Source organism: Chloroflexota bacterium, from assembly GCA_013152435.1.
Lineage (GTDB): Bacteria > Chloroflexota > Anaerolineae > DUEN01 > DUEN01 > DUEN01.
On the sequence record JAADGJ010000076.1, the window covers coordinates 1 to 115,343 of the forward strand.

Here is a 115,343-nt window from a genome sequence, read left to right on the forward strand (position 1 = left end):
ACCCCAATGCGGAAAACAACGCAGCCACAGAAGATACCATCGTGGTCAGCCAGGCCGATCTCTCCATCACGAAGACGGACGAACCAGATCCGGTGATAGCCGGTGAATCCCTCACCTACACGCTGACCATCACCAACGCAGGCCCATCGGATGCCGCGGGTGTGGTGGTAACGGACACACTGCCGACAGGGGGGATCTTTGACTCAGCTACGCCCAGTCAGGGCACGTGTAGTGAAGTCGAGGGAGTCGTCGTCTGCGACTTGGGCACTATCGTCCATGGGGACAACGCCACCATCGCCATCGTCATGACTGTTGATCCAGCCTCTTCGGGGCTAATCATCAACACGGCCCAGGTAACGGGCGATGGGACGGATCCCAGATTGGAGGATAACGGGGTCGAGGAAGGGACCGTGGTGACCCGGCGCGCGAATCTGTCCGTCACGAAGGTGGACGATCCGGATCCAGTGGTGGCTGGTGGAGCCCTCACTTACACGTTGACCATTGCCAACGCGGGCCCGTCGGATGCCAGTGGTGTGATCGTGACGGACACATTACCGGCCGAGGTGGCCACCAGCTCGATCATCCCTAGCCAGGGATCATGTGGTGAGGCCGAAAGCATGATCGCTTGTGAGCTGGGCGATGTGCCCAGTGGGGACATCGCCACGGTGATCATCGTCACCGTGGTAGACCCGTCTGCCTCGGGCGTCATTACGGATACGGCCCAGGTGGTGGGGAACGAGACGGATCCTGATACGCAGGACAACCAGATCATCGAAGAGACCACCCTTGTCAGGCGAGCCGATCTCTCCATCACGAAGGCGGATGAGCCGGATCCGGTCGTGATCAGCGGGACGCTCACGTACATTCTGACAGTCGTCAACCTCGGTCCATCGGACGCTACAGGCGTGATCGTGACGGACACGTTGCCTGCGGAGGTAACGTTCAATTCGGTCACGCCCAGCCAGGGATCATGCGGTGGGGTAGCAGGCGTAGTCACCTGTGAGTTGGGTACGGTGGTTTCGGGTGGTACGGCGACCGTCACCCTGGCCATGACGCCCACGGTGACAGGGCTGATCACCAATACGGCTCAGACATCAGGCCGTGAGCCGGATCCCGACACCGAAAACAACATGGCCCAACAGGAGACAACGGTGGCAGTCTACGGACAGGTGGCTGGTTGGGTGTTCGTGGACCTGGATGGGGATGGCCACCGGAATCCCTATGCAGGCGAGACGGTCGGTGTGCCTGGGGTCTATGTGACGTTGCGTGACGAAGGAAGGGTGCTGATTACGGTGCGAAGCACGAACCCCACAGGATGGTATCAGTTTGACGAGATACCACCTGGACGGTACTGGGTAGAGGAGGAGCAACCGGACGGGTATGCCAGCACCAGTCCGGATGTGGTGGAGGTGGAGGTAGTGGCCGGGAGACAGCACATCGTTGATTTTGGTGAGCAGCTGTTCACGCCTACGCCGACGCCTACCGAGGTGCCTCCTACGCCGACGGATACGCCCACACCCACGCCGACGCCTACAGAGGCGCCCCCTACGCCGACGCCCACCTTTACACCCACGCCGACGCCTACCCAAGTGCCAGCGATCGAGTCTTATCTGCCGTTGATCCTCACTGAGCAATCCTAAACGCCAGCCATTCACAAGCAGAGCCCGGAGCCGCTATCCTAAAGCAGCTCCGGGCTATCCATGGTGAAAATCGTTCACTATGGAGAAGAAGATGTCCGTGCAGGCGATGAGGATTCTTATGTGACATAAGTTAATGTTTGCCAGGTTGATATTAGCATAGTAAGGAGCAGCGCATGAACACCCTCACGAAATGGTGAGAGGAGAGGACGCCGGCGATCCACCCGGTACAGGCAGCAGCACGTAGATGCCCAATACTTCCGCCGGCAACTGCGGCTCAACGGTGAGTCGACCCTCGCGGGTGATCTTGCGCACGCGGTGGTGGGCTTCCAGGAGGCGCTTGGCACGCTGCTCGGCCAGGCCGTTTATATCGGGTGTCAGATCTTCCAGCCATGAGAGGGCTTCGGTCAGCCACTCCACACGTTCAGCGGAGCTGACGTTGGCCCGAGGCTGTGCCTCGCTGAGTAGGCACAGCGCCTCGGATTCAGACAGCCACTCCAGCTTGCCTGGCCGACCGCTGAAACCACATACCAGGCACTCCTCCGCCAGATTCGGGGTAGTCTGCCGGGTCTTCAAGAGGTAGCGCAGGCGCAACAACAGCAGCGTGGTACGCCGCGTCACGGCGTCGGTGCGGATGACGGCGCTGCGGGCTGCGGGCGGTGTCTCATTCCCCGGGTCGAGGGCCTGGCCCAGGAGGTATTCCGCCAGGGCGGCCGTCAAGGGATGGTTGCGGCCGACGTATGTGACGCCCTCCGGCGGTGGTGACTGGAAGGTAATGCGCCATTCGCCGCCATCTCCCAAGTGGTCTCGCAGATCGTTGGGCAACTGCTGTGTGTCCAGACGCCATACGCCATCGCGCACCGGCCGCAATGGCACGCCTAACCGCTGGCAGGCGGTGCGCACAAAGCGCTCAATCGCGTCTGGGTTGCCCAACACGGCATCGGTCTCCTCCATCTCTCGTGCCACCTCGTCCGGCTTGATGGCGTGCTGGGCGAAGCGGGTGCGGCTGACCCGCTCACGGTCCATTGCTTCATCCCACTGCTTGTGAACAGCTTCAATATCCAGGCCTTCCAACTCGAACAGGCTCAACTGGCGCGCGACGGTGCTCTCGCTTCGCAAGAAGAGGGAGCGTAGTATGGCCTCGACCACGCTCTCGCTCTCTACCGGAACTGGCACGGACACGCCCAGATCGCGGCGAATCTCGATGGCCTTGCGGATGAGCACGTCCAGCACAGCGCCGTCCACCGGGTTGTCCTGTCCGTAGATCAGCACGGCCTTGACATTGGGTGATGCCTGGCCATAGCGATCCACACGCCCCTCTCGCTGTTCCAGGCGGTTGGGGTTCCAGGGCAGGTCGTAGTGCACCACGGCGTTGAAGGCTTCCTGGAGGTTAATCCCCTCGCTCAGGCAATCGGTGGCTACGAGCACGCGGCGCGGGGATTGGGAAAGCTCGGCCACGCGCATCTGGCGCTCGTCCTCAGTCAATGCTCCGGTGGCGGAGATGACGTGCAGGTCGGGCCACCGGCCGCTCAGGCGGCGCCGCAGCTCGATGGCGACGTAGTCAGAGGTGGCGATGTAACGGCACCAGATGATGGGGTGATAGCCTTCTTCCAGCAGGTCACGCACCACCTCAACGGCTTTGGCCACCTTGGCGTCGCTGGTACCTCGCAATTTGGCCGCCCGTCTGGCGAACTGACGCAGTCGACGGCGTTCGCTCTCCTTCAGGGTACGCTCGCCCTCCTCGACGACATAGGTGGGAGACACATCTACTGTAGCCTCCTGGTCTGGGACGTCGTATACGTAGGGAGAGAAGAGGCTATCCTCAGCCTCCTCTGGCTCTTGCAGCAGTGCCTCTTCCAGGCGAGCCACCCGAGCTTCCAAGGCTGCCTGAGCAGCGGCGGGGCTGGACATCACACAGCGTAGCAGAGCCAGAGCTGTCCAGTAGCGCACGCGACGGCGAAAGCCGCTGAGGGTCTCGCCGGAACGCACGATCTCACGGGCGAAGGCGTAGACGTCCTGAAAAAGCTGGCGGTACTCGGGAGTGAGGGTGTAGGACGCCTCCTCTGAGATACGCTCCGGGAAGGGGGTCTCCTCCCCTAACCAGCGGGCCACATCGGCGCGGCGGCGTTGGACGAAGTGGCGTGCCAGCTCGCGGCGCTGGCGTTCCGACAGGTCACGCATCCCCCAGCGCTCGAACCGGGGGTGCAACAATCCGAGCAGCGAGCGGAAGGATTCCTCCACGCCGCTGTGGGGAGTTGCGGTCAGCAGGACCAGGTGACGGTCCGGCTTGCTGGCCAGGCGGGTCAGTAACTCGTAGCGTTGCTGCTGGACTTTAGAGCGCCCGGCGGGGCGAGCGCAGCCGTGGACCTCGTCCACGATGACAAACTCGGGACAGTGGAGCTCAAAGGCATGGCGCCGGCGCTCCGATTTGGCGAAGTCCACGCTGACGATGAGGTGAGGGTAGTACTCGAAGATGCTCAAGCCCTGGCGAGGCAGGGCGCGCTCCAGCCGGGCCACGGTACCCGAGCGCACCACCACGGCCTCGATATGGAACTTCTCAGCCAGCTCGCGCTGCCATTGGTCGCAGAGGTAGGGCGGGCAGAGGACGGCCACGCGGCGGATCTCGCCTCGGTCTAGCATTTCACGGGCGATGAGGCCGGCCTCGATGGTCTTGCCGACGCCAACATCATCGGCGATGAGCAGGCGCACGGGGTCCAGGCGCAACGACATGAGCAGCGGCACCAGTTGATAGGGACGCGGGCGGACGGAAACGCGCCCCATGGAGCGGAAGGGACCGGCGCCGCTGCGCAGGGAGAGGCGCGCCGCGTCCCACAGGAGCCTAGCGGAGGCGAAGTCACCAGCGCGTTTGGGATCCGGCAGGGGAAAGGTGGCCGACTGAATCTGCTCCAAGCGCAGGGGCAAGTAGATGCCAGCGATCTCCCGTTCACTGCCGCTGAGAGGACGGAGCAGTAGCAGGTTCGGGTCATCGGATGGCAGGACGACCCACTCGCGGCCGCGAACGGTGACGAGAGTACCTGGCGAATGGCGAGTGGTTGGGCTCATGAAGATAGCCTCCCCTCTTGTGCATGAGCGAACGCCGTCCATTTTTGCTCAACCATACCTACTTTCCCTTTCCAAACACATCCACATACGCCTGCACCTGCCCCTCCAAATCCCGGTCGTAGCGAATGGTGATTACCCGGTAGCCCAGGTCGCGAAGGTCGTCGCGGATGCGCTTGTCCTTAGCCCTAACATCGGGCTGGTCGTGGGCGCTGCCATCGCAGAAAACGCAGGTGCGGGCGTCCTCATAGTAAAAGTCAGGGCGAGCCGGGTAGTCGGGAAGCTGTGGCTGGGCCTGGTCTGGTAGGCGGCGGCCGGTCTGATATAGATGGTCCAAGAAACGGCGCTCCAGGTCCGAGGCTGGGTCGGTGCGCTCCAGAAGCCAGCGATAATGGGCCTCGTAATCCCGAGGGCCATGCTGCAACTGCACTTTGCCGGCTGCCAGACGCAACAAGATGTCCCGTACCTGGTGGCGGTCCAGCAGCGCGTGGTCCCACTGGTTGGTGTAGGAGAGCAGACAGTCGTAGCAGGCGCGGGCGCAGCCCTCTGGATCCTCAGGTGGACGCAGGTCGTGGCCGTCGGGGGTGAAGTGGCAGATCTCCAGGGCGGTGCGGGCAACCTCGGCCAGGGCGTCCGGGTCTTCGACCAGACGGGCCAGCACGCCCAGGCCACCCTCCGCCGCTTCCCAGATGAGGATCGAACGTCGCTCGCCCTCGCCGATGCGCTCGGCGGCCAGCTCCTGCTCGGCGATCTGGAAAGTGGCCTCGATGCCGCGCTGCAGGGCGGCCTGAAGGGTGGCCAGGAAAACCTCTCCCCACTCCCCCGCCGCCTCCGGCGGCATCCCCTCTCTCCTCTCCGCCGCGGAGAGGAGAGAGGGGAAAGGTTGTACGAGCAGAATGTTGCGCGTGTCACGCACCAGCAGACGCACGCCGCTCACGATTTCGGTTGCTTCGCCCAGCGGGTCATCATTGCGGTGTGCGTCGGGTCGGCGGGCCCAATACCCCTTGCGGACGTCGAGGTGAAAGCCGCGCTCATGAGAGCGACGCCAGCCGTGGTTCAACCGCCATAAGGTGGCTGCCGGCCCGAGGACCAGATGCAGCAGCGTTCTTCCCTCTGCATCTCGGGCTTCGGCCTCGTAACGACGGACGCCACCCGGCGCCGGAGCGAAGCGGAAGTGGCTGGTGATGCGGAAGCCCTCGCGCACCCGCTCCTCTTCGTCACACGTGATGCGCTCCGCAGGCTGGGTGATGACGTCGGTCATCTCAAAGAATTGCGCGCTATAATCGCTGGTGTCCGCATCCAATATCGCCCCGCAATGCTCGCAGATGTCTTGATCAGCGGCTGCGCCCTCGTGGAAGTAACCGCAGACCTTGCACAGCTTAGCGCGTACGAAGCGCTGGCTGATATCGCCGCCGGGGATCTGAGTACGCACCACGCGATACTTGCGCCCTTCATGATAGAGCAGATTGCGTGGGCCAAACTCACTGATGGCCAGAAAGCGCGGCCGGGCGATGAATTCGCCCCCCTGACTCCCTGTGGAGATGTAGGCGCGAATGGGCAGGCGGGGGAAGTTGTAACCGGGCAGGAAGCCCTCGCTGGCCAGGTAGCGATAGGGGTAGAAATCCGACTCGCCGGCCCCCTCGAGGTTGCAAAGTAGGTCCTTCTGTCGGCGCGCCTCGCGCTCCAGGCGTTCTGCCTCCTGCCGCTCCTTGTACGGGACACGGGTCTGGTGGGTGCGGTCGATGAGAGCGCGCGCTTCCTGCAACTGACGGTCGGCAGCGGCGTACATCTCTCGCCAGCGGTCGAGGGCCTCGTCGAAGGAACGAGGCGCGTCGCGCAAGACCTGCCACAGCCACTCCTCCGAATACCACCCACCGCGGGTGATGTCGGGCTCGCAGGCTTGCAGCACCCGACGGCATTCCTCAAAGCAGGCCTGTAGATGGGCTTCTGAAAGCCGGGTGTAGTGGACGATATTCTCGTGCAGTGGGTAACCGGGGCTGCTGGTATCCAACACCTCGGTGATGGACTGGCCCAGGGAAATCCCGGTCTTGGCCAGCCAGATAGCGTGTACATGGGCCTGCACCAGCTCCTCGTTGCTCAGGTCCAGGCGTGGTGGCACTACCACGCCGGAGACCATGCGCTCGGGACGGCGGAAGAAGTATTGGTCGTGACCGCTGCCCACGGCGCAATAGGTAACGATGAAAGCCGGCTGGCCGCTACGACCGGCGCGACCACTGCGCTGAGCATAGTTGGCGGGCGAAGGGGGTACGTTGCGCATGTGTACCACGTTCAGATCGGCGATGTCGATGCCCAGTTCCATAGTTGGAGAGCAGAAGAGGCAGGCCAGCTCGCCTTTACGGAAGGCTTCCTCACGATGGATGCGGTCCTCGCGAGAGACTTGGCCAGTGTGCTCTCGGCCCTCCATAGGGCCGAGTCGCGCGGCCACTTCGCTGTAGAAGTTGCGGAAGAAAACGTTGGCCTCGCGCTCCAGCCTTAGATCTTTGGCAAAACGCATGCGGCGCGTGCGCACGGGGTCTGGCTCCGGCGGCATGCCATCTCCCCGCTGCCAAAGCAGGGCATCGGCCCGCAATTGAATAGCTTTCTTGTCATGGTCGTCGCGGAAGGTGATGTAGCCGGCGCGGCGCAGGATCTCGACCCAGATGGGCAGAAACTGGCGGTAGTCGTCCGGGGACATGGGGGCGGCGAGATCGGGCCAGGCTCGGCGGGAGCGCAGGAATCGTCCCAGGGCACTGCGCTCCGACAGGCTCATCTCGCCGTTACCGGCTCGGCCCTCGATGACGAACCAGGTGGCTTCATGCAGACGCTCGTTCTCATCGAAAGTCCAGGGTTCCTTCAGGGCCTGATTGACCTGACGACGCAGCGCATCCTGGCGGTCGGGCTGAAGGCAAGCGGCGTCGATAGCCAAAGCACGGCGTAGGTGATCCAGGAAGGTGCGGATAACCCGTTTCCGCACCTCGGGGGACGCCGTCGCCAAGAGCGGATGAGCCTGCCAGGGTGCGGGATCAGAAGCGAAGAGATCCAGGTCTACGTAGTCCACGCGCAGGAGGCCACATTGCTCCAGGTTAGGCTGGACGACACGCCAACCCCGGCGCAAATCTTCGTAGATGCGGTACTCAATGAGGGCCTGAAGCGCTGCTCGATTGCGGCGCGAAAGGGTGCCGTATTCGCCGGCCTCCTTGGCGTAGACCTCCTGGGGAAGGGCCAACGCGTCGGTTACACGGGCGGCGATGACGGCATGATCCAGGGAATCGTCCTCGAGCAGGGCTCGGTAGATGGCAGCGCGCAGGAGCGCCACCTGAACGAAGTCGTTGAAATGGCCAGCCTGAAGCGAGGCATCCTGGCGGTTGTCGGTGAAACTGAGGAGTTTCTCCGCCTCCTTTTCCACGTCTGGCTGGCGGCGCAATTCGGCCACCGTGGAAAGGGCGAGCAGAGTCGTGGCCGTGCTGCGTCCCTCATTGGAGAGACGAGCTAGTTTACGGAACTCCCCCTCCCGCTTGGTGTAGGCTACGCCGCAGTTGAGGCAGGTGAGAAAAGGGCGTTTGATGAACCAGACCGGGACCGGGCGGGGATCGGTCGAGTTTTCGTCGGGCAGCGCGTCGGCTACGCGGCCATCGGGGAAAACCCATAGGCGTTGGGGGATATGCTCGCGAAACTCCCTTTTCACACTGCGGCCCCGCTTGGTCTGGCGGAACCAGGTTTCGGGCAGATCTTCTTCGCGACTCTCGTCCCAGATGGGATCCTCTGGATCGTCCAACAAGAGGTAGCCCTCACGCACACTCCCATCGTCCTCCTGTTCGGCCAGCACTTCGGGCACCAGGGGATGCACGCGACGGTTTTCGGTGTCCCAATAGGCCAGATAGTACTCCCGCCCGCACTCTCGGCAGAAAACCAGTGGGAAGAGGAGTCGTGTCTCTTGACGCCCGGGCGCGTAGTGTTGTCCTTCCAGAGTAAGATGACGACGGCCATGGGGTTCCAGGGTGGCGTACACCGAACCGCCCTGGGAGATGAATTGGTGCAGTTTGAAGGCAAAGACGGGATCGCCCTCGGGTGTGCGCACACGGCTGCCCAGGCGAAACATGTCTTCCAGGTAGGAGCGGCAGGTCGCCACCTCCAGGCCGGTGACCTGAGCCAGTTGCTGAGCCCCTTCCTCCAGCGTGATGGGCGTACGACGTTTGAGGTGGCCATTTTCCGCCTCCACGCCAAAGGTGCGCTCGATCCAGGCCGTGATGGGATGAGCGACAAAGGTGTGATAGTCGGCTTCGGGCAGACCTGCCTGGATGGCGGCCCGAAGCTTGTCCGGTGCATCATGATCGGAAAGCGACGCATGGTGGGTGATGGGGCGCAGGGTTTCGTCGATCACGTGCTCTGGGGAGATGGGGACGCCGAAGATCTTGGTGGCGACATCGGCCACAGCTCGACGACGTTCCTCGCGGCTGCCCCCCGCGGCCATGGTGGCGCTGGTGCCGACACAGAGGAGGTCCGGGTTGCCGCAGCGCTCGCGCAGGCGACGTATCAGCATAGCCACATCGGCACCCTGCCGGCCGTTGTAGGTGTGGAGCTCATCCAGGACCAGGAACTGCAGATCGGCCACAGCGCGGTCCACGAAGACGCGCTCCTGGGGGCGGGTGAGCATGAGTTCCAGCATGACGTAGTTGGTGAGGAGGACATGAGGTGGGTCGTCGATGATGGCCTGCTTTTTCTCCAGGCTCTCCTGGCCGGTATAGCGCTGGAAGTGGACGGGGAAATCGGGTACGTTGGCGGCCAGGCGGCGGACGGCCTCGAGCTGGGAGTTGATGAGGGCGTTCATGGGATAAACGATGATCGCCCGCACGCTGTGTCGCCCCGGATTGTTCTTGAGGACGTGATCCACGATGGGAATCAGGTAGGTCAGGCTCTTGCCAGAGCCGGTGCCGGTGGTGAGGACGTAGGGCTCACGGCGCTGGGCAATGCGCACGGCCTGTTCCTGGTGGTGGTAGAGGCGGAAGGATTGGCCTTTGTTGTCCACGAAGAAGCGGGCGCACAGGGGATGCAAAAGCCCTTCATCCACAAGCTCTTTGACCGTCCTGGTTTTGGGATAGGCCGGGTTGAGTTGTAGCAGCGGCTCGGGCCACAGCCGGCCCCGGCGCAGTTGTTCCTCGACGAAGGTGCGAATCCGCTCATCGGCGATGTTGAGGAAGCTGCGTACGTAGGCATTGTAGTCGGCCAAGACGTTCTGGTGGAGGGCAAAGGCGTCCATAATTCACGTTCCTCTTGGCGAATGGTGAATAGCGAGTGGTGAGTGGCAAGTTGAGATTAGACGGTGATTGGCCACTCGATCTCGCTGATTGTCTTGCGAATAGCGGGTAGATCGTTGGCGAGAAATTTGCTCCACCCGCTCTTCACCTTATCTGTAAGCACCTCAAAGTCGGACTCCTCGTAGTCCTTCTGACGGAGGAATTGTATTTTATAGATCGTGGTCCACTTAGGATAAAGGCGTTTAGACACTCCTCGGAATATTCGAGAATGACGTAACGCTGTCTGATGTAAAATCTGGCGTATGGAATCCGAACCAGGACCAATGACCAGGTTTAACGTCAGATGGTTTGCAGAATTCCTGAACTCAAAAAGCAGGGTACGTCCAGTAGACGTCCACCCTTGTCCACTTCGCAGCACAGGAACGTCATCCCATTCGACCAGCGCAAAGCGAACGTAACTTTTAGTAGAATGATCAAGAACGAGGCCTGCGTCTCTGTGCTCCCCAACCAACCCTTTGAGGTACTCGGCGATCTCCCATTGCAGGTCGGGGCGGTATTCGAAGATCAGGTCTAGGGCTCGCTTGTGACGACGGTAGATGCGGCGACAGAGTTCGGCGATCTCCGAGTTGCTCACGATGTGCCTCCTCAACATGGCGGTGTAATGCTTCATCAACGTGGATACGTCCGCGCCCAGGGTGGACTCATGTGTTTCACGCACAGTGTTCGCCAGGTCGGCAATATCCCCATAACTTAGGGGGATGTATGCTTCGTCAGAGGGCTCATCCCCCTCCGGAGTGAGATAAATAAAGAGGGCGCGGCGGTCGGGAAACTCGTGAGTGATGACCTCGCGATAACGAGACAACTGGCCCGATTGTTCTTTGGCGTCTACTTTGTTCTCGATGGTGCACACGAGACGATTCTCCGCATCGTGTACGAGGATGTCGATGTTGCGCCACTCACGCAGCACGATGGCGTCCTGCATATCCGCCACGTCGATCTCAATGACGCTGACAGGTGGATGGTCGGCGCGGATCAGCACGCGCTTGAGGAACCGCTTGAGGAAGGCGTCTCCCAACCCGTGGTTCTGGGAGGGATCCAGCAGAAAGGCAAGAAAGTCAGAATGACGCAGCTCCTGTCGCACCGCGCCCAGCGCCTCAAAGATGTTGAATTCGGCCAGGAGCGTCTCCAGGCGCTCCAGATCCTCATTGTCTACAACGAAGGCTTCCAATAGGGCTCGTTCTTTTGCGTTCACGCGTCTTCCTCGTTGGCCGGTACGTCGGTAGAGGGGATCACGAATTTCGAGCTTTGGGACGTGGTGGTTCTAAATCGAATAAGGCGAACAGCTCCTCATCCGTGATGAGTCGCTGGACTCCCTTCTCTGACAAGTCATCAATCACGAAGTTGAACAGACTCTCTTTCTTCCGTAATAGGCGGTAAATACGCTCCTCTATCGTATCCCTTGTGTAAATGTCGTAGACAAATACCACTCGCTTTTGCCCAATACGATGGGCCCGGCCTTCAGCCTGCCTGGCGATAGAAGGGTTCCACCAATGATCGAAGTGAAAGACGTGATTGGCGCGGGTGAGGGTCAGGCCAACCCCTCCGGTTTGAACCGACATCAGCAGCACTTTGGGGCTATCCGTCTCTTGGAATGCTTGTATCAGTCGGATGCGCTCTCGATCATTCAGCGAGCCGTCAAACACGGCTGGATCAAACTTTTGCAATCTATGTTGTATACGCCGCAGAGTGACATTCGGAAAGTGAGAAAAAACGAGCGCTTTCTGACCCGCCTCTGTGATACTCTCGAGCTGGTCGAACAAATACTCCACCTTGCAGGATTCGCCCGTCTCGGGATCCAAGTTGCAGATCTGCTTCAATTTGTTGATCCAATCAAACACATGTACTCGTGTGATTCCGCCCCGAGATAGCTGAGATCGCGCCCTTTGATATTCACGATCATATAGTTCCCGTTGTCGTGGCGATAGTTCGAGCCATACCTCGTTGACCGTCTTCTTTGGAAGATCCTTCAAAACATCCACGGCTCGACGTCTCAAAATATACGGCCTAATCTTCTCTCTAACGTGAAATGGGGATACGATGGCAGATTCCCTGAACAGGGACGGCTGGAGATATCTGAAGATGGCGAGGACATCCTCCAAACTGTTTTCCAGGGGTGTTCCGGATAGCCCCCACCTGTATGTGGCTTGGATTTGTCGAACTGCTCGGGCTTTCTTTGTACCAGGGTTTTTGATCTCTTGCACTTCATCAAGGATCACCACATCAAATCGCTGTTTCAGGTACGCCATGCGTGGGATGTCCTCACGCAATGTTTCATACGTCGTCAGGTAAATCGGTGCGGGTAGTTCCCATAACCACTCTCGCTCTTCGCGCGTCCCGCGCACCTTGATCACGAATAACTCCGGAGCCCATTTGCTCAGCTCGGTCTCCCATACGCTTAGGAGTGAACGTCTACATAGAATGAGAGCGCGTCGGATCTCACCACGCCGAAAGAGGACTTGCAGGGCCACGATGGCCTGTATCGTCTTGCCCAGTCCCATCTCATCGCCGAGCAGAGCTGATTTGTTTTGAGCGAGAAAGCGGATGCCCTTAACCTGATACTGATATGGACGGCGCTTCTTAGGGAAAAGGGCCGGGTTAGAGAGAAGCGTCTCGATGGGCGGTTGGAGATACGGCAGCAATAGATCGAAGACATCAAGGGTGCGAGGCTTTGTTGAAGCACCGTAGCCGTAAGAACGCGATCGGCCGGACCTGGTTCGCCTGCCAGCGAAAGGCGTCTGGATAGGCGTGCAGACGGCGCACATATATCTTGGCAGGCCATGCCGACAGCGCTCTTGAGCCGCAGGCGACGGTGGCGGCGGCGCCTCTTGATAAGCGGGCTCCTTGGCCGCCACGTCCTCACGAGCGTAGGCCTTTCCCGCACGACCGGGGAAGGTCAGCCCGGAGAACATGTCCAGGATGTCGGGAAATGGCAGGGAGAGACAGGCGCTCATGTCAAGGAGATCGATAGCCTTCGGCAGGATGAATCGATCCCGACCGACAGCGGCGGCCATGACCTCCCGAGGCAACGCCAGGTCATCTAAGTGCATCCTTGCTTGCATAAGTGCCCCGTCGTCCGAGATGGGAGGTATTTCCGGCAAGGGTATGTTTACACCGCCGGCCTCCAGCTTTTCCTTTAGATCTTCGGCCACCCAGGCGATGTTTATGGCAACGATCTTCGGCTTTGGAAAGGCAAATCTTGCTTTTAGCCGGGCTTGCAGCTTCCCTAACATTTTCCCTCTACTGGAAACGCTGATCTTCTTTCGCCAGTACTTTCACAGCGCGCTCGATCCGCTCAAAAGGCTCGACGAGATCCATGTTGGCGAAAAGCTTCTCGAGGGCCTGCAGTGCCTGCATCCTCTTATTCCGAATCATAGTGACTGGGCCAAGCAATGGCAAGCGGCTGAAACCGGGAGGTGGGATGGGTTAAAAGCGTCTCTTCCGAGTCCTCCTGTACGAGTTCCGTCAGTTGTTCCGGCCGCCTCACTCGCGCCACGAACCCGGTCACTGCCTCACTAAGTGGGAGAAACTGATCGTCTTCAACCAGCAGCAGCGAGGGCTTGGTCTCCAACATCTCGTATAGCGGTCTGCCGCACAGCTCAATGCCGATATGGGGAATCAAGGAAGCCCCGTATATGGTCTGTTGTACCAGCGAGGGCTTCACCGGATACGTCACGCGAAACTCTACCGGCTTGCCGATGTGGTCGGTCACGAGAAGGGCACCCAGAAATCCATCTTGACCAGGCGTCATGGCCAGCTTGAAGAAGCCCACCCGCTCGTTCGCAGCGATCAGATCGGTATCGAATTCGGCGTCGAATCCCATGGCCCTCAACCTCCTCGACGGTCATGAGTTAGAGATGATGATGTCCAATGAACCGGATGGCGCGCCGGTGGGACGCACGTGTGAACGGGATGGCACATTCCTATCCCGGACGGTGGCGATCCACCACCGCCATGGGATGGGAACGATACGCCTCCAACGCGGGGTTGGGGCGATGGATTTCCAACATAGGGTGGGGGCGAGGCATCCTCAGCACTACCGTTGGTGATGAAGGAGGACACATCTGGTGTAAGCGTTCCGCGTAATGGCGCCATTGCCATAGGATGCCTCGCCCCTACGCGATCGTTGGTGTTATCATCCACGGTCCATGATATTCCATGCATGTAGTTTGGCTTTATTTCTAGCGCTGGTTGCCGCGTTTTGCAATAACGCTCTGAGCACAACGACCAGCCTCTATCCATTCGAACCCTGGCTCATGCCTACCCTCTTCTGTGCGCGAGGTTTGGGATTACTTCATCAGGCAGCCGAAAGTCCGGATGAATGCTCTCCCACGCGTTGAGATACTCACGGAAGCACGGGTGAGGCTGGCCCTGGCTATTAAGGGTGACCGTAAATCGCCAACGGGGGCGCTGGTTGACGCGTACCACCTTCAGGTCCTCTCTGGACACGATGAAGAAGAAGCTGTCAGGGAGCAGCAGGCAAGCCACCAAGAAGTCGCAGGCCTGATATTCCCGTTCGGTCAGGAAGAACTGCACACGCTGGGTATGGCGGCCAGTAGTGTAGAGTTTTTGTCGCGTTTTCACCTCCAGGCGGACGCGCGAGTCCGTCTCCGTATTGAGCAAGAGGATATCGTAGCCGAATTCACCCAGGTTATGGAACACTTCCCAGCTCGTGTGCAGAGTGCGCAGCAACAGATGCAACATGACATACTTCTCGCCGATTTCGCCGATTAGCGCCTGCACATTCTGGGGAAGTTTGGCTGTTTGCGTGTTCATGAGCGACTTCTCTATCTTTTCATCCCTCGGTCACCGACTGCTCCCGCGCCTCCAACACCAGCCGCCTCGTCCGATACTCGTCGTCCTGCGGAAGTCCTTTTCCTTGAGCACCCGGAAGGTCTCGACGGGGAGATACGATGCTTTCACCCGAGTGGTGTGCTCGTCTCCTCAAGTTTTACTAAGAGCCCTTCCATGCGGACTATGCGATCGTGCAACGTGCGCAACTCATCTTCAACATTTCGCAGCACAGGACGAGCGGGGTGCATGACCCGGTTTCGCAGATCGTTCAGCCCGCTGGTTGCCCTTTTGAAGTCCTTGCGGGATGAAAAACCAAGTGTCTGGAGCGCTGACTCGTTTTTCGCAATTACGTTGAAGATATCGCTCAGGTAAAGCATTTCGAAAACTGAAATGTCCACATTCTTGTCGCGTAGTTCTGCTTGGTTTCTCTTGACTTCCTCGCGCCGATCCTCACTCACCTTGGCCAATACTTCCTCTTCTGACATCCCTAGCGAGCGAATGAAGGCCGCCAGCCGCATTTCCAGTTCAGCCAGGCGTAGATAGAGCGCAGTGCGGGCAGCCGTTTTGTTCAGGTCGGCGGGAGTGACTAAGCCGGCAAAGTCGTCTTCACGGAGCAGAAAGCAGGCCGGCTTCCCCCGCTCAATGAAGAAAGCTATCAGCCGATCGATGGACACATCGTGCGTTAAACACCATTCCAGCGTGAGCGGTTGAACGGTAAACGATGTATTGGTGAGCAAGCCGACGACTTTACCGGCAGCGGTGACTGGGATGACATCGAAGCGCAATTTTCCGTTCTCATCCAACACAAGATCGCGCGGGCTGTCAGTTTCCCAGCAAACCCATTCAGCGCGGGGTGTCATGATCTGGGCGGCTGTAAACACAGGGAACATGCGCTGCATTCAGGCTACCTCCAAGGTTATAGCATACTCCCAATGCTAGCATCTTGATTGCTGTTCGAATCCAGCCTCTCCCACGCCTCCAACACCAACCGCTGCGTCCAGTATTCCCCGTACTAGCGTGGCTCCTCCTCCTTCAGTACGCGGAGATTTGAGTAATGAAGGTATCTTCTGAACATCTCCATACATCACCAGATGCCGTCTTCGATCAATCCCAGGGCGTCAATGGATTCCATAACCCTCTGTAGATGCTCGGCTGTGCCCAGCACCTCGGTGACGGGCCAGAAACGAAGGGCCTGGCGGAATTCCTCAGGCAGACCTTCACATTCACGTCGGATCCGCTCCAACTGGTCCTCATCGGAGACGGCGATGACCTTTTGGACCGAGGGCGCGCTGCGGGCCTTTTGAAGATTAAGGATCAAGCTGTCAATGGAACCGGAACGATGTACCTCAAACACGTAGGTGACCAGTCCCAGGTTAGCGATCCTCGCCCGCCAGACGGCATCCACGACAGCCCCATGAGCGACCTTCACCTCAGTGTCCGTGTCGAATCCCAGGCCGGCTCCAATTTGAACGATGAGATCTCGCACCTCGTCGTGATCAAAAGTCTCGGTGGGCTGGGCACCCTCCAGCGGCTCCGGCAATCCTGTCTCGGCCCTGACCTTCTTGGCCTGAGCCACCTCGTACAGGAAGAAGTCCACCAGGAGCAGGTCCACATCGGGCACGCCAGCCCGCGCAAGCTCCTGGGCGATAAGTTGCAATAACCAGTTAAACGTCCGATACTCCTGGGCTGACAGCATGTACTTGTCTGGATTCACCCTGTCGGTGATCCCCAGGATCTTCAGCGCCTCACGGGCCTGGCGATTCCAGATGCCGCAGCGCTCCGGGCGCAAATACGTGAGGATTTCGGTGACGGAGGCCGGCCCCATTCCTTTGATCGCCCGCAGGAACCGGCTGTACGCTTGCTCTGGGTCATCCGACTCCACCAGCCGCTTCAACTCGCTTCGTAGCCTGTCAATGCCGTTGTCATTGACGATCTTCTGAGCCAGGTAGGTCTTGTTGCCCCACATGGCAGAGGCCCACAACCGATTGATGATAGCCTCGAAATCCGCTTCTGAAAGCTCATCAAGGCGGCGCGGCAGTTCTTGCTGAAAGAACTCCACTCGCGCCTGGCGCTCTGCTTGATCACGTTGAAACGCCTCGGTCGCCATGTAGCGGCGGAAGGCATCGAGATACTGTTTGATCGCGGCCTGTTGAGCCTCGGTCAGAGCAGGTATTTGACTCACGGATCTGTCCTCCTCGGTTCAATGGACACCTCAGAAAGGTAGTTCATAGTCCTCCTTCCAGGAGTCCAGGAATTCTTGTTCTTGGTCATCTTGTTGCTGGATCTGGTTCAGCATCGCAGCAGTCCGTCCTGTTACCAGAGACCGAATCTTTTTCTTCAATTCTTCAACTTTATCCCAGCCCTCTTCCGATCCAGACAACTCCTCAGCAACATGGCGAGCGACTATTGGCTTTGAATTTCCAAATTTCTCTCTGGCCTCGTCCTCCAACTCTTCGTACTGGTTGCCGAAAATAGATCGCATGCACCGTTCAAAATCGCCGCCAAAGACACAGTACCTATCTCTGATGAACCACTCGCTTGTCCCGGTTGCCTCTTCAATCTCTCTGATGCCCACACCTATAGTTTTGAGGGCGTCGCTTCTGTGGACCCCGTTCGGATCATCACTGGTGTCATTGTCGAACGTAATGTAAACCGTAATTCCATAGGCTGTGAATAGCCGCCACCACTTCGCCAGATTGCCTTTTCCCATCACCGGGATGATTGCAATGCCTTCCCGAGTTACATCCAGCCCAACTCGACGCAAATAGACCGGAAGCGCAAGTGCTTCTGTTTGGCCTTCAACAAGGACAACTGCCTTGGCGAAGAAACCCGACAAGATCTCCTCGGTAGCATGAGTGGCGTAAAACGGGAGGATGGTATCTGCCGATGTCTTGCTGGAATTAGCCCCGTGCTCTATACAATAATGCGTTAGCTTCTCACGCGTGAGTTGATGGACATGTGTAGCGCCATTTTCATCTTTTCGCACGAGCACAAGCCCCTCCAAGTTGAGAATGTCAATGAAGGCGGGGCTGTGGGTAGTCAATATTACCTGCAGGCCGTCAGCACACATGCGTTTGATTTGCTGAGCAAGCCAGCGCTGGGCAAGCGGATGCAGGTGGGCTTCAGGTTCTTCGATCACCAAGATGATCCCACCGTAGAACGCTCGTGCATAAGCGTGGGCAAAGGCAAGGGCGAGAATCTGCTCTTGCCCGGTGCCCAATTCGTCAAAAGTTCTTCTTTCGTCGCCTTCTTTAGGAACAACCCGAAGCGAATGGAAGAAGCGGCTCGGGTCATATGCAGAAAAGTCCACATGAAGGCCGTAAGACATACCTGCGAACATTTCGCCAAACTGCTGTGCGAGGCCTTCTTCAAATCTCGCGAATTCCTCCACCTCGTGAAAGATGGCTTCTAGGTCTCTGAACGCTGCTTTCAGTCGGTTCACTCGATCTGAGTCACTGGTTAGTACAGCGTGAAACTTACGCATGAGTTTTGAGAGAAAAGTGTACTTCGACGTGTAACTCAGTTGATAGCTGAGTCGTCGGTCAGCTCCTATGGTGATGAGCATCAACTGATTGCGGAGTTCGTTGCTCACATACCTCATGTCACCGTTGTCCAAATGGACGCGAAATAAAGGTTTTTCCTCACTGTTTGGCTCACACTTCCAAACAAGCGAGGAAACCGGTTCGTCAGTACGTGGGTGATGAACCCCAGTAAGTCCCACCTCAATCTGTATGCACCCCGTTTGACTATCCCTCTTCCAATAATCATGATCTTCCGGCTCCTTGGAGCCTGGCCATGTTTCGCCCAGAATAACATCCAGTGCCGATACAATGTTCGACTTGCCTGCATTATTCTCGCCGATCAACACCAAGGGGCCGTTCTCGGGAAACTCAATGCGGATCTGATCACGGATGGACTTGTAGCCTTCGATGGTGCACCAGGTCAGTCGAGCCATTGGGAGGTCTATCATTGCCCCGTCTCCCTTTGTGCAATTTCGGTGTTGAGTTCCAGCAACCGTCGCCGGATTTCCCGCTGTACTTCCGGTGCGATAGTGAAACGCGTTTTTCCGCGTTCGTTTGGGTAAAAGCCGTGTTTGGGGTTAAGGTCGTCCCATCCATAGCAGGCCAGGATAGCGCGATCCATCTCAGCGTGCAGTTCCCGCAGACGAATGATATCTCCGTCAACGCAGTCTGAGTTATGAAAAAAGTTGTAAATCTTCGTGAGACCCAAGTTGCGGGAAAGCATAATTTGCCGCCGATGTTCGTGGTATTCCGCACCTACCAAGGCTGCCTGGGCAAAGGGTTGGCGCCGTAGCAAAGTGTTCAAGTCACCGACAGCGTTTTCGGCAGGCGGGAAGGGAAAAGTACCAAAGCAGTCTGTAGGAGTGTAACGAATGTCAGTGCGTAGGCTAGAGGCCTGCTTGCGCAGCCACACTTCATGCACGCCGGATTGCAGCAGGGCGAAGTGATAGTCATCGTCAAAGGCAAAAACTATGATCATATGAGAGTAAACCCTCTCTTTCGGCACGAAAGCTACCATGTGATGTTCACTAACTTCACTCCGCACCAGCACGCGGCGCAGTGGAGCGATCGCAGGGCGCATATCGTTGCGATAACGAGCGAAGCGCCACCAATGTTCACGATCTCTGCGGTCATCACGATTACGCAACCGTTCACGCTCTGGTTTGACCCTCTCTTCCACAATGCGGAGCAGAGCAGGATACTGCTTTGCTTTTTCCAAGTCCCAGTCGTGGAAGCAGATCACCCAGCGGCTGGGCTTCTGTTCGGGGTGGCTGTTCAAATCCTGCCCGTTGAGGTAAGGGAAGAGGCAGTCGGCGTTGCTGAGATCTTTAGCCAGTAATGCTTCGGCTTCTTCCGGCTGCAAAACAAAGCCGATGCCGCGCACGTAGTCGCCGATGAACGCCTTGCCTTTGTTTTGCTTGAGGCGCTTAGGTTCAGCTTCAGGGTCAGTATCTAGGCGAGAAGAGATATAGTCAACGAACTGGCCGTCCAGCAAGCAATCGGCATGCCACGCGCCTTTATGGAGAGCGATAAGATTGACTTCTACATTAGCGGCGCCAGGCCATTTGATGAAGCGTCGGGCGAAGGTAATCGCGCCTCCTTGTCCCACGATCACCTTCAATCCGCTTTCGCGTGTGTCGCCCTGCCCAATGGTATTGGTTGCGACCATACCCATGCACCCGCCGGGGCGTAGAAGGGCGTAAGCTCGCCGGTAAAATGCTGCACAGAGATCGGCCGTGCCTTTAAAAGGATCGTAGACCACCTCTAGCCAATGTCGGTAGCGGCTACCAAAAACCCCGCTGATTTTAAGCCCACCCATGAATGGCGGATTACCCAGCACCACATCAAACCCACCCTGTGCGAACACGTCGGGGAATTCCAGCGGCCAGTGGAAGAAGCGATGCTCCTTGGCCAGGCCGTTGGCAAAGCCGACCACCCGGCCGTCCGCAGCGCGGGGGTTGGCCAAGTAGGAACGCACGGTGTCGGTGGTGATGGAGGGCGAGTGATGGGTAGCGAGTGGTGAATAGCGATCACCTTCTACTCGCCCTCCCCCCATTCGCTGGAAGAAGGCCGCCGTCCACAGGTTGCAGGCCGTCCACAGCGTCCACCAGTCGGTGTCGGGGCCGTGGATCTGATGATATAGCTCGGCCTTGGCCCGCACGTCCTCCGCTGAGCGCTCCTCCAACCCGGCGAAGACGGCATATTCCTCCGCCAGGTCTTCCAACGGGGGCGCCTCCTGTTGAAACAGGCTCAATTGTCCCTCGCGCTCCTGTTTGTTGCGCTTCTTCAACGCCTGGACCAGCTTCTTATCGTCGCCGCTCACCGGCTTGTAGGCTTTGTCGGGGATACCTTCGGTCAGCATGTCCAGGTCTAGCACGCCCACCAGGCTGTCACCGCATTTGATGCGGTGGTCCAGGAAGGTCAACGGCTGGCCTTGGTTGTGCCCCTCCAGCCACAGGGCCACCTTGCACAGATCCACCGCCAGCGGGTTCTTGTCCACGCCGTAGATGCAGTGGCGGATCACGTCCCTCACGGCGCGGCGGAAAGCCTCGGGGCCGGGATGCTCCTCACCGGTGCGCACACGGGCCAGCTCGCGGCCCAGCCGGCGGGCGGCAGCCAGCAGGAAGTGGCCGGAGCCGGAGGCGGGATCGCACACTTTGATGGAGAGAAGGGCATGTTCGGCGAGTAGCGAGTAGCGAGTGGCGGGCGGGGTTGCATTCCACAGACGGGCTATTTCCTCTTCTTCTGGCGAAGACTGCGTTGAAGGGCCAGAAGTTGGCGACTCAGGATGTTTATCGTCTCCAGAAGTGATTGAATCTGATCCTCCGTAGTCAACCCCACACGCTGACTTAGAAGTAAATGCGTCTCCAGTTCCCGCAGACTCCCCATGGCTACTCGGAGAAACTGGAGGAATTCTCCCGTGCTGTTCCTGGCCCATCCCTCCGCGATGTTGGCCGGTACCGAACTGGCTGCTCGACGAATCTGAGAGGTCATCCCGAACTGCTCCTCCCTCGGAAAGTGCCTGGTCAGAGCGTAAGCTTCTTCGGCCAACGTCATCGCCCGTTGCCACACGTCTAAGTCCTGATAGGAGTCGATGGACATGCGCGCCCTCCACCCATTGATCGTGGCTCGTTCCTCCTACTCGCCATTCGCCACTCGCCATTCGCCATTCCCTATTCGCCACTCGTCTAGCCCACTCCAGTCGCTCGGCGATCACCGGCTCCAGCGCGCTCTTGATCAGCTCCTGCACCAGTTCCGGCCGCGTGTAGTACGAGCCGGTGCTCTTGCGCTCGCTGCCCAGCAGGAAGGCGAAATGCAGTCGGCCGTTTCGCTCCTTGATGACCGGATGATACTCCAGCAAGCTCTCGTAAACGCTGCCCAGCTCCTCCACGTCCAGGGCGGCGTAGTTCACCCGCCGCACGGCGCGATCCTCGCGATACAGGGAGAGGTGGCGCAGGGCGCGCAGTAAGTCGGCGTTGCTCAGGCCGGCCGCTTCTAGATCTGGCATGGCGTGGGAGCTGAAAAGATCGCCGTCCAGGGCGTGCATGTCCATGCGCTGGGCCAGGTCCTCGTCCTCGTAAAGCCGGAAGGTGATGCATAATCCCTGCCACAGGTCATCGTAGCGGTCCCGACCGGCCAGGTGGGCCTCGGCCAGGTCGCGCAGGCGGGAGATGCTGTAGTGCCGGCGGTAGATCTCGGCCAGGCGCCCGTCGTTGGGGCCGACCAGGTTGCGCTCCTCGGAGACCATGAGGAAAAGGAGTCGGTAAACCAGGTGGAGCAGCTGACGGTAGTAGTCGGTGGCGGGAAGGCGGCCCTCCCGCACCTTCTGGCGCAGGGCCTGGCTGTCGGGGTGGCGCAGGAAGCCGGTACCTAAGATGCGCAGTGCCTCTTCCACGCCGTCGCGCAGGCGATCGCGCACCCGGCCGCCCTGTTCCAGGGCTTGCTGGTAGTACTGCTCCAGCCAGCACTCGGGGGCGTCCTCCACGGTACGGGGCAGGCGCGTGCGATGCACCAGGCGGTAGAAGAGGACGAAGTCGGCGAAGTGTTCCCCCTCCATGATCTGCTGCAGGTCGAACTCCACGTAGGCGGGACGGGTCATGAGGGCGTTGTCGCGCAGCAGACGCAAGCGGTAGCCGTTGGTGACGATGCCCCACAGGTGCTCGGTACGGTTCAGGTATTCCTGCACCAGAGCGTGGGGGCTGAGGCGCGGGCGGCCAGTGGGGGCGCGGCAGTCGAGGCCGGTGCGACAGCCTTCGATGTGGACGGGGAGGCCCTCACCCTTTCCCCCTGGGGGCTCGGCGCGGTGGGAGATGGCGAAGGTGCTGCCGTCCACGTAAGCGGCGCGGGGCTGGTAGGTTAGCTCATAGCCCAGGGAGCCCAGCAGGGGAATGATCCACTGCTCACGGGTGACCGAGGTGGCGGGGTCGTCCTCGGGTAAACGCTGAAGGCGGCGTTGAAAGGCGTTCCAGTAGGCGCGGGCGTCGCTCCAGGCGTTGGCGATCTCGTCAGCCAGCCGCACCGTGCGTGGCAGGTCGAAGTCCTGCGGTCGTTGGCCCGGCGCCTCGCCGCTGGCGATCTGTTCCAGGATGTCGGCGGGGATCAGCCCGCCTTCGCTACGAATCGTTGTCGTATTCATCTCGTAAAGACGGTCAGCAGGGATGTGCTATGCTCATTAGGGTGGCTTCCCACAGCCGCCGGACCGTGGGAACGACGGTAGACATGGGAAAGCTCGTCGCTCATTTGAGGTTCAGCGGAAACTTGCTTCCGTGCCTTAGTTGCCGCGTTCTTGTTCTCCTTTCCCGTTATTGTCGCACATACACCTCATTTTGTACATCACCTTGTGGTGTCAAAGTGTGTAGAACAAGCACGGTGATCATCTGGATGGAGGGGGGAAGAAAGCTGTGTCGCTTTCTAATCAGGAAGGGCCCGAAAATCTACAGCTCGATAGGACCTTCGGTCGTATTTTCGGTCCCAGTTTGGCATTAACGCAAATTCCAGCCTCGCTCCCTTGTATCTGATTGCATCCGGCAGGTCATTCTGCAGGAAGAAGATCCGCTCGCCGTCGTCCGTTCGAATCCAACCATGAGGTTTCCCCTGGGGCAGGGCTTCAACAATCCCCGCCTTCCGGGGTAGGCCTATGTAAACGCAGGCAGCCCAGTCGGCTTGGCAGAGGTGTGCGAGATCGCCTATGTCGTCTGTATCTACAGGCCAGTTCAGGCCGGCCTCTTCTAATGCGTGGCGAATCTCCGCCTCCAACCGTGCCAATCTGGGCCGGATAGGCCATCTCTCACGTTGACGAACGGCTTTGCTCAGGGCTACCTGCCGGGCCGCGAGTTCCAGTTTGCCCAGTGACAGCCCAACTTGCCCTAACCGCTCGTATAGAGTTACCTTCTGTTTGTCTTCTCCGGGAGCTAAGGCTGCCTGGCAGCCGGCCCTCAAAGCCGCCTCTGCTTGTCCAATTCGCAGGTATAGCCCACACAGGTCATTCCACACATACCAGTCGACTCGTCTCTTTAGTGTGAGCTCCTCCATCTCTGCAATCGCCTGCTCAATGTATCCCTGGCCCGCCAGAGCCAGGGCGGCCCAACGTGGAAAGTTCACCTCACGAGGATAGTGACGTGTTGCCTCTTGAGCCCAGCTTCGCGCTTCATCCCATCGTTGTAGCTGGATCAGGCTCTTTACCCGGGCAAAATACCATCGTTCCCGCATCGATTTGCCCCGGCGGCCTTGGATGAGTGGTGCTTCATCACTGAGTTCTGAGGGGGCGATTCGATCGCACCAATCTGCAACGATCTCCCACTCCTGTTTCTTTTGGGCCACCGTCCACACGGCCTTAATCGTCGAACGCAATGGCGCATCCTCCGCACCCAGCGCGAGAATGGTCTCGCCAGCCTTAAGCAGAGTCCTGAGATCTCCTCTTTGTTGAGCGGGTTTGACGTATGCGTCGTAATGGGCCCAAATCAATTCGCGGCGAATCCATATGTTTCCCGGAAACTGATCTAGCGCTTTCTTGCCAACTCGGCAGGCTGCCTGAGGATGGCCAGCCTTGCGCAGACAGTGGATGTACCTACTTGCCGCGAATGCGCTGCCGGTCTCGTCCCAAAGCTCGTGGAAGAGCTTCCCTGCCTCGGGGTACTTTCCAGCTTTTAGTAGATCCATAGCGGCTGTAAAGCGATCATTCATGACGTCTATCGATGGTTGCTGTTAGTATGAGCGATAAAATGAGCCAGTGCGACCCCTTGCTGCTCCTCTGGCAGGCAGGGCGATCGAAATCGCACTCGTCCGGCGGTACGCTGTTCCGTCAGCCGCCGTGCCCACTCTTCATTGCCGCTGGGTTTCATAATCAGTTCCAGGGGCCAGGTAACAGGCAAACTGAGCTGTCCGGCGTTTTGAGCAACGGCTTCGCACAGCCACCGATACAGGAAGTCCAATTGGTTTCCCAGCTTCTGAGCCTCCTGACGCCATTCATCCCCTGTCCATCTGGCGACCTGCAAAATGGCATGCTTTCGGACACGACTCAAGACGTGCTCGCTTTCATATGGGGAGATGCCCCGGACATTGCTCCAGTCCCAGGCGGTTGCCAGGAACTGGGCTTGCGGCGTCAGAGCCAAAATAGCGATGCACAGATTGCCGTCGCCGTCCTGGGTATAGGAGGCACACCAGCGGTCGGGATGGCGACGGGCGTTTATCAAGGCCGCCCAGATCTTGCCCTCAAGATCTTCCTCGGGGGCTATTCGCCAGGCTTCGGGCGTCAGAACGCCGATCGGCTTCGTCTGTGTTTCATCTCGTACGAGCAGATAACGCCCGATCTGTTCTCCGCTCCAACCGGGCAACCGGTGACTGATCAGCAGAGCCCATAGGTAACCGCACGTCTCCCGATCCCATTGAGGAGAGCCGATTGAGGGTTGCTCTATTACAGTCAGTTGTGCATCGAGCCAGGCTTCCTCGGCCTGCAAGAGCTTTCTCCAGGCTTCCACATCGCTGTCGGTCCAGCGCCCCTGACGTTGGACTTTCCCGCTTACGTAGGCTTCAATGATCGCGCGACCGCGCCTCAGCCGGAAGCGAGCATCCGGGTGTGTGATGGGCTCGGGCATGAAGCCAGCCTGTGTGAGCAGACGCTCTGCTTCCAGCAGGAACCGGCGAGGAAACCACCAAGCGTGAGGCGTATCGGTTTTTGCTGGCTCGTCTGTTGAGGGCGTAAGTACCGAGAGCAAGGCTTCAGGCGATAACCCCCATTGTGTTACCGTGGCGATCTCATCGTGTATAGATTTGCATTTTCGAAATCGCGCGCCGGACACGCCGTGGACGCGCGTTTGACATTGCTCCCAGGTGGTGTGACGTGCCACCTGCCCGTTGACCAAGCTCAGATAGGTGACGCCTTGCGGTCGCTTGATGCGTTGGGCAATGGCCTGATCTGGGAAAGAGGGCTGGTCTCCGTCTCTGGCTTGCGATCCCTGTCCTTGTGGGGGGCTTTCCAGCGTGGCGAGCGAATCAGGTGTAAGCCCCCAGCGGGTGACAGCGGCGATTTCCTCTTCGAGAGATCGACACTTCTTGTAGCGTGCCCCGGGCACGCCGTGGGTTCGACGTCGACACTCTTCCCACGTCGTATGACGGGCCAGGATGCCGTTTACCAGGCTCAAATAGGTGACTCCCGAAGGTCGTTGAACTCGATGTTCGCCGAGCGCTGCGCGATACTGGCCCTTCGGCTCATAGAGGATATGAGGGACGGGTGAAGCAGTAAGCCCTTTGCCTGAAGCATAGGCTTGTGCTAGGGCGTTGACCCGTTCGTTTTCCGGATGGCCCGAGTGTCCTCGCACATGTTCCCAGGTCACACGATCGCCTGCGAGCCGGTCCAGCTCCTCCCAGAGATCTCGGTTCTCTACGGGCTTACCGCTTGCTGTTCGCCACCCTCGTCTTTTCCACCGGGCTAGCCACTCCGTCATACCCTTGAGCAGGTACTGACTATCTGTGACGATCTTTACCGGCTCATCGGGTGGAACGCGGCGCAAGCCTTCAATAGCGGCCTGCATCTCCATGCGGTTGTTGGTTGTCTCGGGCTCGTGGCCGCCGATCTCCTCTATCTCATCTCCCCGAACGATCAAGGCTGCCCATCCCCCGGGGCCGGGGTTGCCGCTGCATGCCCCATCGGTGATGATGCGAATCATCGGTGGCCTCCGTGAGAGACGACCTCTTCCCAAGCAGGCCAATCGCGACTTTCCAGGCATTTCTGCCCCAGTGCTGTTAGTCGCCAGATGCCTCGATGGCACCAGACCAGCCCGTGTCGCTGTAATCCCTGCAGGTACGACTGCAAGCGGTCCTTGTGGGCCAGATGACTTCCCTGTATGCGCATCAGCGCGTAGTTGAGAAAGTCTTTTTCTGGCTGATCGTTGTCCTCTAGTAACGAGAACAGCACTGCCTCTACTGGCTGCAGAGCCGAGCGGAAGCGTAGGCGAGACCCCTGATCCAACCAGGGGTGGCCGAGCCCCCGTGCCACCTGGCAGACATCGCAACAGGGATCAGCGGGCGGTGGAGTCTCGTCCGGGCTCAGGGCAGACACAAGCCGTGAGCGACGGCAGCCTGTATCGTCTTCTAGGAAAGCGACCATCTGATCCAGCTCGGCGATCGCTCGTACTCGTTCCTTTGCTAGGACTTCTGTTATGTCTTTGTGGAACTCGGGGCCCGGGGCCAGCCAGACATATCGGGAACTGCCCCTGAGCCTCCACCAATTGTGCTGGACTCCTGTGCTTATCAGAGCCTCGGCGGACAGGCATGTTTCCAAATCCGCTCCACTGGCAGCCCGATAGTAAAGCTCACCGGGATCTTGCAGGGACGGAAGCCATGCTTCGATCAATTCTCGTTGGTCGTCGGGCAGTTCGTCCGGCGGTTCTGATGGACAACTCCACCCGCGTGCAAGTACGGCCTGAGCGATGACTTCGTGGAAGTAGATCATCCCGGCGTTAGCCAGTAATTCGAGCGCCCGACGTAGCTTACGTTGAGCTTCCCATCGCTCTCCACCGATCCGTTCAATTAACACTTCTTCCGGCCAGAGGCTGCCCTGCTCAGACACAAGGCTCAAGACGCGGCGGAGAAGGTCCTCCTGAAGCGAAGACTTCTCCTGGAGAAGTTCGTGTTGTCGGCGGTCTCGGGCATCATAAAGCGTCAAAGCCAGCGCTCGTTGGGTTGGATCACGACCGGCTCGGCCTGCCTGTTGGTAGTACTCTGTGAGGCTCTCCGGATGGTTATAGTGAATGACCATGGCGACTCGACGGTTATTGATCCCCATACCGAATGCCTTGGTCGCGACGATGATCTGGAGATCCTCTGGGCCATTTTCAAAGCGTCCGAGGATCGCCTCTCGCTGTGGATTGTCCATTTTGCCATGGTAGGCGGCCGCCCGAAAGCCAGACCGAATCAAGCCATCTGCCACTTGTTCACATGTGCGCGTGAACGTCGTGTAAACGATCGCTTGGTTATGGTGGGGAAGGGTGGAAAGGACTTCCTGGAGCCTGCGATCTCGATCCTCCCAACTTTCTGGCATGATGTCTACGCCCCAGTAGATATTGGGACGATCAATGCGACCGTGGATTTCAATGGGATCACGCAGGCCCAGGTATTGGCACAATGCCTGTCTGTGTTTCTCGGTCAGTGTGGCTGAGCAAGCCATGATGGCTACGTCGGCCCCTGCGCGTTCCCGCCAGTCGCGAATCCTCTGGGCCAGACGCAGGTAAGCCGGACGAAAGGTTGTCCCCCAGGTGAGCAAGCAGTGGGCTTCGTCCAGCACGATGCGGCGTACTCGTAGTCGATGGAAGAGGGCAAAGTCAAAGCTTGCCATCTCAGGTGTCAAATAGAGCAACCGCAAGTGACCATCTTCAGCGAGCTGACGCACGCGGGCGCGCTGCCGACGATGCTGAGCATCTCGTCCCAGAAGGTAACCGGCCTGGTCTGGTACGGGCACCCCGGCCTCTTTGAGATCATCGATCTGGTTTTGGATCAGCGCGCGTAATGGAGAGAAAACGATGGTTAACCCTTCGGGCGCTGTCAGGGCTGGTACCTGGTAACAAAGGCTTTTGCCTCCACCAGTAGGCATCGTCAGCAACACGTCGCGTCCTTGGGCAAAGGCTGCCATCGCCTTCAGCTGTGCCTCGTTTCGGCGGTAACCTTCTCCGACCAACTTCTGAGCCGCTTCTTCGAGAACTTTCTCTTGTTCATGGATAGATAGCCGATCATCCAATATCGGAAGTGGCGCCTCTTGTGGAAGCCATGGCCGCTCAACGATGTCCAACACCTCGGCGTGTTCTCCCTTCGCGGCGAACTCGGCCCATGCGCGCACCAACTCCTCCGGTGTGTTACAGAGGATACACGCCGGCGCCCCGGTGGGACCGGAGGGCAGAGCCTGTCGGAAGGCGTGCGCGTAGTTCGAGCTTGCCGCGCGGCGATCCAGACAGATGACCACGCCCCGGCTCGTGTGATCCCGGATCAATCGGCCCACTCCCTGTCGCCAGCGCAGCAAAGCCAACGGCAGCAGATAGTGCCGAAAGGCACCACCCTGCTCGCCGGGATGTTGACGTTCGACCCATAAGCTACGCGCCTCAATGATCGGCTCGCCGGCCGCAGGAAAGGGGAGCCGGACAACGATGACAGTGCGTAGGCTGTGTTCTCCGGATAGGTCCACTCCCTCCCAAAAGCTGCTTGTGCCAAGTAGTATAGCCGCTTTACCTTGCTCCAACAGGGCCCTGTACCTCTCGAGCAATCGGGCTACAGGGCTGCCTGGATATTGGCGCAGTAGGTGGATAAAGGGATTCGCCTTCAGATCATCCTGATGGAGCGATTGCCCGAGAGCGTCGGTCAGAGCAGACAGATGACGGTGGGACGTGAAGAGAACCAATCCCCTGCTTGGCGCATTGCGGAGCACGGTCAGAAGCTCGGCGTGAAGCTCATGAAGGTATTGCCCTTCTTCCGGATCGGATGGGCTGCGGGTCGGCTGGCGGAATAGAACTCGCATCTGGTGGGGATAATCGAACGGTGAAGGACGTGACCAGACGGTGACACGATCTGGATCGGTAAGTCCTAGCCTCTCGGCCAGGAAGGTAAACCCCTCAGCCCCGGGCGCATCGATCGGGCAGGGACCGACGGTTTCACCACCGCGGAGGGAAAGAGTGGCGGACATCAAGACGCTCGCTCGCCCTTCGGCCATCAGGCGTTCGCGTAGAAAATCGTCGACCTGTATTGGCGCCCGCTTCAAGGCGAAGTGTTGAACTTGTGAGGGCGGGGCTCCCAGGTCTCGGTCATCCTCTTCCAGCCAGTAGCAGAAATCATCATGTGAGGAAAATTCTGCAGACTGGACGGCGCGTAAGAAGTCTAGCCCTTCCCCGATCTGCTTTTTGAGCTCGGAAACCCATTGTTGAAGCAAGGTTTGTCCGGCAGGGATTCGGAGGCTGACTTCGATAGCCTTGTCCAACAACGTCGATAAGGCCTCTTCGAGGGCTACGCCTGCCGGGGCATCCAGCCAGGCTCCTCCCTCCCGAGCCTGAGCGACGATATCCGTATTAGGGCGGTTTAACCATGCCTTGCGGACGTAGAGGGTCTCCTCGGCTTGGTCATTGGTTTCTTCTCGTTGGGCCCACTCGGGAGGCCTCAGGTGGTCAAGGCACTGTCGGAAGAGGCGAGCAAAGCCGGGGATGGACTTCTCTACTTTCTCTGCCGCGGAGAGGAGAGCCTTGTTCCGCCCCATAGCCATGGCCAGTGCACGGCTCTGTTGCGCCCACGTGCGGCACACATCCGCTGTGAATTCGCCGGTCAGGGCACTCGTCGCCGCATCTTCCAGATGGTGGGCTTCATCGAAGATAACTCGGCTGGATAGATCTTGGAGGATACCTAGGCTCATCCAGAGTGCGTGATTTGCAATAATCAGCTCCGCCTCCCCAGCAAAGCCTGCCACGCGTTGGGCGAATTGGAGTGACTTGCCATCACGCCCCGACGCGTCCTCGTCCAGTAAGGGCGGTGTTTCCTGCAGGGATTGCAAAAGAGTGGTGAAGGAACTTCCATAAGCATGTCGCCACCAGTCGCTGAGCTCCTCCAATTCACCGAAGAAGAGATGACGCCAATCCCCGGGATTTTGGCGCTCTTCCTCCAATCCTGCACAAAGCCAGCTCAGCAAATACGCCAGGAATACCCCGCGGCTGCGAGTCTCCTGTCCATCGTTCCCCTCCCGTAACAGACGCAGATGCTCTGATCGCAGCGTGTCGAATGCATCCACGTTCAGGTAATTCCCCTGTCCCTTGAGGACGATCGCTCGCACCCGTGTTTCGAGAGCCTTTTCCAAGAGGGGCAAATCTTTGGAAACGATTTGATGCTGCAATACATGGGTATAGGTGGAGATCACCACGGGCTCGCCCGGATTGGCCCGTGCATATACCAGCGCCGAGACGAGCGCTGCCAGGCTTTTACCTGTGCCAGTGCCCGCCTCGGCTATCAATACGCCCCCTTGCTCCAGACGCCGTCCGATCTGATGCGCCATCTCACACTGGATCTCTCGTACCTGCAAACCTAGCTTACGGACGAAAGGCCCCTTGGGCCCCAGAAGCTGCGCAGCCTGGGAAGGAGGCACCGGTGACGGCGAACGTGAGGGCGAAGAATCAGGCTGAGGGATTGGGCCGAGGATGGCACTCAGGGGAACGCGTATCGGACGCAGCGGCGGATCACCCAGTCGCGTCATCAAGAAGCGTCGCAGGTAAGAGGAAGAGGCCAGGAGTTGTAGCACACCTTCCAGCCGAGGCGCGGGCCATGCCCTCATAGCATGGAGCGCTTCTTGGGCCAGCCTCCAGCACAGCGCTGCATCATAGCGGGCCTGATGGGGCTCACCAAAAACCCTGAGTTCCTTGTTGGGATCCAGTTCGAGGATCTCTTTCAACTCATGCAATGCATGAGAGATCCTCCCACGATTACGTCCGGCAAGAGGAAAAGCCAACAAGGCCAGCTCAAGCGTATCCAGCAGCCCTACGTTGTTGAGAGGAACGTCATAGGACTCAAAGACCGCTCGTAAAGTATCGAAATCGTGGCCAATATTATGACCTACCAACACCCGGTCACGCAGAAGCTGACTCCAGAACTCGGCTTCATCCCTTGCCCAGACTCGTGTGCTTGGGTTGCCAGCAGGATGACTGCCCTCCGATTGTAAATCGTTAGAACCCTGATACCGACGATAGGCCAGCGTCTTTAAGGCGCCGTCGTCTCCTGGTTGCAGAGCGGCTATCTCTACAATCTGCCAATCGTCGTAATGGGATAATCGACGTTCTATATCCAGCACAATCAAATGGGGGGGCTCGATGGGTAGCGTCCCATATCGCGCAGCAATGGCAGCTGTGCTCAGCTCACCTCGTTGGTAGCGCGGGATGCGTGGTTGTGGCTCGGGGATAGACTGTACCTGGATTGTGCGTATCTCGCCAAAGAGACGCTTCTCAGATGGGCCAAAGAGCCGCAGTGTTCTGTCTGGATACTCGTGCCGAAGTTGTTCGATGACTTGTCCCACGGGTAGTCCGTGGGACAGCCGATGGTACAGACTCAAAGTGAGCGGGTAGTCTGGGGTGGGGTCCTCTAGGGCGATCAGCCACAAGCCCCCTGCCCGTGTCAGTGCCCGCCAGGCCTTGTGCAGATCCCCACTGTTGGCATCCGTCGTTACGACCATTCGGGGCGGACGTGGCCATCCCTCAAGCACGTCGGGCAGCGGGGGATTGGCATGAAGGACCCAGGGGGTAGCCTCAATCGGAGGGATATCTTGAACAGACCACAGGGTTGGATCAAGCTGACTGGCGAGGAATGGCCGGATCCTATCATCGGCAACAATCAACGGCAACGAACGCCAGGCCACAGAGGAGGTAAGATGATCTTGCTTCATAGCCCTGTGTTGTGCGATGTTTGTGGTGTGTCGACACCCTATTTCATCAGGACAGCAGACTTATCGTATCGACACGTTGGATAAGATTGCCCTCTGGCTTCCTAATCTTCGTTTATGGTAATGTCGGAACAACATTACCTGGCCAGCTTGTTTGGTACGGGTGGACGAGGTGGCCCACCAAGGTTGGAGATATTGATGTGACGTTGGCAACCTGTCCGATGTATCACCGAGATCCGTTGAGGCAAAGGGACAGCAAAATGAGCTGCTTGCAAAATATTGTAACACAAAGGGGACGGGTGGCAAGTCTTAGTTCCTGATGTGAGGATAGTCCCAGTTTTGATGAAAGAGACTAGAGACTAATGAGGGGACGGGCTGGGAGAGCGGGGCAAGGGAGATAGCATAGAAGCCTCGACTGGTTATCCGGCGATTGGCTTTACCCAGGTATCGTCTTCGCTCACCTCTGTCACTTCGGCTACTGGCAGGGTGCTAAGCCGTATGTGCACTCCCATCGGATCGTGAAGACAGCATGATCTTATTATTCGGCGGGGGGCGGGTTCATTGTGAACGCCGCCCCCCGCTCCCTTGCTCACGCTGGCTTGCGCGCTTTGACCTTGATGCTGGCGACTTTATAGTCGAGATCGCGAGCCGAAGGGCCGGCCTCGGCCAGCAACGCTTCCACATCCTCCCTCTCGGCGGCCTCACCGATCTCGATGTAGTCACGGGACACGACTTCCACGTCCTCAAAGCCCGCCGCGCGAATCTTGCCCAGATAGCTGGACTCGTCGAGCGCGCCGGCTATGCAGACGGCCCAGGCGTTTAGGCTGTCGCGAATGGGCTGGGGGAGATCACCTTCCACGACGATGTCAGAGACGCTCAACCGTCCACCGGGACGCAGCACACGGTAAGCTTCGGCAAAGACGGCGTCTTTGTCCGGGGAGAGATTGATGACGCAGTTGGAGATGATGACATCCACCGATTCGTCGGGCAGCGGGATATCCTCCATCTCGCCGTAGCGAAATTCGACGTTTGTCACGCCGATCTTCCGGGCATTGCGCCGAGCCAACTTGACCATATCGGGCGTCATGTCCAGCCCAATCACCCGTCCTTCCGGGCCGACTCGCTTGGCTGCCAGGAAGCAGTCGATGCCACCACCCGAGCCCAGGTCGAGCACTACCTCGCCCGGCTGAAGCTCGGCGATGGCGGTGGGATTACCACAGCCTGCCGAGGCGCCGGTCACGCTCTCCGGCAGATCGGTGAGTTCCTCAGGCGAGTACAGCCTGGCTGCGGTGTCCGCCGTCTCGACGGCCATCTCCGATGGGCCGCAGCAACCTGCCTGACCCGTCCCCTCGACGAATCGACGCGCGAGGTTCCCATAGGTTTGACGCACGGCTTCCTTAATCTGCTCCTCTTTCTGATGGTCATTCATCGTTCGCTCCCCCTTTCAATTCCTGTACGAGACGGACGTGCTCCTGTTAAGAGCGTGTCTGAAAATTTACCGGCAAGGCGTCTGAGGGTCTCCCTCAACGAACAGGGGGAGGTGTGGAGGGGACCTCCCCTCCACGGAAACTCCCACTTTTCCGGCCTGCACCTGCCTTTCTCGGCCCTTTCCGAAGGACTTGGGCCGAGGCCGGGCAGGTCGAGGCGGAAGGAGAACTTTTTCCGGAGGGGCGGAGCCCCTCCGGGCCTCCCCACAGCAGCAGCAACGGCATTTCTCAGACACACTCTAAGATCGAGTGCAAAAGGACTTGGCGGGCGTACCGGCCCTCCATGATCCTCCCTCGCGTGGCCCGCGGGTCGGGGTCTGGACAAGGCTCAAGGACTTCCCCGCCCTCTTTTATGAATGTATTTACATGCGTCTATGTTTTGCGGCAAAAAAAACGCCTACGAGTCGTACACCTCCTGCGCGCTGAACTTGGCGATGAGCTGGCCGCAGCACTCCACCACCTTGTCCTGGTTGATAGCATAGAATACCTGCTTGCCCTCTTTGCGGCTGGTCACCAGGCCAAGCTGCTTGAGGATGTTCAAATGGTGAGAGATCGTCGGCTGGGATACGTGGAAGGCATCCACGATGTCACTGACGCACTTTTCCCCTTCCAGCAGCACCTCCAGGATCCTCTGGCGAGTGTCGTCGGCCAGAGCCTTGCAGAAATCGACGCAGTCGATGGTCACCTCACGCTCCCGAATACATAGATGTTTCTCAATGCATCTGTAGGATGCCGTAATCTCGGGGATTTGTCAAGGCCCTTGAGACCAGGACTGGAGTTTATCCAGCACTGGTGAAAGGTGGCAACGGGCGAGCGTCGCCACGAGGCATCATCGCCTGTCCACATCCTCTGTCCCCTCGACTCGGCGTGGGCCCGTCACCGTCAGCTTTGCTGCACGTTCTGGCTACCCCCGTAGTTTTCCCAGAAGGAGCTCCGCCCACTCTCTTGCCCGTTCGATCTCCCCATCGTACAACGGGCCCTCGCTCTCCATCACGTGGAACGTCTCCGGCGGGGCGATTCGCCTTCCCCCCAGCTTGCGGAGTTCCCTGGCCAAGCGCTTGGCCGCCGTGAAGTGGCTCAGCCACCATGACATCTTGTAGGAGGTGTCGAAGACGGCCACGGGCGTGCCGCGCAGAACGCGCCTGGGAAATTCTTTGAGCATGAGCCGCACCGCCTCCGGCAGATTCATGCGGTGGGTCGGGCTGCCCATGACGACCAGGTCGACCCCCTCCATGTCGGAGGCTGTGAGTCGCTCCAGGCTGAGCAGGCGAACGGAGCCTGCCGATTCCAGCGTCTCAGCGATTGCCTCGGCGACCTTCTGTGTGTTGCCGAACTTGGAGAAATAGACGACCAGGGCTTTCATGTTCTCTTGTCCTTTCCGGTGGCGCGAATCCGATACGCGTCTACCGTTTGCCATATCCAGAGGGCACTATGCCGTAGGTTGCGGACAGATCGTGGAGGAGCTTTGGCAGCATGTAGGCCCAGAGGGTTCCGGGGCTGGGCTGGCGGTCGCGAAGAGGCTGAGTCGGATGGCGTTCAGGTTTCTTATAAGGCGATGGAGGGGAAGGGCGTGTGATCGTCACTCGCCTTCGGGATCGGATGATCCTTGGGCGGCGGCAGCGAGCATCTCCCGGAGCAGGGCCAGCAAAGAGGAGGCGTTCGTGAAAAGGCGGGTGGTATCCTCTTCGATCGCCTGGATGGAGCCGCGCAGCGTCTGTGGATCGTCGGTGTCCACCATCAGGCGCAGGATGAAGGTATGGATGGTGCGCATGATCTCCCTATCCGGGGCACCAGCGGCTCAGACCCAACTCTGGGATTGCCCCATGTTTGAGGACGTGCGACCTGCCCGGCCTCGGCCCAGGTCCTTGCGGAAAGGGCCGGGGAGGCTGGCGCTGGTTGGGAAGGTGGGGTTTCCGTGGGGGGATCCCCCCCACGGAAACCCCAGTGGAACATGCCGCTGAGGGCTGCTCTCAGGCGCTTGGCCGGTGAATATTTAGATACGCTCCAGGGGAATCTAATGTGGCAGATCCCACATCTGCAACAGCTCCGTCGGCCGGCCGGTGCGCTGCAGCTCCTCCTTCACCGCCTCGCCGTAGTAGCCGGTGAAGTAGGCCAGCATCTGCGTCTCCGCCGCCGCCTGCCATTGGTAGTACAGCGCCAGGAGCTGCGTGTCCGGCGGGCCTTGCCGCCAGATGCGGGCGATCTCGGCGTAGTGCATGGGCAGGACCGGGTCCTCCTGGCTGACCAGGCGGATCAGCTCGGCGGTCCGTTCCTCGGAGAGATCCAGCATCTCCACCAGGGCGCGCTCGCCGGAGAGCCCGACCACGTTGCCCTCTTGATCCGTCTCGGCTCCCAGGCTGTAGTATTTGGCGATCAGCATGGCCGTCTCCGCCCACGAGGTCAGGCTGGATCCCAGCATCATCATGGATCGGGCCGGCTCCTCCCACACCTCATCCTGCAGGATGTCCACGCCGGCGCGGGCCAGCACCGCGCTGCTGTAGTCCTCGTCCCACTCCATGAAGCGGGATTTCGCCGTCTCCATGGAGACCTGGGCCTGCTTCGCCTGCGGCCCCAGAACGACGCTATCGAAGAGCGCCATGTTGGCGTCGGCCGCCCGGCGCAACAGCTCCGCCATGATGGTGATCCGGGCGTCCTCCGGGGCTGGGGCATCGCCGAATCCCATGCCGAGGTCCAGCGCATCCCGCGTGATGTCCAGGTAAAGGGAAGCGACGGTATAGTCGTAGGCGGCTTCATACAGCAGATTGAGCAGATCTTCTTCCTTTACCTGCTGTTTCTTATCCTTATCCTGCTGCTGGATGAGCCGCACGGCGTAATCCACGAGGTTATCGCCCCAGGTGTTGTAACCGAAGGCAACCGCCAGGTTCGACCAAGCGTCCATGAGGGCGATGGTCTCGCTGGCGCTGCGAGGCCGCTCGGCCTTGAGCCGCTCGACGACGGCCTTCATGTCCTGTTGGCTGGTGGCGGTGGCCTTGATCTGATCCACCAGGCCGTTGAAGCCCTTTTGGGCGTAGACTTCGTCCAGGGTCGCCGCCTGCAGGTTGGTCTCGGCGTCGAAGGCGGCCTCCCACGCGCGCTGTTGGGCGACGGCGGCCATTCCCTGTGCCAGCGCGTGTTCCGCCAGCTTGGCCTGCTGATCGCCGTAGGTGGGCTCGCGATCTCGTTTGGCTTCGTCGCTCAGGCTGTTGAAGCGGCTGCGAGCCTCGTTGTAGCGCGCCAGCCAGGCGATGGCGGAGGCGCGCAGCTTGTCGAAGGCGCGAGGAGGGATCTCGGTGATGCCGGGCCGTTGTGGCCGGGGCAATGGCTTGCCCGTCAGGATCTCGTAGGCCTCGAAGACGCTGGCCACCTGTCGGACTTCCACGCCCTTCTTCTTGCCCACCTCGACCAGATCCACCTGTCGCTTCAGGTTGGTGTCGTAATCATAGCGTTGCCCGGCGGGGATGAGCACCAGCTTCTTGCCCGCCTTGGCCGCGCCGTCGATCTTGTGTGGGATGCCTCCCACCGGGCCGATGGTGCCATCCGGGTTGATGGTGCCGGTCATGGCCGCGTCCTCGCGCACCGGGTCGCCCAGCAGCGCCGCCAGGACGGCCACCGTGGTCAGGCCGCCGGCGCTGGGGCCATCGATGCGGCCGCCTCCGGCGTCGAAGGAGAACTCAAACCGCTCCGGGTTGACGCCCAGTAGCAGGGAGGCCAGAGTCACCGCGGTCCAGGCGGAGGCCCGCCACATGGCGCCGGTGCCCTCCACCTCCGAGTTGAAGATACCGACGCGCAGGCCGGGATCGTCCTTCTGACGTACCCGGACCGTCAGGGTATGAGCCGTCCCCTCTGCCCCGGTTTCCGTCCTGCGATAGGCCAGCGCGGTGACGTGGACCGTTCGATCCACGCTCATGGCTGTGGGGGGAGCTGCAGGGGTGGACGTCGCCGGGGTGGTGGGCGTCGCGGGAACGGCGGTCGCCGTCGGCGCGGCCTGCTCCTCACCTGGAGATGCAGGTGTGGGAGAGGCCTCCGGGATGGGCGTCGCGGTAACGACGACCACGATCGGCGTGGCCGGCGGCGGTGTCATCGCCGGCCCGCAACCGGTCAGCAGGAGAGAGCCGATCAAGAGGAGAGCCAGCAGGATCGAAGGCGTTTTCCGGATCATCTTGACCTCCTTTGTGATGATGAGGCGGATCGTTGGTTACCTGAGCGATTGGGACTTGGGGATGTACCCGCGTTCGGGGTAGGCTGGGTCACCTGGCCTCTACTTACGCACCATATCGCAACGAACTGCCAGGGGACTGACACCGCTGCAGCCTTTGCCCGAACTGACTTCCGCTCATATTGACACACACGACACATGTAACGAGGCATGCCCTGTTAGAATGGACGGACGGCGGGACGCACGGCCGTGCGCTCTCACAGCTGAGGGTCCGATCGGGGCTACGACGTGTCGCCCCGCAGTGCGTGGTAGAACGCCTGTAGATCCTCGTCAGGGGCTACGCCCAGGTCCTCTTGCAGGCGGCGTTCTAGTGTGACGTACAGGCGCAGCGCCCCGGCCCGATCGTTCAGCGCCATGCACGCTCGCATGCCCAGAAGGACCGCCTGCTCCTGCCAGGGCTCCCTCTCCAGGATCGTCCGGCAGGCGTCTAACGCCTGTTGTGCGCGCCCGGTCTCCAGGGCGTCCCGGGCCGCGTGCAGCAGTGATCGCAGGTAGAGCTGGGCGAGGCGCTCGCGTGGGACCGCGGCCCAGTCGGCGTATCGGTCGTCTGGGAACAGGTCGCCTTGATAGAGGGCCGCTGCCGCCGCGTATTCCCCCCGCCTGACGTGTCGTTCGAACGCCTCCAGGTCGACCCAGGAGCCAGGCGGGAGGCGCAGGGTGACCCGTCCCTCTTCCACCGTCAGATAGCGCGAGGGGAATTTCTCCGGGAGGTCCGGCTCCAACGCTCGCCGCAGAGAGGAGGTGGCATGGTGGAACAGCGCCGAGGTGCTCGTGGCCGTCCTCCCCGGCCACAACGCCTCGACGATCTCGTCGCGGGAAAGCGTATGGTTGGGGCTGACCAGCAGCAGTCGGAAGAGCTCGCCCGCCCGTCTGCGCCCCCACGCTCGCCTCCCAATCCTCCGTCTTCCCTGGCGGACCTCAAACCGGCCGAGGGTGCGAATGTGGAGTGGGGGCGGGGGGACGCTCTGCAGGCGGTTGCACAGCACGTTCGAGAGGGTGGCGATCTCCGGATCCGGATGGCCCAGATGGGCGGCGACCAGGGGGAAGGCCAGCGACCGTTCCTGTTCCAGCAGGAAGGTGTAGCCGCCATCGATGATGCGGCGGGCGGCCTCAGCCCATGTGGTGAGGGCTTCCTCGGCTCGCCCCTGGTTGTGAAGCAGGGAGGCCAGGAACAGCGTCGCCCGCGCCAGGTCGAACGCCAGATTGAGGGGGGCGAGCAGATCGATGGCCTGGCGCAGGTCGGATTCGGCTTCGGCCTCATCCCCGTTCTCCTGAGAGGCCCGCCCTCGCTCGATCAGCGCCATCCCCTGCAGGTGCCTGTATCCCACTCGTTGGGCAAGGGTGTACGCGTCGTGTGCCCAGTCGTGTGCTGCGCTGGCCCTGCCCTTGCGGCGCTCATAGCGGCTGAGCCCCAATCGCAGCAGCACGTTCAGCCCTGGGTCCCCGATGGCCTCCGCTATGGAGCGCGCCTGTGCGTAGAGCGATGGTGCCTCGGAGGGGTTCGCTTCGTCCTGCGCCAGGTCCGCCAGGAGGCAATAGTAGAATCCCTCCGCCAGCGAGCCGGGCGGGGCGACGCGGCGCAGCTGGACGGCCATCTCGTGGGCTCGTTCTCGTTGGCCGGTGACCCAGTACACCCAGCCTCGGCTGGCCAGGGTGATCCAGATCAACTCCTGCATCTCCTGGGTCACCGCCAGGCGATGAGCCTCCTCGTCCGCGGCCAGCGCCAGCTCGAATTGGCCGCGAGGGATATACACGCCGGCGGCGAGGTTGTGGAGCGCCCGCAGCAGCGCCTGATCGTAGCCCAGTTGACGGCTCAGGTCGATAGCCTGGCGGTAGAACTCCTCGGCGGCGTCCGGATCGTCGGTCTCGGCGGCGCAGATGCCCAGGACGAGCAGCGTGTCGACATAGGCGTGGGAGTGAGGGGCGGCGATCGTCAGCGCTTCATGAGCTGCTGCCTGCGCATCAGCGTAGTGTCCCAGCCGGATATGCACCCTCGCCAGCGAGGTCAGGGCGGCGACCAGCTGGTGCGGATCGCCGGAGGCTCGCGCCAGTTGCATCGCCTCTCGGGCGCGCTGAAACGCAGCTCCGATCCGGCCGGAGCGTTTCAGCGTCAGAACCTCCGTGATGATCGCCGTGAACGCCTCTGGATTTTGCGTCATGGGGAGTCACGAAATGGTCGATGCAAAGGCTCGTCCCGAGTGTGTTGGCCGTCTGGCTGGTTTCGTGTCGGTCGGTGAGAGGAGGTCTTTTCTCTTCTCGGGGACCGGCTCGCGTGAAAGGCGGCTTGCTTCATTATACCTCAGGCTCAGCGTGAGCGGTAGGGGGGTGTGTCTTTTTCAGTGGGAATGCGGCGGGGAGCTTTGGGGGCGCAGCCCCTCAAGTGCGGAGCTGTCGATCCATCGAGAGGGACACATCCCCCCAGGATGCGAGCGATTGTTCCCTGACGAGATTTGCGGTACAATGCGAGCATGCGTTCCTTGCCCGCCACACGCGCCAGCCTGGTCGAAGATCTCCACTCATTGGGCCTGGACCGGGGGATGGTGGTCATCGTGCACTCGTCCTTCCGTGCCGTGGGACCGGTGGAGGGTGGCCCTCTGGCGCTGATTCAGGCGTTGCTCGACGTCGTGGGGCGGGATGGGACGGTGGTCATGCCGGCCCACACGGGGCACCTGACCGATCCGGCCAACTGGCGACGCCCGCCCGTGCCGGAACACATGTGGCGTGGCTTGCGCCTCGCCATGCGTCCGTTCGATCCACGGCATACCCCAAGCTCCAATATGGGGATCGTCGCGGAGACGTTTCGGCAGCTGCCCGGGACGCTGCGCAGCCACCATCCCGTCGAATCAATCTGCGCGCGGGGGCCCGCCGCGGAGGTGATCACCGCCCGTCAGCCGTGGAACGCGGCCTCGGGGCCGGACGGCCCGCTAGGACGCCTGTACGAATTGGATGCCCACGTGTTGCTCATCGGCGTGAACCATAATCGAAACACATCGTTGCATCTGGCCGAGGCGCTGGCTCAAGTCCCCTATCGTCAACGCGATCGGGTGCCCGTGTATCTGCATGGCCGCATCGTCTGGGAGGATGTGTGGACCCATGCCATATGTGGCGAGCGATTCACGCTTGTGGACCCTATCCTGGATGAGCGGAGCCTCCAGGTCCACGGGACCGTCGGGCGCGCTCACGCGCGTTTCATGCGCCAGCGGGATGTGGTCGATGTCGGGGTGGAGCTGTTGCGCGAGGATCGATTGGTCTTCCTTTGCCCGCCCGGCTCATGTGCGGACTGCGACGCGGCGCGCGCCTCCCTGTCTCAGAATCGCGGCCATGTGGAGGCCCTTTCATAGGAGCCGGTTCGAATCGCGGAAAGGGAACCTGCCAGGGGACGCTATTGCGGAGGGAGTAGCGTCAGAGGGTCGACCAGGATGCCGTAATCACGGATGGCGAAATGGAGGTGTGGGCCGGTTGAATTGCCCGTCGAGCCGATCAGCCCGATGGGCTGTCCTTTCTTGACCACCTCCCCTTCCCGGACGAGCAGCGCGCTGAGGTGCGCGTACACCGTGATGTAATCGATGTGATGATCGATGACGATCCGATAGCCGAGGCCCAGGTCGTTCCAGCCCGCCTTGGTCACGGTGCCCGTGTCCGCGGCGACGACCACCGTGCCGAAGTCGGCGGCGATGTCGATCGCCCGGTGCTGGGCCGAGAAGCGCTGCGTGATCGGCCCCTTCACCGGCCAGATGAACTGGCCATCCCCATAGGGCCATTCCTCCAGAGGCAGCCCGTTGTCCGCCAGGCGGGTGGGCTCAACCTGACGAGGCGCCGTGTCGGCTGGGTGCATGAATCGAGGATCCAGGGCCCCCGTGATCCGTAGCCGCTGCCCGGGGTGAAGCACGTAGGGAGGGGCCTCCAGCTCGTTCCAGGCGTTGTCCACGATGACCTCGACGGGGACCCCGTACAGGGAGGCCAGGCTTTCCAGCGTGTCGCCCTTGCGCACCACGTGGCACACGGTGCCCAGCGCCGGAATCGACAGTACATATCCGGGCCCGATGGCGCTGGGGTCCTCGCTGGCGGATCGGGTGGCACACGCCATATCCGCCAGGTCCCTGCCGAACTCGATGGCGACGCTGGCCAGGGTGTCCCCGGGTTTCATGACATAATCGATGGAGCTCTGGATCTCCCATCCGTGTGCGGGGGCGTCGGCCACTTGCGGCTCACTCGTGTCCCCTGATGTCGATAGTCCCTTTGCGATCAATGGGAAGAACGCGCGGGGAACCAGCGTGCCGGGGGTAGCCTGCTCAGCCAGGACATATTGCGTGGGGAACAGCAGAAACACGCAGATGGCGATCAAAACGATTCGGCGGTTCAGGGACACGAACGAGCTCCTCCGCGTTGAAGGGGCGAGATGGATTCCGGGATTTTCGTCCCGATTATACGGGATTTGCACGGATTGGTCAATGGCTCACCCTTACTACCATCGCCACGTCTCTGCGACGTATGCGGGGAGATGCGACGACCGTCGCTTCGGCCTATTTCCGAACCGGCTCCTTGCCCTTAAAGTGTGTCTGAGAAGTGCCGTTGCTTCTGCTGTGGGGAGGCCCTCCGGAAAAGGTTCTCCTTCCGCCCTCGGCCTGTCCGGCCTCGGCCCGGATCCTTCGGGAAAAGCCGAGAAAGGCAGGTGCAGGCCGGAAAAGGGAGATTTCCGTGTGGAGGGGAGCTCCCCTCCACACCTTCCCCTGTGGAGCTGGTCGTTGAGGGAGACCCCGTAGACACCTTGCCGGTAAATTTTCAGACGCGCTCTTACACTGGGAGGTACTGAGTGAGGGAGGGTGTATCCACGATGAAGGTCGGACGCCGGCTGTGGGAGGCGTTGTGGCGGATCTACGATCGCCCGCAGCCCGCCGTTCCATGGCGGGATGGGGGCAACCTGCCGTGGGATGACCCGGATTTCTCTGAGCGGATGTTGCGGGAGCATCTGGATCAGAGCCACGGGGCCGCCAGCCGGCAGCAGGCGGAGATCGATCGTCAGATGGACGTGATCTGGAGATGGTTGCAACTGCGCCCTGGAGCCCGCGTGTTGGACGTCACCTGTGGCCCCGGCCTGTACGCCGTTCGCCTGGCACGCCGTGGCTGCGTCGTCCACGGCATTGACTTCAGCCCCGCCTCCATCCGCTACGCCCGGGAGCTGGCGGCGGAGCAAGGGGTGGCCGACCGGTGCCGATTCACCCTGGCGGATGTGCGCAGCGCGTTGCCCCTGGAGCGCGATGCCGGATATGATGCCGCCCTGTTCCTGTACGGTCAGCTGGCCGTCTTCCCTCGCGATGAGGCCAAGGCGCTCCTGAGTGATTGCGCTCGGGCCCTGCGTCCGGGCGGTCGGTTGCTGATCGAGCTGCTCGACTTCGAGAGGCTGGACCGCCGGTCGCATAGCTCCTGGTGGTATACCGATCAGGGCGGTTTATGGGGGGACTTTCCCTATCTGCACCTGGGCGAACGGGATTGGGATGCGGAACAGCGAGCCGCCGTCGAGCGGTATTATATCCTCAACCTGGAGACCGGGGAGCTCCACACGTATGGGCTGGTCGATCAGGGATATCCCGTCGAGGAGATGGTGTCGATGTGTCGGGCGGCCGGGTTCTCGCAAGTGGAGACCCATCCGGCCTGGGATGGCCTGGACCTCTACGATGCCGACGAATGGATCGTCTATGTAGCCGAGCGAGGCGTATGAGCCGACAGCCGATCGCCGTCCGGATCCGGCCGTTGCGGCCGGAGGATATCCCCGCCTGGGTGGCCCTGATCAACGCCGCCGACGCGGTGGACGAGCTCGGCCGGGCTACCACCGTTGAGGAGGCGCGAGCGAAGCTGCGCTCCCCGGGCTACGGCTATGATCGCGTGCTCCTGGCCTGGCACCGTCGGCGGCTCCTGGGCTATGCGGACCTCTGGCGGCAGGCGGACGATCGCGCCATCGGCGGGGTGACCGTCCATCCCTTCTTCCGTGGGCGTGGGGTGGGGCGAAAGCTCCTGCGCCGCCTGATCGGCCTGGCCCGTCGGGAGGGCGTGCGCGTTCTCGATGTGCCGGTGGTGCCCCGGATCCAGGCCGCGGTCGCGCTGCTGATTGGCGCCGGCTTCCGACGTGTACGTTACTGGTGGGAGATGGTGTGGGTGGGGCGGGTGCCGCCGCCTGCCCCCGATCCGCCGCCGGGCGTGCGGCTGCGTACCTACCATCCGGGACAGGACGCGCAGGCCTGGCTGGCGCTGGATGCTGCGGCCTTCTCCCGTCATTGGGGGGCGACCCCGTTGACGCCGGAGGACGTCGCTGCCCTGGCAGACCGCCCGGATTTCGATCCGGATGGGCTGTGGTTCGCAGAGGTGGATGGGAAACTGGTCGGACAGGCATTGGCTCGCTATAATAAGCAAGGTCCGACGTTGCTGGGCATGCCGGTGGGGCGCATCGACGAGGTGGCCGTGTTGCCCGCGTATCGCGGCCGGGGAATCGGACGGGCGCTGGTGCTGGCCGCCATGAACTATCTGTGGTCTCGTGGCTGCCGGGTGATCGAGCTCACCGTGGACGGGGAAAACGCCCGCGCTCGCCGTTTGTATGATACACTGGGCTTCGTGGAGGCGGGACAGCTTCATTGGTACCGATATGAGCTTGAGAGCGGCAGATCGTCTGATTGAGAAGCCCTAATGAGGAGTTCCCACCGGAGTGATGCGAAGGGTCTCTCCCTCACAGTTTTGGCCGAAGGAGCTCTCCTATGGATCAAAAGATCAGTAAGAATGGACATAGCCGCTGGGAAGAAGAGGATCACATCATTCGAACGGAGCTGGATCCGGTTCTCCTCACGCAACTGCAGATGCTCCAGGGGAAGACGATTCAGGGGCTGGCTCTGTGGGCGAACTCTATCGCCGATGAGGAGCTGGCCGAATTGGACGAGGACATGACTCCGGAGAATCGCGTCTTCGTGGATTTTGATTTATATTTGGAAGGGCATATCCTGATGGAGGTGTATGCGGCTTCCTTATATCATGGCGTCGATGAGAAGCCCGTGGTAGGATTGGAGACCATCGCCAATACCCTGGCCCGTATGACCGAGCGGGGGGCCACCCTGGGCAACGTGACCACGGATGAGGCCGAGGGGCTGGTGTTGACGTTGACCACCCGTGAGGGTGAGGAGACCCTGATCGTGGCCCCGAGCGGCTGGGCGCTCGGGCACTGGGATGAGCTGCCGGACGACGAGCTATGGCTGGCATGAGCTGCCTGTATTCGCTTCCGTTTGTGGGGTGAGCTGGCGTCTGGATCCTGTACGCTTTCTCCATCTGACGAACCATACTTGAGGGCACACGCGCTGACGCGGAGCCGGGGGCAAGGCTAGCCCCCGGCTTTCCATTGCGTGGGGGTGATGCGGGTGAAGGCAACGAACGAGGTAACCGTAAGAGAGGTGTGGCGTCTGGCCCTTCCGGAGGAGACGGAACTCCTGGCGGGGCACGCATCTCTGGATCGCGTGGTCAGTTGGGCCTGCGCGATGCGCCCGATCCCGCCTGCCTTTCCCCGCCTGGAGGGCCATGAGCTCGCCTTGATCAACGCCGACGACTTGCGATATCTGGATGATCTCCCGCTGGCGCAGGTCATACGCGGGTTGCATCAGGCGAACGTCTCCGCCATTGCGGTGCTCGGCCCCGTGGACGAGGCGGCGATCGCCGTCGCCCAGGAGACGGAGATGCCCTTGTTCGCTCTGCCCGCTGAGATCATGATCGCGGCGGTGGAGCGGGAGATCATTCGGCTGATCGTGGATCGTGAGGCCTCGCTGGAGCGCTTCCGCTCTCAGATCGCTCATCAGTTGGCCGAGATCGCCATGGCCGATCGTGGCTGGAGGGCTCTGGCCGACGCATTGGCTCGCGCCAGTCGCAAGACCGTGGTGATTCAAGACGCCATGCTGCGCGTCTGCGGACTCGGCTCCGGGCCAAGCCCACAGTTGCCCCTGCAGGTGGGGGAGGTGGACGGCCTCGTGGAGCCCACGGTGCTCCCCGCCGGCGACGGCGATATCGGCCGGCTGGTGTTCCCCATCTGTGTCGAGGGGGAGGTCGTGGGCTATCTCTCCCTGTTGGGCCCGCCCGGCGGATTTGATGCCAGTGACCGCATCGTGGCCCAGGAGGGCGCGTTGCACTGCGCGCTGCAATTGGCGAAGGAGCGCGCCATCAGCGGCGCGGAGAGACAGCGACGCGCCCGGTTTCTGGCCGATCTGCTGAGCGGGCGGGAGCTGGATCCCATCGTGCTGGCTCGCCAGGCAAGTGCCTTTCAGTATGATCCCAGCCCGCCGCAGATCGTGCTCACGCTGGGCACGGTGAAGGGGGAGGGGCCGGACGCGGAACATCTGGCTCGCAGGGTGCAGGAGGAGTTGACACATCGTCGGGTGGCGGGCTTTGTGGCCGTGCGGCCCGCCTCGACGGCGCCCGTGCTTGCCCTCTTTCCCCTATCCGGCGAGGCCCCGGCCCGCGCTGGGCGGCGTTTGGCTCTTGCCCTCCTGGAGGCCCTGGCACGTCAGTTCCCCCAGATCGCCCTGGTGGGAGGGCTCAGTCGCCCCTTGTACACTCTGCGTGAGGCCAAGGAGGCGGTCGAGGAGGCGGAGCAGGCCTGGTCGCTGGGGTGTCGTCTGGTGAGCGACCAGCCGTTCCAGCTTGTGGATGCGAGCGAGCTGGGGGTATACCGACTGCTGCTGCCCCTGGAGGGGACCCCGGCCCTGCGCACCTTCTATCAGGAGACCCTGAGCCTGTTGGAAGCGTACGACCAACGTCACGGCACGCACCTTGTGCACACCCTGGAGGTGTATTTCTCCCAGTTGGGGAACCTGAGCCGCACGGCCGAGGTGCTGCACCTGCATCGCAACACGTTGATCTATCGCCTGGAACGCATCTCCGCCGTCCTGGGCGTCGACCTGGAGGACGCCGAGGTACGCCTGCGGCTCCAGCTCGCCCTGAAGGTTCGGCAGCTTCTTCGGGAGAGGGCTCGACGGGAGGGTTGATCGGCTGGGGAGTGATGGAGGATCGACCGGCGCCCCTGCCGGCTTGTGAGAGGAACGCTTCGTCGCCTGAGATATGTGAACATTGCCCAAGCGCCGTATCCCTTTTTCGGTCCCTTTGCCCCTGGCGGGGTCGGGCCCCGGTGGCTAGACTGCAAAGCGCATCATGGCGCGGGAATGGGCCCGGCGCTCTGGGGTGAGATGGCCATCGTGTGCGTGGTGACGATTCCTGTCCATGGCCTATGAGAATGCAATAGCAAGGAGGCTAGGTATGCAGCAGGATTCCGCCGATGTGGAACGAGTGCAGGAGATCATCGAGCGGGCGGGCGTGCAGTTCGTCAACCTGCAATTCACGGATATCGTGGGCAGCGTCAAGCAGGTGACCATTCCGATCAGCGAGTGGGACGTCGCCGTCAAGTACGGCATCTGGTTTGACGGCTCCTCCATCGAGGGGTTCGCTCGCATCGCCGAGAGCGACATGTATCTGACCCCGGACCTATCCACCTTCGCGGTGATCCCCTGGGAATCGGAGGGATTGGTCACCGCCCGCTGCATCTGTGACGTGCACACGCCCAAGGGGGATCCCTTCACGGGAGACCCGCGGTATGCCCTGAAGCGGGTCATGGCCGAGGCCGAGGAGATGGGCTTTGTGTATCACACGGGCCCGGAGCTGGAGTTCTTCCTCTTCCGTCTGGGGCCGGACGGCTCGCCGACGACGACGCCTCATGACTTCGCGGGGTACTTCGACGTCTCCACTGACCTGGCTCACAAGGTGCGGCGACAGATGGTGGAGGCGCTGAACGGGTTCGGCATCACCGTGGAGGCGGCGCATCACGAGGTGGCCACGGGCCAGCATGAGATCGACATCCGATACGGCCCGGCGCTGACCACGGCGGACAACGCGGTCACGTTGCGGGTGGCGCTGAAGGCCATCGCGCAGCGCAATGGGCTGTACTGCACCTTCATGCCCAAGCCCGTCGCCGGCATCAACGGCTCCGGCATGCATACCCATCAGAGCCTGACCCACAAGGATACGGGCGAGAACGCCTTCGCAGATCCCAACGATGAGTACGGGCTGTCCATCATCGCCAAGCAGTTCATCGCGGGCCAGCTGGCGCATGCCCGCGGGATGGCCGCCGTGATCGCGCCACTGGTCAACTCCTACAAGCGGCTGGTCCCTGGCTACGAGGCGCCGGTGTATATCTCGTGGGCGCGCATCAACCGCTCCGCTCTGATCCGAATCCCGCGCACCAATCCGGGTCGCCTGGAGGCCACGCGCATCGAGCTGCGCTGTCCGGATCCTTCGACGAACCCCTATCTGGCCTTCGCCGTGATGCTGGCCGCCGGTTTGGATGGCATCCGGAAGGGGATGGAGCCTCCTCCGCCCGCGGAGGAGAACCTGTACGAGATCGACAGCACTCGAAGCCGGCTGCAGATGATGCCCGGCTCCCTGGAGGAGGCCCTGGCCGAGTTGGAGAAGGACGAGGTCATTCAGGCCGCGCTGGGCCATCACATCTTCGAGCGGTTCATGGAGGCCAAGCGGATCGAGTGGGAGGAATATCGGGTCTCCGTCAGCCAGTGGGAGTTGGAGCGCTATTTGCCCATTTACTAAGGGCGTGGGGGAATCCCCTCCACACCTCCCCCTGTGGAGCATGCCGCTGAGGGATGCCCTCAGATGCTTTGCTGTGGACAAGGAAAGGCGGCGGGCTTCCTGAAGGAAGCTCGTCGCCTTTTGCGCCCGGCCTGGTCCCTCCCGGTAAGATCGGATCAGGCCCGGGCATGGAGGCTGCCGCAGGCTGAGCGTCGCTGCTCAGCCCACGGCAGGCCGATCCAGATCCCGTGGATTAGATGTCGAAGTAGAGGTAGAACTCGTACGGGTGCGGCCGGAGCCGAATCGGGTCCACCTCGCGCTCCCGCTTGTACGTCAGCCAGGTCTCGATGACATCCGGCGTGAAGACGTCGCCCTTGAGCAGGAACTCGTAGTCCTGTTCCAGCGCGTCCAGCACCTCGGCCAGGGAGCCGGGGGTGGACTCCACCCGCGCCGCCTCCTCCGGCGGCAGATCGTACAGGTCCTTGTCGATGGGCTCACCAGGATCGATCTGGTTCTGGATGCCGTCCAATCCCGCCATCAGCATGGCCGCGAAGGCCAGGTAGCCGTTGCACGAGGGGTCCGGGAAGCGGAGCTCCACTCGCTTGGCCTTCGGGCTGGGCGAGTACATGGGGATACGCACCGCCGCCGAGCGGTTGCGCTGCGAGTAGACCAGGTTGATCGGGGCTTCGAAGCCGGGCACCAGGCGGTGATAGGAGTTCACCGTCGGCGCGCAGAACGCCAGCAGCGATGGCGCGTGCTTCAGCAGGCCGCCGATGTAGTATCGGGCCATGTCGCTCAACCCGGCGTATCCGCTCTCATCGTAGAAGAGGTTGGTATCGCCCTTCCAGAGGCTCTGGTGCGTGTGCATCCCCGATCCGTTGTCCCCGAACAGCGGCTTGGGCATAAAGGTCGCCGTCTTGCCGTACTTGCGGGCGACGTTCTTGACGATGTACTTGTACTTCATCAAGTTGTCCGCCATCTGCACCAGCTCGGCGAAGCGCATGTCGATCTCGCACTGCCCGCCGGTGGCGACCTCATGATGATGCGCCTCGGTCTCCACGCCCGCTTCGAGCATGGTCAGCACGATCTCGCTGCGGATGTCCTGCAGTGTGTCGCTGGGCGGCACGGGGAAGTAGCCCTCTTTCGTGCGCGGCTTGTACCCCAGGTTGGGGTTCTCCTCCCGGCCGGTGTTCCAGCTCCCCTCCACCGAGTCGATGTAGTAATAGCCGTAGTTGGTGTCCTGAGCGTAGCGGATATCATCAAAGATGAAGAACTCGGCCTCCGGCCCCCAGTAGCTCACGTCCGCGATGCCGGTGCTCTTGAGGTAGGCCTCCGCCTTCTGAGCGATGTATCGCGGGTCGCGAGTGTAGTTCTCGCGCGTGATGGGATCACGCACGTTGCAGATGAGCACCAGCGTGGACGCGGCCCGGAACGGATCGAAGAAGGCGGTCGTCGGGTCCGGGATGAGCAGCATGTCGCTCTCCTGGATCTGCTGGAAGCCGCGAATGGACGACCCATCGAAGCCCAGCCCCTCGCTGAAAGCGTCCTCATCCAGTGCGCCCGCCGGTATCGAGAAGTGTTGCCAGATCCCCGGCATGTCGGTAAACCGGAGGTCCACTATCTGCACGTCGTGTTCCTTGATTACGGCTAAGACATCCTCTGGTGTGCTGCACTGAAGCGGCATGTGTACGACTCCTTTCGCTTCTGGATAGGATTAGGCTTCATAGCAAAGCCTCGCCAGGATAACTATAAGACAACCGGGCCGCGCCGACCACCTTCAAAGTGGCCAAATAGGGCGCCTCCCGTTTGTACAACCTGCATAAACCCCTCACTGCAATAAGAACGCGTTCAGATCACGGACGTATGCGGTGTGGCGGACCAGATCGGCGTGGAGCCGCTCCACGTCTCCCCCATATCCCAGCCGGCGGGCCAGGAACGCGAACTCCTCACTATCCGTGGGGGGGACCGTCAGATCCTTGGCGTTTCCCCGCACCATCCGCAGCGCGTTGATCAGCCGTCTCAGGAAGATGTGGGCCTCCCGAAGCCGCCGGAACTCCTCGGCTGAGAGGATGCCCGCCTCCGCCAGCGCCTCCATGGCCTCTCGCGTGTTGGTTCGACGCAGCGTGGGGTCCTGGTGCCCGTGGGTGATCTGCAGTCCCTGGACCAGGTATTCCAGGTCCACCAGGCCGCCCGGGCTGAACTTCGCGTTGAAGGTTCCTCCCGTGACGAGGTGTCGGATCTGTCTCTCGCGCATGGCGCGCATGGCCTTGACGTCGAACGGCTCGCCGCTGTAGACGAATTGGTCTCGCAGCGCCTCGATGTGTTTGCCCAGCTCCGGGTCCCCGGCGATCGGCCGTAGCTTCACCAGCGCCTGGCGTTCGTATGCCCACGCGGGGCCGCCCGGGCCGAAGTAGCGCCGAAAGGCCTCCAGCGAGACGGCCATGCTGCCCATGCGGCCGTAGGGGCGCAGTTGCAGATCGATCTCGAAGATCCCCTCTCGTCGTGCCCGGATCGTCTGCAGGAACGCGTATACCAGTCGCTCGTAATACTCCGCTGTGGTGATGACGCGAGGCCCCGTGGTCTCGCCGTTACCGGCGAAGATGAACATCAGCTCGATGTCGGAGGCGTAGCCCAGCTCTCGCCCGCCGCACTTGCCCAGCGCGCAGACGCTCAACGGAGCGGGCGTCCCGTCCTCCAGGAGGGGATCCCCGTACTGGGCCCGCAGCTCCTCGTCGCACAGGCGATAGGCCGCCTCCACGATCACCTCGGCCAGCTCCGTCAGCTCACCGGAGAACTGCCCGAACTCGGTGATGTAGCCCAGGATATGCCGCATGTCGATGCGGAACATCTCCCGGTCCTTGAAGGTGTTGAGCACCTCCCGGCGGGCCTCGTAGTCCGGGGCCTCCCGGAGAGCGTCCGCCAGCTCTCGGCGCCACTGCTCCTTGGTCTTGGCCTGTGCCAGCGCATCGACGTCCCGAACGACTGGGAAGAGGTTGTCGTGCTGCATGCGGAGGAAGTCCTCCCACAGGAAGTCGCTGACGCCCAGCAACCTGGCCAGCGCCTCCAACACCTCCGGCCTCTCCAGGGTGGTCAGCTCGTCAGGCCAGTCCGGCCGCATGAAGAGCTGCCCCACGAAGTTCCGGAAGTGGAGCAGGGCGGATTCCGGGTTGGGCGAGCGCGGCAACAGGTGCGTGAAGTGCTTGACCAACACGGCCGCGGCGCGCAGCCGGCGTTGTCTGTCCGGATCGGTGATCTTCTGCCCTCGGGCATCGGTGACGTACAGCGTGTCACGCACGCGATTCCCGACCGAGTCGATGGTGACCCGGGCGATGTAGATGCCGATGAGGGCCAGCGCGTTGGTGAACTCGTACAGGAAGCCGATGGTGTCTGGCGCGTCGATGCGGAGGACGGTATAGCGCTCGGAGGCCTCGTTGTCGATCTCGATATCGACCGGGTACAGCGGCGCCGTGGCGCTGGGGATCTTTCGCAGCGCGTCGGCGACCCGCTTCGCCAGCTCGCCCTGGGCCTCCCGCTGTTCCCCGGCGTCCAGCCGCCGCAGGAGAGCCTCCAGATCCTCCGCGTATCGCGCCCAGGTCTCCGGGGAGACCTCCCCGTGCACGGGGTGCACAGTGAACACGTCCACGATCTTGCGCCGGGTCTCCGCGGATGGCCCTCCCGTGGACAGGCGTGGCCGGGGCCGCGCCCGGCGGGAGGATGGCGTCGAGCTCGGCCGTGAGTCGGCGGAAGGCTCCGAGAGCGGCTCGTATGTGAAGACCTGCCCGTCCAGGATGTTGAACCCGTACACGAACAGCAGCCCACAGATCAAGGAGAGCTCGCCCAGGTAGTCGTATGCCACGATGGTGACGCGCCATTGCCCGTCCTCGCGAGGCTCCGCCTCCACCTCGGCCAGGTTGTCCTGGCCGAGCCGATCCGCCAGCGCGATGTGATGCTCGATCTCGCGATCGCTGAAGGTGGCGATGTACGAGGGGCCCATCCGGGCCAGGTGTCGTGAGCCATGGTCGGAGGCAGGCCGGGGATTTGTATTCATCGCTCGCACGCTTTCCCTTCCCTCTAGATATCGCTGGTAGACGGCCCGGATCGCCGCACTGTGCTGCTGGTATCGGGCGACGAGCTGCGCGCCGGCTTCGGCCCCCTGGAATCCCAGCCGGCGGGCCAGATGGGCCAGCCCCTCCGCGTCGTCCGGGAGCGCATGGGTCTGCTGGTAATGCATCAGTTGCAGATGGTGCTCGATGGTGCGCAGGAAGATGTAGCCCTCCAGCAGAACGTCGTATTCGTCCTCGGGGAGGAACCCGGAAGCGCGTAGCCTGGACAGGGCGTCCAGCGTGTTGTGGCTGCGGAGATCGGGGCGGCGCGCGCCATATCGCAGCTGGAGGTATTGGGTCACGAACTCGACATCACGGATCGAGCCCTGGCCGAGCTTGACCTCGCCCCACTCCCGCCCACGCTGACGCAGTTGGGACTCGATGCGCTCCTTCATGGCCCGCATGTCCGCTCGCGCCGCCTCTCCCGTGATGTCGTAGATCAGCGGCGTCGCTCGATGCAGGAACTCCTCGCCGACGTCCTCATCCCCGGCGATGACGCGCGCTTTGAGCAGCGCCTGCTTCTCCCACAGCCGGGCGTGTTGGTGCAGGTAGGCGATATACCCGTCGATGGAGGAGACCAGTGCCCCGGAGCGGCCCCACGGGCGCAGCCGCATGTCGACGCGATAGAGGAATCCCTCGGACGTGATCCGGGACAGCGCCTCGATCAGCCGCTGCCCCAGCCGCCGATAGGCCATGGGGCCCGAGCGCGCCAGGAACAGCAGATCGATGTCGGAGCTGTAGTTCAGCTCCTGGCCACCCAGCTTGCCCAGCGCCAGGACGGCGAACCCCTCCGTTGGGGTGTCGGTCTGCTCCGCGGCGATGGCCAGGCAGGCCCGAACCAGGCTGTCGGCCAGGCCGGAGAGCTGATCGGTGACCGTGGCCAGGTCCAGCAGGCCGAGGAGGTCGCAGGTGCCGATGCGCAGGAGCTCCCAGCGCTGAAAGCGCCTCAGCGCGTCCAGCCGGGCGTCGACCTCGGCGAAGGGGGCGATGGCCTCCATGGCCTCCGAGTAGAGCCCTTTGACGTCTTTGGGCTGGGCCAGCCGCCTGTAGGCGATGAGCCGCTCGAAGTACTCGGGGGTGCGCAGGAGGATCTCCGTGAGAAACTGGCTTCCGGCGAAGAGGGTGGCGAGTACCTCGATGGCCCGGGGGTTGTCGGCGAGGTAGCGGAGCAACGCCTGGCGATCCGGGGCGCTTTGGACGAAGCGCTCCAGGTTCACCAGCACCCGGTCGGGGCTGGCGACGCCTTGCAGGGCCGTCAGCAGGGTGGGGAGGCATTCCAGGAACGCCTCTCGTCCCTCCGCCCGGCTGGCGAGCCTGCGCAGGCAGCGGGCGGCCGCCTGCCAGTCGACGAAGCCGACAGGCGCCAACATGTCGCGTATCACATCACCATCGAGCGATTCGCGTGAACTCAGATCATGACCGAGCGCGAATCCCGCAAAAAGCATAGCGATTGGGATTATAGGTGAAAACGCCGGACGCGTCCAATGCCGGATGTGTCGCAACTGTTCACCGTTGGGATGAAGGAACCCGGGGGCTTGCCACAGTGACTTTGACCGGTTGTCCTGAACTCCCTCCACCCCCTGGCCCCCGCCTCCTCCGGGAAGGGAGGACTTCGGGGGATGGGGACCGAAGCGAACGCCGGCGGCGCGCCAAGGGACCACTTCAGGGCGAGCCAACACGGTGAACCGTACCGGCTGCCGAGCCCTGATGATCCAAGAAGTCCATCGGAGTCGCCGGTGTTGCAGATTTGTTGCAATCTTGCGAGAACCCGTTGACATGTTTCAGGATGGGCGCGACAATGCTTTCAAGGTAGATGCTCGTTCCAAAACAGGATGGTCAAGCCGTTCTCGTGACCTCTGCCGTCTTGCGATCCTCCCACCTGTTTGACCATCTCCACTGTCCTCGGTACGGTAAGGGGTTTCCTCGTGCGTGTGACGTTGCGTGATATCGCCCGTCAGGCCTGCGTTTCGACCTCCACCGTCTCTCGGGTGTTGAACGGATATCCCTATGTGAGCGAGGCCACGCGTGCGGCGGTGTGGCAGGCTGCCCAGGACCTCGGGTATCCTCTGAATGCCCTGCGCCGTCCCCGCCAGGCGGCTCGCATGGTGCTGATGCTGGCGTACTACACAACGGCCTCATATGACAAGCCGGACATGTATTCCGTCGGCGGTTATCTGGAGCGCATGGTCTCCTCCGGCGCGCAATCGATCTTCGAGTGTCACGGCGTTGCGACCCGGATTCAACGCACGAATATGCGGGCGGAGGAGGCGCGCCAGTACGCGGACGATCCGGCGGTGACCGGGCTCATCCTGATGGGCGGGGTCGTCGATCGTGATTTCGTGCGAAGCCTCCAGGCGTTGGGGGTTCCCTTTGTGATCGCGGGGGCTCACGTCCTGCCGCTGCGCGTCAACTGCGTCATGGCGGATGTCTTCCATGGCATGGAACAGGTTGTGGCCCATCTGATCGAGAAGGGACGCCGGCGCATCGGCCTGGTGAACGGCCCGCCCACGACGACGACCAGCGAGGAGAAGTACAAGGGATTTCGCCTGACCCTCTGCGAGCATCATCTGCCCTTCTCCCCAGAGCAGGTCATCTCAGCCGAGTTCACGCCGGAATCCGGCTACGAGCAGACTCAGCGATTGCTTGATCAGGCCCAGGACCTGGATGCCATCGCCTATGCTCATGATGCCATGGCTTTGGGTGGGCTGCGGGCGATTCGCGAGCGCGGCTATCGGGTGCCCGACGATATCGCCATCACGGGATTCCACAATGAGGAGATCTCTCGTTTCACGGATCCTCCGCTGACGTCCGTCCACTTCGATGCGCGCCTGCTGGGCGTCATCGCGGCTCGCCGGTTGTGCATGATGATCGAGGAACCGGACGGTGAACAGTGGCATGTCTTGTTGCCCACGTCCCTGGTCGTTAGGGGGTCTACGGGGAGTCATCCTTCGCCTGCGGGGTAGGCTCGTACGGCGGTGGTCCCATGCCCCCTTCTTTCCCCATGAGTTGTGATTTCAGGAGGAGACGCCATGGTTAGCAAGAATCGGACGAGGCAGGGGTTGACCCGGCGCGAGTTCATGCGCCTGATCGCCTTGACCGGGGCGGGAGCATGGGTGGCCGCCTGTGCGCCCGCGGCGCCGCAGGCGCCGGCTGAGGGAAAGGCCCCGGCGGCGGAGGAGGGCGGCGAAGCCGAGCGCCAGCCGGTGACGCTCCGCTTCTGGCACCACTGGGGTGGCAATCGCGTCCCCCTGATGGAGGAGCAGATCAATCGCTTCATGGAGAAGTACCCATGGATCACGGTGGAGGTGACGTTGCAGCCATGGGATCAGCGGCTGGAGAAGATCCTGACCGCGGTGGCTGCCAATGATCCCCCCGACGTGACCATGTTGGGGCGACATGACATGCCGTCCTTCGTGGAGCAGAACGCCCTGTTGCCGCTGGATTCGTGGATGGAGCGTGACGGCGTCACCAAGGACCTCTTCTACGAGGCGGAGTTCAAGGGATGCCAGTACAAGGGGAAGACGTGGATCCTGCCCCTTCCCACGGGCGGGGCGCTGGATCTGGTGTGGCGCAACAAGCGCTGGTTCCGGGAGGCCGGGTTGGACCCAGAGAAGCCGCCAGAGACCTGGGATGAGCTGGAGGAGGTGGCCAAGGCGCTCACGGTGGTCGAGGACGGCACGCTCAAGAGAGTTGGCATCAACGTCCTGAGCGTAGGCGACGGCCGCCCCTTCTTCCTCTGGCTCTACAACAACGGCGGCACCTGGATCAGCGAGGACCTCAGGACGATCCAGTTCAACAGCCCGGCCGGGCTGGAGGCCCTGAAGTGGATGGTCAACTTCACGAACGACATCAACGGGGGCGCTGAGGAGGTGGCCGCTTTTTACAGCCAGACCGGCGAGTGGGAGAACGGGCCGTTCTACAACGACTACGAGGCCATGCAGATCAACGGGTCGTGGGAGTTCTTCAAGATCAAGGAGTACGCCCCGGACATGATCCCCGACCTGGGCGTGAGCGTTGTGCCGCATGGTCCCAACGGCGAGTCCCACGGCCTCGCCTATGGCGGATGGGGCTACGTGATCCCGCGCGGCGTGGAGCATGAGGAGGAGGCGTGGCTCCTGGTCAAGTGGCTGACCACGGAGAAGGACGGCGCCTGCTGGTTCCTGCAGCAGCAGAAGCGCCCTTCACCGCTCAAGTACTGCAATGAGGACCCGGCCTCCGGCGAGGGCAACCCGCTCTGGAACGACATTTTGAGCGTCATGAGCCAGGATGTTTGGGTGCCCATCACCCCCGTCCAGCCGCAGATCCAGCAGATCATCGGGCAGATGACCGAGGAGGCCACCTACGGCGTGCGCACGCCCGAGGAGGCCCTGCAGTGGGGCGCGGAGGAAGCGCAGCGCGTCCTGGATGAGTACTGGGCGGAACGTTCGTAGGCGCGTTCGGGCGGACCACGTCCCGTCCATGCGACGCGACATCTGGGCGCACCTGATCCTTTCAGGTGCGCCCGATCACATGTCTCATGCCCGGTCCTCCAGGGCGTGAGGGGGCGTGGCTGGTCGTCGGGTCGGCTTCGCTTCAGGTGGGCGTGGATTCGCCGTCGCGCCGCGTTTTTCCGATGGACTCGATCCATCGTCGGTCTTCCGACCTCGCAAGGAGTGGGCGATGCCAGCCATGTTTACCACGCGAAGGCACGGGGAAGCCTCATGGGGCAGCCTGTCCACCGCACGGCGCAAGGAGGCTCTTCTGGGGTATCTCTTCATCTCCCCCTGGCTTTTGGGCCTCCTGCTGTTCGTGCTCGGCCCCTTCGTCGCCTCACTCTACCTGAGCTTCACCACGTACTCGATTCTGCAGCCGGGTAAGTGGGTCGGGATCAACAATTACGTCAAGGCGTTCTCTCGCGAGCCGCTGTTCTGGAAGTCGCTGGGGAACACGGCCTACTATGTCGTCGGGGCGGTGCCGCTGCGCATCGTCTTGGGCTTTGCCCTGGCCCTGCTCCTGAACGTGAAGGTCCGTGGGCTGACCATCTGGCGCACGCTGTTCTACGTGCCCTCCATCACGCCGCTGGTGGCCACCACCGTGCTGTGGCTCTATCTGCTGAACCCCAAGTTTGGGCTCATCAACTACGCGCTGAGTCTGGCCCACATCGACCCGATCCCCTGGCTGACCAGCCCCAAGTGGTCGAAGCCGGCGCTGATCCTCATGAGCATCTGGTGGGTGGGCGGGAACATGGTGATCTTCCTGGCCGGCCTGCAGGGCATCCCGCAGCACCTCTATGAGGCGGCCGAGCTGGACGGCGCCAACGCGTGGCAGCGCCTGTGGAATGTCACGATCCCGATGATGACCCCCACGATCTATTTCAACCTGATCATCAACATCATCAACACCTTCCAGGTGTTCGTCCAGGCCTTCATCATGACCGATGGGGGGCCGCTGAACTCCACTCGCTTCTATATGCTCTACCTGTATGATAACGCCTTCCGCTTCTTCAAGATGGGGTACGCATCCGCCCTGGCCTGGATCCTGTTCCTGATCATCCTGGTGCTGACCGTCTTGCTGGTGAAATCATCGGATCGCTGGGTCTTCTACGGTGGCTAAGGGGGGAGCGATGAGCGTTGTAACAGGGGTGAGGCCGCGCCGTAGCCTGGGCAAGGTGTGGAGGCGCCGCATCGGGCTGGGGCTGACGTACCTGGCGTTGGCGGGGTTGAGCCTCCTCTTTCTGATCCCATTGTTCTGGTTGTTCACCTCCTCGTTGATGCCGTTGTCCCAGATCGGCAAGTGGCCGCCGGAGTGGATCCCTGAGCCCGTGCAGTGGGAAAACTACACCAAGGCGCTGAAGTTCTGGCACTTTGGCCGCAGCTTCAAGAACACGGCGATCATCACGGTGTTCTCCATGATCGGGGAGCTGCTCTCGTGCACGTTGGTGGCGTACGGGTTCGCCCGGCTGCGATTCCCCGGCCGTGAGCCTCTCTTCGTCATCCTCCTGAGCACCATGATGCTGCCGTTCGCCGTGCGCATGGTGCCCATGTACATCGGCTTCAGCAAGCTGGGCTGGGTGAACACCTTCCTGCCGCTCATCGTTCCGGCCTTTTTCGGGAACCCCTTCTATGTGTTCCTGCTCCGCCAGTTCTTCCTCACCATTCCGGAGGAGCTGGTGGACGCGGCGCGCATCGACGGCGCGTCGGAATTCAACATCTGGGCCCGGATCATGCTGCCGCTATCCGGCCCCGCCATCATCGTGGTCTCCATCTTCTCGTTTCAGGCGGCCTGGAACGACTTCATCGGGCCTTTGCTCTATCTGAACGACGAGCGGTTGCACACCCTGGCGTTGGGGCTGTACACCTTCACCGCCATGCCCGGTCAGGGGTCGCTTTACAACCAGCTCATGGCGGCCTCGGTGCTTATGGTGCTCCCCATGCTTATCGTGTTCGCCATCTTCCAGCGGTATTTCGTCCAGGGGGTGACCCTCTCGGGGTTGAAGGGATAGGCGCCATCGCCGCCGTCCGGTTCATTGGCATTATGCGCTATTGAAGGAGATGGATCCCCATGTCAGCAGATAGCCATCAGGTGAATGACCCGCTATGCATCAGCGGCGTCATCCCCGATCTGGCCGTGCGGGCGGACCTCTTGCCGGTCCGTTCCGAAGGCGGCATCGGCGCGCTCATGCCCTGGGCGAGCCGGCTGTGGTTCGTCACCTATGTCTCCCATAAGGCGAGCACCGGCGCCGGCACCGGCCTATTCGAGATCGACGATCAGTTCCGTATCCGCAAGCACCCGGAGAGCGTGGTCGGCACCTACGCCAACCGCATGATCCATCCCCAATCGAACCAGCTCATCATCGGCCCCCACGTGATCGACGTCCAGGGGCGGGTTCGCACGATTCAGAGGCTTGTCAACGTCCGACTGACCGCCACCATGGAGCACCTGGAGGATCCCGAGAATAAGGTCTACTTCCTGGGCATGGAGGGGGAGTTCATCGAGATGGACCTGCGCACGTTGTTTGCCCAGCAGCTCTTCGACTTGGTGAAGGAGCTGGATATCCCCCGAGGCACGTGGCCTCACTTCAAAGGCGGTCACACGGGACAGGGACGCGTCGTGGTGGCCAACAATCATTTCGATGAGGATGACTGGGCGAGCGGGAAGTCCGCGGGGCGATTGGCGGAGTGGGATGGAAACCGCTGGAGGGTCCTGGAGCGAAAGCCGTTCAATGAGGTCACCGGGCGTCGCAACTGGGGGCAGGTGGTCTTCGCCACCGGATGGGATCGGGCCTCCGCCATCTTGAGGGTCCTCATCGACGGGGAGTGGCAGACCTATCGTCTGCCCAAGGCCAGCCACACCTGGGAGCACGGCTGGCAGACGGAGTGGCCGCGCATCCGGGAGGTGGAGAGCGAGCGTTATCTGATGGACTGCAGCGGGATGTTCTACGAGCTGTCGCCGGTGCCCTTCGATGGCAAGGTCTGGGGCGTCCGGCCCATCGCCACCCATCTGCGCATCATCCCCGACTTCTGTTCCTGGCGCGGGCTTCTGGTCCTGGCGGGTAATCAGGTGACGCCCATCTTCGACGCGAACCTGCTGGCCGGCGAGCCCCAGGCCAACCTCTGGTTCGGCAAGACGGACGACCTGTGGCGGTTCGGCAAGCCCAAGGGATGGGGCGGCCCCTGGTGGGAGGCGAGCGTCACGGCCGGCGTCCCCTCCGATCCGTTCCTCATGACTGGCTTCGAGCATAAGGTGCTGCACCTGACGCATCAGGCGGATCACCCGGTCTCGTTCACGGTCGAGGTGGATTTCCTGGGCAATCAGACCTGGGCAGCTTATGATGTGTTCGAGGTGCCCCCGGGCGGGTACGTGCACCACGAATTCCCGGTCGGATTCAGCGCACATTGGGCCCGCGTGATTGCGGACGCGGACTGCACGGCCACGGCGTATTTCACGTACACCTAGCCGGGCGGTCCCCTTTACGGATATCGTCGGGCGGGGCGGTTCATGAACCGGATACAGGGGCGATTCATGGACCGCCCCCGCCTATAGAAAGGGAAGATCGATCGTGCCCGAGCGGAGGGAGAGCCCCTATGTCCCGTGAGCTGACCTCGCGTGAGCGGCTATTGCTGGCATTGCAGCGCAAGGAGCCCGATCGGGTTCCCATCTGGATGCTCTTTCCCAGGGAGCGGCTGTCCTACTACGCCGACGTGTATCACGAGCCCTCCTACGCGCCAGTGGTTCCCTACGTGCTCCAATATACGGACTTCTTCGATCGGCGCGGGTTCCAACGGCCACCGTTCCTGACCGCCGCCGCGGAGGAGCGGCACGAGGTCATCGAGGACGGGGAGTATACCGTCACCCGCCGGATCATCGATACGCCGCTGGGGCCGCTCGTCTCGCAGGTGCGGCGGCATCGGGATGGCAGCATCGCGCCGGGCGACATCTCCGCCTTCTTCCGGGAGATCGAAGACCTGGAGAAGGCGTTGTCCATCCCCTACGAGCCCTTCTCTCCGCCGCTGGACGAGTTCTGGGATGCGGCGGCGCGGCTGGGTGATGCCGGATTGATGATGGCGGATCTTGGCACGGCCGTCTCTATCCTGTATCATGCCACCGACACGCAGCAATTCGCCATCTGGACGCTCACGGAGATGGATGCGTTGGAGCGCTTCGTGCGTGCCATGCATCAGCGGTTGGAAGTCATGGTGCGTGAGTTGCTGGAACAGGGCGTGGGGCCGGTGTGGTTCCTGGTGGGCTCCGAGTTCGTCATCCCGCCGCTGGTGTCGCCTGCCGTGTTCGACCGGCTGGTGGCGCCGTTCGACGGTCGGCTGATCGAGATGATCCATGGCCACGGAGGGTACGCCATCGTCCATCACCACGGCCCGATCGACGAGCTGCTGGAGGGGATCGCGGACATGGGGACGGACGGCATCCATCCCATCGAGGCGCCGCCCCAGGGGAATTGCACCATGGCCGAGGCTAAACGCCGGGTGGGCGATCGGGTGTGTTTGATCGGGAGCGTGCAGTACGGCGATATCCAGCTCGGGACGCCGGAGGAGATCGAGGCGCAGGTACGGCAGACGATCCTCGACGCGGGACAGGGCGGCGGGCTGATCCTGGCGCCCACGGCCGGCCCGTATGAGCCGCAGATCACGCCACGCACGGCCGCCAATTATATCCGGCTTATCGAGGCGGGATTGCGTTGGGGAAGATATCCTTTAGCCGTTAGCAGGCAGCGGTCAGCAGTTAGCAAATAGCGGAAGGCGGGAAGCGTGGGGCGAGGGACCGTCGTAATCGTCCATCGTCTATTGTTCGACATCTGACCAGGGGGTTCGCGTATGCCTGTGGATCATCACCGATTGAGTTGTGATGTGGTGGTAGCTGGGGGGGGAATGGCAGGAGTATGCGCGGCCATCGCCGCGGCGCGGCACGGCGCGCAGGTCACGCTGATCCAGGATCGCCCGGTGCTGGGTGGGAACGCATCCAGCGAGGTGCGCATGCATATCGTGGGGGCGGATATCAGCGGCAGGCGCCCTCACGCCCGGGAGAGCGGCATCATCGAGGCCATTCGTCTGGACGACGCAGTGCGCAATCCACATCGCAGCGCATCGCTCTTCGACCTGCTGTTGTGGGAATATGTGCGTGACGAGCCCAATATCCGGCTGCTCCTCAACACCCAAGTGGACGGCGTGCGCATGGCCTCGCCCTCGCGCATCGCCGAGGTGCACGCCACGCGGCCTTCCACCGAGGATGCGTTCACCATCGAGGCGGGGCTGTTCGTCGATTGCACGGGGGATGGCCGACTGGGCGTCGAGGCCGGGGCGGAGTTCCGCATGGGCCGGGAGGGGCGAGACGAGTTCGGCGAGTCGTACGCGCCGGAGAGGCCGGATCGGCAGACGTTAGGGTCGTCCATCCTGTTCATCGCCCGGGATTACGGGCGACCGGTGCCGTTCCGGGCGCCGTCTTGGGCCCGCAAGTTCACGGAGGAGGATCTACGCCATCGGCCGCATGGGTCTTTCGAGTATGGCTTCTGGTGGATCGAGTGGGGTGGCGATCTGAACACGATCAAGGACAATGAGCGTATCCGGGACGAGTTGTGGGCCATCGCCCTGGGCGTGTGGGACCATATCAAGAACGGCGGCGATCATGGGGCCGAGAACTGGGCGCTGGAATGGGTGGGCATGATCCCGGGCAAGCGGGAGTCGCGCCGCTTCATCGGCGATTATATCCTGATCCAGCAGGATCTGGAGCAGAGCACGCTCTTCCCGGACCGGGTCGCGTTCGGTGGATGGCCCATCGATTATCACCCGCCGAACGGCATCGACCAGCCCGATCAGCCACCCTGCGTGCAGATCGATGTGCCGCTATATAGCATCCCGTTGCGCTCGCTCTACTCCCGCAACATCGAGAATATGATGATGGCGGGCCGCAACATCAGCGCCAGCCATGTGGCCTTCGCGTCGACGCGGGTGATGGCCACGTGCGCGGTGATGGGGCAGGCGGTGGGCACGGCCGCCGCCCTGTGCGTCCGTGACGGCATCACGCCTCGCGAGCTGGCGGCCGACCGCATTGAGGAGCTACAACAGCTTCTGCTGAAGGACGACGCGTACATCCTGGAACTGCCCGCGGATGACCCCGCCGACCTGGCGGCCGACGCGGCGGTGTCCGCATCCAGCCAGCGGCCGGGCTGCAGCGCCGAGCAGGTGCTGAGCGGGATCACCCGGCAGGTAGGGGACGTCTCGCATCAGTGGGTGTCCGATCCCGAGCAGCCCCTCCCTCAATGGCTCCGGGTGGACCTGCCGCGCCCCGCGCCCGTGGATGAGATCCACCTCACGTTCGATTCGGGGTTCATCCGCCCGTTGACGCTGACCCATGACGATGGGTTCAACGCTCGCATGATCCGAGGGCCGCAGCCGGAGACGGTGCGGGACTACACCATCGAAGCCCGGGTAGAGGGCGAGTGGCGCCGCGTGGTCGAGGTGAAGGGGAACTACCAGCGGAAGATCGTCCATCGCATCGAGCCGGTGACGGCCGACAGCGTGCGGCTGACGGTGCACGCGACCAACGGGGATCCGTCCGCTCGCGTGTTCGAGGTGCGGCTGTACGGGCCTCGATGAGAGGACAGACGGATCACGAACCGTATCGCCGCCGGGCCTCCTCCAGGAACAGGTTCGCGGTGAGCGCGTCGATGTTGCACAGGTTGACCTCCCGAACCGGGCCGTCCGGGTGATCCGCCAGAAATTGCTCTACCGCGTCCAGGATCACCCGCACGGCTCGCTCCTTGGGAAAGCCGAAGATGCCTGAGGAGATGGCGGGCAGGGAGACGGATCGGAGGTCGTGCTCGGCGGCCAGGGTCAGCGCCGATGTCACGGCGGAGGCGAGCAGCTCGTCCTCGTCGCCGCGGCCGCGCCAGATGGGGCCCACGGCGTGGATCACGTAGCGGGCGGGCAGGCGGCCCGCGCCGGTGATGGCCGCGGTGCCGGTGCGCACCGGGCCGTGTTCCTGCACCCAGCGATTGCTCTCCTCCTGGATCTCGTATCCTCCCCTACGAACGATGGCGCCAGCCACACCGCCCCCGTGGGCCAGGCGCTCGTTGGCGGCGTTGACGATGGCGTCCACCGGCTCCTGAGTGAGATCCCCCTGGACGACGCGAATGATCTGCCCGGCGGGCGTTTGATGTTCGTACAGGATCTTGCGCTCCATGGGCTCCTCCTCTTTTTCCCCCTCCGTTTCCGGCATGGTTGCGGAGAGATAACTCCCCTGGAACATGATGTTGACACGGCCTGCGCGAGCCCGTATACTCGGATAGGGGAATGTGCGATGTGTGTTGCATGTTGCGTATTGCATGTTGCGTGGTGCGTATTGCGTATTGCGTGGGGATATTATAGGAGAGAGGGGTAGGCCGGTCAACGATCGGCGCTTGCGAGAGCAGGGCTTCCGGGGGAGCCTGACAGAATGCCCGCTTCCGAAGGGCATCGATCTGAGGAGGCGAAAGATGGCCATGACAATAAAGGAAGCTCTCCAGAAGCTGCGAGAGTTCGTGGAGGCCGGTGAGCGGGTGGATAGCCTGGTGGTTCGTTATGGCAATGTCTTCGTCGATCTCAGGATGGTCCAAAGGGGGCTCAGGTCCTGTCCATACTGCGGAGGGATGATGGGAATGGGCGTGATTGAAGTGCGGCACCAGGATGGGCGGTCCGTGCAATTCTCTCCGGAGCTGTACCACTATGTCGATGCCGGGCATCCGCTGCCCAAAGACGTAGTCAAGCGCTTGGTGGAGATCGTGGCCGATGCGTAGGAGGTTGGGTGATCCGCCGGGGCCGGAGGAGTTGGAAGAGGAGGCGATTTATCTCGGGGTGTTGACGGCGAGGGGCCTGAAGCCGTTAAGCCGGCTGGAGTACGCGGTTGCCCCGGATGTCCTGGCGTTATTGCGGGCGCTTGGGTTGCGGGTGGTCTCCATCCGGCGTGTGGCCGGGGATGGAACGGAGGTGTCCCACTGGATCCTCGGGATGGACGAGGGCCTGATGGAGGAATACAAACGGGAGTTCGATGGGACGCCGATTCGGTCGGGCGACCCCGCGGTGATCCGGGCGGAGGCCGAATACTTCGGATATCCCGCCTGCTGTGCAGAGGCCTACATCCGGGATCCGCACGCGGCCGGTGGGCTGACGCCCGAGGAGCAGAGCCTGTTCTTTCATCGCGCCTGTCCGGGATGTGAGGAGACGAGACGCCTGGTGCCGCTGTATCGTTCGGCGTTGGAGGAGGCCAGGCGGCTGTATCGGGAGTTGCGCGCTCATGAGGTGATCCGGTGATGGAATGCCCCTGAAGATCGTGGTGTTCACGGATGTTCACGCCAATCTCCCCGCGCTGAGGGCGGCGCTGAAGGCGGTTCGGCAGGAGGGATACGACGCCGCCTTCCATCTGGGGGATGCCATCGGCATCGGTCCCTATCCCGCTGAATGCCTGGATCTGCTGTTGCATATGCCCGAGATCCATCTCCTCATGGGGAACCACGATGCCTGGTTCGTGGATGGACTGCCTGATCCCCGTCCTCCCTGGATGAGCGACGGCGAGGCGCGACATCATCGGTGGACGCACGCTCGCATTCCCTCACAGTTGCGGTCGATCCTGGCCCGATGGCCCTACGTGTTGGAACATGACTTTGAGGGGGTGCGGGTCACGTTCGCGCATTACGGCCTGGCGGATTCCGGCCGGGAGTTCCTGCCCGTGATCCGGAGGCCTCGCGCGGCGGATTTGGACGAGATGTTTGCGCAATATCGCTCGGGTCTGATCTTCTTCGGCCACGACCATGTTGCGTCCGATGTCCAGGGCAAGAAGCGATACGTGAATCCAGGCTCGTTGGGTTGCCACACCGAAGCCGTGGCCAGGTACAGCGTCGTCGAGTTTCGGAAGGGGCGATTCTCCCTTGCGCATCGCGGCGTACCCTACGACGACGCGGAGCTCTTTCAGGCATTCGAGCGGCGCGAGGTGCCGGAGCGGGCGTTCCTCTTTCGGGCGTTCTTCGGCGGCCGCCACAGATGAACGGGGAGGCGCAGACGCTTTGCCTGTAACCAGCATGCTCGTGTGCTTTGTGGAAAGGCATATATAATGAAGGAAAAGTCCCTGAAACAGGCGGAACACGGGTACAGCCCTGGACAGCGGTTGGCCGCGCTGTTGGTCGAGGCGGCCTTCTTCCTGGTCGTATTCCCGGCCGCCCTCATCATCCTGGCATCCTCGCTAGATCGGTGGTTGCATTTGCCGCGCCTTCTGCATGGTTCGCTCGGCGCTGTCTTAGGTGGGTTGCTCGTCGTGGCGGGCTTTCTGTTCGCCGTATGGTCCGTCTACGTGCAGTTCACCGTGGGACGGGGGACCCCGGCGCCGGTCATGCCCACGCAAAGGTTGGTCGTACAGGGACCTTATGGCTACTGCCGCAACCCGATGGCGTTGGGGACCATCGTGCTCTACCTGGGCGTCGCCATCCTGAGCGGATCGCTCTCGGCAGTGGGCCTGGTCGCGCTGGGGGCCGCCGTGCTCTTGACGTATATCCGGCTCGTCGAGGAGAGGGAGATGGAGGCGCGGTTCGGGCAGGAGTATTGGGAGTACAGGCGACGAACGCCGTTCCTGATCCCGCGCTTCCGGGAAAGGGGTTAGGGAGGCCTCCTCCACAGCGTGAGTTAGGAGGGATGTGATGGACGGGAAGGCGATTGGGGAGTTGGTCCTGGCGGCCCTGTTGAGCGGCGCCGTGGCTTCCTCCGTGATGGGGGTGATCTTCCGCAGGTATCTGACGGCGGTGGAGCAGGAGGTCAGGTCGCAGCGCTCGTGGAAGGAGGAGGCGGTCGCCAACCTGCTGGGTCCGGTGAGCATGCAGCTCGATCGCACGAGGCGGGCATTTGATCGCTGGACGTCGAAGAACCTGTATCTAGAGGCGAAGGTGATCCGAGAGGGGAACGAGACGATCCGGGATCTCTTGCTGAGGCGGGGGCATCTTATCCCCCCTGAGCTTCTGGAGGATGCCGGGAAGCTGGTCGAGCATTACGACGTGTGGCTGGAGAAATTTGAGAAGCAGCGTCTGGCGGAGGAGCCGGATCTGGAAAGCCCGTTCACGTTCGTAGGGCCGGATGGATATCCGTTCCCCCGGCAATCGGCCGAGAGGTTTCAGGAGAAGTTTCGGGAGTATTGGGTGGAGTTGTACAGTGGCTAGCGCCTCTGTGCGATCGAATTCGCCGTGGAGGCGAAGGCCTTGAGGGGCTCGCGAGATCAATGGAGAGATGGCAGGGTTATCGTATCGGATCATAGAGAAAAGGAGGGATCTCATGGGCAAGGAAGTGAGCGAGAGCATCCGTGTCGCTACGTTCACCGGCGGTCTGGTAGGGCCGAGCATCCCCATGCTGGGGCCGATAGCCGATGGCGGCACTATCATCGCGGAGACTGCCCCCGGCTGTTGGGGGCCGATGATCACCCCGTCCTTCCGTGGCGGTCACGAGGTGACCACCCCGGTGGCTGTGGAGGGAGCCGAACCCGGGGATGCCGTCGTCATCCGCATCCAGAAGATCCGGGTGACCTCCATCGCTACCGCTTCCGGCACCATGTCCTTTGTGGAAGGACGTTACACGGGCGATCCATTTGTGGCCCGTCACTGCCCCGAATGCGGGACGGAGAATCCGCCCACCCGGGTGGAGGGGATCGGGCCGGAGGCCATTCGCTGCGCCGTATGCGGTGCTGAGGTCAGCCCCTTCCGGGTGACCAACGGGTATACCATCCTCCTCGACGACGCCCGCCAGATAGCGGTCACCGTGAAGCCGGAGGTGGCCGAGAAGCTGGCCCGGGACGCGGCGAAGGTGATGGCGTTACCCGAGAAGTCCGCCCAGAATCCCATCGTGGCCCTGTGCCCGGCCGATATCGCTGGCGTGGCCACCCGGATGCGCCCCTTTATCGGGAACATCGGCACCACCCCGGCCGTGGATATGCCCGACTCTCACAACGCCGGTGACTTCGGGCAGTTCCTGATCGGCGCGCCCCACGAGTATGGGATCACCCAGGAGCAGTTGGAGGAGGCTCGCACCGACGGGCATCTGGACATCGACTCCGTGCGGGAGGGAGCCATCCTGATCTGCCCCGTGAAGGTGGCGGGGGGTGGCGTGTACCTGGGGGACGTCCACGCCATGCAGGGAGATGGCGAGATCGCCGGTCATACCACCGACGTCTCTGCGGAGGTGACTTTGCAGGTGGGCTTGCTCAAAGGCCTGGAGATCGGGGGACCGATCCTCCTGCCGCCTCTCGAGGATCTGCCGTACCTGGCCCGGCCTCTCACCTCTGCCGAGAGGGAGGCCGCGAGGCAGCTGGCCGATCGGTTCGGGCAGGACGTATTGGAGGAGTCTGCCCCCATCCAGATGGTGGGCTCCGGCGCGAACCTGAATGAGGCCACCGATAACGGCGTGGCTCGCCTGGCAGAGCTGTTGGGTATGTCCCAGGAGGAGGTGATGAACCGGGTGACCCTCTCAGGGGCGGTGGAGATCGGACGCCTGCCTGGGGTGGTCACGGTGACGATGCGGGCGCCCCTGTCCAGACTGGAGGAACTGGGCCTGGCGGATCTGGTGAGGAGTCAATACGGCCTCTAGCGCGAGGGTGAGCCGCAGCGCTTTGGAAGATAAGAGCAGCCGAGGGCGTCGCCTTCGGCTGCTCGCTTATCTCTTTTCTCGGCGTCCTCTGCGACTCAGCGGTGGTTCAGGTGTGGATTCGCCTGGCTTCCTGGTAGCTCAGGTATATGTGAGACGCGCCGAATAGCCCGGCCATCGCTGCCAGAACTGCCGAGTGCAGCACCACCGACGCCGCTGCGAAGTAGATGACGGGGCTGACGGCCAACGGCACAGGTATCTTGATGAGGGCCTGGTATAGCGACGGGTGGCTCCGTCCCCTGAGGAAATACCGTGCCCATCCCACATAGTAGATGGTCAGCGCGAGCGCCATCACGCCCGCACAGATCCTCTCCAGCGGGCCGGAGATCTCCACCCGATAGAAGAGGGGTACGACGAATACCCCCATCCGTCCGATCTGTTCCATCGTCTCCAACAATCTGGGGGACCGGGCTTCCGCTCCCCCGCCGGAATCCGGCATTCCTCGGGGCGGGAACAGCATCCAAAGGAGATTGGGCCATAGAGCCGCCAATGTGATCATCCAACCGCCAGGCATCTTTCCCTCGTGCCTCGCCCCGCGTGTTTCAGAGCGTGTCTGAAAAATGCGATGGGAACCACTAAGGCACGAAGACCCTAAGAGTGTGTCTGAAAAATGCCGTTGCCTCTGCTGGGCGGAGCCCCTCCGGAAAAAGCCCTTCTTTTGCCCTCGACCTGCCTGGCCTCGGCCTGGGTCCTGCGGAAGGGGCCGAGAGAGGCGGGTACAGGCCAGGAAAGTGGGATTTCCGTGGAGGGGAGGCCTCCTCCACATTTCTCCCTGTGGAGCTGGTCGTTGAGGGAGATCCCTCAGAACATCTTGCCGGTAAATTTTCAGACACGCCCAAGATAGAGAAGGCGGAAGTGCACCATGGAGGGCTTACGAGTGCAAGAAGCGGCCTCGCTATACTCCTTTTCATGCCCTTCTTGGCGTCTTCGTGGCTTCGTGGTGTGTTCTTCAGACACATTCGCAGACCAGGTGGTCCTAGCTGCGGCAAAGCCGATCGCCGGTCAGGATAGGATGTACAGGGGAGCAGGCGGCCGGGTTCACGGCGAGGCGTCGTCTGTGCCCGGTTTCCTGAAGTTCGCCGTATAGTTCTTCCCCCGTCCGAAGCTCTCCACGAATTCGAACCCCGCTCGCTCGGCCAGCCCGCGGACGGTCGGCAGGGGGAGCGCGTCGGGGTCTCCGGGCTGTTCGGTGATAGAGAGTAACCCGCCGGGCCGAAGCACCCGATGAATGCCCCGTAGACAGGCGGCTGGATCCGGCACCTCGCCCAACACGGCGACGAGGAAGGCGACATCGAACGTCATCCCGGCGAAGGGGAGGGTGCGAGCATCCCCCTGCGTGAATCCTGCATTGCATGCACCTGCCGCCTGAAGCCTCCGGCGCGCCTTCTCCAGCATCTCTCGCTGGAGATCGATCAGCTCCAGACGTCCTTGCGGGATGCGGCGGGCGACCTCGACGCTGAAGTAGCCCGGCCCCGGCCCCACCTCGAGCACTCGTGAGGTCGCATCGAGATGAAGCCGCCCGGCCAGTTCCCCCGGCGACAGGACCAGTCGGCGCAGCGCGGATCCCAGCACGAACGATAGCTGGTGCGGATAGGTCCCACGGCCGAAGAACCCCTTGATAGTGCTCTTCCATTCTCTCCAATTCATCTCTCAGTACCCCCTCGCTCGGATATACTCGGAGACGTCCGCGTTGTAAACGACCTCCTCGATCGTCCACACGGACCAGGGCGTCTCGTCATCCTGCCAGATCGCGGCCGCGGGTGACGGGATCATGATCCCGTGAAAGGCCCGCCAGCCCAGCGGCTCGTTGCGCCAGAGGATCTTTGCCTCGCTGGTGGGCTCCTTCCATCGCAGTGCCTCCAGCTTGAGGAGCAGCCCGGTCTGCGGGTCGAACGTGGCCGTGAAGGAGTCCTCTCCCTCACCGAAGGGCACCACCAGGCGGGCGGTGGTGTCATCGATGGCCTCCCAGCGCACGCGGGGGTCGGTGACGAGGATGGATGGCAGCCAGAGCGATTCCGCCCACAGCCCCAGGTTGGCAGCCATGTCGATCTTCGGCTCGCCCTCGATCACGCCGACGGGAAGCTCCAGGCGGGCCTTGCCGTCGAGGTACCACTCGTTGACCTTCATCACCGGGTAGCCGAAGATTGTCGCCTCGATGTAGTGCCGGTATCCCCGGCCGGCGATGTGAGTGAACCGGAAGCGAGCGGGAAAACGCAGGCCGAAGAGCCGCAGCCTGGCCCGCCCGGTGATCACCGCCGACTCGATGATCGGGACGTCCTCTCCCATGATCGTTTCGTAGAATCGGGCGACAGGCGCCGGCAGGTCCGCCGGCCTCCTGACGGCGTTCAAGGCTGGCGTTCGCTCCGGGTAGGCGGGGAACGGCTTCGGCTCCACCTGGAGGCCCAACCATCCGATGCCCGCCAGGGCCACCAACCCGCCGACGATGCCCCCGATCGCTTTCATCGTGATGTTCATCCCTTGTCTTTCCTCGTTTCTGTTCGGTCGCTTGGCCTACTGGGGCTGTGGTAGCCAGTCCGTCCGGCCCTCGAAGAACAGGTAAGCCAGGATGGCCACGTTGATCAGCAGGCCGAATCGGGCATCCGGCCAGCCCAGGATACAGAGTACCAGGGAGAACAGCGTGACCCCAAGCGTGATGCTCCCCCACCATGGGTGCAGGGTGAAGGCGGCGACGCCGGCCACCACAAAACCGATGGCCGCCAGCAGCCAGAGCAGCCCGACCACACGGATGCCTGTGGCGCCCACATCCAGCGCGCCGGCGAGCAGTGTGGTCTTGTAGGGCATCTCCTCCAGGGTGGCCAACCGCCAGGGCACGACGAAGCCGAGCAGATGCACCAGGCCGTGCCCGATCAGCACAATTGCCACAACGATGCGTATCATTGGGATTCTCCTCTCTCATAGCCGCACAACCTGACCCAGGTATAACACGGAGTCTCCTCGGATGCACCAGGCATCTGGGGAGACTTGAGGCTGGTCAGATGCCTGATCTTTGCCCTGGTCAGGTGATCAGGAGCTCGATTCAACCGCTCAACATGTGCTACTTTGCCAGCAGGGTACACCATTCCAGTCTGGTCTCGGCCACCGGCAGAGCGTCTATGCCCGCTCCTTCCAACACGACGCCGGTGGGAGTCGGCCGTGCCTTCCCGGTGCAGGAATAGACCACCTCGACCTCCCAGCCGGCCTCGGCGAAGTGCTCCAACGCCGCGCGGCGGAAGAGGAGGTCAGCCAACCCCATCTCGTTGATCGCTTCAGCGTTTGCCTCGTCATCCTCTGGATAGAAGATCGAGAGGGCCAGGAACTCCCCGGAAACGACCCGTCGTAGCTCACGCAGCAGGTTCCCAGGCTCCCTAATGTTCGCAAGCCCCTGATACGTGGTCAATGTCTTGACCGCCCCGTCCTTGAACGGGGTGCGCCTGGCGTCGAAGGCCAGCAGGCTTACCCGGTCGTAGAGACCGAAGAACTCCAACCGCTGGCGGTCGCGCCTCAGCACGCGGGGGCTGAAGTCGGTAGCGACGATGGGACAGGTGAGCCGGCGTGCCATTTCCTCCAGCAGATGGCCCAAGCCCGAGGCCAGATCCACGATGGGGCTGTCCGACGAGGAGAGATGTTCGATGGCGTGATTCACCTGGCTATTGGAGCAGGCGAGGTACTCCGAGGTGTATGCCCTGGTACGAGCCAGCTCGGCGGCGACCTTCGCCGCAGCGTACTCGCCGCGTTCGTCCAGGATCAGCGCACGGAAGAACTGATCGGCCGGCGACAATGTCTCCAGCGGCACCTCCATCAACCGCCGTTCGACTTCGGGATGCTGACGCAGGTATTGGACCAGGTGGCTGTCCACCTGCTCCCATAGGTCGTCTCGTGGCAGGTCGGGTGTGAGAAACACGCCGATCCCCTCACGGACAGGGTAGGTGGCAGCGCACGCCAAGCAGCGTACATCGGCGACCTCGATGCGATCATCATGCCCGTCGGCGATGTCCCATTGCAGTTCTCCGTGACAAGCCGGGCATGCCAGCAGATCAACCAGGTACGTCTGCATTGCAATTCTCCTCAGAGATCCTTAAAGCGTGTCTGAAAATTTACCAGCAAGGTGTCTGAGGGGGCTCTCTCAACCACCAACTCCACAGGGGGTGATGTGGAGGGGGGCTCCCCTCCACAGAAAACCCCGCTTTTCCGGCCTGCACCTGCCTTTCTCGGCCCTTTCCGAAGAGCCCAGGCCGAGGCCAGGCAGGTTGAAGGCAGAAGAAGGGCTTTTTCCGGAGGGGCTCCCCACGGCAGAAGCAACGGCATTTCTCAGACACACTCTTAACCAGCCGTCTTCTCTGATAATATCCTTTCAATCCGCTCCACATGCTCTTGCATGTGATCCGCCAGCATCTTGACCATCTCGCGGACGCTCATCTCCCGGATGATCTCGCCTTCGGCGTTGGCAAGTCGTACTGAGCGATCCCAGGCGTGGGAGAAGTGCCTCAGCAGTTGCGCAAGATAATGTCGGTGCGCACTGATCAGGTGGATCGCACTGCCTATCTCTCGTTTATCGAAGTCCAAAGCCTCTGCCCAGGCTTCATTGCCCGGGAACCCCTCGAACCGGACAAGGGTGCCGGGCGTCGCGATGGCTTTCTTGATGCACATGGACCACACATCGCAGTCGTCGGCGACATGATGCACGATTTGCCGAATCGTCCAGCTGCCCGATTCCCGGGACAGGTCCAGATCCGCTTCGGGCAGATTTTCCACCTGCGCCTGGAGCTTCTCCGCGCTCGAGAGGAAGAGGGATAGGACCTCCTCATCGGGCGGCGTTTGTTTCGTCATTGACTCCTCCCTTGCGAATGTCCGGCATCAGGCCCTCTTTTCCTGGCCCAAAAGATAGCGCGTGGGGCGGCGTTTGTGTAGATGTCGCCTTCGTGGTTTCCCAGTATATGCTCGATCGTCAACCCCTGATCGACCAGCCAATCGGCCACCTCGGTCGCGCTCACCGGATGCTTTTGCTGGATATATTCACGTTCCACGATGCTCCCGTCCGGCCGGCTGATGCAGGTCTGGCGGAGGAGGCGGATCAGCCGTCGAGGTGGGTCGTACCAGATGACCTGCCATCGGCTTTCCAGACGTGTGCCATCGGCGCATTCGCCCGTGGGGAAGACGCGTTCGCGCGTCGGCGGATCGTACCATGTGCGCTCCAGATCCCCTTCCATGTGATCGTTGTCCACGAACAGATGTCCGCCGGGCCGCAGGGCGTTCGCCGCCGAGGCGATGACCTGGGCCTGTTCTTCCGGTGTCGCCAGCTCGTAGAGGCAATTGCCTCCCAGGATCACCAGGTCGAAGTTCGCGGGCCATGCCGCCTGTAGAACATCACGGTGGAGCAACGTGATCCGCTCCTGGACCCCGGGAGGCAGCGTACCCACTTTGGCCCTCGCCCGGGACAGCATGCCCAGAGCGCGATCCATCCCCACCACGGTATGACCATCGAGCGCCAACGGGATGAGCACGCGTCCGGTGCCGCAAAACGGCTCCAGGATGCGCAGCCCTTTCCGTGGGCCGATCAGCCGTCGGATCAGGGCGATGTCCTCCGTGTCCGTGATGAGCTGGTCGTAGAGCTCCGCCACGTGGGCGTCCAGATCATACAACATCTCTGTGCGTCTCACTTTACCAGAAAGGGGTTACGCGAGGGTATTCTGACAGGCTCGCAACGCCCAAGCTTGATCTCTCGTACCAGATCGCTCACGCTCTCGATCTTACTCGTGGAGCGGGTCCCGGTCCGAAGCATCTCCCAAGCGTGAGAGGTGTTGCGAGAGAGTTCGGCGTGATTGTGAAGGTCAACGATCATAAGACCATCTCTTCCAACGCCGAAATCAGCGCTTGCGTGGTCTTCTTTCGGTGGACCAGGGCCTCCAGCGCGGCGGATAGCGCCTCCGGATCCCGAATGAAACTCTCGGCGTCCTGCATGGTTCTTTGGAAGTAGTCGGCCAGCTTCTCCAGATTGCCCTTCAGCCAGGGGAACTTGGCCCGAATCCGGCGAGCCTTCTCCGTCTCACCGGTGTCCTCCGCGCGGGCCATGGCTTCCAAATCAGAGACCAGATCCGCCGCCACCTCCAGCCAATCGTTGATGCTCATCCCCGACTTGCGCTGGAAATCCCGCCGGGCGTACATTCTGCGGAACACGTCTAGCTCCTCGAACTCCCGATTGACCTCCTCCAACACCCTCCGCAATTCCTCAGCGCACTGAACCAGTGAAGCCGGTAGTATTTCGGCGGCGGCGGATGTCGTTGCGGATGGCTCTGACGGGGAGTTAGCAGCCAGTGCGCCCTGCAAAAGTCCTGTTTTGGCCAAAGGCTGGAAGGGGTCAGCGACTTGGCCGTGGTACTCACGGGCGTGGACGATGGTGTAGGCGAAGCCGGCCGCACAGTCCTCGGCCGGCATCAGCCCCTCGTAGCCGGGATTGGTGCCCATGCCGGTGAACTCCTCGTAGGACATGCCGAAGCGAGGCGCCATGGTTTGGAAAGCCTCGTTGCCGCCGGGCGTGTCCACCATGCCGGGAGCGAAGACAAAGGCATACACCCCCGACTCCTCATCCAACTCCGCGGCCAGCGACAGCCCCAGGGAACGCAGGGCCGCCTTGGACGCAAAGTAGGGTGCGGCGTACGGCATTCCCTCCTGGGAGGTAATGGTCACGATGACGCCCTCCTTCCGCTCCAGCATCCCCGGCAGGAAGGTCCGGATGGCCACCACCGCCCCCCGCAGGTTCACGGCGTAGACCTGGTCCCAGGTCTCGATAGGAGTCTCCAGGACCGTGCCGGTGCGGTAGATGATGGCATTGTTCACCAGAATATCCACCCGGCCGAAGGCTGCCAACGCACTTTCCGCCATCGCTCGGATGCTCTCCTCGTCCCCGACGTCGGTCTGGACGAACAGGGCCGTGCCGCCTGCGGAGCGGATCAGCGCCTCGGTCTCAGCGCCCGTCTCAGCGATCTCGGCAATGATGACTTTGGCCCCCAGCCAGGCCAGCGCTCTCGCCAGCTCCTTGCCGATGCCCCGCCCTGCGCCGGTGACGACGGCCACCTTCCCGGCCAGGGCATTACAGGGCAAGCCCATCTTCTGGATCAACATGGTCACCTTCCTTGTTGTCCCGAGCCAGTGAGCGAATACAGGAACTCCTTCAGCACCCTGTTGAACGCTGTAGGTTCTTCCATGTTTGCGAAATGCCCAGCTTTTGGCAGCTCCACGAGCTGGGAGCCGGCTTCCCCCGCAACGCCGCCAGCCCCCTCCACACCTCCCCCTGTGGAGCTCGTCATTGAGGGAGACCCCTCAGGCACGCTCTTACGAGGGGCTTGGGATCGTTTCGGCAAATCATATCCGGGCGGTGAGCTTGCTTCGTCGAAAGGTCCGAGTTCCAAACCACAACAGCAGCGCGTCCACTCCCCACAACACCAGGCCCAGCAGTAACACAAATCCCACGTTCAGGTACATTACTCCCATCGCTTGCCCAATCACCAGCAGCAAGATGGGCAAGACCACGGCCCCTCCCAGTTGATATGCTTCCTGGAAGCCCTGTACCCGAACGGAGACCAGCACCATCGTGCCCAGCCCCAGTCCCGCCACGGCCGGCGCCACCCAAATGACCAGCACCAGCCACATCGTGGTGGGGAAGAAGATTCGCTCCATCACCGGCCAGGCGGCCAGGTTGGCTACCAGGCCGTAAAGCACGAATCCTCCCCATGCCACCCCTACGGCGGGCAGCCAGGCGGAGAGTACCTTGCCCAAAAAGAGCTCCCCGTCGGTGGTGGGGGTGTACAGCAGCGCCTCCAACGTCTTGCGCTCCTTCTCCCCGGCGAAGCTGTCGGCGGCGATGACGCTGGCCACCATCAACGGGATGATCAGGTACATGGGGGCCAGGAAGTAGACCAGGGCCAGCACGACCCACCGTTGCGCCTCGTCCAGCCCGGCCAACTCGGCCTGCAGGCCTGGCGGCATGTTGGCGATGAAGCTATCCAGCCCGGCTAGCGGCGTGATCGGCAGGTCGGCGGCGGCCGGGGCCAGAGCGGCCAGCGCCGGTAGGGCGATCAGCATAATCGTCGGGACCAGGACCAGTGGCAGGATCACGCCGCGGCTCCGGGCGACGACTTTCAAGTCCTTGCGGACGATGGCTTTGATGGCGCGTTCGTTCATGATGACTCCTCCTCGCCTCCCTGCAAGGCGAAGTAGACATCCTCCAGAGAAGGCTCAATGGGTGTCACCCGATAGATCCGTACCCCGGCGTTCACCAGGGCGGCTACCAGATCGGGTACCGCCTCGCGTTCGACTCCCTGGACGATGAGAATGCCCTCTCGCTGAGTCAGGCTCGCGACATTTGAGGCGACATGCAGGACCGTCATCGCTGTGGATATCCCATCCGATGCCACCTCGATCTCCAATCGCAGGCTGGGCGCCAGCCGGTGGGCCAGCTCCATGGGTGTGCCCAGGGCCACTAGCTGCCCGTGCTGGAGCACAGCCACTCGGTCACATAGCCTTTGTGCCTCCGCCAGGTTGTGGGTGCAGAGGAAGATCGTGCGGCCCTTTTCCCGGCTGAGGTGGATGATCATCTCGTGGACGTGGCGGGTGGTGACCGGGTCCAGCCCCGCGGTGGGCTCGTCCAGGAAGAGCAGTTCCGGCTCGTGAAGTAGGGCCCGGGCCAGGGCCAGACGCTGTTTCATGCCTCTGCTGAAGCTTCCCACCTGTTCGTCCGCTCGTTCCGCCAGCCCAAAGGTGGTGAGCACTTCCTCCACGCGGCGGGGTATCCGCTCTGGGGGAATGGCGTACAGATCTGCGTAGATGCTCAGGTTCTCGCGGGCGGTCAGCCGCTCGTCCAGCGAGGGGGTCTCCGTCAGCACCCCGGTCCGGCGACGCAGCTCCGGGCCGTGGCATGTCGGGTCCAGGCCCAGCACGCGAGCGGAGCCATCGTTGGGAAGTAGCACCCCATTGAGAAGGCGCACCGTCGTCGTCTTGCCTGCTCCGTTGTGTCCCAGGAATCCGAACACCTCGCCCGCGTGAACCTCCAGGGTCAGGCCGTCCACAGCCACTCGATCACCGAAGGAACGGGTCAGGTGGTGGGTGACGATGACTGGTTCATCCTTCATGCGCTCATCTCCTTCCCTCTACGCCGTGGCGATGGGCCGTCGTCGCATCTCCCATATCCCCAGGGCCAGCCACACGACGATGCCGACGAGGCCAGTGAATCCGCCCAGCAACGGGTTTACATCCGGGAACAACAGGCGCCAGATGCCATATCCCTGGCTGTTGAACAGGCCGTGCATCCAGCCGGCCAGGATCGAGCTACGATGGCGAAGCGTCAGCTCGTTCATGTACAGGCTCAGGGCGGTCGTCATGCCCGCCATCCAGATCACCCCCAGGATCGGGTAGCCGGGGTAGTTGAACCCGACCAGGATGATCGGCGCGTGCCACAGGCCCCAGATCACCCCGGTCAGCACGTAGGCCCGGGTTCGGCCCAGCGGCATCAGTTTGGGCAGCAGGTACCCGCGCCAGCCCAGTTCCTCGCCGAAGCCGAAGGCGCTGTTGATGAACGGCGTGATGAAAATCGTTGCCAGGAAGAGACCCGGCAGGAACACCGATGCTGGCGGCATCGCGGATGTATCCGCCCCGGCGGAGGCGAGCATCTCACGGAATTGAGCGAGTTGCCAATCCGGCCGCCCCAGGCCAAGCAGCCAGGTCAGCCCATAAGTCGCAACGAAGGCGGCCGGGATGACCAGTGCCGTCTTCAGATAGGGCCGCCACGAGCCGATGCGGAGGTTGGTGATGGCGAAGCCCTCGTGGGTGACGAACCGGATGGTCAGCACCGTCGCCAGCGCGGGCACCCACATCACGCCGGCGATGACGAACTGGCCGTAGAGGGGCGGGACCCCAGTCAGGCGGAATCCCGTCAGGATCAACACACCCTCTATCGTGTAGGTGAGGGCGAACGTGATGGCGAGATACGAGAATATCCCCTTGCGATCGATCATGACGTCAACTCCTGGAAGAAGGCCGGCCTCGTCAACGGATCAGTGGGGCCGGAGCGCGCTTCATCCCTCGTCCCATTTCGAGATCGCCTCGATCGCTGCGGGCGCGCCGCCGTAGGCGCGTATTCGCTCCCCCAGGATCGCCGCCCGCGACGCGCATTCCGCCTGTCGCGTGAACGAGGAGCGCAGCCATGCGACCGTGAACTCGTTCACCTCGCCCATGAAGCCCGCTCCGGCCTCCTCGACCTTCCTGGCGTTGTACCGACGCTCGAATATGGGCCCTGGGAAGATGAGCAGGGGCACGCCGTGAAGCAACGAGTGGATGATCGTGTTCTGCCCCCCATGGCAGATGGTCCAATCGCACCGGGGGAGCACCTCCCCGGCCGGGACGTAAGGGCGAAACTCCACCGCCCCCAGGCGGTAGGGGCGGTCGATGCTCTGGGCGCCCACCAGGCAGATCCGGCTGCCGTTGGATGGGAAGACTTGAGGCAGGACCTCTCGCAGCCTGTTCAGAGAGAGGGAGCCGGTGCCCACGTACACGAACACGTAGCGTCGTCCCGGATCGGGCTGGAAATCCACGGCGGAGGCCGGTTGGATGGGGCCGATCAGATGGCCGACATAGCGGACGTCAGGACGATCGGGGTCGGTGTCATCCAGTTCGGGGATGGAGGGGATGATCTTGAGCACCGAGTCGCCGAAGAATAGCTGTTCAGGTGGGTGGGTTGGGAGCCCGTAGGCCCGCAGGACGGAGGCGGTGGCCCGCCGCATCAGCCTCCAGGGCAGGGTGCCATGGCCGCGAGTGATGATATGGGCATAGGCCGAGGCGATGGGCAGGCCGGTCACCGCGGCGGTGAGGAAGGCGCCGGGATCGAGATCTGTGAAGAGTCGGTCCGCCCGGAATGCCTGGACGGCCTTGATCTCCTCCTCGACGAGACGACGCAGGTAACCCGCCCGCGCCAGGCCGGAGATGAACAGCACCATCCAGATGCTCCCGATCGATTTGCCTGGCTTGACGGGCAGGGAGAGCTGCTGTGATCGGCGTTCGAGGAGGCGCGACAGGGCGGTGGGCAGGCCGAGCATCGTCGTCGGCGGCATGGCGTAGACCCGGTATCCGTGGCGTCGCAGCGCGTCCTCCAGATATCCGGAAGCGCAGAAGGCCACCTCGTGTCCGGCGCTCTTCGCAGCCTCGGCCATGGCCACGACTCGGGTGAGCCCTCCCCAGGTGCCGGTGGCCGGGGAGAAAAGGGCGATCAGGAGTCTCATGTTCGGAATATCCTCCTTCCTGTCTCGGCCTGGCTTCGGCGGACAAGGCTGGGCGCGTCTGATGGAAGGCTGAAACAGGGGGGGGTTGAAGGGGCGCAACCTCTCAAAGCCTCCCCGCGGTAGCGCTCTCATTATCCCTCTTTTTCAGGGGCCTGTCGAACGACTTGCCTGTCACAAACCCGACAGTTTGGCGAACAGTTTGCCGACGGCTTCCGGGAAGCGGCGGGCCAGGAACAAGTACACCGCCGTGCGGAGGTCGGGAGTGATGACGGGCCGGGCGGAGAGAATACGCCTCGCCAGCTTATGCCCCACGTCGGCCGGGTCGGCCATAGCCTGGGATGGTATCCCCAGCGGCGCGGCTGATCGGGTATCCGTCAACGGCGGGTGCATCAGGGTGACCCGGATGCCATAGGGGGCCAGCTCCAGTGCCAGCGTCCGGGCCAGAGCCTCGATGGCGCCCTTGGTGGAGGCGTAGCCGGAGAGTCCTGGAAAGCCGGTGATGCCCACACCGGAGCTCATATTGTGGATGATCCCGCCCCCTTGCGCCTTCATGTAGGGCACGACGGCGGCGATCATGCGCACATATCCGAAGTAATTCACCTCGAACTCCCGCCGGATCTGTCCCAGGTTCTCCTCCTCGAAGGGCTTGAAGGTGGCCAGGCAGGCGTTGTTGACCAGCACATCGATGCGGCCCCACCGCTCGATGACGCTCCCTACCGCTGTCCTTACCTGAACATCGTCGGTGACATCGCAATGGCGGAAGATCAATCGATCCGGATAGGCGTTCTGAAGAGGGATCAGGTTCTCGCCCGACAGATCCAGGGCCGCCACCCGGTATCCTTCCTTCAGTAGCGATGTCGTCAGGTGGTATCCGATGCCGTTGTTGGCACCGGTGATGATAATGACGGGATCTTCCATTTAGCAACTCCCTCTGGAGGAGAGGCCAGGGTGAACGGAGCTGCGCTGAGGACAGGGCCAGCCAACCCATCCAATCTCCCAAACGATCCCTCTCCCTCTGATCCGTCAGGTCAGTATCCAGATAGCGACGATGATGCCCATCAGGCCGAGGATGGCCCATGTCCATTGGGCCGACAGCCGCTGGCGATCGCCCTCCGCTCGCCGGGCCAGCCGCTCTCGCTCCGCCTCACGCACGTCCTCCTCGATGCGTCTCCGGGCTAGCTGTTGAGCCAGAAAGGGATTGAATAGCATCTCGATTCCTCCATTAGCGAAGTGATGGCGGACGACAGACGACAGGCGACGGATGCGATCTCAGAGTGGGCTATCGTGCGCCGCCTGCCGTCCATGACCTGTTGCCTCCCCGAGCACCACCGCCAGCAGGCGTTCGGGTGGGTCCCCTTTGCTGACGAAGGCATCGGCTCCGGCCGCCAAAGCGGCTTTGCGCGCCTCCGGCCGCCCGCTGAGAGCGATGATCCACAGGCGAGGGTGGCAGGAACGCAAGATCGATAGCAACTCGGCGGCGGGCGCTCCGGGGAGCTCCCAATCCAGCAGGATCAGATCGGGGTGGATGGCTTCCACCATGGCCTGTAGCTCTCCGGCATTGGCCGCCTCGCCTACCACGCTCAACCCGGATTGCAGTTCCAGCAACAGCCTCAGCGCCGAGCGCACCTTCGCCTGGTCATCGGCGATCAAAACGCGAATTCCCTCTGCCCGATCTGTGGTGATCTCCGTCCTCCTGGGCCGGGGTATTCCCGCCGTACCGGGCGGGTTTCGCTTTCTAGTGTAAGGGGGAAATGGCTCGGAGGCGCCGGGCATTCAGATGGTTCCGCATCTGGACGGATGTCCGGCCCTCACCCTGGTCAGGTGGCTAGGTGGGAAGATGCGGATTGTCGCGGGACCGTTCCGTCATCCGTCGGTGGGGCGTGAGGGTGGGAGAGGGCGGTGAGGATAGATCGGTAGCTCGACCACCAGTAGGGCCGTCAGGATCAGCCCGCGGCCGGTCACTCCCCAGCTCGTCAGCCGCTCGCCCAGGAAGAGGAAGGCGGTGAGGGTGGCGAAGACGGGCTCCATCGTCAGTAGAAGGGCCGCCTGCTGGGGCGGTGTGCGCTGCTGCGCGATCACCTGGAGCGGGAGGGCTAGCGCCGTGGCCGGCAGGGCGGTGAACAGGATGGCTCGCCAGATCGTGGTGGAAGTGGGGTTGGGAAACGGCTCAGTCGACAGGGCGATCAGTCCGCTGAGCAGCGCCATCGCTCCAATCTGGGCCGTGCCCAAGGCTAGGGGATCGTGATGGCGGACGTGACGATCTACCAGGAGGATATGAACGGCCACCGTCAGCGCGCAGAGCAACATCAACCCATCGCCTGGGGTCCAGGAGCCGCCCATAGGTCGCGAGAGCAAAGCCAGCCCGAGTACGGCCAGGAGCGCGGCGATCCAGATACGGGGAGAGAGCGGTCGACGCAGGATCAGCGCCGAGAGCAGTGGGACCAGGACGACGAACAAGCTGGTGAGGAAGCCCGCCCGGGTGGCCGTGGTCGTGCGCAGGCCAACGGTCTGCAGGCCGTAGGCTGCGAAGAGGACGGCCCCCAGAGCGCTGCCTGCTTGCCACAGGGCGCGGCCTCCCCGCCGCAGACGAGCGTGAAGGGGCAGGGCCAACACGGCGAAGGCCAGCGAGAAGCGCATGGCCAGGAAGGAAAAGGGCCCGCTCTCCTTCAGAGCGGTTTTGACGAAGACAAAGGTGGCTCCCCAGACGAGGGCCACCGTCAACAACATCAGGCTGGGGATCAGGGTATGGCGGCGGAACATGGCGATCGTCGGGTGGCCGGCCGGGCGGGTTGCCCTAGTCCGCTGTGTCCGTATCGACGAGGCGGTGTTAAACGGCCAGGGCGACCGCCTCCGTGCGGCTCTCGACACCCAGCTTGGACAGGATGTTGCTGACGTGGAACTTCACCGTGGATCGGCTGACCGTCAGCCGTTGCGCGATCTGAGGATTGCTCAGCCCCTCGACCATCAAGGCCAGCACCTCCCGCTCCCGAGGGGTCAGGTCGAACCCCGGGGTGGGCGGCTGAGTGGCCACATGGATCAGGGCCTGCGCGGCCTCGGGCGCCAGGGTCGGGCGTCCGGCGTAGGCCGAGCGGATGGCCTGGGCCAACTCGTCGGCCGAGACGTTTTTCAGCAGGTAGCCGATGGCCCCCGCCCGGAGCGCCCCCTGCACCAGCTCCTCCTCTCGGAAGCTGGTCAGGGCGATGATCCGCACGTTCGGGTAGCGCTCTCGGATAGCCTGGATGGCCGCCACGCCGTCCATCCCCGGCATCACCAGGTCCATCAGCACCACGTCGGGCCGGACCTGTCCGCACAAGACCAGGGCCTTCTCCCCGCTGTCGGCCTCGCCGACCATCTCCAGGTCGTCGAAGGCCATCAGGAAGGCCGCCAATCCGCTGCGCACGACGGCATGATCGTCTACGAGCATCACGCGAATGGGGGTAGGTTGGGTCATGGTGGCTCCTTGGCGACGAATAATAGGCGATGGATGATAGACGACTGACGATGGACGGTAGACGACTGGCGATGGTCGTCCGCCTGCCCTGTTCGTAGATGATGCCTTATTCCGCTTCGTATGCCGCGGTTTCCTCACGTAGCCATGGCTTGTGAGGTGCGATCGAGTTCCGCAGCGCCTGCAGTTTCACCGCCAGCGTCTCGGCGTGACGGTAAGCTTCACGTAGAAGTGTTTGTTCCTGGAAATACTGGCGGCGGTGAATGATGTGCTGGCAGGCCACCGTCTCCAGTGAGGAACGAATGGCTAGGCCCAGGAAACGGGCTTGTTCCGCGTTGGTCTGTCCTGTGGACCCCTCGGCTATGTTGAGTGCTACAGATGTTGCCGCCCGGATCATCTGTGTCTTGAGGTTGTATTCTTCGACCCGCGGCAGTTGGCCGGCGATCTCGTAGATCAGATCGATATAGTCCAGAGACAGTCGCCATACTTCGAGTTTCTCGAATTTGAAGGCCATCCTGGTTCTCTCTCTCTTCTTCCTCGGACGCCAGGCGATAGACGATCAATCATCTGTGATCCGTCGTCTGTCGTCTCTCTCCCATACGACCGCCACTTCTGTGCCGCGCCCGATCTTGCTCTTCACCTCCAGCCTGGCCCCGATCGCCTCTGCCCGCTCGCGCATGATGCTCAGCCCCAGATGGTCCGGGGCGGTTTCTCCCACGTGGAAGCCCCGGCCGTCATCTCGGACGCTCAGCTTCACCTGCCCCGGTGAGCAGCGCAGGGCCACCTCCGCCCGGCTGGCGTCGGCGTGCTTCGCCACGTTGTTCAGCGCCTCCTGGGCGATGCGATACAGGGCGACCTGCACATCGGGTGGCAGGGTGCATGCCCCGTCGATCGCCACGGAGACCGGCACCCGTGCCCGGCCGGTGGTGGCCTCCGCGAGCTGGCGTAGCAGATCTCCCAGGTTCGCCTCGATCACGGCCGCCGGGCGTAGCTCCAACAACAGCGTGCGCATTTCGGCCAGCGCGCCGCGAGTCAGCTGGCGCAGCTCTTCCAGTCGCCGTCGCCCCTCTTCCGGATCTCGCTGCCACAGACGGGGCAGCACCTCGGCGATCAGGCCGGCGGAGAAGAGGGTCTGGGTGACGGCGTCGTGCAGCTCCCTGGCCAGGCGATTGCGTTCGGCGGCCGCGGCGGCCCGCTCCGTCTGCTCGTAAAGCCGGGCGTTTTCCACGGCGACCCCAAGTTGATCGGCGATGGATTCGAAGAGGGCCAGTTGCCTCTCGTTGAACGTGCTGCCCTTTGGGCCGATGATCGCCAGCACTCCCAGGGCTTGTCCGCGGGCGCGAAGCGGCAGCAGCGCGCCGGGCTCGGCATAGCCCAGCTCCGCATTCGGCGGCACGTAGAGTGGCTTCCCCTCGGCGATGACCCTCTGACACGCCTGGATCACCTCTGCCATGTCCTCCGGCGCGATGGGCCGGTCCGGCCGGAGCATTCGCGGCTCCAGCTCGCCCGATTCTCGATCGAGCAGCACCACGCCGGCCCGCGAGGCTCCGACCAGGGCCACCAGGCGATCCAGCGTGTTGCTCAGCATCTCATCCAGCTCCAACGAACTGCTGGCCGCCGCAGCCACATCAAGCAACATCTGGAGCTCGCGCTGTCGCTCCTGCTCCGTTTGATAGAGGCGCGCGTTCTCGATGGCAACGGCGACCTGGTTGGCAAACGTCAGAACCAGTTCTGCGTGTTGGGGGGTGAAGACGCCCGGCCTCTCGTGGTCGAGGGTCAACATGCCGATGACCCGTTCCTTCACGATCAGGGGGACGCCCAACCAGGAGCGGATGTAGCCAAAGGTGGTCTTCAGGCGTCCGCCGGCCGTCGCCCGAAGGGCCCGGGCCAGGGGCGTGTCCCCCCAGATGTCGTCGATCAGCACTGGCTCCTCGCGAAGGACAACCTCACGATTCGCCCGCGCTTCGTCAAGGGGGAAGGAGATCTGCAACGCCTCCTCCTGGGAGAGAGGGCCCCGATACGCAATGACTTTTAAAGTATCGCCGTCCAGAGTCATGATGGAGGCCCCGCTGTACTCCACCACGGCCCTGAGTTGATCAAGCACCAGGCCCAGTAGAGGCTCCAGCTCGAGGGTGGAGGCCATGTCGCGGGAGATCTGCAGGAGTGTGGACAGCTCCCGGGTTCGCTCCGCTACCCGCTGTTCCAGAAGCTGCTGGCTCTCCTGCAGCGCTGCGATCGTTTGTTGTAGCTCCTGGTTGGCCAACACCCGTTCCGTGGCATCGGTGGTCACATCCACGAAGCCGATCACCGCCCCGTCCTCGATCAGGGGAGTGAAGACCACGTCCCAGTAGGAGACGATTCCCCCGCTCTCAAGGCGTAGGGCGTCCAGGCGCACCGTCTCGCCAGCCAGGACCCGCTGGAAGATGGGCATGGCGGCGTCTTCGGTGCCGGGGGCCAGGTCGAAGAAATGCGTGCCCGGCACCACGTGGCTGGCCCTCGACGGGGTATAGCGATCGATGAATCCGACCCAGGTGGGATTGCAGCGGCGCAGCCGCAGGTCTCGGTCGAAGATGGCGATGCCCATGGGCATACGGTCGAAGAGGATCTCCAGCAGATTGAGCTGGCGGTCCAGTATCGGGTCTGGGGCCAGGGTGACGGCGGGGGTGTCACCGGCGGCCTCAGCGGATAGCAACTCGAAGACGCAGACGTCCGCCCCCTGAGCCTGGCAGGCGTGCTCCACGCAGACCACATCCTGGCGCCCGGCGATCACGTTGACGAACCCGACCAGGACGCCGGCCGAGTAGGCACAGACGGGAGACTCGCTCTTCCCTCCGTGTCGGCGCACCATCCAGGCCTCGAAGGTGTCCTGGGCACGGATGACAACGCGCCCGATGGGCCACTTGAGGACCTCCACCTCGAAGCGGCCAAAGCCAGCGGCCTGATACGCGGCTATACAATCACGCAACGCCCGTCGTCCGTCTTCTCCCGCCCGTCGCCCAATAAAGGAGCGGGCGAAGGAGGCTCCACCGTGCGCTCCGGCCTGCTGCAGCACGGCGTCGGTCAGCCGCCGGCCGACCAGCGACTCCATCTGACGGCGCAGCCCCCAGAAGCCGGCCTCGATATCCAGCAGGGCCATGCGGGCGCCGCCGAAGTAGAGCATGCCGCGGTGGCGTTCATCGGCTGTGAGGAGATCACGGTATGTCATGGAAAGGTCTTCCCTCTTGCCCGCGATGGGCGGCCAGTGCCCGCATTATACATCATCCTCTGTGGTGGCAAAGGCCGGTGTCGATGAGGATGGGATATCCCACTCCGGGAGGGCCATCTTCGGGCGGCCCTCGTCTTTCGCTTCCCTTCTCCCGGGCCTGGGAGGCGGAGATGCGCCATCGCGATCGCTCGTTTCCCGATCCGGAAGCCTCAGAGCGTGTCTGAGAAATGCTGTTGCCTCTGCTGGGGGGAGCCCCTCCGGAAAAAGCCCTTCTTTTGCCCTCGATCTGCCTGGCCTCGGCCTGGGTTCCGCGAAAAGGGCCGAGAGAGGCAGGTACAGGCCGAAAAAGTGGGATTTCCGTGGAGGGGAGGCCCCCTCCACACCTCCCCCTGTGGAGCTGGTCGTTGAGGGAGACTCCGCAGAACATCTTGCCGGTAAATTTTCAGACGCGCTCTCAAGTTCGTGAATAGCCCCGAAGGCTCAGGGGAATGTTGCATCCTTTGCGGGATGTTTACAAGTCTCTTACTCACCGTTTACTCTGTGAAAGGTGCCCTCGCGATATAGTGTGACCGGCGTACGAACGTGGACCCAATCGGGTTCTGCGAGGGCATCTATGAGCGCTTCCAACGTCTCCTCTGTCACTCCAGAGATCCCAACACAACCTTCCGATCATCACGCGGGTCAGGAACCGGCGCGTGCTCAGGGCGCGGGCACATCCTTCGCCGATGTGCTCCAGCGGGTCGGCGGGACGAAGCCGGGCTTCAGGAATGCGTCAGGGCACGTCAGCCGCTGGCAGAGCCTGCGCTACCTGGTCTCCGGGACCCGGCTGGCGCTCCCCTCGTTCCTGCTGGGGCTGGCCTACGCGCAGCACAAGCTCGCCTCTTCCGCACAGAAGCAGACGAGAGAGGCGCACGCTGTGCAGACGTTCGCCCGGCCTGTGGCGGCGCCACAGCAGGTGAAGCGGACGGCTCCCGTTTCCGCCCCGCCGGTGAGCCTGAATCGCCCGCTGGATCTATCGGAGTATCCGCAGCCGCCCGACAACAACGGGCGTGGCATTCACTGGATCCCGACGACCAGCTCCCCGCCGGAGGTGGTCGATCGCTTTGTGGCCGAAGCCAGGCGCATGGGCATCCGGTGGGTCACGTTCCTGAATGAGGGGACGCAGATCGGTGCCAACGACTACCTGGTGAAGCGCCTGGTTGAGTCCGGCATCATGCCTGTGATGCGGATCTACACCGACGGCGGCTCGCCCATTCAGGGGGACTTGGCCGCTCTGGTGCGTCACTATCGAGATCTGGGCGTGTACTACTTCCAGCTTTACAACGAGCCGAACCTGCGTGTGGAGAACCAGGGGAGGATGCCGGACGTTGGCCGCTATCTCGATTTGTGGCTGCCCGCCGCACGTATCGTGGCGGCCAACGGCGGATACCCGGGGTTCGGCGCGCTGAGCCCTCAAGGCGATGTGGACGATCTGACGTTCCTGCGTGAGGCGCTACGTCAGATCAAGGCGAGAGGGGCGGTGGATGTGCTCAACCGGGCCTGGCTGAGCGTCCACAACTACGGCCCGGACTTCCTGCGGGTGCGCCAGTACGACGAGATCCTGCGGGAGGAGCTGGGACGGAGCCTGCCGCAGATCGGCACGGAAGCGGGGGTCTATGCAGGCCCCAACCTCAGCGAGCAGGAGCAGGTTCGCATCCTGTCGGAGGCTTATCGCTATATGGAACGGCGGGAGCCGTATTACATGGCCTACACCTATTGGGTGATCGCGAACATGGCCGGCGGCGGGCATGATCCGGCATGGGAGTATCAGGCGTTGTTCCGGGCGGATGGGACGGTAAACCCGTTGGTGAAGATCCTGCGGTCTGAGGTCTGAACTGAGGGAAGAGGAGTCAAACAGGGATAGCGGAGGAGGGTATATGGGGGCCTTCACAGCGTTACGAATCAGCTCGTCGGCCCTGACGGCCGAGCGGCTGCGCATGGACGTGATCGCGAACAACATCGCGAACCAGCAGACCACCCGCACGCCAGAGGGAGGGCCATACCGCCGGCGGGTGGTGGTCTTTACCCCTTTGGAAGCCCGGAAGCCATTCGGGCGGGCTAAGGAGGTGAACCGGGGGCTTCCCTCCCGCCTGGGCGTCCGGGTGGCGGCGATCCTGGAGGATCCCCGGCCGGGTGTCAAGGTGTACGATCCCGATCATCCCGACGCGGACCCGGACGGTTACGTCACCTATCCTAACGTCGACATCGTGTCCGAGATGGTGGACATGATGGCGGCCGCGCGGGCCTATGAGGCCAATGTGATCGCCGCGCAGACCGCCAAGAGCATGGCGCTGAAGGCCCTGGAGATCGGTCGTTAAGGAGGAGTGAGCGATGGCGATCGATCCGACGATGCGAGTGGGGACGGCCTTTCCTCTATCCATTGAGCGCCTGCCGGGGCGGACGGGTCAGAACGAGGGCGCGTCCGCGAGGAACGCCTCCTTCGGTGAGCTGGTGCAGGACGCGCTGGAGCAGCTCAACCGGCTGCAGCAGGAGGCGGACGACGCGGCCACTCGGCTGGCCATCGGCGAGCCGGTGGACCTGCACGACGTCATGATCGCCGTGCAGAAGGCGGATCTGGGATTTCAGCTCGCCTTACAGGTGCGCAACAAGCTGATTGAGGCCTATCAAGAGATCATGCGGATGCAGGTCTAGCGAGGTTCGGCTCCATGGACTCGATACGGCAGCAGGCTCTGGAATGGTGGCAGAATCTGGCACGCTGGCAGCAGATCACGGCCATTGGGATCGGGGTCGTGGGCCTGGCCCTGGCCCTCTATCTCCTGGCCGTGGCTCAGGCGCCGGAGTATGCCGTCGCGTTTAGCGGGCTGACGGAGCAGGACGCTGCGGAGATCGTAGACGTGCTGAAGAAGATGAACGTGCCCTACCGGCTGGCGGGGGATGGCACCGTGATCCAGGTCCCCGCACGCCAGGTGCGTGAGATCCGGTTGGAGCTGGCCCGCCAGGGATTGCCCAAGGGGGGAACGGTCGGATTCGAGATCTTTGACACCGGCGAGTTGGGCAATCTGGGGATGACGGATTTCGTGCAGAAGGTGAACTACCAGCGTGCCCTGGAAGGCGAGCTGGCCCGAACCATCGAGAGCCTGGAGCCGTTGCAGGCTGCCCGGGTTCACATCGTCATCCCGGAGCCGAGCCTGTTCCTGGAGGAGGAGACGAAGCCCAGCGCCTCCGTGTTGGTCCAGCTGAAGCCGGGACGGCGGCTGGAGCCGGGACAGATCGAGGCGATCACCCATCTGGTGGCCAGCAGCGTGGAGGATCTGGACCCGGAGCGCGTCACGGTCGTGGACGTGGAGGGCAACGTCCTGCATCGCGAGACGACGGAGTCCGGCGCGCCCGATACGGCGCAGCTCAACGCGATGCGGATCGAGCTGCAGCGCAAGTACGAGATGGAAACCCAGGATCGGCTGCAGAGCCTGCTGGATAGGACGCTGGGCCCGGGGCGATCGGCCGTTCAGGTCAGCGTGGCGATGGATTGGGATCGGTTGGAGACCAGCAGTGAGACGTACAGCCCGGGGAGTGCAGAGGCGGGCGTGCTCAGAAGCTCCCGTATCGTCGAAGAGTACCAGCCCTCGCCGGAGGAGGGGGTGGGCGGCGTGCCCGGCATCGACAGCAACCAATTGGAGGTCCCGACCTACCAGGGCGTGGTGACCAGCACCACCGAGGGTGGATACGTGCGCCGGGAGGCCGTGTACAACTACGAGGTCTCCAAGACCGTCCAGAACCTGATCCGGGAGCCGGGGCGAATCAAGCGGCTGTCGGTGGCCGTGCTCCTTGATGAGAGCATACCGGAAGATGAGCGTAAGGACATCGAGCAGTTGGTGGCGGCCGCCGTTGGGCTGGATCCCTCTCGGGGGGATACGCTGGCCGTCACCGCCGTGGCGTTCAACCAGGATTATTACGACCAGCAGCAGGAGGCCCTGTTGGCCGCTCAGCGGCACGAGCTGTACATCACCGTCGCCAAGGTGTTGTCCTCGATCATTGGGCTCATCCTGTTGCTGTTCTTCGTGCGCAGCCTGTTCCGTGACCTGGCGTACCGGCGCCTGTATCCGCAGATGGAATTGATCCCGCCCACTGGCCCGGTCCCGGTCGCGGCGTTGGAGGCGGCGACCGGCCAGTTGCCCGTCGAGCAGTCGACGTCCGCTCTGGAGGCGGGAGGGACGCTGGCATCCGATCAGGAGGAACAGGAGGAAGCGGCGCCTGGTGACGAGATAAAGGACGAGGTGGACATCGCCGCCCTGTCCCCGCCCACGAACAAGGAACTGCGTTATCTGCGGCACCTCACCGCGATGGCCAGGGATAACCCCGACGTCGTGGCGGATGTCATTCGGACATGGTTGAGGGAGGGATAGCATGGCAGCGAGGGATGCATCCGCAGCCCGTCTGGATGGGGTGACCAAGGCGGCGGTTTTGCTGATCAGCCTGGGGACGGACCTCTCCGCGGCGGTGCTCCGCCGGCTCGGCGAATCCGATGTCGAGCGGTTGACCATGACGATCATGGAGCTCCGGAACGTGGATCCGGACGTCCGATCGAAGGTGCTGGAGGAGGCCTACGAGGACGTTCAGACCGCTCAGCTTCCGGACTCCGGCGGCATCAGCTATGTGAAAGCTCTGCTGGAGCGCGCGCTGGGGCCTCAGAAGGCGGAGGAGGTGATCCAGCGGCTGGCCGCCGAACAGCGGGAGAGGCCCTTCAGCTTCCTGGTGGACGCTGACCCGGTGCAGGTGGCGAACTTCCTGAAGGATGAGCATCCACAGGTGGTCGCCGTGGTGTTGGCGCATCTGCGCCCGGCGCAATCCGCCAAGATCCTGGCCAACCTGGAGCCCACGCTCCAGACGGATGTGTGTGCCCGCATCGCGGTGATGGACCGTGCGTCGCCACATGTGCTGCGCGAGGTGGAGCAGCAGCTTCGGAAGAAGCTGGCCACCGTCCTCCTGCGTACCGATGGGGCGTCCGCGGTGGGCGGCGTGGAGTTCCTGGCGAACGTGTTGAACCAGGTGGACCGGAGCACGGAGAAGCAGATCATGCAGGCGCTGGCGGAGTACGATCCGCAGCTGCACGAGTTGGTCCAGTCCAAGATGTTCGTGTTCGAAGATCTGCGCCTGCTGGACGACCGCTCGCTGCAGCGTGTGCTGCAGGAGGTGGATCGGCAGGACCTGCTTCTGGCGCTCCGGGGGGCCAGCGAGGAGATTCGGGAGCTGGTGTACCGCAACCTCTCCAAGCGCGCTGCTCAGCTGTTGAAGGAGGACCTGGCGACCATGGGGCCTGTCCGCCTGCGCAACGTGGAGGAGGCCCAGCAGCGGATCGTGAACATCGTCCGGCAGCTGGAGGCGGCCGAGGAGATCGTCGTTGCCCGGGGTGGCGAGGAGGATGTCCTTGTCTAGCGATCGTGATCGCCGTGCGGGTGATCGCCAGCCGATCTATCCCTTCCCCTTCCATGATGTGGTGGGGCGTGCCATGGAGTTCCGCCCTCTGTTCCCTGCCTCCGAGCCCGCGCCGGAATCGGAGAGGGCCCCGGAGGAGGCGCCTCAGGAGGAGCCGGAGCCTCAGGTGGATGTGCAGCCCCTGATCGAGGAGTGGAAGGCCAAGCTGGCCGAGGTGGATCGCGTGTTGCAACAGGCGCGTCAGCGGGCGGAGGTGCTGGCGAAGGAGGCGGAGGAGCGAGGCTACCGGGAGGGGTACGAACGGGGATACGAGGAAGGACAGGCGCTGGGGATGGAAACCGCCCAGCGTTCCCTCGACGATGAGGTGGCGAAGGTACGAGGGATCGCCCGGGCGATCTCCCAGGCTCGCCAGGAACTGCTGGCCAGCCTGGAGCCGGAGATCGTCTCGTTGGCGCTGGCGATCGCCAAGAAGGTCGTGGGAGACGAGGCGCTGCGCGACGAGACCGTGATCGCCCACATGGTGCAGAAGGCCGTACGCCAGTTGGGGCGGCGGGGGCCCTATCGCATCCGGCTGAACCCCCGGGACGCGCAGCGCCTGATGGATCGTTGGCGGGTGAAGGATGAGCTCGACGGCGCGGAGTGGGAATTGATCCCGGACGAGCGTATCTCGATCGGAGGGTGCGTCCTGGAAAGCGGCGTCGCCTCCGTGGATGCGCGTCTGGAGACGCAGTTTGACCTGATCCAGCACGCGTTGCTGGAGGGGCAAAACGAGGCGTCGGACCAGGAGCTGTCGGATGGAGGTCTCGATTAACCTGCGCAAGTATCACGAGATCCTTTCCGGGCTGACGCTGCTGCGCTGCCGGGGCCAGGTGGTCCAGGTCATCGGGCTGGCCATTGAGGCGGAAGGGCTGGCATCGCAGGTCGGCGAGCTGTGCTACGTGTATCCGGCCGGCCGGGATCGCCCCATCGCGGCCGAGGTCGTCGGGTTCAAATCCGATCGCACCCTGCTGATGCCTCTGGGCGAGATGGAGGGCATCCAGCCCGGCAGCCCGGTGATCGCCACGGGCGGCCCGTTCACCATACCGGTCGGGCCGGAGCTACTGGGCCGGGTTGTGGACGGGTTGGGACGCCCGCTCGATGGCAAGGGGCCCCTGGTGGGAGCGCAGAAGTCGCCGCTGGATAGCACGGCGCCCCATCCGCTCCGCCGCCGGGTGATCTCCGAACCCCTGTCCACGGGGATTCGGGCGATCGATGGGCTGCTGACCTGCGGCAAGGGGCAGCGTATCGGGATCTTCGCCGGGAGCGGCGTGGGCAAGAGCACTCTGATGGGCATGATCGCCCGACACGCGGCCTCGGATGTGAATGTGATCGCGCTGATCGGGGAGCGTGGACGTGAGGTCCGAGAGTTCATCGAGATGAATCTGGGGCCGGAGGGGCTGGCCCGCTCCGTGGTCGTCGTCTCCACCTCGGATCATCCGCCGCTGATCCGCATCAAGGGGGCGTGGACGGCGACCGCCATCGCCGAGTATTTCCGGGATCAGGGGATGGACGTGGTGTTCATGATGGACTCCGTCACCCGGTTCGCCATGGCCCAGCGAGAGGTGGGGCTGGCCATTGGCGAGCCGCCGGCCATGAAGGCGTACCCGCCCTCCGTCTTCGCGCTCCTGCCCAAGCTGATGGAGCGCACGGGGGCCAGCGAGACGGGGACTATCACCGGGTTCTACACCGTCCTGGTGGAGTCGGATGACCTGACGGAGCCCATCACGGATACGGTGCGCAGCATCCTGGACGGACATATCGTGTTGAGCCGTGCGCTGGCCGCCGAGAACCATTACCCGGCCATCGACATCCTCCAGAGCGTGAGCCGGTTGATGCCCAACATCACGACGCGAGAGCACCAGCGGGCGGCCGGCCGGCTGCGGGAGGCGCTGGCCACCTACGAGCGGGCGCGTGATCTTATCAACATCGGGGCCTACGTTTCCGGGAGCAATCCTCAGATCGATTATGCGCTGGAGAAGCTGCCCGACATCCAGGGCTTCCTGCGCCAGGAGGATGATGAGGTCACTCCGCTGGAGGAGTCCATCGCCCGTCTGCTGGAGATGTTCCCGCCGACGCAGGCGGAGGCCGCATAGATGAGACTCGGGCGCGTCAGATCGAGCCTGTGAGGTGCGAGGATGAGGAAGCGATTTCGCCTGGAGTCCGTGCTGTCCTACCGTGAGTCATTGGTAGAGGCCCGCGAGATGGAGCTGGCGGAGGCCGTCAAGATGCAGGCCCACGCGGAGGCGATCTTGAGGGCGTTGCAGGAGAGGCGCGTGCGCACCTTGCGGGAGATCCGGGAGATGCGCAGCGATGCTCGATTGGACCAGATGGGCCTGTTGACGGCCGAATCCTATCTGGCGCGCCTGGAGGCGGACCTGGAACAGCAGGCGGCGGTCGTTCGAGAGCTGGCGCAGCGGACGGAGGCCTGCCGTGAGGCGCTCACCGAGGCTCTGCAGGAGAAGAAGAAGATCGAGCGCTTGAAGGAGCGCGAGGAGCAGCGCCTGGCCCAGGAGGAAGCCCGGGCGGAGCAGGTCTTTGTGGACGACTTGAACATCACCCGGCATAACCGAAGAGAGGTGTTGTGAGCTGATGGAAGGCATCATCGGGGGCATTGGGGCACACTTCACGTTGGCGAGGATTCAGACGGCGATCTTGCAGCAGTTCGCCGAGCGGCTGGCCCGCTCCGATCAGGCGCGTCGCACCCCGTCCGGTGCAAGGGCGCGCTCCGGGATGGGGCCAGTCCCCTTCGAGGAATTGATCGAGGCGGCGGCGAAGCGGCACGATCTGCCCGCGCAGCTGATCAAGGCGGTGATCTGGGCCGAGTCGAACTTTGACCCGAAGGCGGTCTCCTCGGCCGGCGCCAAAGGGCTCATGCAGCTCATGGATGCTACCGCGAAGGCGTTGGGGGTCGAGGATAGCTTCGATCCCGCGCAGAACATTGAGGGTGGAGTGACCTACCTGCGGCGACTGTTGGACCGCTATGGCGACGTCTCCCTGGCGCTGGCGGCCTACAACGCGGGGCCGGGTGCCGTGGATCGCTATGGCGGCATCCCTCCCTACGCGGAGACGCAAACCTACGTGCGGCGGGTGTTGGAAGCCGCCGGCGTGGGGGAGTGGATGGCATAGGAGGAAGGGGATGAAGGTCTTCTGGAACGATGCGACCAGCGTTCTGCTGCAAGAGGCCCTGACGGGGCTCTCGCTTCGGCAACAGGTGATCAGCAACAACCTGGCGAACATCAGCACACCGGGGTTTAAGGCATCCGAGGTGATCTTCGAGTCCGAGCTACAGCGGGCGCTGGAGGCTCAGCGGGGAGAGGTCGTCGCGCTCCGCGTGACCCATCCGGCCCACATCTCCCTCACTCCGCAGTCGGCGTTGGACGTACGCCCCATCGTGCGGGAGCGCTCGGGCACCACCCTGCGGGCGGATAGGAACAACGTGGACCTGGAGAAGGAGATGGCCACCCTGGCCGAGACGGCGATCCGCTACCAGGCCTCAGCGCTGGTGCTGTCTCGCAAGCTGGCTTTGTTGCGATCCATCATCGCCGGAGGGCGAAGGTAAGATCGGGGTGAGATGAGAGGACGGAAGCATCTCCTTTGGGGTTGGGTGCGTGCGAGGTCGGCCGTGATCGGGTGGCTGATCCTTGCCTTGCTCCCTATCGGCATGCCGATGAGGGCCCCGGCCCAGGAGGTGCCGGTCCGCACCCTGACGATCCAGACGGCCGGGCCGTCCCGGGTCCAGGTGGCGGACACTTACATCACGGCGGCCGATCCCGACCGATCTCATGATGCCGAGCCGATCCTGTCCCTGTCCGGCCGGTCGGTCGCCCTGCTGCGGTTTGACCTGAGCGAGCTGCCCGCGGACGCGGAGGTGGCGAGCGCGAGCCTGGTGTTGTGGGTGGACGGCCGCAGCGCCCCGCTGCCCCTGGATGTGGCGGCTTATCCGCTGGCCCGGCCGTGGGAGGCGGGGGCGACCTGGCGCGAGGCTGCGCCTGGACGTCCGTGGGGGCGGCCTGGCGCGGTCGGTGAGGCCGATCGCGGCGACGCCGTGGCGCACCAGAGACTGGACGGGGTTGGCCGATGGTACACGTGGGACGTGACCGCCGCCGTACGCCAACAGGCGGGGCGGCCGGATCGAGATCTGCACCTGGCGTTGGCCGCGGATTTCGGCGGGACGGTGGAGTATTACCTCGCCAGCTCGGAGTGGAACGACGTGGGGCATCGCCCCCGGTTGACGATCCGATACCGCGAGCCGGTCGAGCTTCAGGTGGCCTCGGTTCGTACGGATCTGGTTTACGGGAAGGAGTACTTCCCTGCCATGCCCTATGTCATGTATGACTGGCGCAATCGCAACTGGCAGGCCGAGGCTCCCCAGCGAGGCCCCATCGGGAGTCACATCGAGTTCACATGGGAGGATATCAACCCTGCCCCAGGACAGTTCGATTGGTCCAAGTTCGATGAGTATCTGCGCGTCGCTCGGACCCAACGGGTGACGCTTCCGGACGGCTCTTCCATATATAAGCCGGTGATGTTTACCTTGATGCTGGCCGCCAGCGGTGAGGAGGGGCGCTTCCGGGATTTCACACCGACCTGGGTCTACGACGCGATGGATGGGCGTCCGGAGCTGGACGGGCGTCCGGTGGGATATGTGGTCCAGCCGGAGGGGTGCGCTCCAGCGGCCGTGCCCCTCTATGACGATCTGGCGTGGCAATCGGCCCTGGCCTCTGCCATCGCTGCCTTCGGCGCCCGCTACGATCAGAACCCACTGGTGGCGGGGATCTGGATCGGCGCCGGCCTGGATGATGAGACGCAGCCGGCCAAGCGGGTGGGATCGTGTGATTACCCGACGGAGCTGGCCCGATACCTGGATTGTGAAGCCTATATGCGGTTTCTGGATCGGCTGATGGGATGGTACGCGGATGCCTTCCCACATAAGCCGCTGTGGATTCAAGCGGCCCCAAGCGCCTGCGTGGGCCGCTCCGGTCCCTGGTCCAGGAGGCGCATCATGTTGAGGGCGGCCAAATTGGGGATCGGGTACAAGGCGAACGCCCTTCAGCCCGACATGGTGACGGCCGTCGGGTATCTGAACAGCACCGGATGGCAGAAGATGGACACGGCAGATCGCTTCGCGGGGCAGGTGCCCATCGCTTTTGAGCCCGCCTTTAGCAATCCTGTCGGCGGGGAAGACCCCGTTGAGTACGCGTATTGGATGGTACACAACGCGCTGGCTCATCACGCGACGTTCATCGACTTGCAGGATGATTGGCTGGGCGACCTGGATCAGGTGCCGGAGGTATGGAGAACCATGCAGGAAAGTTTGAATCGAACGGCTGCGGATGCGCCGGCGGTGTGGATCGTGCTGCGCGATGCGGAATGCGCGCCGGTGATGTGGAAGAACAGCGGGAACGGGTGCGATCCGGGGGATTGGAGCTTTTACCTGTATCGCTCGGACGATCTGCCGGGCAATCGCACCGTGCATTTGCGAGAGGAGGATCTGCCGCGGACGGCCGCGGATCAGCCGTTCGGTCGGCATGCGCGGCGCACGGACGAGGCGAGCGGCAATCCGTGGATCTCCCTGGATGTGGATGATGCCTGGCAATTCGCCGGGCAGCTCCCTGTGGCCTATGGCGGGCAGGTTCAGTACGAGGTGAGCGTGTGGTACCTGGATCAGGGTACCGACGTGTGGCTCCTGGAGTATGCCGACCCGGAGGGCACGCTTCGCCAGGTTCGCGTGGAGAAGACCGATTCGGGGAGATGGCGTGAGGCGGTATGGGTCCTGGACGATCTCTTCCTGGCGGACATGCTGCCCGGCGGCATGGACCTCCGGCTGAACTCCGCCGGGGACGGCGATGATATCTTCCATAAGATCACGATTCGCGGGATTCGTGTGCCCAAGGAGCCGGTTGCTGCGACGCCCACACCTGGCGTGGGCTCGACGCCGTCGCCTTCGCCTACGCTGGCGGTCGGCGGGACCGTGACGCCCACACCGACGCCGACACCGGAGAGGGTGTCGACTCCTACGCCTACTCCCACGTCGGCGGTGCAGGTGATCGTCGTGCCACCCAGCCCAACGCCTACGCCGACGGTGGAGGTGATTGGTGTGCTGCCCAGCTCGACGCCCACGCCAACGCCGCAAAAGGAGATCATCGTGTTCTCCGAGCCGCTGGCCCTGACGCCCACACCCACGGCTGCTGCGCCGATGTATGGGCGGGCGGGGGATGCCTCTCCGCCGTCCCGGGTGATGGCCAAGGTGGAGGCGCTGTGGCCCTCCGCTCCAGGGCACATCAACGCGACGGTGTATCTGTTCGCCGATCGATCGCTGGATCCGCCACCGTGCGACTGGGAGCCCACGGTGCTCCTCTGGGGGGCTGTTGGCGATGACCCGGCCCGGATGCTGGCGGTAGGGCGCAAGCGGATGGCTCAGGAGCGAGGGCGCACGTTCCCCGCCTGGGACTTCACCGGCGTGAACATCGACTCGTTGCAGCGGTCCGGGGAGCCGATGCACTTCTTCGCCTCGGTGGAGGGCGTGGACACGGTGTGGAACGTGGTGTCCATGGGCCAGGATGCGCGCACGCTGGGGGTCGCCGAGCCGGTGCCGGCGGGCCTGCTGACGTCGCCGCCGGCGGAGGTGGACGCGAAGATCTTCATCCTCTGGCCGCACGGCGGCGCGCCCGTCTCCGAGGCGAAGCGGGCCAACCTGACGGCGATCCTCCTTGAGACGGGAACGCAGCGGGCGTTTCCGGCGAAGGCTCCCTGGCTCCCGACGGTCCGACTTCATTGGTCCATCAACCACGGGGTGGACCTGACCGGGGGGAAGGGGATGATCGGTGTGCCGAGGGAGGTGAGCCGCGGTGGCATGCGCTATGTCGTCTGGGATTTCAACAACGTCGACGTGCGGGCGGCGCGCAATCCCAATAATCGGATGTACTTCTGGCTGAGCGTAGATGGCATCCGGACGAATACATCCGTCTGGGTGCACAGCGCGGATGGGCGCCCGATCCTTCAGACGGCGGATCTGCCGGCCAGAAGTTGTCGATAGAGGAAGTGATCCGCGTTCGGGAGGTGACCGCTTGTCGGAGGAAGCGCGTGCAGGGAAGAGGCTGGCGACCTCATATTCTCCTGGCAGAAAGGAGGTGATTGGGTGCAAGTCAGTGATCTGAACATCTTTTCCCTGATCCAGCCGGCCATGGGAGAGGCCCTCATTGGCGCCGAGGCCTCCATGACGGCCGCGTCGGCCACCGTGGGCGATTTCCGCCCCATGCTGTGGGCTTTGTTCGCGGCCGCCGGGGATGGCCCGGGCCAGGGCGACGATGCGGCCGCCATGGCGCCGGGGGAGGACATGGCGCAGGACGCCCGTCCTGAACGATCGATCGGGCGGAAGGAGGTGGTGCCTGCAGGCGATCTGGCGCTGTCCTGCGTGGGGGTCAGTGTGTTCCCCCCAAGTGTCCAACCGGAGCTGGTGAGCGGTGGGCCCGTCGCGTCGGCCTTCCATGCGTCGGAGGCTGGGGTGGAGGGCGTGGAGGCGCTGGCGGATGTCCTCCAGGCGGGGGGACGTGGCCCGCATCCGGGGGCGGGCAAGGTCGCACCCCGGGCGTGGCCTGACGGCCTATCCGCCCAGACCGTGTCCCCTCCGGAGGGGGAGACGACCTGGATGGGAGCGCCGTTCGTGGCGTCCACTCCGAGTATGTCGCCCGTAGGCGTGGAGGGAAAGCCGGAGGAAGCCTCCCAGGCCCTACCGCAAGGGCAGCTGGGTGGACAGGAGGGCATCCGAGAGGGTGTCGTCCAGCCCTCTGTCGCCCCATCGATGACGCTCGCGGCCGAGCCGAGCTCCGCTCTGGAGGCGCCGATGTCGGAGATGCCGAAGGGGGCGCAGCTGCCCGAGGGATCTCAGGGCGTCATCTCTGGCGGCTCCGATGGCTCACCGGGGACAGGCCGGAAGTCTGGTGCCTCGAAGCCGGTGGGGCGGCCATCCATCTGGGCGGATCCTGTCGTGTCATCGCCGGGACGTACGGAGGGCTCGGCTGCCCAGTCCTCGGGTGAGGAGCCATCGATGGGAGTGGAGTCGGGACGCCTCCCAAGTGTGAGGGACGCGATCGGGATGCGGGTGCCCCGATGGAGAAGGACGCTCCTGGCGGGGCGGAACATCCCACCCGTCGGGAGGCCCGAGATGGAGTCCGGCCCCGCTCGTGTGGACGTCCCCGACGCGGGGAAGCCGATGCGAGAAGAAAAGCCGTCTGGAGTGGAGGCCGTTGGGCTTCCCCGGACGGAGGCGGCGCGGCCCTCTGGGGCAAGCGTTCCGCCGGTGGTCGGTGATGGGACGGGGGAGCCGGCGCGGCCGGTCTCTTCCGGACGTGTGACAGCGCCTGTTCGGGGGGAGACCCCAGTGGTCCCGGACGCGGCGAAGACGTCCCCTCCGGTGGGCGTCGGGGGGCGAGATCCCAGGGATGTGCCATCACCCGCTGCGCGGGCGGATGTCGGGCTCGACTCCATGGGAGATCGGGGGATAGCGGCCCAACGCGGGCACGTGAACAGCACCCTGATGAATCCTCGCCCGGCTGAGATCCCGGCGGCTGTCGAGGCCGGACGTGATCCGGGGATGGCTTACTCCCGTCCCGGAGGTGAGCGTCGCGAGCCGGGAGCCCGGCAGGCCCCAGGCCCCGCATCCGTCTCGTGGGCGGAGGCGGCGCCCATTCCGGGGGCGAAGAACCCGGTTGCCAGATCCGCTGAGGTCGGGGCCGGGCTCGTGAGCTCCGATGGGCGAGAGTTCAACATCGCGGACACGCTGGAGGAACTGGTGGGCCAGATCCGGGTGGCCTGGCGGCGTGGCGAGTCGGAGTGCCGGCTGCAGCTTCATCCGGAGCAGCTGGGCCGCCTGGAGGTGCGTCTGGTGTCTGGTCGCAATGGGATGACCCTGCTCATGCGGACGGAGACGGCCGAGGCGCAGGCGGTCATCCAGTCGAACCTGGATCGTCTGCGCACAGGGCTGGAGGGGCACGGCATCCACCTGGAGCGGTGTGAGGTCGTGGCCGGCCAGATGGACGCCGGGGGCGCGAGCTGGCAGAACGGCGGCGGGCAGGGGCCCTTGTGGGACCAGCCTGAGCTGCCGGGGTATGTCCCAGCGGCGTACACACGCCCCACCACCGAACGCATCACCGGGGCGCGTCGGCCGGCATATCGGCGTCCTGATGCGCTGATCGATCTGGAGGTCTAGGAGGTAGGCGTATGGATGAAACCCCTTGGGCAGTTGCAGCGGCCGGTCTCATGGCGGCTGCCCCTCAGGCGCAGGAGAGCCGTCCGGAGAGCGACGAGCGCTCCTTGCTGGGGATCGACCATGAGGCCTTTCTCAAGCTTCTGATCGCCCAGATCCGTCACCAAGATCCGTTGTCCCCCATGGACAGCGGGGAGTTCCTGTCGCAGCTGGCCGAGCTCACGACGCTGGAGCAGATGTGGCGCATGAACGAGAGCTTGCAGGCCTTCATGTCGCAACAGCAGCTCCTGCAGGCCAGCGCTATGATCGGGCGCACGGTGCAGGGGACGGATGACACCGACCAGCCCTTCCAGGGCGTGGTGCAGGGTGCCCTGGTCCGTGATGGCACGGTGACCCTGGATCTGGGAGATCGACAGGTGCCGCTGAAGTGGGTCACTTCGGTGCGTTGAGGTATGGAGTGAGCGTGCATATGGTTGAGAAGATCACACTGCCCATCGCGTCGGAGTCCGTGCGGGGAGCGACGTCTGCCCGGCGCGAGAGCGCCTCACGGCCGCCGGACTCGGGGCGACCCGACTTCGCCGCCGTCCTGCGTCAGGAGATGGAGGAGGAGGGGCTTCGCTTCTCCCGTCATGCGACCTCTCGTCTCCAGGCGCGCGGGATTGAGTTGGATGCGGCGCAGCGGGATCGCATCGAGAGGGCTGTGGAGGCGGCTCGCCAGAAGGGGGCGAAGGAGTCGCTGATCCTGCTGGACGATCTGGCGTTCGTGGTGAGCGTCCGCAATCGCACCGTGATCACGGCCATTGATGCCGCTCATCGCAGATCGAACGTGTTCACGCACATCGACAGTGCGGTGCTCGCCTGATCGGATCGCTCGGGCCGGTGCCCGAGCTTTGGAGGAAGACGGAATCCGTTGCGTACGGCCGGACCTCTTGCAGGGGGCCGACGCAACAACATGACATAACGAATCACAAAACCCCTTCAGGAGGTAGTCACGATGTTGCGCTCTATGATTTCTGCTTCGTCTGCTCTGCGGTTCCACCAGACGTTCATGGACGTGGTGGCGAACAACATCGCCAACGTGAACACGGTTGGGTTCAAGAGCAGCCGGATCACGTTCCAGGAGATGATGAACCAGGTCATCAGCAGCGGTGTCGGGCCCGATCCGGCGGCCAATCGCGGCGGGATCAACCCGATACAGATCGGCCTGGGCATGATGCTGGGAGGCGTGCAGACGCAGTTCCTCCAGGGTGGGCTGCAGGCCACCGGGCGGAACAGCGACCTGGCCATTCAGGGAGAGGGGTTCTTCATCTACCAGGGCCCCAATCAGCAGTATTACTCACGAGACGGCACGCTGGATATCTCCACCGACGGGAAGCTGGTGAATCCGAACACGGGGATGTACATCCTCGGATGGCAGGCCGTGAACGGTAGCGTCGATCCCTCAGGGCCGCTGACCCCGATCACCATCGCGTTGGGCAGCGGGGTCACCGCCCAGCAGACGGAGAACGTCACCTTCGGCGGGAATCTGAATTCCTCCGCCGATACCGGTGAGGCGACCTCCGTCACCTTTGAGGTCTACGACTCTATGGGGACGTCTCACTACATCACGCTGACCTTTGAGAAGCAGGCCGCCAATACGTGGAGCGTCACGGCCAGCACCAATGATCCCGATGTCACCATCACGAACCCCACCCTTACCGACATCGAGTTCGATGCGCAGGGGCAGGTGACCGCTGGTGGCACGCAGACGATGCAGATCCAGCTGGCCAATGGGGCGGACACCCCGCAGGACATCAACCTGAACCTGAGCGGCCTGACCCAGCTGGCCGACCTGAGCGAGGTGCGGGCCATCTCGCAGGACGGCAACGCGGCGGGCGCCCTCATCGGCTTCGATGTCGCGGCCAGCGGCATGGTGATGGGGGTGTACTCCAACGGGCTGCGCCAGGCCGTGGGGCAGATCGCCCTGGCGACGTTCCGCAACCCGGCCGGCCTCATCAAGATCGGGCAGAACCTCTTCGCCGAATCGGCCAACACGGGCGATCGCGTGGTGGGTGTGGCCGGAACCGGGGAGCGTGGGCAGATCAACGCGGGCTATCTGGAGATGTCCAACGTGGACCTGGCCACGCAGTTCACGGACATGATCCGGGCCCAGCGTGGGTTCCAGGCCAACTCCCGGGTGATCACCGCCTCCGATCAGATGCTGACGGAGCTGGTGAACATCGTCCGGTAGTGGATATAGGGGCGATCCGCCGGATCGCCCCATAAGCACTTGCTCAAACGATGCGAAGGCGTGAGCTTGCGTTGTAGGGGGCACGGCGCCGCTGTGCCCCCTACAGTACGAAGGGCGGGAAAGCGGCATCTTCATGGCTGCCGGTTTATGTCCAGGGGCACAACCTTGTGTTGGGTGACGCGTGCGTTGCCCCCGATGGAAGGGGGCGACCGGCCGGTTTTGGGGGATAGGTAGCCCTTGCCTGAGCTTTGAAAATCCCTGGGGTATCCTCGATGAGGGAGGGGAGTGTCGTGATGAAAGTGAAGACGATGCGCATTCGTCCCGTGATGGAGTGGGTCATGCGATTGATCGCGCTGGCTTTGTTGGCGAGCGGGGGGATCGCGTGGTCGGTGGATGCGCAGGATGCGGCCCCACTTCCTCTTAGCGAGTACCCTAGGCCGCCGCAGGATAACGGGCTGGGGATCCACTGGACGACTAACGTCTACGGCCAGTCCCCTGAGGTGGTGGATTACTTCATCGCCGAGATGGAGGCCATGGGGATCAAGTGGGTAAAGTTCCTGAACGATGGCACGGATGGGCGCCACAACGAATATCTGATCCAACAGTTGGTGGCCCACGGGATGATGCCCATCATGAGGATCTACCAGCCGTGCAACAAGCCGTTGGACCTCGGCTCGCTGCGTCGGCTGGTCCGACACTATCGCCCCATGGGAGTGTACTACTACGAGCTGTTCAACGAGCCCGACCTGGAGGGCGAGGCGGGCGGCTGGTGTGGCGGTGGGCATCCGGACCCGGAGCGCCTGTTCCGCATGTGGCTGCCGGCCGCTCGTGTGATCCAGGAGGAGGGCGGGTTCCCCTCGCTTCCGGCCATGTTCCCGCCGTCGATCAAGGACCCCAACTGGCAGAACAGCTTCTTCATCCGCTTCTTGCGGCTCATCAAGGAGACGGGGAACACCGACGTCCTGTATCGCTCCTGGGGGGCTGTGCACAACTACTTCCTGAACCATCCCGTTCGCTACCCTTACGACGAGGTCAATCTGAAAGGCACGCCGCTCTCCCAGGAAGAGATCGAGCGGTATGGCCTCTCTCCGGCCGAGGTGCAGGCGATCAACCACGCCCGTCAGATCGCTCGCCGGCCGCGATCGGAGGGGGGCTACTACGTGGGGGACACCATCGATGAGGACAATAACGGCTTTCTCCAGTTCATAGCCTATCGGAATCGCTTCTATGAGATCTTCGGATTTGAGATCCCGCTCATCAGCACCGAGGGGGGAGCCACCGTTGGATCCAGTGAGGACCCTCGGTATCCCAAGGTGACCCCGGCCTTGCAGGCGGAGATGACCATTGAGGCGTTCGAGTACATGCTCGACGAGGCGCCTCCCTACTACTTCGCGTTCACGAGCTGGCTGATCGGCGAGCGGGCTCTGGACAATCCCAACCCCACCTGGGAGTCCTGGGCCTGGTACCAGAATCGAGAGGGGCGTCACCTCCCCGTGGTGGATATGCTCAAATCCCATCCACGGCGTGGCGAGACGCGGCGCAACGCGCCGGTGGCGACGAGGCCGCTCTGGACGCCACGTGTCGCGTCGGATCCGGCCCCAACGCCGACGCCGACCCCCGTGCAGGAGGAGGTGGCGGAGGCTGCCGCCCTGCCCAGGCCATTGAACCCGCCTCCTGCCGCGGGAGCGCTGCCGCTGAGCGCGTACCCGCGCCCTCCGCGAGATAACGGATGGGGGATTCACTGGACCCCCACGCTGTTCAGCCAACCGCCGGAAGTGGTGGATCGCCTGGTGGGGGAGATCGAGGACATGGGGCTGCGATGGGTCAAGCTGATGCAGCCCGATGAGCCCAAGCTGGAGCATACCTACCTGATCGAGCAGCTCACGCAGCGGGGGATCATGCCCGTCTTGCGGATCTATCGCCCCTTCAATGATCCCTACGAGCATCTGGACGTGATCGTGCGAGAGGGGATCGCCCGCGGGGTGTATTACTACGAGCTATACAACGAGCCGAACATCGCGGGGGAGGCCGGGGGATGGCGCCCGGGTGAGGAGATCAGCGTTGCCCGGATCGCGGACCTGTGGATCCCCGCGGCGCGACAGATCGCCGCCCTGGGCGGATATCCGGGGCTGCCGACGCTGGCCCCTGGCGGCTCCTACGACGACATGAAGTTCCTGGCCGAGTTCCTGGATTTGCTCAAACAGCGCGACGCCCTGGATACGCTGGACCGCGCTTGGGTGCCTTTGCACAACTATTTCTTCAACCACCCGCTCAACTATCCGGAGGATCCGGTCAATCTATGGAGCGTGCTGCTGACGCCCGCCGAGATCAGCGAACGAGGGCTCAGCGCGGCCGACGTGGAGGCCATCAATCACGCCCGTCAGATCTCTCGTTTGCCTCGCGAGCAGGGTGGTTATTACGTGGGGGACACCATCGACAAGGACTCCAACGGCTTTCGGAAGTTCGAGGCGTATCGGAACATCCTCTACACCCGGATCGGCCGGGAGATCCCGATCATCACCACGGAGGGTGGCGCGATCGTGGGAGCGCGTGAGGACCCTCGTTATCCTCCCGTGACCGAGGCGGACGTCGTACAGCGGACCCAGGCGGCCTTCCAGTACATGCTAGACGAGGCCCCGCCGTACTATTTCGCCTTCATGCCGTGGCTGTTGAGCAATCTGGACAGCGGCGGGAGCAATCCGGCGTGGGAGGGAGCTGCCTGGTATCAGGCCGGGGGCGGGCCACGTCCTGTGGTGCTGGCCATCAAGCGGCTCGCGGCCCAGGGGAGGACCCGACGGCATGTCCCTGTGGACAACGGGTACGTGCTGGCCACGCCCACGCCTACCGTCGCCCCGACCCCCGCGCCGGCCACGGGAGCTCCGGCGGGGGCATCCACGGCGCCTTTGCCGGCTGTGCTGCCCAGCGTCAGCCAGTCCTATCTGCTGATCCCGACCTATCCGTACGACCAGGCGTTGGTCCCCACATCGCCGGACGACCCGATCTATCCCTATCCCCGGCTGGATTTCGACCGGCTGGGCCCACCCACGCCGCGTACCTACCAGGCGGTGATCCTGGAGAACGCTTACACGCGGCTGGTGATCCTGCCCGAGTTGGGGGGGCGGATCTATCAGTGGATCGACAAGGCCACCGGCCGCTCCCTGGTGTACCAGAACCCGGTCATCAAGCCGACTCGATGGGGGTATCGCGGCTGGTGGATCGGAGCGGGAGGGTTCGAGTGGGCGTTCCCGGTGGACGAGCACGGGTTCAATGAGTACCCCGCGTGGACGTATCAGACCTATGCGGATCGTCAGCAGGCCGGCGTGACCCTGACGCGCACGGATGAGCGGACGGGGTTGCGGGCGGAGATCACGATCTCGCTAGACGCGAGCCACTCGTATTTCACCCTGTCCATGAAGCTGAGCAACCCGACGGCCACACCGCAGCGGTATCAGTTCTGGGTGAACGCCATGCTGGCCCCCGGGGGCAATCAGGTCTCCCCCGGGACCCGGTTCGTGTGGCCGTCGGACACCCTGGTCGTTCACTCCAGCGCGGACGAGAAGACGTTCCCGGCCGGACGTCGCATGGATTGGCCCATGGCCGGGGGACGGGATCTGCGCTCGTATGATGCCTGGCCCGCCTACCTGGGGTTCTTCGGCGTGGCGCAGCGAGATTTCATGGGGGTCTACGATCCTCAGGTCGGCGTGGGAGTGGTCCGGATCTTCCCCGCCGATGCCGCCCCGGGGGTGAAGATCTTCGCCGCGCCGGGATTGGATCCCAGCCTGTGGACGGACGACGGCAGTCGTTATCTGGAGCTGTGGGGTGGGGTGACCCCCGATTTCGCCACCTATGCAGAGCTGGCCCCGGGCCAGAGCGTGGCGTGGACTGAGCGATGGTATCCCACGGGGCGGATCGGGCCGGCGGTCTGGGCCTCTGAGGATCTGGCGTTGGGGCTGGACTGGAGCGGGAACGAAGTCGTGCTGGGGGTCACCGCCGCCGGCGGGGCGAGTGGACAGCTCCAGCTATGGCGGGACGGCGTCCTGGTGAACCAGTGGACGGCCGATCTAGCCCCGGGTGAGAGCCTGACCGCACGCTGGCGGGCGGATAATCCCGCCGCCCATCGCTGGAAGGTCCAGTGGGTGGACCGGCAGGGCAGGGTGGTGGCCGGTGCAGAGGTGGACGGCGGCCGGGTGAACCCTGCGCCCGGGCCGGAGGTCAGAGCCCCCGCGGGGCCGACGTCTCCTGCGGAGCCGGGACCGGTGGCCTCCCCGCCTCAGAACCCGGGCCTGGTGTGGGATCCCCGGCTGGATCAGCTTGGAGTGCGCGTGGAACGGGCGTCCTCTGCTCCCGGCCAGCCCGTCTGGAGGCTGATCGAGGCGCGCTGGGAGAGCCCAGAGGAGGCCCAGGGATTGCATCACGTCTTCATCCGTGTGTTGGACGAGAATGGGCGGCCGGTGGTAGGACAGCCCGTGGAACTGTCGTGGTCCGATGGATCGGCGACCACCTCTACGGAGGAGGAGAAGGGGGCGAATTTCCCGCTATACGGCCCGCTGGGGGCGTATACCGTCCAGGTCGTCGGGACCAGCGACCGGGTGGTGGGGTTGGGTCTTCCCAGCAAGCATCACGTCAACTATCGGCTGACCTTCCAGCGGATGACCGGCCCCTGACGCGTCTTCGTCGCCGGATCTCAACGCGGGTAGGGGAACGCGATCCCTCCATCGCTGGGAGGCTATTCGTCGGCTGGCTCGTCCGGGGGGATCGGCTCGTCCGCGGGGGAGGGCAGGGGTAATGTGAAGTGGAATGTGCTTCCTTTGCCCGGCGTGCTCTCCACCCAGATCCGCCCGCCGTGCCCTTCCACGATGGCTTTGCAGATGGAAAGGCCGAGGCCGACGCCTCCCCCGCCGGCCTGTGAGGGGCTGATCTGGTAGAAGCGGTCGAAGATCTTCTTCTGATGCTCGGGATCGATTCCCGGTCCCTCGTCCCGGACGCTGATCCGGGCATAGCGCTTCCCGTCCTCCTCTTCCAGCGTCAGCGAGACCTCGATAGGGGTTCCCTCTGGCGTGTATTTGATCGCGTTGTTGAGAAGGTTCATCAGGACCTGGCGCACGCGGACCGGATCGACGTGTGCATGAACGGGCCTGGCCTTCAGGTTCACGCGAATGGGGTGACCCTTCGTGTGCCCCTCGTATGTCCTGACCGTCTCCAGGATCACCTCCGCGAGATCGCACCACTCCAACGTCAGCCGCAGGCGCCCGGCCTCGATGCGGGAGAAGTCCAGCAGGTCGTCCACAAGCCGGGCCAGAAGCTGCGACTCCTCATCGATAGCTGAGGCGTAGTAGAGCAACTCCTCGTCGTGCCGGAGCGCTCGCTCCAGGATCTGGCTGTAGCCGCTGATGATCGTCAGAGGGGATCGTAGCTCGTGAGAGACGCTGGCGATGAACTCCGACTTGAGCCGCTCCAGGTTCTTGAACTCGGTAACGTCCCGGATTGTGCACAAAAAAGAAGGCCTTCCCTCCAGGTCTTCGAGTTGGGCGCAGGCCACTTCCGCCCAGACGTGTTGTCCGTCCTGCCGATGGAAGATGACCGTGCGAGGCTGGCCGTTCTCGGACTCGGTCGTGGCGCGCAATGGGCAGCCCTCCGAGTCGCACAAAAGCAGGTTACGCTCGTCGTGACAGCGGAAGATCTCCGTGCAGGGTACGTCCAGGGCGCGCTCTTGTTCCCATCCGGTGATCGCCTCGGCGGCGGGATTCATCATCACGACCCGGTAGGTATCATCCAGGACCACGATCCCATCGCTCACGTGGTCCAGGATGGCCTTGATCTGCTCCTGCTCGGCGAGCAGTTTTTCATAGCGGATCGCGTTCTCGACGGCGACGGCCGCGTGTTGGGACAGCAGTTGCAGGGCCAGGCTCTCCTTCGTGGCGTCTTCGACGTCCTGCTCATAGATCAGCTTGAGAAGGGCCGTGGGACGTCCCTCGCGTACCAGCGGTATCTCCAGGATTCTCTGGCTCACGGGAGGGCGCGTAGAGCCTTGTCGGCCGTCAACGCCTGCGGCATCGTCGTGGGGTGTCCCATTTCTGGCCGCCCCATTTCGTGACTGAGGATCGCGTCGCTGCACAGCAACTACACGCCACGCGGCGTCATCTCCGTTGGGAAGCAGCACTTCGGCCTGAGCGGCGCTGGTGACGGCCAGGGCCATGCGCGCGATGGCTCTGGCGATGTGCTCGGGGCCCATCAGCAGGTCGGGATCGCTGACGGCTGATCGCGCCAGGATAAAGTCTTGCACCCGGTAATGGGCCTGACGCTTGAGCTTCTCCGCTTCCTGCTCCGCCAGTTTCAGGCGCCGCGCGGTGGAGGCCCCAAGCTCCACGCTGAGGCCGATCAGCGGCAGGAAGAGCAAGATCGCGTATAGCGAGTGATCATTGGGGGATATCTTGGCCAGCGCGGCTCCCCCGCCTCTCTCCAGCATCGCCATCCCACCGATGGCCAGCACGGATAGCCCCGCCGGCATGTAGCGAGCGGGGCTGGGCAGGGAGCAGGCACTGGCCGTCAGATAGGGTAAGTAAAGAGCCAGGAAGGGGGTGTGTGGCCCGCCGAGGAAGTAGATTCCCGTCCCCAGAGCTGCCTGGTCCAGAAGAAGTTGTCCCGCTTGGAGGGAGAGCTGGATCCTCGGATCGAGGCGCCTATGGAAGGGTTTGGATCTGAGTCGATGGATGAGGAGATCGAAGAGGATCGCTGCTAGGCCGAGCCCCCAGACCATCCATATAATGGGAAATTCGCCTCTCCTCAGTTGGAACCAAATGGTGGCGAACATTGCCACCAGAATCACGGTCCACCGGGCTGCGCGCGAACAGGGATCTAACTGGAGCGTAGAAGTTCTCATGTCGTTTTTTGATTCTGTCGAACACTGGCCGTGTACAGGAGTTCTTGTTTTCTATTATACACGATTCCGGGGAAAAGTGCGTAGGCCGAGGGTAGTGTATGGTGGCTAGCGTATCTGAAAATTTACCGGCAAGGTGTCTGAGGGGGGCTCCCTCAACTATCGGATCCACGCGGTGTGTTTTTCAGACACGTTCTCATCCCCACGGGCTGATTGGGGAGGGGACGACAGCGGGCAAGCCTCGTCCCGGCAGACGTTGCATATGCCAATGTGAGCGTTGGTCTTTGGAAAGGCCCTGGCGATACCCCCCAGAGGTACTATGAACGAGTCCACTCGCGAGGCCGATAGGATAGACGATCATAGATCTCACGATAAGGAGGTGTGGAGTCTCGCGTATCTGAGTCGGAGTCTTGAACGGACAATGGATCCCACGAGGAAGTGGATCAGCTCGTCGAAAGAGCTGGACGGCATTCGTTTTCTCCTGTTTTTTCCTCAGATGCCGGTTTCATCACGGACCACGAATGGTCGCTTATGGCCAAATCTGAGCGGTGTATTTCTCCAAGGTTGGATTCCTCGCTCATAGGTTGGCAACGGCAGTGTTGCAGCCTTTTCCCCATCGTTCAAAGGCGTTAGATCGTTAAGACAATCGAATGATCGATTGGGCTGCCATGCATGGGTTGGCGGCCCCCTGGGACGTTCTCAGGGGCTTCGGCTTCCCGCCCTGGCAGCCGGGAGCAGGGCGCTCATCGATTAGGACAGCCTACACGCGGGTGTGTGAAGCTGCGTAACCATGTGCGCGGCTCTACGCCGGAAGTCCTCGCGCGTGCGGATTCCGTACGCCCAACGGGTGAGGGCTATCTTCTTCCGTCGGGGGCATCACCCTCAAGCGCGGGGGAAGAGAGGACACGCCCGCCAGGAGTCGGAGAGTAAAGGGCCGTTCCCTGCCTGATCATGAGCAAGCATTTGTTGCGAACTGTTTGAGTCTGTACCAGGTCGCAGGGTGTGCGCCATCTCTTATCCGGGTTTCACCGAGGGGCTGACAATCTGAGTGACGAAAGAATGCGTCGGTGTTCTCACACCGCAATATTGATGAGGGAATGAGAAAGGAGAGGATGATCATGAGATTTAACCTGCGTAACAAGTTGTTGGCTGCCTTTGGGGTAGTGCTTGCCCTTCTTGTCGTCGTCGGGTGGGTAGGCCTTGGCCAAGCGGCTGCTATCGATGCGCGCGTTGAGGACATGTACAGCCAGGAAGTGCTCAGCTTGGAAAATCTCGATGATTTGAAGTCGGCCGCCTACCGCATCCGTGGTGATCTGTTGGAGTACATCCTGGCCGACACGGAAGAGGGGCGTGCACGCCTGAAGGAGGAGATTGAGGAGCAACAGAAGCGTATTGAGGAGAAGATCAAGCTCTATCGCCAGACGCGTTTGAGCGATGAGGAGGAAGCCCTATTGGCGGCGTTTGAGGAGCCGTGGAAGCGTTACTCGGACCAGATCGAGCAGGTGTTTGCGTGGGTGGAAGCGGGCGATTTGGATGCCGCGGAGACCCTGGCTCGGAAGGAGATGGTGGATGAGTTCCGGACCGCGCGAGAGGCTGTGAACAAGCTGATGGACTATAGCGTGGAGCGTGCAGCGCTGCGCCGTGAGAACGCTCGCCACGCGTACGCCTCACAGCGGGCTTTGATCATCGGCCTGATAGTGGGGGCTGTGCTGATAGGCTTGGCGATCAGCATTTTCATGGCTCGCTCCATTGCCAACGCGGCCAAGCGGATGGCGCAGGCGGTCCAACAGGTCGCTCAGGTGGATCTGACGAATCTCGCGGCGGCCACTGCCGCGATGGCCGACGGCGACCTCACCCATTCCGTCTCCATTCAGACGCAAAATATCGAGGTGAAATCCAGTGATGAGATCGGCGACCTGGGTCAAGCATTCAATCTCATGATCGATCGCCTCCGGGAGACTGGCAACGCCTTCAATAAGACGATGGCGAATCTGCGCCGTCAGATCGGACAAGTGCAGGAGAACGCTTCCCTGGTGGCCTCGGCCAGCCAGCAAATCACCGCCGCCTCGGAGCAGTCGGCGGAGGCGGTGCAGCAGGTGGCCATGACGATCCAGCAGGTAGCCGATGGCGTATCCCAGCAGGCCCAGTCGGCCGCCGACATCACCGCCCAGGTGGACCAGATGAGCAGCGCCGTGGGCGGAGTGGCCGAGGGGGCTCAAGATCAGGCGCGCTCTGTGGAGAGCATCTCCCGCAGCATCGCCGAGATGACCACCGTCGCAGACCGGGTGGCGGAGAGCGCTCAGTCCATCGCCGCGGATGCCGGCCGGGTGACCGATACGGCGGAAGCCAGCGCTCAGACGGTCATGCAGACGGTAGAGGCCATCCAGCTGATCAGGGAAACCGTGGCTGAGGTGAGCGATAAGGTCCAGCAGATGCAGGAATACTCCACCCAGATCGGCGTCATCGTGGAGACCATCGATGACATCGCCGAGCAGACCAACCTCCTGGCTTTGAACGCCGCGATCGAGGCGGCGCGGGCTGGGGAGCAGGGGCGTGGCTTCGCGGTGGTGGCCGACGAGGTGCGGAAGCTGGCGGAGCGTTCTGGGCAGGCGACCAAGGAGATCGCCCAGTTGATCCAGAGCGTGCAGCAGGGGACCGGGGCCGTGACCGAGGCCATGCGGAGAACGCTGGAGCAGGTGGAGTCAGGGGTCGATCTGGCCGGAATGGCCGGGCGAGCGCTGGAGGATATCCTGGAGGCCATACGAGGGGTGACCGGGGAGATCCAGGAGGTCGCGGCGAAGTCTCAGGAGCTCACCGGCATCAATCAGGAGCTGATGTCGGCGGCGGAGAGCGTGTCTGCCGTGGTCGAGGAGAACACGGCGGCCACGGAGGAGCTGGCGGCCAGCGCGGATGAGATCGGCCGGGCGATTGAGAGCATCGCCAGCGTCAGCGAGGAGAACAGCGCGGCCGCTGAGGAGGTCAGCGCCTCCGCCGAGGAGATGTCAGCCCAGGTGGAGGAGATGGCCGCGACGGCGCAAAGCCTGGCGGACATGGCCAAGCAACTGCAGGCGGTCGTGGCGGAGTTTACCCTCTCCACGGAAGGAGCAGCGCCATTGGATACGAGCGCTCCCACCTTTGTCAGGGAACCCGTCGTCTCCGAGCAGGATGGCACCCATGAACCGGCGGGCGCTTCCATGGAGCTGCAACGAGAGCCGTTGTATGTGTCGACCGGCAATGGGCGACACTGATCCCTTCCTCGATTCGTGGTTGCGGCGGCATCGCTTTCCTGCGCCGCCGCAACCACCCCAAACCAATCGAATTGATTCCAAGGTACTATAAACGGGTTCATCCCCTGCGTCGATTAGTAAAGACGAGCGTCCGAGGCGGCGGCAGTGGCTCCTGCGGCTCCGCGTGCGTATGGAAAGGAGGGGTGCGGATTGAGACCAAACGTGTTGGGATATCGGGGCATGAGATGTGAAAGGGGGATTGGCATATGAAATAACGGATTCTGTGAGGCAGTCATGTCAATGCGAGAATACCGTACATGGTGAACGCCAATGTGGGTGTTGCCCTGATAAGCGGTTGTGATCGGTCGCCGTGCGAGTTTGGGGTCAATGGGGACGATGTGGCACGGGTGATCGGAAAGGCATCGAGATTCGCCAGGAATCACAATGAGCAGGGAGGAGACCATGTTGGGTATTGTGCATGGCAAGAAGCAGAGAAGCTGCGAGGAAGAATTGAAGCATCTGCAGGGTCAGATACACGATCTGGCCGCGGAGATGAGGACCCTCGTCCGAGGCATCGTCGAGGGCAGGCTGGATACGCGTGCAAACCCCGACAAATTCGACGAGGAGTTCGCGGAGATCGTGGAGGGCGTCAACGCTGCGTTGGACGCGGCGGTGAAACCCCTGGGGAGAGTGAGAGAGTGCACGGATCTTCTGCGGAAAGGCGAGATCCCGCGGAAGATCGAGGAGGAGTGCAGGGGCGAGTGGTGTCAGGTCAGGGACAGCATCAACGATTTGATCGACGTGGTCAACGGCCTGGTTGAGGGCAGCGCGGAGATGGCGCGTGCGGCCGCCGCTGGTGACCTGGATGTGCGGGTGGACACCTCCCGGTTTGAGGGCGTCTGGAGGACAATCCTTCAGGGACTGAACGAGACGGCCGAAGGCATGATCGTGCCGATGCGAGAGGTCGGCCACGTCCTGGAGCGGATGGCGGCGGGAGAGTTCCAGGCCCGTGTTGTGGGAGAGTATCGTGGGGATTACGACGTCCTGAAGCGCTCGGTGAACGCGTTGGGCGAGCAGTTGATGGGCGTACAGGAAGAGATTGAGAGGATCCGGATCAAGGTGCAGGAGGGGGATCTGGGCGTTCGAGGGGAGGCCGATCGGTTCCAGGGCGATATCGCGGGTATGGTGGATGGCTTCAACGAGGTGCTGGATGCCGTTGTGGAGCCGATCAATGAGGCCCTGGATGTGATCTCGGCGATCGCTCAGGGAGACCTGACGCAGGAGGTGGTAGGCGATTACCGGGGGGATCACGCCCGGTTGAAGGAAGGCATCAACGCCATGGTCACCAACCTGCGCGATCTGATCGTCCAGGTGCAGTCGGGGGCGGCCAGCGTGGCCTCGGCTTCCGCTCAGATCCAGGCGGCCACGGAGCAGGCCGCGGAGGCGGTGCAGCAGGTGGCGGCGACCATCCAGCAGGTGGCGGAGGGGACCGCCCAGCAGACGGAGGCTGTCACTCGCGCTGCGGCTCAGGTGGATCAGATGACGCAGGCCATTGACGGGATCGCCCAGGGCGCGCAGGAGCAGGCGCAGGCGGTGGAGCAGGCCTCTCGTGCGGTGGCCGAGATGACGGCGGCGAACGAGCAGGTGATG

80 protein-coding genes and 2 pseudogenes (1 of these 82 running past the window's edge) are annotated in these 115,343 nt (G+C 62.9%); 38 read left to right on the forward strand and 44 right to left on the reverse strand.

Translation table 11 applies throughout. The features are described from left to right. Positions 1 to 1,640, forward strand: a 1,640-nt coding sequence (locus tag GXP39_10725; GenBank protein ID NOZ28510.1) for a DUF11 domain-containing protein, incomplete at its 5' end; no start/stop codon positions are given. 183 nt (positions 1,641 to 1,823) lie between these two features. Here GXP39_10725 and GXP39_10730 read toward each other — a convergent pair. The 20 genes and pseudogenes from GXP39_10730 to GXP39_10825 form a co-directional block, all read right to left on the reverse strand. Further along, complete coding sequence (locus tag GXP39_10730; GenBank protein ID NOZ28511.1) at positions 1,824 to 4,700, reverse strand: DEAD/DEAH box helicase; 2,877 nt, start codon at positions 4,698 to 4,700, stop codon at positions 1,824 to 1,826. 58 nt (positions 4,701 to 4,758) lie between these two features. Continuing rightward, complete coding sequence (locus tag GXP39_10735) at positions 4,759 to 9,954, reverse strand: DEAD/DEAH box helicase (GenBank protein NOZ28512.1); 5,196 nt, start codon at positions 9,952 to 9,954, stop codon at positions 4,759 to 4,761. Positions 9,955 to 10,010: 56 nt separating this feature from the next. Then, positions 10,011 to 11,204 carry a PD-(D/E)XK nuclease family protein gene (locus tag GXP39_10740; protein ID NOZ28513.1) on the reverse strand — a complete coding sequence of 398 codons (1,194 nt, stop codon included), beginning with the start codon at positions 11,202 to 11,204 and terminating at the stop codon, positions 10,011 to 10,013. A gap of 37 nt (positions 11,205 to 11,241) precedes the next feature. Continuing rightward, a complete protein-coding gene (locus GXP39_10745) occupies positions 11,242 to 13,242 on the reverse strand; it encodes a DEAD/DEAH box helicase (protein NOZ28514.1) in 2,001 nt (666 codons plus the stop codon). 128 nt (positions 13,243 to 13,370) lie between these two features. Next, positions 13,371 to 13,832, reverse strand: coding sequence for a hypothetical protein (locus GXP39_10750; GenBank protein NOZ28515.1), 462 nt, complete (start codon positions 13,830 to 13,832; stop codon positions 13,371 to 13,373). A 437-nt stretch (positions 13,833 to 14,269) separates the two neighbouring features. Continuing rightward, positions 14,270 to 14,785 carry a DUF3883 domain-containing protein gene (locus GXP39_10755; GenBank protein NOZ28516.1) on the reverse strand — a complete coding sequence of 172 codons (516 nt, stop codon included), beginning with the start codon at positions 14,783 to 14,785 and terminating at the stop codon, positions 14,270 to 14,272. A 143-nt stretch (positions 14,786 to 14,928) separates the two neighbouring features. After that, positions 14,929 to 15,702, reverse strand: coding sequence for a hypothetical protein (locus GXP39_10760; GenBank protein NOZ28517.1), 774 nt, complete (start codon positions 15,700 to 15,702; stop codon positions 14,929 to 14,931). Between the two features lie 185 nt (positions 15,703 to 15,887). Then, positions 15,888 to 16,985, reverse strand: coding sequence for a hypothetical protein (locus GXP39_10765; GenBank protein ID NOZ28518.1), 1,098 nt, complete (start codon positions 16,983 to 16,985; stop codon positions 15,888 to 15,890). A 30-nt stretch (positions 16,986 to 17,015) separates the two neighbouring features. After that, positions 17,016 to 18,758: an AAA family ATPase gene (locus GXP39_10770; GenBank protein NOZ28519.1), complete on the reverse strand. Its 1,743-nt coding sequence runs from the start codon at positions 18,756 to 18,758 to the stop codon at positions 17,016 to 17,018. 1,805 nt (positions 18,759 to 20,563) lie between these two features. Then, positions 20,564 to 20,998: pseudogene (locus GXP39_10775) on the reverse strand (SAM-dependent DNA methyltransferase). A 56-nt stretch (positions 20,999 to 21,054) separates the two neighbouring features. Beyond that, positions 21,055 to 21,426, reverse strand: coding sequence for a four helix bundle protein (locus GXP39_10780; protein NOZ28520.1), 372 nt, complete (start codon positions 21,424 to 21,426; stop codon positions 21,055 to 21,057). 1,809 nt (positions 21,427 to 23,235) lie between these two features. Beyond that, the gene (locus GXP39_10785) at positions 23,236 to 24,507 is read right to left on the reverse strand and encodes a hypothetical protein (GenBank protein NOZ28521.1); all 1,272 of its coding nucleotides are present in this window, start codon (positions 24,505 to 24,507) and stop codon (positions 23,236 to 23,238) included. A 1,289-nt stretch (positions 24,508 to 25,796) separates the two neighbouring features. Beyond that, positions 25,797 to 26,489, reverse strand: a pseudogene (gene rnhA / locus GXP39_10790) (ribonuclease HI). Further along, positions 26,486 to 31,636 (reverse strand): RecQ family ATP-dependent DNA helicase, encoded by a 5,151-nt coding sequence (locus GXP39_10795; protein NOZ28522.1) that lies wholly within the window; start codon positions 31,634 to 31,636, stop codon positions 26,486 to 26,488. The pseudogene rnhA and the gene GXP39_10795 overlap by 4 nt, the downstream one beginning before the upstream one ends. A 1,168-nt stretch (positions 31,637 to 32,804) precedes the next feature. Further along, positions 32,805 to 33,644: an arsenite methyltransferase gene (arsM, locus tag GXP39_10800; GenBank protein NOZ28523.1), complete on the reverse strand. Its 840-nt coding sequence runs from the start codon at positions 33,642 to 33,644 to the stop codon at positions 32,805 to 32,807. A gap of 455 nt (positions 33,645 to 34,099) precedes the next feature. Continuing rightward, positions 34,100 to 34,450, reverse strand: a complete 351-nt coding sequence (locus GXP39_10805) for a winged helix-turn-helix transcriptional regulator (protein ID NOZ28524.1) — start codon at positions 34,448 to 34,450, stop codon at positions 34,100 to 34,102. Between the two features lie 156 nt (positions 34,451 to 34,606). Further along, positions 34,607 to 35,065: a flavodoxin family protein gene (locus GXP39_10810; protein NOZ28525.1), complete on the reverse strand. Its 459-nt coding sequence runs from the start codon at positions 35,063 to 35,065 to the stop codon at positions 34,607 to 34,609. A 216-nt stretch (positions 35,066 to 35,281) separates the two neighbouring features. Continuing rightward, positions 35,282 to 35,473, reverse strand: coding sequence for a hypothetical protein (locus GXP39_10815; GenBank protein NOZ28526.1), 192 nt, complete (start codon positions 35,471 to 35,473; stop codon positions 35,282 to 35,284). 243 nt (positions 35,474 to 35,716) lie between these two features. Continuing rightward, positions 35,717 to 37,861 carry a hypothetical protein gene (locus tag GXP39_10820; protein NOZ28527.1) on the reverse strand — a complete coding sequence of 715 codons (2,145 nt, stop codon included), beginning with the start codon at positions 37,859 to 37,861 and terminating at the stop codon, positions 35,717 to 35,719. Positions 37,862 to 38,139: 278 nt separating this feature from the next. Continuing rightward, the gene (locus GXP39_10825; protein ID NOZ28528.1) at positions 38,140 to 40,077 is read right to left on the reverse strand and encodes a tetratricopeptide repeat protein; all 1,938 of its coding nucleotides are present in this window, start codon (positions 40,075 to 40,077) and stop codon (positions 38,140 to 38,142) included. Between the two features lie 339 nt (positions 40,078 to 40,416). Between GXP39_10825 and GXP39_10830 the strand changes: the two genes are divergently transcribed. Next, entirely contained in the window at positions 40,417 to 41,259 is an 843-nt protein-coding gene (locus GXP39_10830) for an AAC(3) family N-acetyltransferase (GenBank protein ID NOZ28529.1), read from the forward strand. A gap of 41 nt (positions 41,260 to 41,300) precedes the next feature. Here GXP39_10830 and GXP39_10835 read toward each other — a convergent pair whose 3' ends face one another. Continuing rightward, a complete protein-coding gene (locus tag GXP39_10835) occupies positions 41,301 to 42,287 on the reverse strand; it encodes a M23 family metallopeptidase (protein NOZ28530.1) in 987 nt (328 codons plus the stop codon). A gap of 465 nt (positions 42,288 to 42,752) precedes the next feature. Here GXP39_10835 and GXP39_10840 point away from each other — a divergent pair, with 465 nt between their 5' ends. From GXP39_10840 to glnA (GXP39_10860), 5 genes are all read left to right on the forward strand, one after another. Beyond that, the gene (locus GXP39_10840; GenBank protein ID NOZ28531.1) at positions 42,753 to 43,637 is read left to right on the forward strand and encodes a methyltransferase domain-containing protein; all 885 of its coding nucleotides are present in this window, start codon (positions 42,753 to 42,755) and stop codon (positions 43,635 to 43,637) included. Beyond that, the gene (locus GXP39_10845; GenBank protein NOZ28532.1) at positions 43,634 to 44,587 is read left to right on the forward strand and encodes a GNAT family N-acetyltransferase; all 954 of its coding nucleotides are present in this window, start codon (positions 43,634 to 43,636) and stop codon (positions 44,585 to 44,587) included. The genes GXP39_10840 and GXP39_10845 overlap by 4 nt, the downstream gene beginning before the upstream one ends. Positions 44,588 to 44,664: 77 nt before the next feature. Continuing rightward, positions 44,665 to 45,162 carry a hypothetical protein gene (locus tag GXP39_10850; protein NOZ28533.1) on the forward strand — a complete coding sequence of 166 codons (498 nt, stop codon included), beginning with the start codon at positions 44,665 to 44,667 and terminating at the stop codon, positions 45,160 to 45,162. Between the two features lie 153 nt (positions 45,163 to 45,315). After that, the gene (locus tag GXP39_10855) at positions 45,316 to 46,929 is read left to right on the forward strand and encodes a hypothetical protein (GenBank protein ID NOZ28534.1); all 1,614 of its coding nucleotides are present in this window, start codon (positions 45,316 to 45,318) and stop codon (positions 46,927 to 46,929) included. Positions 46,930 to 47,197: 268 nt separating this feature from the next. After that, complete coding sequence (glnA, locus tag GXP39_10860; GenBank protein ID NOZ28535.1) at positions 47,198 to 48,538, forward strand: type I glutamate--ammonia ligase; 1,341 nt, start codon at positions 47,198 to 47,200, stop codon at positions 48,536 to 48,538. Positions 48,539 to 48,770: 232 nt separating this feature from the next. Here glnA (GXP39_10860) and glnA (GXP39_10865) read toward each other — a convergent pair whose 3' ends face one another. Next, positions 48,771 to 50,201: a type I glutamate--ammonia ligase gene (glnA, locus tag GXP39_10865; protein NOZ28536.1), complete on the reverse strand. Its 1,431-nt coding sequence runs from the start codon at positions 50,199 to 50,201 to the stop codon at positions 48,771 to 48,773. A gap of 144 nt (positions 50,202 to 50,345) precedes the next feature. After that, positions 50,346 to 53,990 (reverse strand): glutamine synthetase adenylyltransferase, encoded by a 3,645-nt coding sequence (locus GXP39_10870; protein NOZ28537.1) that lies wholly within the window; start codon positions 53,988 to 53,990, stop codon positions 50,346 to 50,348. Between the two features lie 555 nt (positions 53,991 to 54,545). Here GXP39_10870 and GXP39_10875 point away from each other — a divergent pair. From GXP39_10875 to GXP39_10905, 7 genes are all read left to right on the forward strand, one after another. Continuing rightward, entirely contained in the window at positions 54,546 to 55,583 is a 1,038-nt protein-coding gene (locus tag GXP39_10875) for a LacI family transcriptional regulator (protein NOZ28538.1), read from the forward strand. 66 nt (positions 55,584 to 55,649) lie between these two features. Beyond that, complete coding sequence (locus GXP39_10880; protein NOZ28539.1) at positions 55,650 to 57,050, forward strand: ABC transporter substrate-binding protein; 1,401 nt, start codon at positions 55,650 to 55,652, stop codon at positions 57,048 to 57,050. 238 nt (positions 57,051 to 57,288) lie between these two features. Continuing rightward, entirely contained in the window at positions 57,289 to 58,212 is a 924-nt protein-coding gene (locus GXP39_10885) for a sugar ABC transporter permease (protein ID NOZ28540.1), read from the forward strand. A gap of 10 nt (positions 58,213 to 58,222) precedes the next feature. After that, on the forward strand, positions 58,223 to 59,101 hold the full coding sequence (locus tag GXP39_10890; GenBank protein ID NOZ28541.1) for a carbohydrate ABC transporter permease: 879 nt from the start codon (positions 58,223 to 58,225) through the stop codon (positions 59,099 to 59,101). Positions 59,102 to 59,160: 59 nt separating this feature from the next. Next, positions 59,161 to 60,555 (forward strand): hypothetical protein, encoded by a 1,395-nt coding sequence (locus GXP39_10895; protein NOZ28542.1) that lies wholly within the window; start codon positions 59,161 to 59,163, stop codon positions 60,553 to 60,555. A 128-nt stretch (positions 60,556 to 60,683) separates the two neighbouring features. Next, positions 60,684 to 61,847 carry a hypothetical protein gene (locus GXP39_10900; GenBank protein NOZ28543.1) on the forward strand — a complete coding sequence of 388 codons (1,164 nt, stop codon included), beginning with the start codon at positions 60,684 to 60,686 and terminating at the stop codon, positions 61,845 to 61,847. Between the two features lie 81 nt (positions 61,848 to 61,928). Next, complete coding sequence (locus GXP39_10905) at positions 61,929 to 63,707, forward strand: FAD-dependent oxidoreductase (protein ID NOZ28544.1); 1,779 nt, start codon at positions 61,929 to 61,931, stop codon at positions 63,705 to 63,707. A gap of 13 nt (positions 63,708 to 63,720) precedes the next feature. Here GXP39_10905 and GXP39_10910 read toward each other — a convergent pair whose 3' ends face one another. Next, positions 63,721 to 64,593, reverse strand: coding sequence for a hypothetical protein (locus tag GXP39_10910; protein ID NOZ28545.1), 873 nt, complete (start codon positions 64,591 to 64,593; stop codon positions 63,721 to 63,723). Between GXP39_10910 and GXP39_10915 the strand changes: the two genes are divergently transcribed. From GXP39_10915 to GXP39_10940, 6 genes are all read left to right on the forward strand, one after another. After that, the gene (locus GXP39_10915; GenBank protein ID NOZ28546.1) at positions 64,586 to 64,885 is read left to right on the forward strand and encodes a hypothetical protein; all 300 of its coding nucleotides are present in this window, start codon (positions 64,586 to 64,588) and stop codon (positions 64,883 to 64,885) included. The genes GXP39_10910 and GXP39_10915 overlap by 8 nt on opposite strands. Further along, positions 64,878 to 65,399: a hypothetical protein gene (locus GXP39_10920; protein NOZ28547.1), complete on the forward strand. Its 522-nt coding sequence runs from the start codon at positions 64,878 to 64,880 to the stop codon at positions 65,397 to 65,399. Before GXP39_10915 ends, GXP39_10920 begins: the two co-directional genes overlap by 8 nt. A gap of 4 nt (positions 65,400 to 65,403) precedes the next feature. Further along, positions 65,404 to 66,129 (forward strand): metallophosphoesterase family protein, encoded by a 726-nt coding sequence (locus GXP39_10925; protein NOZ28548.1) that lies wholly within the window; start codon positions 65,404 to 65,406, stop codon positions 66,127 to 66,129. 66 nt (positions 66,130 to 66,195) lie between these two features. Next, positions 66,196 to 66,738: an isoprenylcysteine carboxylmethyltransferase family protein gene (locus tag GXP39_10930; protein NOZ28549.1), complete on the forward strand. Its 543-nt coding sequence runs from the start codon at positions 66,196 to 66,198 to the stop codon at positions 66,736 to 66,738. A gap of 37 nt (positions 66,739 to 66,775) precedes the next feature. Further along, positions 66,776 to 67,288, forward strand: a complete 513-nt coding sequence (locus GXP39_10935; GenBank protein NOZ28550.1) for a hypothetical protein — start codon at positions 66,776 to 66,778, stop codon at positions 67,286 to 67,288. 112 nt (positions 67,289 to 67,400) lie between these two features. Continuing rightward, positions 67,401 to 68,705 (forward strand): acetamidase/formamidase family protein, encoded by a 1,305-nt coding sequence (locus GXP39_10940; protein NOZ28551.1) that lies wholly within the window; start codon positions 67,401 to 67,403, stop codon positions 68,703 to 68,705. Positions 68,706 to 68,811: 106 nt separating this feature from the next. Here GXP39_10940 and GXP39_10945 read toward each other — a convergent pair whose 3' ends face one another. The 19 genes from GXP39_10945 to GXP39_11035 all read right to left on the reverse strand — a co-directional run bounded on the left by GXP39_10945 (position 68,812) and on the right by GXP39_11035 (position 86,682). Further along, positions 68,812 to 69,147, reverse strand: coding sequence for a hypothetical protein (locus tag GXP39_10945; protein ID NOZ28552.1), 336 nt, complete (start codon positions 69,145 to 69,147; stop codon positions 68,812 to 68,814). Positions 69,148 to 69,800: 653 nt separating this feature from the next. Then, positions 69,801 to 70,409, reverse strand: a complete 609-nt coding sequence (locus tag GXP39_10950; GenBank protein ID NOZ28553.1) for a class I SAM-dependent methyltransferase — start codon at positions 70,407 to 70,409, stop codon at positions 69,801 to 69,803. A gap of 3 nt (positions 70,410 to 70,412) precedes the next feature. Next, positions 70,413 to 71,237 carry a hypothetical protein gene (locus tag GXP39_10955; protein NOZ28554.1) on the reverse strand — a complete coding sequence of 275 codons (825 nt, stop codon included), beginning with the start codon at positions 71,235 to 71,237 and terminating at the stop codon, positions 70,413 to 70,415. Positions 71,238 to 71,273: 36 nt separating this feature from the next. Continuing rightward, positions 71,274 to 71,660, reverse strand: a complete 387-nt coding sequence (locus GXP39_10960; GenBank protein NOZ28555.1) for an ABC transporter permease — start codon at positions 71,658 to 71,660, stop codon at positions 71,274 to 71,276. A gap of 157 nt (positions 71,661 to 71,817) precedes the next feature. After that, positions 71,818 to 72,816, reverse strand: a complete 999-nt coding sequence (locus GXP39_10965) for a methyltransferase domain-containing protein (protein NOZ28556.1) — start codon at positions 72,814 to 72,816, stop codon at positions 71,818 to 71,820. A 266-nt stretch (positions 72,817 to 73,082) separates the two neighbouring features. After that, entirely contained in the window at positions 73,083 to 73,589 is a 507-nt protein-coding gene (locus GXP39_10970; protein NOZ28557.1) for a hypothetical protein, read from the reverse strand. Further along, entirely contained in the window at positions 73,586 to 74,404 is an 819-nt protein-coding gene (locus tag GXP39_10975) for a methyltransferase domain-containing protein (protein NOZ28558.1), read from the reverse strand. Before GXP39_10975 ends, GXP39_10970 begins: the two co-directional genes overlap by 4 nt. A 193-nt stretch (positions 74,405 to 74,597) precedes the next feature. Continuing rightward, positions 74,598 to 75,881 (reverse strand): SDR family oxidoreductase, encoded by a 1,284-nt coding sequence (locus tag GXP39_10980; GenBank protein ID NOZ28559.1) that lies wholly within the window; start codon positions 75,879 to 75,881, stop codon positions 74,598 to 74,600. A 240-nt stretch (positions 75,882 to 76,121) separates the two neighbouring features. After that, on the reverse strand, positions 76,122 to 76,940 hold the full coding sequence (locus GXP39_10985) for an ABC transporter permease subunit (GenBank protein ID NOZ28560.1): 819 nt from the start codon (positions 76,938 to 76,940) through the stop codon (positions 76,122 to 76,124). After that, a complete protein-coding gene (locus GXP39_10990; GenBank protein ID NOZ28561.1) occupies positions 76,937 to 77,887 on the reverse strand; it encodes an ABC transporter ATP-binding protein in 951 nt (316 codons plus the stop codon). The genes GXP39_10985 and GXP39_10990 overlap by 4 nt, the downstream gene beginning before the upstream one ends. An 18-nt stretch (positions 77,888 to 77,905) precedes the next feature. Next, entirely contained in the window at positions 77,906 to 78,769 is an 864-nt protein-coding gene (locus tag GXP39_10995) for a CPBP family intramembrane metalloprotease (GenBank protein ID NOZ28562.1), read from the reverse strand. A gap of 60 nt (positions 78,770 to 78,829) precedes the next feature. Then, positions 78,830 to 80,029: a hypothetical protein gene (locus tag GXP39_11000; GenBank protein ID NOZ28563.1), complete on the reverse strand. Its 1,200-nt coding sequence runs from the start codon at positions 80,027 to 80,029 to the stop codon at positions 78,830 to 78,832. Positions 80,030 to 80,200: 171 nt separating this feature from the next. Next, positions 80,201 to 80,947, reverse strand: coding sequence for an SDR family NAD(P)-dependent oxidoreductase (locus GXP39_11005; GenBank protein NOZ28564.1), 747 nt, complete (start codon positions 80,945 to 80,947; stop codon positions 80,201 to 80,203). A 105-nt stretch (positions 80,948 to 81,052) separates the two neighbouring features. After that, a complete protein-coding gene (locus GXP39_11010) occupies positions 81,053 to 81,238 on the reverse strand; it encodes a hypothetical protein (GenBank protein ID NOZ28565.1) in 186 nt (61 codons plus the stop codon). A gap of 60 nt (positions 81,239 to 81,298) precedes the next feature. Then, complete coding sequence (locus tag GXP39_11015) at positions 81,299 to 81,679, reverse strand: response regulator transcription factor (protein NOZ28566.1); 381 nt, start codon at positions 81,677 to 81,679, stop codon at positions 81,299 to 81,301. A 213-nt stretch (positions 81,680 to 81,892) separates the two neighbouring features. Beyond that, positions 81,893 to 82,789 carry a DMT family transporter gene (locus tag GXP39_11020; protein ID NOZ28567.1) on the reverse strand — a complete coding sequence of 299 codons (897 nt, stop codon included), beginning with the start codon at positions 82,787 to 82,789 and terminating at the stop codon, positions 81,893 to 81,895. A 67-nt stretch (positions 82,790 to 82,856) separates the two neighbouring features. After that, a complete protein-coding gene (locus GXP39_11025) occupies positions 82,857 to 83,453 on the reverse strand; it encodes a response regulator transcription factor (protein ID NOZ28568.1) in 597 nt (198 codons plus the stop codon). 133 nt (positions 83,454 to 83,586) lie between these two features. Continuing rightward, positions 83,587 to 83,991 carry a four helix bundle protein gene (locus tag GXP39_11030; protein NOZ28569.1) on the reverse strand — a complete coding sequence of 135 codons (405 nt, stop codon included), beginning with the start codon at positions 83,989 to 83,991 and terminating at the stop codon, positions 83,587 to 83,589. Between the two features lie 45 nt (positions 83,992 to 84,036). After that, the gene (locus GXP39_11035; protein NOZ28570.1) at positions 84,037 to 86,682 is read right to left on the reverse strand and encodes a GAF domain-containing protein; all 2,646 of its coding nucleotides are present in this window, start codon (positions 86,680 to 86,682) and stop codon (positions 84,037 to 84,039) included. A gap of 613 nt (positions 86,683 to 87,295) precedes the next feature. Here GXP39_11035 and GXP39_11040 point away from each other — a divergent pair. The 16 genes from GXP39_11040 (at position 87,296) to GXP39_11115 (ending at position 108,253) form a co-directional block, all read left to right on the forward strand. Then, positions 87,296 to 88,555 (forward strand): hypothetical protein, encoded by a 1,260-nt coding sequence (locus GXP39_11040; GenBank protein NOZ28571.1) that lies wholly within the window; start codon positions 87,296 to 87,298, stop codon positions 88,553 to 88,555. Between the two features lie 43 nt (positions 88,556 to 88,598). Further along, complete coding sequence (gene flgC, locus GXP39_11045) at positions 88,599 to 89,039, forward strand: flagellar basal body rod protein FlgC (GenBank protein ID NOZ28572.1); 441 nt, start codon at positions 88,599 to 88,601, stop codon at positions 89,037 to 89,039. 31 nt (positions 89,040 to 89,070) lie between these two features. Next, a complete protein-coding gene (gene fliE, locus GXP39_11050) occupies positions 89,071 to 89,373 on the forward strand; it encodes a flagellar hook-basal body complex protein FliE (GenBank protein NOZ28573.1) in 303 nt (100 codons plus the stop codon). A gap of 14 nt (positions 89,374 to 89,387) precedes the next feature. Continuing rightward, entirely contained in the window at positions 89,388 to 91,085 is a 1,698-nt protein-coding gene (gene fliF, locus GXP39_11055; protein NOZ28574.1) for a flagellar M-ring protein FliF, read from the forward strand. A gap of 1 nt (position 91,086) precedes the next feature. Further along, positions 91,087 to 92,115: a flagellar motor switch protein FliG gene (gene fliG, locus GXP39_11060; GenBank protein NOZ28575.1), complete on the forward strand. Its 1,029-nt coding sequence runs from the start codon at positions 91,087 to 91,089 to the stop codon at positions 92,113 to 92,115. Beyond that, on the forward strand, positions 92,108 to 92,926 hold the full coding sequence (locus GXP39_11065) for a hypothetical protein (protein ID NOZ28576.1): 819 nt from the start codon (positions 92,108 to 92,110) through the stop codon (positions 92,924 to 92,926). Before fliG ends, GXP39_11065 begins: the two co-directional genes overlap by 8 nt. Beyond that, positions 92,910 to 94,247 (forward strand): flagellar protein export ATPase FliI, encoded by a 1,338-nt coding sequence (gene fliI / locus GXP39_11070; GenBank protein ID NOZ28577.1) that lies wholly within the window; start codon positions 92,910 to 92,912, stop codon positions 94,245 to 94,247. The genes GXP39_11065 and fliI overlap by 17 nt, the downstream gene beginning before the upstream one ends. 42 nt (positions 94,248 to 94,289) lie before the next feature. Further along, positions 94,290 to 94,739 carry a flagellar export protein FliJ gene (gene fliJ, locus GXP39_11075; protein ID NOZ28578.1) on the forward strand — a complete coding sequence of 150 codons (450 nt, stop codon included), beginning with the start codon at positions 94,290 to 94,292 and terminating at the stop codon, positions 94,737 to 94,739. 4 nt (positions 94,740 to 94,743) lie between these two features. Beyond that, positions 94,744 to 95,280, forward strand: coding sequence for a lytic transglycosylase domain-containing protein (locus tag GXP39_11080; GenBank protein NOZ28579.1), 537 nt, complete (start codon positions 94,744 to 94,746; stop codon positions 95,278 to 95,280). Positions 95,281 to 95,290: 10 nt separating this feature from the next. Continuing rightward, positions 95,291 to 95,713, forward strand: a complete 423-nt coding sequence (gene flgB / locus GXP39_11085) for a flagellar basal body rod protein FlgB (protein ID NOZ28580.1) — start codon at positions 95,291 to 95,293, stop codon at positions 95,711 to 95,713. A 63-nt stretch (positions 95,714 to 95,776) separates the two neighbouring features. Then, the gene (locus GXP39_11090; protein ID NOZ28581.1) at positions 95,777 to 99,190 is read left to right on the forward strand and encodes a DNRLRE domain-containing protein; all 3,414 of its coding nucleotides are present in this window, start codon (positions 95,777 to 95,779) and stop codon (positions 99,188 to 99,190) included. A gap of 102 nt (positions 99,191 to 99,292) precedes the next feature. After that, positions 99,293 to 101,362: a hypothetical protein gene (locus tag GXP39_11095; GenBank protein NOZ28582.1), complete on the forward strand. Its 2,070-nt coding sequence runs from the start codon at positions 99,293 to 99,295 to the stop codon at positions 101,360 to 101,362. 11 nt (positions 101,363 to 101,373) lie between these two features. After that, a complete protein-coding gene (locus GXP39_11100; GenBank protein ID NOZ28583.1) occupies positions 101,374 to 101,808 on the forward strand; it encodes a flagellar biosynthesis protein FlgD in 435 nt (144 codons plus the stop codon). Positions 101,809 to 101,828: 20 nt separating this feature from the next. Continuing rightward, a complete protein-coding gene (locus GXP39_11105) occupies positions 101,829 to 102,221 on the forward strand; it encodes a hypothetical protein (protein ID NOZ28584.1) in 393 nt (130 codons plus the stop codon). 132 nt (positions 102,222 to 102,353) lie between these two features. Then, a complete protein-coding gene (locus GXP39_11110; protein NOZ28585.1) occupies positions 102,354 to 103,589 on the forward strand; it encodes a flagellar hook protein FlgE in 1,236 nt (411 codons plus the stop codon). A gap of 293 nt (positions 103,590 to 103,882) precedes the next feature. Next, positions 103,883 to 108,253 (forward strand): DUF5107 domain-containing protein, encoded by a 4,371-nt coding sequence (locus GXP39_11115; GenBank protein NOZ28586.1) that lies wholly within the window; start codon positions 103,883 to 103,885, stop codon positions 108,251 to 108,253. Positions 108,254 to 108,315: 62 nt separating this feature from the next. On the opposite strand, the gene GXP39_11120 is transcribed toward GXP39_11115, so the two are convergent. Next, positions 108,316 to 110,055 carry a PAS domain S-box protein gene (locus GXP39_11120; GenBank protein ID NOZ28587.1) on the reverse strand — a complete coding sequence of 580 codons (1,740 nt, stop codon included), beginning with the start codon at positions 110,053 to 110,055 and terminating at the stop codon, positions 108,316 to 108,318. Positions 110,056 to 111,584: 1,529 nt separating this feature from the next. Between GXP39_11120 and GXP39_11125 the strand changes: the two genes are divergently transcribed. Beyond that, on the forward strand, positions 111,585 to 113,714 hold the full coding sequence (locus tag GXP39_11125) for a HAMP domain-containing protein (protein NOZ28588.1): 2,130 nt from the start codon (positions 111,585 to 111,587) through the stop codon (positions 113,712 to 113,714). A 441-nt stretch (positions 113,715 to 114,155) separates the two neighbouring features. Continuing rightward, positions 114,156 to 115,343, forward strand: the 5' portion of a protein-coding gene (locus GXP39_11130) for a methyl-accepting chemotaxis protein (GenBank protein ID NOZ28589.1). The gene runs 957 nt beyond the window's last position; only the first 1,188 of its 2,145 coding nucleotides appear in the window; it begins with the start codon at positions 114,156 to 114,158; its stop codon lies off the right edge, out of view.

Bases quoted from the DNA above. Each gene is read 5' to 3' on its own strand.
- GXP39_10730 (NOZ28511.1), bottom strand. From the start codon at position 4,700: ATGAGCCCAACCACTCGCCATTCGCCAGGTACTCTCGTCACCGTTCGC.
- GXP39_10735 (NOZ28512.1), bottom strand. From the start codon at position 9,954: ATGGACGCCTTTGCCCTCCACCAGAACGTCTTGGCCGACTACAATGCC.
- GXP39_10745 (NOZ28514.1), bottom strand. From the start codon at position 13,242: ATGTTAGGGAAGCTGCAAGCCCGGCTAAAAGCAAGATTTGCCTTTCCA.
- GXP39_10750 (NOZ28515.1), bottom strand. From the start codon at position 13,832: ATGGGATTCGACGCCGAATTCGATACCGATCTGATCGCTGCGAACGAG.
- GXP39_10755 (NOZ28516.1), bottom strand. From the start codon at position 14,785: ATGAACACGCAAACAGCCAAACTTCCCCAGAATGTGCAGGCGCTAATC.
- GXP39_10760 (NOZ28517.1), bottom strand. From the start codon at position 15,702: ATGCAGCGCATGTTCCCTGTGTTTACAGCCGCCCAGATCATGACACCC.
- GXP39_10770 (NOZ28519.1), bottom strand. From the start codon at position 18,758: ATGGCTCGACTGACCTGGTGCACCATCGAAGGCTACAAGTCCATCCGT.
- GXP39_10780 (NOZ28520.1), bottom strand. From the start codon at position 21,426: ATGTCCATCGACTCCTATCAGGACTTAGACGTGTGGCAACGGGCGATG.
- GXP39_10785 (NOZ28521.1), bottom strand. From the start codon at position 24,507: ATGAATGATCGCTTTACAGCCGCTATGGATCTACTAAAAGCTGGAAAG.
- arsM (NOZ28523.1), bottom strand. From the start codon at position 33,644: ATGAATGACCATCAGAAAGAGGAGCAGATTAAGGAAGCCGTGCGTCAA.
- GXP39_10810 (NOZ28525.1), bottom strand. From the start codon at position 35,065: ATGAAAGCCCTGGTCGTCTATTTCTCCAAGTTCGGCAACACACAGAAG.
- GXP39_10815 (NOZ28526.1), bottom strand. From the start codon at position 35,473: ATGCGCACCATCCATACCTTCATCCTGCGCCTGATGGTGGACACCGAC.
- GXP39_10820 (NOZ28527.1), bottom strand. From the start codon at position 37,861: ATGATCCGGAAAACGCCTTCGATCCTGCTGGCTCTCCTCTTGATCGGC.
- GXP39_10825 (NOZ28528.1), bottom strand. From the start codon at position 40,077: ATGACGCAAAATCCAGAGGCGTTCACGGCGATCATCACGGAGGTTCTG.
- GXP39_10840 (NOZ28531.1), top strand. From the start codon at position 42,753: ATGAAGGTCGGACGCCGGCTGTGGGAGGCGTTGTGGCGGATCTACGAT.
- GXP39_10845 (NOZ28532.1), top strand. From the start codon at position 43,634: ATGAGCCGACAGCCGATCGCCGTCCGGATCCGGCCGTTGCGGCCGGAG.
- GXP39_10850 (NOZ28533.1), top strand. From the start codon at position 44,665: ATGGATCAAAAGATCAGTAAGAATGGACATAGCCGCTGGGAAGAAGAG.
- glnA (NOZ28535.1), top strand. From the start codon at position 47,198: ATGCAGCAGGATTCCGCCGATGTGGAACGAGTGCAGGAGATCATCGAG.
- glnA (NOZ28536.1), bottom strand. From the start codon at position 50,201: ATGCCGCTTCAGTGCAGCACACCAGAGGATGTCTTAGCCGTAATCAAG.
- GXP39_10870 (NOZ28537.1), bottom strand. From the start codon at position 53,990: ATGTTGGCGCCTGTCGGCTTCGTCGACTGGCAGGCGGCCGCCCGCTGC.
- GXP39_10880 (NOZ28539.1), top strand. From the start codon at position 55,650: ATGGTTAGCAAGAATCGGACGAGGCAGGGGTTGACCCGGCGCGAGTTC.
- GXP39_10885 (NOZ28540.1), top strand. From the start codon at position 57,289: ATGTTTACCACGCGAAGGCACGGGGAAGCCTCATGGGGCAGCCTGTCC.
- GXP39_10890 (NOZ28541.1), top strand. From the start codon at position 58,223: ATGAGCGTTGTAACAGGGGTGAGGCCGCGCCGTAGCCTGGGCAAGGTG.
- GXP39_10895 (NOZ28542.1), top strand. From the start codon at position 59,161: ATGTCAGCAGATAGCCATCAGGTGAATGACCCGCTATGCATCAGCGGC.
- GXP39_10900 (NOZ28543.1), top strand. From the start codon at position 60,684: ATGTCCCGTGAGCTGACCTCGCGTGAGCGGCTATTGCTGGCATTGCAG.
- GXP39_10905 (NOZ28544.1), top strand. From the start codon at position 61,929: ATGCCTGTGGATCATCACCGATTGAGTTGTGATGTGGTGGTAGCTGGG.
- GXP39_10915 (NOZ28546.1), top strand. From the start codon at position 64,586: ATGGCCATGACAATAAAGGAAGCTCTCCAGAAGCTGCGAGAGTTCGTG.
- GXP39_10910 (NOZ28545.1), bottom strand. From the start codon at position 64,593: ATGGCCATCTTTCGCCTCCTCAGATCGATGCCCTTCGGAAGCGGGCAT.
- GXP39_10920 (NOZ28547.1), top strand. From the start codon at position 64,878: ATGCGTAGGAGGTTGGGTGATCCGCCGGGGCCGGAGGAGTTGGAAGAG.
- GXP39_10925 (NOZ28548.1), top strand. From the start codon at position 65,404: ATGCCCCTGAAGATCGTGGTGTTCACGGATGTTCACGCCAATCTCCCC.
- GXP39_10930 (NOZ28549.1), top strand. From the start codon at position 66,196: ATGAAGGAAAAGTCCCTGAAACAGGCGGAACACGGGTACAGCCCTGGA.
- GXP39_10935 (NOZ28550.1), top strand. From the start codon at position 66,776: ATGGACGGGAAGGCGATTGGGGAGTTGGTCCTGGCGGCCCTGTTGAGC.
- GXP39_10940 (NOZ28551.1), top strand. From the start codon at position 67,401: ATGGGCAAGGAAGTGAGCGAGAGCATCCGTGTCGCTACGTTCACCGGC.
- GXP39_10945 (NOZ28552.1), bottom strand. From the start codon at position 69,147: ATGGAACAGATCGGACGGATGGGGGTATTCGTCGTACCCCTCTTCTAT.
- GXP39_10950 (NOZ28553.1), bottom strand. From the start codon at position 70,409: ATGAATTGGAGAGAATGGAAGAGCACTATCAAGGGGTTCTTCGGCCGT.
- GXP39_10955 (NOZ28554.1), bottom strand. From the start codon at position 71,237: ATGAACATCACGATGAAAGCGATCGGGGGCATCGTCGGCGGGTTGGTG.
- GXP39_10960 (NOZ28555.1), bottom strand. From the start codon at position 71,660: ATGATACGCATCGTTGTGGCAATTGTGCTGATCGGGCACGGCCTGGTG.
- GXP39_10965 (NOZ28556.1), bottom strand. From the start codon at position 72,816: ATGCAGACGTACCTGGTTGATCTGCTGGCATGCCCGGCTTGTCACGGA.
- GXP39_10970 (NOZ28557.1), bottom strand. From the start codon at position 73,589: ATGACGAAACAAACGCCGCCCGATGAGGAGGTCCTATCCCTCTTCCTC.
- GXP39_10975 (NOZ28558.1), bottom strand. From the start codon at position 74,404: ATGTTGTATGATCTGGACGCCCACGTGGCGGAGCTCTACGACCAGCTC.
- GXP39_10980 (NOZ28559.1), bottom strand. From the start codon at position 75,881: ATGTTGATCCAGAAGATGGGCTTGCCCTGTAATGCCCTGGCCGGGAAG.
- GXP39_10985 (NOZ28560.1), bottom strand. From the start codon at position 76,940: ATGAACGAACGCGCCATCAAAGCCATCGTCCGCAAGGACTTGAAAGTC.
- GXP39_10990 (NOZ28561.1), bottom strand. From the start codon at position 77,887: ATGAAGGATGAACCAGTCATCGTCACCCACCACCTGACCCGTTCCTTC.
- GXP39_10995 (NOZ28562.1), bottom strand. From the start codon at position 78,769: ATGATCGATCGCAAGGGGATATTCTCGTATCTCGCCATCACGTTCGCC.
- GXP39_11000 (NOZ28563.1), bottom strand. From the start codon at position 80,029: ATGAGACTCCTGATCGCCCTTTTCTCCCCGGCCACCGGCACCTGGGGA.
- GXP39_11005 (NOZ28564.1), bottom strand. From the start codon at position 80,947: ATGGAAGATCCCGTCATTATCATCACCGGTGCCAACAACGGCATCGGA.
- GXP39_11010 (NOZ28565.1), bottom strand. From the start codon at position 81,238: ATGCTATTCAATCCCTTTCTGGCTCAACAGCTAGCCCGGAGACGCATC.
- GXP39_11020 (NOZ28567.1), bottom strand. From the start codon at position 82,789: ATGTTCCGCCGCCATACCCTGATCCCCAGCCTGATGTTGTTGACGGTG.
- GXP39_11025 (NOZ28568.1), bottom strand. From the start codon at position 83,453: ATGCTCGTAGACGATCATGCCGTCGTGCGCAGCGGATTGGCGGCCTTC.
- GXP39_11030 (NOZ28569.1), bottom strand. From the start codon at position 83,991: ATGGCCTTCAAATTCGAGAAACTCGAAGTATGGCGACTGTCTCTGGAC.
- GXP39_11035 (NOZ28570.1), bottom strand. From the start codon at position 86,682: ATGACATACCGTGATCTCCTCACAGCCGATGAACGCCACCGCGGCATG.
- GXP39_11040 (NOZ28571.1), top strand. From the start codon at position 87,296: ATGAGCGCTTCCAACGTCTCCTCTGTCACTCCAGAGATCCCAACACAA.
- flgC (NOZ28572.1), top strand. From the start codon at position 88,599: ATGGGGGCCTTCACAGCGTTACGAATCAGCTCGTCGGCCCTGACGGCC.
- fliE (NOZ28573.1), top strand. From the start codon at position 89,071: ATGCGAGTGGGGACGGCCTTTCCTCTATCCATTGAGCGCCTGCCGGGG.
- fliF (NOZ28574.1), top strand. From the start codon at position 89,388: ATGGACTCGATACGGCAGCAGGCTCTGGAATGGTGGCAGAATCTGGCA.
- fliG (NOZ28575.1), top strand. From the start codon at position 91,087: ATGGCAGCGAGGGATGCATCCGCAGCCCGTCTGGATGGGGTGACCAAG.
- fliI (NOZ28577.1), top strand. From the start codon at position 92,910: ATGGAGGTCTCGATTAACCTGCGCAAGTATCACGAGATCCTTTCCGGG.
- fliJ (NOZ28578.1), top strand. From the start codon at position 94,290: ATGAGGAAGCGATTTCGCCTGGAGTCCGTGCTGTCCTACCGTGAGTCA.
- GXP39_11080 (NOZ28579.1), top strand. From the start codon at position 94,744: ATGGAAGGCATCATCGGGGGCATTGGGGCACACTTCACGTTGGCGAGG.
- flgB (NOZ28580.1), top strand. From the start codon at position 95,291: ATGAAGGTCTTCTGGAACGATGCGACCAGCGTTCTGCTGCAAGAGGCC.
- GXP39_11100 (NOZ28583.1), top strand. From the start codon at position 101,374: ATGGATGAAACCCCTTGGGCAGTTGCAGCGGCCGGTCTCATGGCGGCT.
- GXP39_11105 (NOZ28584.1), top strand. From the start codon at position 101,829: ATGGTTGAGAAGATCACACTGCCCATCGCGTCGGAGTCCGTGCGGGGA.
- GXP39_11110 (NOZ28585.1), top strand. From the start codon at position 102,354: ATGTTGCGCTCTATGATTTCTGCTTCGTCTGCTCTGCGGTTCCACCAG.
- GXP39_11115 (NOZ28586.1), top strand. From the start codon at position 103,883: ATGAAAGTGAAGACGATGCGCATTCGTCCCGTGATGGAGTGGGTCATG.
- GXP39_11120 (NOZ28587.1), bottom strand. From the start codon at position 110,055: ATGCTGGAGAGAGGCGGGGGAGCCGCGCTGGCCAAGATATCCCCCAAT.
- GXP39_11125 (NOZ28588.1), top strand. From the start codon at position 111,585: ATGAGATTTAACCTGCGTAACAAGTTGTTGGCTGCCTTTGGGGTAGTG.